Annotated in this window: 103 protein-coding genes (1 of these 103 cut by a window edge); 70 read left to right on the forward strand and 33 right to left on the reverse strand. The window is 69.8% G+C overall.

Features of this window, described 5'->3' with window-relative positions; translation table 11 throughout:
• Positions 1-23 precede the first annotated feature (23 nt).
• Positions 24-947: a methylenetetrahydrofolate reductase [NAD(P)H] gene (gene metF, locus ACGFNK_RS11920; protein WP_386345949.1), complete on the forward strand. Its 924-nt coding sequence runs from the start codon at positions 24-26 to the stop codon at positions 945-947.
• 56 nt (positions 948-1,003) lie between these two features.
• On the forward strand, positions 1,004-1,942 hold the full coding sequence (locus tag ACGFNK_RS11925; RefSeq protein WP_393414661.1) for a hypothetical protein: 939 nt from the start codon (positions 1,004-1,006) through the stop codon (positions 1,940-1,942).
• 8 nt (positions 1,943-1,950) lie between these two features.
• Here the strand turns inward: ACGFNK_RS11925 and ACGFNK_RS11930 are convergent, their stop codons facing one another.
• The 4 genes from ACGFNK_RS11930 to ACGFNK_RS11945 form a co-directional block, all read right to left on the reverse strand.
• Positions 1,951-3,468 carry a phytoene desaturase family protein gene (locus ACGFNK_RS11930; protein ID WP_393414663.1) on the reverse strand — a complete coding sequence of 506 codons (1,518 nt, stop codon included), beginning with the start codon at positions 3,466-3,468 and terminating at the stop codon, positions 1,951-1,953.
• A gap of 493 nt (positions 3,469-3,961) precedes the next feature.
• Complete coding sequence (locus ACGFNK_RS11935) at positions 3,962-4,591, reverse strand: TetR/AcrR family transcriptional regulator (RefSeq protein WP_393414666.1); 630 nt, start codon at positions 4,589-4,591, stop codon at positions 3,962-3,964.
• A gap of 11 nt (positions 4,592-4,602) precedes the next feature.
• Positions 4,603-6,687: a YhgE/Pip family protein gene (locus ACGFNK_RS11940; RefSeq protein WP_393414669.1), complete on the reverse strand. Its 2,085-nt coding sequence runs from the start codon at positions 6,685-6,687 to the stop codon at positions 4,603-4,605.
• Entirely contained in the window at positions 6,659-7,516 is an 858-nt protein-coding gene (locus ACGFNK_RS11945) for an ATP-binding cassette domain-containing protein (RefSeq protein ID WP_393415550.1), read from the reverse strand. The genes ACGFNK_RS11940 and ACGFNK_RS11945 overlap by 29 nt, the downstream gene beginning before the upstream one ends.
• Before the next feature lie 177 nt (positions 7,517-7,693).
• Here ACGFNK_RS11945 and ACGFNK_RS11950 point away from each other — a divergent pair, with 177 nt between their 5' ends.
• The 3 genes from ACGFNK_RS11950 to ACGFNK_RS11960 all read left to right on the forward strand — a co-directional run bounded on the left by ACGFNK_RS11950 (position 7,694) and on the right by ACGFNK_RS11960 (position 9,910).
• On the forward strand, positions 7,694-8,251 hold the full coding sequence (locus ACGFNK_RS11950) for an SAV_6107 family HEPN domain-containing protein (RefSeq protein ID WP_393414672.1): 558 nt from the start codon (positions 7,694-7,696) through the stop codon (positions 8,249-8,251).
• Positions 8,252-8,456: 205 nt separating this feature from the next.
• A complete protein-coding gene (locus ACGFNK_RS11955; RefSeq protein ID WP_393414675.1) occupies positions 8,457-9,227 on the forward strand; it encodes a methyltransferase in 771 nt (256 codons plus the stop codon).
• A gap of 275 nt (positions 9,228-9,502) precedes the next feature.
• On the forward strand, positions 9,503-9,910 hold the full coding sequence (locus tag ACGFNK_RS11960; protein WP_393414678.1) for a DUF3040 domain-containing protein: 408 nt from the start codon (positions 9,503-9,505) through the stop codon (positions 9,908-9,910).
• A gap of 602 nt (positions 9,911-10,512) precedes the next feature.
• On the opposite strand, the gene ACGFNK_RS11965 is transcribed toward ACGFNK_RS11960, so the two are convergent.
• The 4 genes from ACGFNK_RS11965 to ACGFNK_RS11980 form a co-directional block, all read right to left on the reverse strand.
• Positions 10,513-12,912 carry a DUF3488 and DUF4129 domain-containing transglutaminase family protein gene (locus ACGFNK_RS11965; RefSeq protein WP_393414681.1) on the reverse strand — a complete coding sequence of 800 codons (2,400 nt, stop codon included), beginning with the start codon at positions 12,910-12,912 and terminating at the stop codon, positions 10,513-10,515.
• On the reverse strand, positions 12,909-14,255 hold the full coding sequence (locus ACGFNK_RS11970) for a DUF58 domain-containing protein (RefSeq protein ID WP_393414684.1): 1,347 nt from the start codon (positions 14,253-14,255) through the stop codon (positions 12,909-12,911). The genes ACGFNK_RS11965 and ACGFNK_RS11970 overlap by 4 nt, the downstream gene beginning before the upstream one ends.
• Positions 14,255-15,292, reverse strand: a complete 1,038-nt coding sequence (locus ACGFNK_RS11975) for an AAA family ATPase (protein WP_386345933.1) — start codon at positions 15,290-15,292, stop codon at positions 14,255-14,257. The genes ACGFNK_RS11970 and ACGFNK_RS11975 overlap by 1 nt, the downstream gene beginning before the upstream one ends.
• A 193-nt stretch (positions 15,293-15,485) precedes the next feature.
• Positions 15,486-16,034: a beta-class carbonic anhydrase gene (locus ACGFNK_RS11980; RefSeq protein WP_386345931.1), complete on the reverse strand. Its 549-nt coding sequence runs from the start codon at positions 16,032-16,034 to the stop codon at positions 15,486-15,488.
• A gap of 427 nt (positions 16,035-16,461) precedes the next feature.
• Between ACGFNK_RS11980 and rsmH the strand changes: the two genes are divergently transcribed.
• From rsmH to ACGFNK_RS12060, 16 genes are all read left to right on the forward strand, one after another.
• Positions 16,462-17,460, forward strand: a complete 999-nt coding sequence (rsmH, locus tag ACGFNK_RS11985; RefSeq protein ID WP_393414688.1) for a 16S rRNA (cytosine(1402)-N(4))-methyltransferase RsmH — start codon at positions 16,462-16,464, stop codon at positions 17,458-17,460.
• 31 nt (positions 17,461-17,491) lie between these two features.
• The gene (locus ACGFNK_RS11990; RefSeq protein ID WP_386345928.1) at positions 17,492-18,061 is read left to right on the forward strand and encodes a hypothetical protein; all 570 of its coding nucleotides are present in this window, start codon (positions 17,492-17,494) and stop codon (positions 18,059-18,061) included.
• Between the two features lie 5 nt (positions 18,062-18,066).
• Positions 18,067-20,043: a peptidoglycan D,D-transpeptidase FtsI family protein gene (locus ACGFNK_RS11995; RefSeq protein ID WP_393414692.1), complete on the forward strand. Its 1,977-nt coding sequence runs from the start codon at positions 18,067-18,069 to the stop codon at positions 20,041-20,043.
• A 185-nt stretch (positions 20,044-20,228) separates the two neighbouring features.
• Complete coding sequence (locus tag ACGFNK_RS12000; protein ID WP_393414695.1) at positions 20,229-21,746, forward strand: UDP-N-acetylmuramoyl-L-alanyl-D-glutamate--2,6-diaminopimelate ligase; 1,518 nt, start codon at positions 20,229-20,231, stop codon at positions 21,744-21,746.
• Between the two features lie 4 nt (positions 21,747-21,750).
• A complete protein-coding gene (murF, locus tag ACGFNK_RS12005; protein ID WP_393414698.1) occupies positions 21,751-23,169 on the forward strand; it encodes a UDP-N-acetylmuramoyl-tripeptide--D-alanyl-D-alanine ligase in 1,419 nt (472 codons plus the stop codon).
• Positions 23,166-24,239 carry a phospho-N-acetylmuramoyl-pentapeptide-transferase gene (gene mraY / locus ACGFNK_RS12010; RefSeq protein ID WP_344392300.1) on the forward strand — a complete coding sequence of 358 codons (1,074 nt, stop codon included), beginning with the start codon at positions 23,166-23,168 and terminating at the stop codon, positions 24,237-24,239. Before murF ends, mraY begins: the two co-directional genes overlap by 4 nt.
• Positions 24,236-25,648 carry a UDP-N-acetylmuramoyl-L-alanine--D-glutamate ligase gene (gene murD, locus ACGFNK_RS12015; protein WP_393414702.1) on the forward strand — a complete coding sequence of 471 codons (1,413 nt, stop codon included), beginning with the start codon at positions 24,236-24,238 and terminating at the stop codon, positions 25,646-25,648. The genes mraY and murD overlap by 4 nt, the downstream gene beginning before the upstream one ends.
• Before the next feature lie 96 nt (positions 25,649-25,744).
• Positions 25,745-27,100 (forward strand): putative lipid II flippase FtsW, encoded by a 1,356-nt coding sequence (gene ftsW / locus ACGFNK_RS12020; RefSeq protein ID WP_393414705.1) that lies wholly within the window; start codon positions 25,745-25,747, stop codon positions 27,098-27,100.
• 6 nt (positions 27,101-27,106) lie between these two features.
• On the forward strand, positions 27,107-28,195 hold the full coding sequence (murG, locus tag ACGFNK_RS12025; RefSeq protein WP_393414708.1) for an undecaprenyldiphospho-muramoylpentapeptide beta-N-acetylglucosaminyltransferase: 1,089 nt from the start codon (positions 27,107-27,109) through the stop codon (positions 28,193-28,195).
• A 23-nt stretch (positions 28,196-28,218) separates the two neighbouring features.
• Entirely contained in the window at positions 28,219-29,025 is an 807-nt protein-coding gene (locus ACGFNK_RS12030; protein WP_393414711.1) for a cell division protein FtsQ/DivIB, read from the forward strand.
• A gap of 277 nt (positions 29,026-29,302) precedes the next feature.
• Positions 29,303-30,493 carry a cell division protein FtsZ gene (ftsZ, locus tag ACGFNK_RS12035; protein WP_388678003.1) on the forward strand — a complete coding sequence of 397 codons (1,191 nt, stop codon included), beginning with the start codon at positions 29,303-29,305 and terminating at the stop codon, positions 30,491-30,493.
• The gene (pgeF, locus tag ACGFNK_RS12040; protein ID WP_393414715.1) at positions 30,490-31,227 is read left to right on the forward strand and encodes a peptidoglycan editing factor PgeF; all 738 of its coding nucleotides are present in this window, start codon (positions 30,490-30,492) and stop codon (positions 31,225-31,227) included. Before ftsZ ends, pgeF begins: the two co-directional genes overlap by 4 nt.
• A 6-nt stretch (positions 31,228-31,233) precedes the next feature.
• The gene (locus ACGFNK_RS12045; RefSeq protein ID WP_393414718.1) at positions 31,234-31,953 is read left to right on the forward strand and encodes a YggS family pyridoxal phosphate-dependent enzyme; all 720 of its coding nucleotides are present in this window, start codon (positions 31,234-31,236) and stop codon (positions 31,951-31,953) included.
• Positions 31,954-32,082: 129 nt separating this feature from the next.
• Positions 32,083-32,724, forward strand: coding sequence for a cell division protein SepF (locus ACGFNK_RS12050; RefSeq protein WP_386345910.1), 642 nt, complete (start codon positions 32,083-32,085; stop codon positions 32,722-32,724).
• Between the two features lie 50 nt (positions 32,725-32,774).
• Positions 32,775-33,059: a YggT family protein gene (locus tag ACGFNK_RS12055; RefSeq protein WP_386345908.1), complete on the forward strand. Its 285-nt coding sequence runs from the start codon at positions 32,775-32,777 to the stop codon at positions 33,057-33,059.
• Positions 33,060-33,114: 55 nt separating this feature from the next.
• Positions 33,115-34,281 carry a DivIVA domain-containing protein gene (locus tag ACGFNK_RS12060; protein WP_393414723.1) on the forward strand — a complete coding sequence of 389 codons (1,167 nt, stop codon included), beginning with the start codon at positions 33,115-33,117 and terminating at the stop codon, positions 34,279-34,281.
• A 187-nt stretch (positions 34,282-34,468) separates the two neighbouring features.
• Here the strand turns inward: ACGFNK_RS12060 and ileS are convergent, their stop codons facing one another.
• Positions 34,469-37,633 carry an isoleucine--tRNA ligase gene (gene ileS, locus ACGFNK_RS12065; RefSeq protein ID WP_393414726.1) on the reverse strand — a complete coding sequence of 1,055 codons (3,165 nt, stop codon included), beginning with the start codon at positions 37,631-37,633 and terminating at the stop codon, positions 34,469-34,471.
• 616 nt (positions 37,634-38,249) lie between these two features.
• Here ileS and ACGFNK_RS12070 point away from each other — a divergent pair.
• The 5 genes from ACGFNK_RS12070 to ACGFNK_RS12090 all read left to right on the forward strand — a co-directional run bounded on the left by ACGFNK_RS12070 (position 38,250) and on the right by ACGFNK_RS12090 (position 42,529).
• The gene (locus tag ACGFNK_RS12070) at positions 38,250-39,473 is read left to right on the forward strand and encodes a TraR/DksA C4-type zinc finger protein (RefSeq protein ID WP_393414729.1); all 1,224 of its coding nucleotides are present in this window, start codon (positions 38,250-38,252) and stop codon (positions 39,471-39,473) included.
• 87 nt (positions 39,474-39,560) lie between these two features.
• Positions 39,561-40,235, forward strand: a complete 675-nt coding sequence (lspA, locus tag ACGFNK_RS12075) for a signal peptidase II (protein ID WP_393414732.1) — start codon at positions 39,561-39,563, stop codon at positions 40,233-40,235.
• A gap of 80 nt (positions 40,236-40,315) precedes the next feature.
• Positions 40,316-41,260 (forward strand): RluA family pseudouridine synthase, encoded by a 945-nt coding sequence (locus ACGFNK_RS12080; protein WP_393414735.1) that lies wholly within the window; start codon positions 40,316-40,318, stop codon positions 41,258-41,260.
• The gene (locus tag ACGFNK_RS12085; RefSeq protein ID WP_393414738.1) at positions 41,257-41,733 is read left to right on the forward strand and encodes a GNAT family N-acetyltransferase; all 477 of its coding nucleotides are present in this window, start codon (positions 41,257-41,259) and stop codon (positions 41,731-41,733) included. The genes ACGFNK_RS12080 and ACGFNK_RS12085 overlap by 4 nt, the downstream gene beginning before the upstream one ends.
• Before the next feature lie 55 nt (positions 41,734-41,788).
• Entirely contained in the window at positions 41,789-42,529 is a 741-nt protein-coding gene (locus tag ACGFNK_RS12090) for an SDR family NAD(P)-dependent oxidoreductase (protein ID WP_393414741.1), read from the forward strand.
• Positions 42,530-42,835: 306 nt separating this feature from the next.
• Here ACGFNK_RS12090 and ACGFNK_RS12095 read toward each other — a convergent pair whose 3' ends face one another.
• Positions 42,836-43,951 carry a mechanosensitive ion channel family protein gene (locus ACGFNK_RS12095; RefSeq protein ID WP_393414744.1) on the reverse strand — a complete coding sequence of 372 codons (1,116 nt, stop codon included), beginning with the start codon at positions 43,949-43,951 and terminating at the stop codon, positions 42,836-42,838.
• A 123-nt stretch (positions 43,952-44,074) separates the two neighbouring features.
• Between ACGFNK_RS12095 and ACGFNK_RS12100 the strand changes: the two genes are divergently transcribed.
• Positions 44,075-44,644, forward strand: coding sequence for a dienelactone hydrolase family protein (locus tag ACGFNK_RS12100; RefSeq protein ID WP_386345896.1), 570 nt, complete (start codon positions 44,075-44,077; stop codon positions 44,642-44,644).
• A 16-nt stretch (positions 44,645-44,660) separates the two neighbouring features.
• On the opposite strand, the gene ACGFNK_RS12105 is transcribed toward ACGFNK_RS12100, so the two are convergent.
• The 4 genes from ACGFNK_RS12105 to ACGFNK_RS12120 form a co-directional block, all read right to left on the reverse strand.
• Positions 44,661-46,343: an alkaline phosphatase D family protein gene (locus ACGFNK_RS12105; protein ID WP_393414748.1), complete on the reverse strand. Its 1,683-nt coding sequence runs from the start codon at positions 46,341-46,343 to the stop codon at positions 44,661-44,663.
• 105 nt (positions 46,344-46,448) lie between these two features.
• Complete coding sequence (locus tag ACGFNK_RS12110) at positions 46,449-47,261, reverse strand: thioredoxin domain-containing protein (protein WP_393414751.1); 813 nt, start codon at positions 47,259-47,261, stop codon at positions 46,449-46,451.
• 56 nt (positions 47,262-47,317) lie between these two features.
• Positions 47,318-48,007, reverse strand: coding sequence for a hypothetical protein (locus tag ACGFNK_RS12115; protein ID WP_393414754.1), 690 nt, complete (start codon positions 48,005-48,007; stop codon positions 47,318-47,320).
• Positions 48,008-48,083: 76 nt separating this feature from the next.
• Complete coding sequence (locus ACGFNK_RS12120; RefSeq protein ID WP_344392265.1) at positions 48,084-49,436, reverse strand: DUF2252 domain-containing protein; 1,353 nt, start codon at positions 49,434-49,436, stop codon at positions 48,084-48,086.
• 281 nt (positions 49,437-49,717) lie between these two features.
• Between ACGFNK_RS12120 and dnaE the strand changes: the two genes are divergently transcribed.
• Complete coding sequence (gene dnaE, locus ACGFNK_RS12125) at positions 49,718-53,257, forward strand: DNA polymerase III subunit alpha (protein ID WP_393414758.1); 3,540 nt, start codon at positions 49,718-49,720, stop codon at positions 53,255-53,257.
• Between the two features lie 105 nt (positions 53,258-53,362).
• Here dnaE and ACGFNK_RS12130 read toward each other — a convergent pair whose 3' ends face one another.
• Positions 53,363-53,539, reverse strand: coding sequence for a hypothetical protein (locus tag ACGFNK_RS12130; protein ID WP_344392263.1), 177 nt, complete (start codon positions 53,537-53,539; stop codon positions 53,363-53,365).
• A gap of 225 nt (positions 53,540-53,764) precedes the next feature.
• On the opposite strand from ACGFNK_RS12130, the gene ACGFNK_RS12135 reads away from it, so the two are divergent.
• The 4 genes from ACGFNK_RS12135 to ACGFNK_RS12150 all read left to right on the forward strand — a co-directional run bounded on the left by ACGFNK_RS12135 (position 53,765) and on the right by ACGFNK_RS12150 (position 57,822).
• The gene (locus ACGFNK_RS12135) at positions 53,765-54,979 is read left to right on the forward strand and encodes an NYN domain-containing protein (RefSeq protein WP_393414761.1); all 1,215 of its coding nucleotides are present in this window, start codon (positions 53,765-53,767) and stop codon (positions 54,977-54,979) included.
• A 201-nt stretch (positions 54,980-55,180) separates the two neighbouring features.
• The gene (locus ACGFNK_RS12140) at positions 55,181-56,212 is read left to right on the forward strand and encodes an ABC transporter ATP-binding protein (RefSeq protein WP_393414764.1); all 1,032 of its coding nucleotides are present in this window, start codon (positions 55,181-55,183) and stop codon (positions 56,210-56,212) included.
• 64 nt (positions 56,213-56,276) lie between these two features.
• Positions 56,277-57,101 carry an ABC transporter permease gene (locus ACGFNK_RS12145; RefSeq protein ID WP_386345884.1) on the forward strand — a complete coding sequence of 275 codons (825 nt, stop codon included), beginning with the start codon at positions 56,277-56,279 and terminating at the stop codon, positions 57,099-57,101.
• Positions 57,102-57,135: 34 nt separating this feature from the next.
• A complete protein-coding gene (locus ACGFNK_RS12150) occupies positions 57,136-57,822 on the forward strand; it encodes an AAA family ATPase (protein WP_393414768.1) in 687 nt (228 codons plus the stop codon).
• A 416-nt stretch (positions 57,823-58,238) separates the two neighbouring features.
• Here ACGFNK_RS12150 and ybaK read toward each other — a convergent pair whose 3' ends face one another.
• The 5 genes from ybaK to ACGFNK_RS12175 form a co-directional block, all read right to left on the reverse strand.
• Positions 58,239-58,742 (reverse strand): Cys-tRNA(Pro) deacylase, encoded by a 504-nt coding sequence (ybaK, locus tag ACGFNK_RS12155; RefSeq protein WP_393414771.1) that lies wholly within the window; start codon positions 58,740-58,742, stop codon positions 58,239-58,241.
• Between the two features lie 105 nt (positions 58,743-58,847).
• The gene (locus tag ACGFNK_RS12160) at positions 58,848-59,243 is read right to left on the reverse strand and encodes a hypothetical protein (RefSeq protein ID WP_393414774.1); all 396 of its coding nucleotides are present in this window, start codon (positions 59,241-59,243) and stop codon (positions 58,848-58,850) included.
• Between the two features lie 157 nt (positions 59,244-59,400).
• Positions 59,401-60,141, reverse strand: coding sequence for an LON peptidase substrate-binding domain-containing protein (locus tag ACGFNK_RS12165; protein WP_386345877.1), 741 nt, complete (start codon positions 60,139-60,141; stop codon positions 59,401-59,403).
• Between the two features lie 11 nt (positions 60,142-60,152).
• Positions 60,153-61,199, reverse strand: coding sequence for a hypothetical protein (locus ACGFNK_RS12170; protein WP_393414777.1), 1,047 nt, complete (start codon positions 61,197-61,199; stop codon positions 60,153-60,155).
• A 135-nt stretch (positions 61,200-61,334) separates the two neighbouring features.
• On the reverse strand, positions 61,335-62,927 hold the full coding sequence (locus tag ACGFNK_RS12175; RefSeq protein WP_393414780.1) for an oxidoreductase: 1,593 nt from the start codon (positions 62,925-62,927) through the stop codon (positions 61,335-61,337).
• A 176-nt stretch (positions 62,928-63,103) separates the two neighbouring features.
• On the opposite strand from ACGFNK_RS12175, the gene hisD reads away from it, so the two are divergent.
• Genes hisD through hisF form a run of 8 tightly spaced genes read left to right on the forward strand, consistent with a single transcriptional unit; the run spans position 63,104 to position 68,837 of the window.
• The gene (hisD, locus tag ACGFNK_RS12180) at positions 63,104-64,426 is read left to right on the forward strand and encodes a histidinol dehydrogenase (RefSeq protein ID WP_386345872.1); all 1,323 of its coding nucleotides are present in this window, start codon (positions 63,104-63,106) and stop codon (positions 64,424-64,426) included.
• A complete protein-coding gene (locus ACGFNK_RS12185; RefSeq protein ID WP_393414784.1) occupies positions 64,423-65,535 on the forward strand; it encodes a histidinol-phosphate transaminase in 1,113 nt (370 codons plus the stop codon). The genes hisD and ACGFNK_RS12185 overlap by 4 nt, the downstream gene beginning before the upstream one ends.
• Entirely contained in the window at positions 65,532-66,125 is a 594-nt protein-coding gene (gene hisB, locus ACGFNK_RS12190) for an imidazoleglycerol-phosphate dehydratase HisB (RefSeq protein ID WP_151479224.1), read from the forward strand. The genes ACGFNK_RS12185 and hisB overlap by 4 nt, the downstream gene beginning before the upstream one ends.
• 4 nt (positions 66,126-66,129) lie before the next feature.
• Entirely contained in the window at positions 66,130-66,294 is a 165-nt protein-coding gene (locus ACGFNK_RS12195) for a hypothetical protein (RefSeq protein WP_033318048.1), read from the forward strand.
• Complete coding sequence (hisH, locus tag ACGFNK_RS12200) at positions 66,285-66,935, forward strand: imidazole glycerol phosphate synthase subunit HisH (protein WP_386345868.1); 651 nt, start codon at positions 66,285-66,287, stop codon at positions 66,933-66,935. Before ACGFNK_RS12195 ends, hisH begins: the two co-directional genes overlap by 10 nt.
• The gene (gene priA / locus ACGFNK_RS12205; RefSeq protein ID WP_393414789.1) at positions 66,935-67,675 is read left to right on the forward strand and encodes a bifunctional 1-(5-phosphoribosyl)-5-((5-phosphoribosylamino)methylideneamino)imidazole-4-carboxamide isomerase/phosphoribosylanthranilate isomerase PriA; all 741 of its coding nucleotides are present in this window, start codon (positions 66,935-66,937) and stop codon (positions 67,673-67,675) included. Before hisH ends, priA begins: the two co-directional genes overlap by 1 nt.
• Complete coding sequence (locus tag ACGFNK_RS12210) at positions 67,672-68,085, forward strand: RidA family protein (RefSeq protein WP_393414792.1); 414 nt, start codon at positions 67,672-67,674, stop codon at positions 68,083-68,085. Before priA ends, ACGFNK_RS12210 begins: the two co-directional genes overlap by 4 nt.
• Positions 68,082-68,837: an imidazole glycerol phosphate synthase subunit HisF gene (hisF, locus tag ACGFNK_RS12215; protein WP_344392242.1), complete on the forward strand. Its 756-nt coding sequence runs from the start codon at positions 68,082-68,084 to the stop codon at positions 68,835-68,837. Before ACGFNK_RS12210 ends, hisF begins: the two co-directional genes overlap by 4 nt.
• Positions 68,838-68,883: 46 nt before the next feature.
• Here hisF and ACGFNK_RS12220 read toward each other — a convergent pair whose 3' ends face one another.
• Positions 68,884-69,525 carry a TetR/AcrR family transcriptional regulator gene (locus tag ACGFNK_RS12220; protein WP_393414795.1) on the reverse strand — a complete coding sequence of 214 codons (642 nt, stop codon included), beginning with the start codon at positions 69,523-69,525 and terminating at the stop codon, positions 68,884-68,886.
• A gap of 174 nt (positions 69,526-69,699) precedes the next feature.
• Here ACGFNK_RS12220 and ACGFNK_RS12225 point away from each other — a divergent pair, with 174 nt between their 5' ends.
• The 5 genes from ACGFNK_RS12225 (at position 69,700) to ACGFNK_RS12245 (ending at position 75,858) form a co-directional block, all read left to right on the forward strand.
• Entirely contained in the window at positions 69,700-71,193 is a 1,494-nt protein-coding gene (locus ACGFNK_RS12225; RefSeq protein ID WP_393414798.1) for a purine-cytosine permease family protein, read from the forward strand.
• Entirely contained in the window at positions 71,186-72,280 is a 1,095-nt protein-coding gene (locus ACGFNK_RS12230) for a DUF917 domain-containing protein (protein ID WP_393414801.1), read from the forward strand. The genes ACGFNK_RS12225 and ACGFNK_RS12230 overlap by 8 nt, the downstream gene beginning before the upstream one ends.
• Complete coding sequence (locus tag ACGFNK_RS12235) at positions 72,277-73,860, forward strand: hydantoinase/oxoprolinase N-terminal domain-containing protein (RefSeq protein WP_393414804.1); 1,584 nt, start codon at positions 72,277-72,279, stop codon at positions 73,858-73,860. The genes ACGFNK_RS12230 and ACGFNK_RS12235 overlap by 4 nt, the downstream gene beginning before the upstream one ends.
• A gap of 63 nt (positions 73,861-73,923) precedes the next feature.
• Complete coding sequence (locus ACGFNK_RS12240) at positions 73,924-74,511, forward strand: ArsR/SmtB family transcription factor (RefSeq protein WP_393414807.1); 588 nt, start codon at positions 73,924-73,926, stop codon at positions 74,509-74,511.
• 12 nt (positions 74,512-74,523) lie between these two features.
• Positions 74,524-75,858 carry an MFS transporter gene (locus ACGFNK_RS12245; protein ID WP_393414810.1) on the forward strand — a complete coding sequence of 445 codons (1,335 nt, stop codon included), beginning with the start codon at positions 74,524-74,526 and terminating at the stop codon, positions 75,856-75,858.
• Between the two features lie 37 nt (positions 75,859-75,895).
• On the opposite strand, the gene ACGFNK_RS12250 is transcribed toward ACGFNK_RS12245, so the two are convergent.
• From ACGFNK_RS12250 to ACGFNK_RS12260, 3 genes are all read right to left on the reverse strand, one after another.
• Positions 75,896-76,402, reverse strand: a complete 507-nt coding sequence (locus ACGFNK_RS12250) for a carboxymuconolactone decarboxylase family protein (RefSeq protein ID WP_393414813.1) — start codon at positions 76,400-76,402, stop codon at positions 75,896-75,898.
• Between the two features lie 47 nt (positions 76,403-76,449).
• Positions 76,450-76,758, reverse strand: coding sequence for a hypothetical protein (locus ACGFNK_RS12255; protein WP_393414816.1), 309 nt, complete (start codon positions 76,756-76,758; stop codon positions 76,450-76,452).
• Between the two features lie 103 nt (positions 76,759-76,861).
• Positions 76,862-77,497: a TIGR03085 family metal-binding protein gene (locus ACGFNK_RS12260; protein WP_393414819.1), complete on the reverse strand. Its 636-nt coding sequence runs from the start codon at positions 77,495-77,497 to the stop codon at positions 76,862-76,864.
• A gap of 83 nt (positions 77,498-77,580) precedes the next feature.
• Between ACGFNK_RS12260 and hisI the strand changes: the two genes are divergently transcribed.
• From hisI to ACGFNK_RS12330, 14 genes are all read left to right on the forward strand, one after another.
• On the forward strand, positions 77,581-78,000 hold the full coding sequence (gene hisI, locus ACGFNK_RS12265; RefSeq protein ID WP_393414822.1) for a phosphoribosyl-AMP cyclohydrolase: 420 nt from the start codon (positions 77,581-77,583) through the stop codon (positions 77,998-78,000).
• A gap of 11 nt (positions 78,001-78,011) precedes the next feature.
• Positions 78,012-79,514 carry an anthranilate synthase component I gene (locus ACGFNK_RS12270; RefSeq protein ID WP_393414825.1) on the forward strand — a complete coding sequence of 501 codons (1,503 nt, stop codon included), beginning with the start codon at positions 78,012-78,014 and terminating at the stop codon, positions 79,512-79,514.
• A gap of 52 nt (positions 79,515-79,566) precedes the next feature.
• On the forward strand, positions 79,567-80,208 hold the full coding sequence (locus tag ACGFNK_RS12275) for a TIGR02234 family membrane protein (protein WP_393414828.1): 642 nt from the start codon (positions 79,567-79,569) through the stop codon (positions 80,206-80,208).
• Between the two features lie 238 nt (positions 80,209-80,446).
• A complete protein-coding gene (locus ACGFNK_RS12280) occupies positions 80,447-80,677 on the forward strand; it encodes an HGxxPAAW family protein (RefSeq protein ID WP_344392233.1) in 231 nt (76 codons plus the stop codon).
• Between the two features lie 110 nt (positions 80,678-80,787).
• A complete protein-coding gene (locus tag ACGFNK_RS12285) occupies positions 80,788-81,222 on the forward strand; it encodes a DUF2752 domain-containing protein (protein WP_393414832.1) in 435 nt (144 codons plus the stop codon).
• Between the two features lie 170 nt (positions 81,223-81,392).
• Entirely contained in the window at positions 81,393-82,202 is an 810-nt protein-coding gene (gene trpC / locus ACGFNK_RS12290) for an indole-3-glycerol phosphate synthase TrpC (protein WP_393414835.1), read from the forward strand.
• A gap of 7 nt (positions 82,203-82,209) precedes the next feature.
• The gene (trpM, locus tag ACGFNK_RS12295; protein WP_393414838.1) at positions 82,210-82,524 is read left to right on the forward strand and encodes a tryptophan biosynthesis modulator TrpM; all 315 of its coding nucleotides are present in this window, start codon (positions 82,210-82,212) and stop codon (positions 82,522-82,524) included.
• A 48-nt stretch (positions 82,525-82,572) separates the two neighbouring features.
• Positions 82,573-83,865, forward strand: coding sequence for a tryptophan synthase subunit beta (trpB, locus tag ACGFNK_RS12300; protein ID WP_386345844.1), 1,293 nt, complete (start codon positions 82,573-82,575; stop codon positions 83,863-83,865).
• Complete coding sequence (gene trpA / locus ACGFNK_RS12305) at positions 83,862-84,677, forward strand: tryptophan synthase subunit alpha (protein WP_393414841.1); 816 nt, start codon at positions 83,862-83,864, stop codon at positions 84,675-84,677. The genes trpB and trpA overlap by 4 nt, the downstream gene beginning before the upstream one ends.
• A 116-nt stretch (positions 84,678-84,793) precedes the next feature.
• The gene (locus ACGFNK_RS12310; RefSeq protein WP_393414844.1) at positions 84,794-85,567 is read left to right on the forward strand and encodes a DsbA family protein; all 774 of its coding nucleotides are present in this window, start codon (positions 84,794-84,796) and stop codon (positions 85,565-85,567) included.
• 102 nt (positions 85,568-85,669) lie between these two features.
• Positions 85,670-86,644, forward strand: a complete 975-nt coding sequence (lgt, locus tag ACGFNK_RS12315; RefSeq protein ID WP_393414847.1) for a prolipoprotein diacylglyceryl transferase — start codon at positions 85,670-85,672, stop codon at positions 86,642-86,644.
• 300 nt (positions 86,645-86,944) lie between these two features.
• On the forward strand, positions 86,945-87,673 hold the full coding sequence (locus ACGFNK_RS12320; RefSeq protein WP_393414850.1) for a VIT1/CCC1 transporter family protein: 729 nt from the start codon (positions 86,945-86,947) through the stop codon (positions 87,671-87,673).
• 370 nt (positions 87,674-88,043) lie between these two features.
• On the forward strand, positions 88,044-92,639 hold the full coding sequence (gltB, locus tag ACGFNK_RS12325; RefSeq protein ID WP_393415552.1) for a glutamate synthase large subunit: 4,596 nt from the start codon (positions 88,044-88,046) through the stop codon (positions 92,637-92,639).
• Positions 92,632-94,092, forward strand: coding sequence for a glutamate synthase subunit beta (locus tag ACGFNK_RS12330; protein ID WP_393414853.1), 1,461 nt, complete (start codon positions 92,632-92,634; stop codon positions 94,090-94,092). The genes gltB and ACGFNK_RS12330 overlap by 8 nt, the downstream gene beginning before the upstream one ends.
• A 126-nt stretch (positions 94,093-94,218) precedes the next feature.
• Here ACGFNK_RS12330 and ACGFNK_RS12335 read toward each other — a convergent pair whose 3' ends face one another.
• The gene (locus tag ACGFNK_RS12335) at positions 94,219-95,103 is read right to left on the reverse strand and encodes a chitosanase (RefSeq protein WP_393414855.1); all 885 of its coding nucleotides are present in this window, start codon (positions 95,101-95,103) and stop codon (positions 94,219-94,221) included.
• Positions 95,104-95,195: 92 nt separating this feature from the next.
• Between ACGFNK_RS12335 and ACGFNK_RS12340 the strand changes: the two genes are divergently transcribed.
• On the forward strand, positions 95,196-95,915 hold the full coding sequence (locus tag ACGFNK_RS12340) for a vWA domain-containing protein (protein ID WP_393414858.1): 720 nt from the start codon (positions 95,196-95,198) through the stop codon (positions 95,913-95,915).
• Positions 95,916-95,990: 75 nt separating this feature from the next.
• Positions 95,991-97,637: a cytochrome bc complex cytochrome b subunit gene (locus ACGFNK_RS12345; RefSeq protein WP_393414861.1), complete on the forward strand. Its 1,647-nt coding sequence runs from the start codon at positions 95,991-95,993 to the stop codon at positions 97,635-97,637.
• On the opposite strand, the gene ACGFNK_RS12350 is transcribed toward ACGFNK_RS12345, so the two are convergent.
• Together ACGFNK_RS12350 and ACGFNK_RS12355 are read right to left on the reverse strand one after the other, a co-directional pair.
• On the reverse strand, positions 97,612-98,583 hold the full coding sequence (locus tag ACGFNK_RS12350; protein ID WP_393414864.1) for an acyl-CoA dehydrogenase family protein: 972 nt from the start codon (positions 98,581-98,583) through the stop codon (positions 97,612-97,614). The two genes, ACGFNK_RS12345 and ACGFNK_RS12350, sit on opposite strands and share 26 nt — an antisense overlap.
• The gene (locus ACGFNK_RS12355; protein ID WP_393415554.1) at positions 98,583-99,728 is read right to left on the reverse strand and encodes an acyl-CoA dehydrogenase family protein; all 1,146 of its coding nucleotides are present in this window, start codon (positions 99,726-99,728) and stop codon (positions 98,583-98,585) included. The genes ACGFNK_RS12350 and ACGFNK_RS12355 overlap by 1 nt, the downstream gene beginning before the upstream one ends.
• Before the next feature lie 94 nt (positions 99,729-99,822).
• Between ACGFNK_RS12355 and ACGFNK_RS12360 the strand changes: the two genes are divergently transcribed.
• From ACGFNK_RS12360 to ACGFNK_RS12370, 3 genes are all read left to right on the forward strand, one after another.
• Entirely contained in the window at positions 99,823-100,608 is a 786-nt protein-coding gene (locus tag ACGFNK_RS12360) for an SDR family oxidoreductase (protein ID WP_393414867.1), read from the forward strand.
• A 15-nt stretch (positions 100,609-100,623) separates the two neighbouring features.
• Entirely contained in the window at positions 100,624-101,235 is a 612-nt protein-coding gene (locus tag ACGFNK_RS12365) for a TetR/AcrR family transcriptional regulator (protein ID WP_393414870.1), read from the forward strand.
• Between the two features lie 62 nt (positions 101,236-101,297).
• Positions 101,298-102,455, forward strand: coding sequence for an acetyl-CoA C-acetyltransferase (locus ACGFNK_RS12370; protein ID WP_393414873.1), 1,158 nt, complete (start codon positions 101,298-101,300; stop codon positions 102,453-102,455).
• A 15-nt stretch (positions 102,456-102,470) separates the two neighbouring features.
• Here ACGFNK_RS12370 and ACGFNK_RS12375 read toward each other — a convergent pair whose 3' ends face one another.
• From ACGFNK_RS12375 to ACGFNK_RS12390, 4 genes are read right to left on the reverse strand one after another with little or no spacing between them, the layout of a single operon-like run.
• Positions 102,471-103,523, reverse strand: coding sequence for an NAD(P)H-dependent flavin oxidoreductase (locus ACGFNK_RS12375; protein ID WP_393414876.1), 1,053 nt, complete (start codon positions 103,521-103,523; stop codon positions 102,471-102,473).
• Complete coding sequence (locus ACGFNK_RS12380; protein ID WP_393414879.1) at positions 103,523-104,269, reverse strand: CoA-transferase subunit beta; 747 nt, start codon at positions 104,267-104,269, stop codon at positions 103,523-103,525. The genes ACGFNK_RS12375 and ACGFNK_RS12380 overlap by 1 nt, the downstream gene beginning before the upstream one ends.
• Positions 104,266-105,183 (reverse strand): CoA transferase subunit A, encoded by a 918-nt coding sequence (locus ACGFNK_RS12385; protein ID WP_393414882.1) that lies wholly within the window; start codon positions 105,181-105,183, stop codon positions 104,266-104,268. Before ACGFNK_RS12385 ends, ACGFNK_RS12380 begins: the two co-directional genes overlap by 4 nt.
• Positions 105,180-105,989 carry an enoyl-CoA hydratase family protein gene (locus ACGFNK_RS12390; protein WP_393414885.1) on the reverse strand — a complete coding sequence of 270 codons (810 nt, stop codon included), beginning with the start codon at positions 105,987-105,989 and terminating at the stop codon, positions 105,180-105,182. The genes ACGFNK_RS12385 and ACGFNK_RS12390 overlap by 4 nt, the downstream gene beginning before the upstream one ends.
• Positions 105,990-106,076: 87 nt before the next feature.
• On the opposite strand from ACGFNK_RS12390, the gene ACGFNK_RS12395 reads away from it, so the two are divergent.
• Together ACGFNK_RS12395 and ACGFNK_RS12400 are read left to right on the forward strand one after the other, a co-directional pair.
• The gene (locus tag ACGFNK_RS12395) at positions 106,077-106,823 is read left to right on the forward strand and encodes an SDR family oxidoreductase (protein WP_386345813.1); all 747 of its coding nucleotides are present in this window, start codon (positions 106,077-106,079) and stop codon (positions 106,821-106,823) included.
• 1 nt (position 106,824) lies between these two features.
• A complete protein-coding gene (locus ACGFNK_RS12400; protein ID WP_393414888.1) occupies positions 106,825-107,742 on the forward strand; it encodes an SDR family oxidoreductase in 918 nt (305 codons plus the stop codon).
• 290 nt (positions 107,743-108,032) lie between these two features.
• On the opposite strand, the gene ACGFNK_RS12405 is transcribed toward ACGFNK_RS12400, so the two are convergent.
• Both ACGFNK_RS12405 and ACGFNK_RS12410 read right to left on the reverse strand, forming a co-directional pair.
• Positions 108,033-109,544 carry an ankyrin repeat domain-containing protein gene (locus ACGFNK_RS12405; protein ID WP_393414891.1) on the reverse strand — a complete coding sequence of 504 codons (1,512 nt, stop codon included), beginning with the start codon at positions 109,542-109,544 and terminating at the stop codon, positions 108,033-108,035.
• Positions 109,545-109,627: 83 nt separating this feature from the next.
• The gene (locus tag ACGFNK_RS12410) at positions 109,628-110,518 is read right to left on the reverse strand and encodes a hypothetical protein (protein ID WP_393414893.1); all 891 of its coding nucleotides are present in this window, start codon (positions 110,516-110,518) and stop codon (positions 109,628-109,630) included.
• A gap of 102 nt (positions 110,519-110,620) precedes the next feature.
• Between ACGFNK_RS12410 and ACGFNK_RS12415 the strand changes: the two genes are divergently transcribed.
• The 4 genes from ACGFNK_RS12415 to ACGFNK_RS12430 all read left to right on the forward strand — a co-directional run.
• Positions 110,621-111,019 (forward strand): chorismate mutase, encoded by a 399-nt coding sequence (locus ACGFNK_RS12415; RefSeq protein WP_393414895.1) that lies wholly within the window; start codon positions 110,621-110,623, stop codon positions 111,017-111,019.
• A 215-nt stretch (positions 111,020-111,234) separates the two neighbouring features.
• Positions 111,235-111,768 carry a two-component system response regulator gene (locus ACGFNK_RS12420; protein ID WP_386345806.1) on the forward strand — a complete coding sequence of 178 codons (534 nt, stop codon included), beginning with the start codon at positions 111,235-111,237 and terminating at the stop codon, positions 111,766-111,768.
• Between the two features lie 97 nt (positions 111,769-111,865).
• The gene (gene pepN / locus ACGFNK_RS12425; RefSeq protein ID WP_393414898.1) at positions 111,866-114,400 is read left to right on the forward strand and encodes an aminopeptidase N; all 2,535 of its coding nucleotides are present in this window, start codon (positions 111,866-111,868) and stop codon (positions 114,398-114,400) included.
• A 248-nt stretch (positions 114,401-114,648) separates the two neighbouring features.
• Positions 114,649-114,809, forward strand: the start of a protein-coding gene (locus ACGFNK_RS12430) for a pyridoxal phosphate-dependent decarboxylase family protein (protein WP_393414901.1). Its footprint extends 1,219 nt past the window's final position; only the first 161 of its 1,380 coding nucleotides appear in the window; the start codon lies at positions 114,649-114,651; its stop codon lies off the right edge, out of view.

Below are 114,809 nucleotides of genomic sequence, written 5' to 3' on the forward strand. Positions count from 1 at the left end.
CAGCCCCTGACTAACCTGCGGGTATGGCCCTAGGATCTGCGTCCACCAGGACTGACCGCGCACGCACTGTGCGTGACATGCTCGCCACAGGCAAGACGACGTACTCGTTCGAGTTCGCGGCGCCGAAGAGCCCGAAGGGCGAGCGGAACCTGTGGAACGCGCTCCGCCGTGTCGAGGCCGTCGCTCCCGACTTCGTGTCGGTGACGTACGGAGCGGGCGGCTCGACCCGCGCCGGCACGGTGAAGGAGACCGAGCAGATCGTCGCGGACACGACGCTCACCCCGGTCGCCCACCTCACCGCCGTGAACCACTCCATCGCCGAACTGCGCAACATCATCGGCCAGTACGCGGACGCCGGGATCCGGAACATCCTCGCCGTGCGCGGCGACCCGCCGGGCGACCCCATGGGCGACTGGATCCCGCATCCTCAGGGCCTGACCTACGCAGCCGAACTCGTCCGACTCATCAAGGAGTCGGGCGACTTCTGCGTGGGCGTCGCGGCCTTCCCCGAGATGCATCCGCGCTCTGCCGACTGGGACATGGACGTCGCGCATTTTGTCGGCAAATGCCGGGCCGGTGCCGACTACGCGATCACGCAGATGTTCTTCCATCCCGAGTCGTACCTGCGGCTACGTGACCGAGTCGACGCGGCCGGCTGCGAGACCCCGGTCATCCCCGAGGTCATGCCCGTGACCAGCGTGAAGATGCTGGAGCGGCTCCCGAAGCTCAGCAATGCCTCGTTCCCGGACGCCCTCAAAGAGCGGATCCTCACAGCCAAGGACGATCCGGCGGCTGTACGCTCCATTGGAATCGAGTTCGCTACGGAGTTCTGCGCGACGCTGCTGGCCGAGGGAGTCCCCGGACTGCACTTCATCACGTTGAACAACTCCACCGCGTCTTTGGAAATCTACGAAAATCTGGGGCTGCACCACCCACAGCAGGCCTAGACCGGACGCATCCTCGTACGACACACTGCGTAACGGTCATTGGGAGAGGGGCGTACATGGGCTGGACGGTCCTCTACATCGCGTTCGGCATCGTCGCGCTGTGGCTGCTCGGCGAGGTCCTGCTGCAGTACAAGGCGCGGCTGCGCTGGAGGCTGCTGGCCTTCGCGGGCTTCCTCGGCGTGGTGCTCGGCGTGCTCATCCCGTCCGTGCCGGTCATCGGCCTGGGCGCCGCCGCCTTCGCGGTCGGGCAGACATACGTCACGCTGTCGTTCCGCCGCGGCTTCGCGGCCGGCTGGGCCGTCGCAGGCCGCCCGAGCGCCAGCAAGCGGCGCCGCGGCGAGCCGGACCGGGATCCGACCCTCGAGGTCTCCGACCTCCAGGCGGCGGACAACGGAATGCGTCCGCGGGACAACTTCGGCCAGGGCGACGACCTCTACGGCCGCGAGGACTCCGTCTTCGGACAGCGGCCGGCGAGCTTCGGGGAGCACGCCGAGACGGCGGCCGAGTCCACCGCCGTCTACGAGCCGCAGCCCCTGCCGGACGACACGGGCAACTACGGCGTCTACAGCGACACCGCCTACGCCGCGGCCACCGACCCGTCCTACGCCGCGTCCGCCCAGTCCCCGGACGCCGGCCAGAACTACGGGTACGACGGATACTCCGGCTACGACCAGCAGCAGTACGGCTACGACAACGGCCAGCAGCAGTACGCCGCCTACTCCGACCCGTACCTCGGCACGCAGACGTACGGGGGCGCCTCGTACGACTCCTCCTACGACGCCTCGCAGCAGCAGTACGGGCAGCAGGGCTACGCCCAGGACCAGTACGCGGGCGGGAGCTACGGCGGCGGCGAGACCCCGCCGGGCGGCGTCTGGGTCCCGCAGCAGCGCTCCACCGACGATCCGTACGGCGGCGAACTCCCGCCGGAGCAGCAGCAATATCCGTACGAGGGCAACGGAAACGGAAACGGGTACGACGAGCAGTACCGGTTCTGACAACCGCCTTACTGCGAGCCCTGGAAGTCCGGTCCCTCCACGATCAGTCCCGCGACCAGCGCACCGGACATGCCCGCGTGCGCCAGTCCGCCGCCGGGGTGTGCCCAGCCGCCGACCGTGAACAGGGCCGGCAGGCGGGTGCTGTTGGACGGGTGCAGCAGACGTCCGCCCGCGGCGGCCAGCGCCGGGGGCGGAACCGCGCCGCCGTCCGCACCCGTCGCCTCCGCGATGTCCAGCGGCGTACGGACCTCGTGCCAGAGGAGGCGCTCGCGCAGGCCGGGTATCGCGCGCCCGGCGGCGGTGAGTACCCGCTCCACATCGTCCTCGGCCGGCGCCACGCCTGACGGCACCGTGACGCTCAGCGTGACCGCCTCGTGGTCGTCGTCCGGCACCAGCGCGGGATCGCCGGGGCGCATCACGGTCACTGTGGGCGCGGCCGGGAGCCCGGAGCCCGGAGAAGCCGTACGTGCCGGTCGGTCGCCGAACAACGCGTGCAACTCCGCCTCGCGATCCGCCGCGTGTACGACCGTCCGATGAGCCACCCCCTCCGGCCGCCCGCCGCGCAGCGCCAGGTGAACCGTCAGGCGGCTCGGCAGTCCCCGCTGGGGCGGCACTTCAGTGTCGCCGTGCAGCGCGGTCCCGGAGGTCAGCCCCTCCAGCATTCCGGGCGCCACGCCCGCGACCACGAAGTCCGCCTCCTCGATGGTGCCGTCGGCCAGTTCCAGCCCCGCCGCTCGACCGTCCTTCTCGACGATCCGCTCGACGGCCGTATCGAAGTGGAAGTCAACCCTGCGGGCCAGGCACCGCTCGTACACCGCCCGTGCCAACTCCCGTAGCCCACCGCGCACATACCACGTCCCGAAGGCGTGCTCCATGTACGGCAGCACGGTCGCGGCGGTCGGGGTGACGCGCGGGTCGAGGCCGTACGCGAGGGCCTGGCTCTCCAGGAGGGCCGCGAGCCGTGGGTCGCGCAGCTCCCAGGCGCCGACCTCCGCGAGTGTGGTGGCCACCCGGGTGCGCAGCAGACGGCGCTGCTTGACCGGCGGATAGGGGTCACGATCGGCGAGAACCTGCCAGTTGGGCCACAGGGGCTCTTCGAGCAGCGGTCGGCGCGTACGGTCCCAGGCCTCTCGCGCCCGCACCAGGAACTCGCCCCACCGCTCTCCCTCGCCCGCTCCCAGGGCCGCGTCCAGGGCCGAGACGACTCCCGCACGCGAGGCGTTGGGCAGGGCCACCTCCGTGCCGTCCGCGAAGACGTGGTGCGAGGCCGGGTCCACCTGGACCAGGTCGACGCACTTTTCCAGCGGCTCCTTGCCGGTCTTGACGAACAGATCGCGGTAGACCGCGGGCAGCGGCAACAGCCCCGGGCCCGTGTCGAAGACGAAGCCGTCACGCTCGACGACGCCCACCGACCCGCCGTACGTCGCCGCGCGCTCGTACACCACCACCCGGTGGCCCGCGACGGCCAGCCGGGCGGCGGCCGCCAGCGCGCCCATCCCGGCGCCGATCACCGCAATTCGTGCCATGCCAGGGACTGTATCGGCCGCTACTGACAACCCGGCCGCCACCGTCCGCTTGCCACCGCCTCGCACGCGCGGGCCCCGGATTCCCGCCAGGGGAAGCAGCGGGGGAGTAGCAGCGCGGACGCGTTCGTAACCAGTCGGCAACGGTGCGTTCTGGGCCTGAATGCGCAGGACTAGGTATCCGTACCTAGTCAGAGAGATGAGTACGCGCGCGGATGGGGCACGACCTGCGCGAACGAGAGAGTGGGGGCACGGAAAGGGGCGCGGCTCCGGCACTGCCGACACGGGGCGGCGGAACGGTGCAGCGCCCTTGGCCGCTCCTTCCGCCGAGAAGTCGGGCGGGAGTGAGGCACGGGGGACGCGGGGGGAGACCGAAACGGGGGATGCAACGGGGGACTACGGGGGAGCAAGAAGGGCGCCGGTCCGGCGTGGCCCGCGGGGGACGCGGCCATCTCGGGCCGGCGCTCGCTTTTCGGCCCCTGTGCTCCCGTGTGCTTCAGCGGTTGCCGCTCACCCGTCCCTGAAGCAGCCGCGACAGCGCCGCGTGGACGTCGTCCAGGGAGCGCTCCGGCTGGAAGGCCTGCCAGTCCAGGGCAGCTACCAGGACCATGCCCACCAGGGCCGCCGCCGTGAGCGGGACGTCGATCTCGTCGCTCAGCTCGCCGTTCGCGACGCCGTCGCGCAGAACTCCCTCGACCACCGCGACGGCCTCCTGCCTGACCACCATCAGGGTGGACTGCCAGGCCCGGTTCGTACGCCACAGCTCCGCCACGTACAGCTGTGTGAAGGCCGGATAGCGGTCGATGAAGACCAGCCCTGCCCGGATCATCGCGTCCAGGGCGTCGACCTTGCTGCCGCCCTCCTGAGCGGTCTTCTCCGCCGCCTCCCGGAGGGAGGCGGTGAGGAGTCGCACACCGTGCCGGAGCAGCTCTTCGAAGAGGACGGATTTACTCGCGAAGTTGTAGTAGACGGTGCCCTTCGCGACCCCGGCGCGCTCGGCGATCTCGTCCACGGTGGTGGCCGAGAAGCCCTGCTCCGCGATGAGCGTCACGGCCGCCTCGTAGAGCTTCTGCCGGGTCAGCTGTCTCCGGCTGCTGCCGCTGTCCACGGCCTTGCTGCTTTCCATGGCCCTGATTGTCACAGGCTCAGCTCCGGGTGCAGCCGGTCCAGGGTCCACACCTGCCTGCGGCGTGCGGCCACGGCGGTGAGCGCGAGGGCGCCCGCGGTGAAAGCCGTGAGGACCACGCATGCCTGCCAGACCGGTACGAGGCCGCCGCCCGTGATGAGCCTCCTGAGGGCGTCGACGACGTAACTCATCGGCATGAAGGGGTGGATCACGTTGAAGAAGGCCGGACTGGTCTGCACGGGGTACGTGCCGCCTGCCGACGTCAGCTGCAGCATCAGGAAGGCGAGGACGAGGATTCGGCCCGCCGCTCCGAAGCGCGCGTTCAGCCACTGCACGATCGCCGCGAAGCACGCCGTCACCAGGCAGAGGAACCCCACCGTCCCGGCGGCTCGCGCCATCTGAAGGCCTAGCCCCCAGTGCAGTACGGCCATCAGAGTGGCCGTCTGGAGCACGCCCAGGGCGGCCACCGGCAGCCAGCCCGCGAGCGCGATGCGCCAGGCGGAGGCGCCAGTCGCGAGTGCGCGCCGGTTGAGGGGCTGGATCACCATGTACGCCACCATCGCGCCCACCCACAAGGAGAGCGGGATGAAATACGGGGCGAATCCGGTGCCGTAATTGGGCGCCTTGTGCAGGTCCTTCGAAGCGAGCCGCACCGGATCCGCCATCACCTCGGTGCGTTGGTCGCGGTCCTTCTTGTCGTAGTCGGGGATCTTTCCGGCGCCGTCGTGCAGTCCGCCGGCGAGCTTCCCGGAGCCGTCGACGAGCTTGAACATGCCTCCTTCGAGGTCGATCGCCCCCGTCTTGAGGGCACCGACGCCGGTGTCGAGGTCGGCAGCGCCGGTCTTGGCCGTGCCGATTCCGGTGTGCAGGGTCTTCGCCCCCTTGGCGACCTGTCCGGCTCCCTTGTCGAGTGCGTTGATCTTGGTGACGGTGGTGGCGAGGTCCTCGGAGAGGTGCGGCGAGCGGTCGGCGAGCGTCTGCGCCTGCTTCTGGAGCGTGGCCAGGTGCCGGTCCAGCGCGTCCAGATCGCCGTCCTGGCCGGCCACCAGCGTGTTGACGTCGTCGGCGACCTTCGCCACGTCCGCGGCCGCGTCCTTCGCCTCCTTCAGCTGCGGGCAGGCGGCGTCGGGCAGCGGCGCGGTCTCGCAGCGCGCCTTGTAGACGCTGTTCAGCGTGTCGGAGGCCGTGCGGGCCGACTTGGCGGCGGTCGGGGCGGTCTTCACCAGCGTGTCGAGGCTGCGGCGGATGGCCGCGGCGGAGTCCGCGACCAGCCGTGCCGTGTCGCCGATCTCCTTCTCGTTGCCCTTCAGGAAGGGGCCCACCTTGTCCGCGACGCCGTTGACCTTGTCCGCGAGCGCCCGTGTCCCCTCCGAGACCTGCCGTGAGCCCTTCTCCAGGTCGCCGGCTCCCTTGTTGAGCTTCTTCAAGCCCGCGGAGAGCTTGCCGCTGCCCTTCTTGGCGTCCTTCAGCCCGTCGGCGAGATCCTTCGAGCCCTTCTTGGCCTTCCCGATGCCGCCCTTCAGCTGATCGGCTCCCTTGGCGGCCTTCACGGTCTGACCGTGGATGTCTGAGAACGAGATGAAGATCCTGTCGAGGAACGACCGTGACGTCTTCGTCGAGGCCGCCGTCCTTACCTCGCCGAAGACCGTCCTGGAGACCTGCCCGACGATGTAGTTGTTCGCGTCGTTCGTACGCACCTGGAGGGCGCCCGTCTCCGGGGAGTCGCCCGAACTGGAGGCGACGCGCTCACTGAAATCGGAGGGCATCGTCAGCGACAGGTAGTACGTGCCGTTCTCGACACCCATGCGCGCCTCGGCGGCGCTGACCTCGTGCCACTCGAAGGTGTCGCTCTTGTGCAGGCCCTTGGTGATGTCGTCGCCCGCCGCGATCTTCGTGCCGTCCGCCGTCGCTCCCTTGTCGTCGTTCACGAGGGCCACGGGGATGCGGTCGAGACGGCCGTACGGGTCCCAGAACGACCACAGGTACAGGGCGCCGTACAGCAGCGGCAGCAGCAGGAGCGAGGCCATCGCCGCGCGCGGGAGCTTCCCCCTGCCGAACCGCCTGAGCTCAAGCGCGGCCAGCTTCGGCGAGCGCATCGGCCGCCTCCTTGTCTCGGTCTTGTCGGTCTTGTTCGCCGTCCCCGTCGGAGGGCTCGTCGCGTTCCGCGTGGGCGGGCTCGTCGGTTTCCTCAGGGGTGGGCTCGTCGGCGGACCCGGTGGACACCGTGACGGCATCCTCGGGTGCCTCCCGGCACACCGCGAGGACGGTCGTCCCCGCTTCGGTGAGCGCACGCAACAGCGCCCAGACCTCGGCCCGTTCGGGCTCCGAGAGCTTCAGGTCGGTGTCGTCGACTCCGAGGAGGCGCGGGCGGCCGATCAGGGCCAGCGCCACGGAGAGCCGCAGTGCCTCGACCCGCTCCAGGTCGCGTACGGCGGTCCGGGAGCCCTTGGGCAGCGCTTCCCGGTCCAGCCCGGCGGCGTTCAGCGCGGCGTCGATCCGCAGCCGGGCCTCCGCCGCATGCTCGCTGCGGGGCCGTAGCAGCCCCCGTACGGAACCGCCGAACCGCCGCTGGAGCAGCGCCCGTTCGCGCAGGTGCTCGCCGACGGTCAGGGCGGGATCGAGGTCCGTGATCCCGGGCACATGCGCGAGCGCGCTGATCCTGCGGACGGCCGCCATCTGCTTCGGCAGGCGGAACGATCCGACCGCCGCGTGCCCCTCGGTGGGCTTCATGCGCCCGGTGAGCGAGAGCAGCAGGCATGTGCGCCCGGAGCCCGACGGCCCCTCGATCGCGATCAGTGAGCCGGGCTCCGCGTCGAGGCTCACTCCTTGGAACGCCCGGCCGCGAGGGCCCCTGAGGCCGAAGCCCTCAGCCGTGACGCCGAGGCCACGCGGTCCGTCGGAACCTTCCCCCACCACTTTCCGCACCCCTTCCCACAAGCTGGGAATTCTTTGAACTGACTGGTCAGTGCAAAAGATAGCCCGAACGCTAGATCGAAGCAAAAGGCCAGGTCAGAACGCGTTGTCAGTGGCATACCTCACGATGGGCACATACGGCACGACCTGACATGGCGATGCCGTCACACAGACGACAGGAGGTTCGTCATGGCCAGTTACCACGCAGCCGCCGCCCGCCGGCGCCGCGCCACCGGCCCTGCCCCCTCACTGACCGGCCCGGCGAGCGACGTGCACCCCGTGCTCCGCCGGGCCACGGCCCCGCCCGCCGCCCTCGACCTGCTCGCCCAGGCCCGCGCCGGACTCGACGAGGCGTCCCTGCTGGAAACGCCGAACGAGCGCTACGCGACGGCCCACCTCGCGGCCCTGCGCACCGCCGCCGCCGTGCTCGCCGCCCGGGGCCGCCCGGAGTCCACCCCGAGGCGCCGGGCGAAGATCCGGAGCGCCTGGGAAGTGCTCCCCGAGATCGCGCCCGAACTAACCGAGTGGAGCGCACTTTTCGCCTCCGGCGCCCGCCGCCGTGCCCGCGCGGAGGCAGGCATACAGGGCGCGGCCAGCAGCCGCGACGCCGACGACCTGCTGCGCGACGTGGCGATGTTCCTGCGCCTCGTCGAGCGCATGCTCGTCCTGCAGCCCGTACTTCCCCAGCCACGGCAGGACGCCGACCAGGAGGAACCGGAGGTACCGGAGGTACCGGATGCGGGATGAACGGCGCGGGAGCCCGATGGGCGAGGTCGCGTCCGCCCGGGGACGAGGCACGGTCGTCCGCCGCGCGAGACGGAGGGCCGGTCACGGGGCCGGAGGCAATAGGGTTGGCAGCGCCTGCACCTTCCCCTGGCCGCGCAGGTCCGGGGAAGACATCCCTATCGCTCCGCCGTAGCCGAGGCGGTGCCGCGCCGAGGAGTCAACTGCCGTGTCGGACCCGTCGCGCCCCCGCGCTTCTCTCCGTACCGCTGTGGTCTGGGACGTCCTGCAAGACGCCCTCGACCGCCGGGTCAAGGCCACCGGCCGGGAGTCGCTCGACGTGCTCGACACGGGAGGCGGCAGCGGCAAGTTCGCGGTGCCCGCCGCCCGCCTCGGCCACCGCGTCACCGTCGTGGACCCCAGCCCGAACGCGCTGTTCGCGCTGGAGCGCCGTGCCGCCGAGGCCGGCGTCGCCGACCGGGTCCAGGGCGTCCAGGGCGACGCCCACGGCCTCTTCGACGTCGTCGAGCGCGGCGGCTACGACGTGGTCCTGTGCCACGGCGTGCTCGAGTACGTGGACGACCCCGCCGAGGGCGTCGCCAACGCCGTGGCCGCGTTGCGCCCCGAGGGAGTCCTCAGCCTGCTCGCTTCGGGCCTGGGCGGCGCGGTGCTCGCGCGCGCCCTGGCCGGACACTTCACCGAGGCCCGGCAAGCACTCGGCGACCCGGACGGCCGGTGGGGCGAGGGCGATCCCGTGCCCCGGCGCTTCACCGCCGAGCAGCTCACCGCTCTCGTCGAGGGCGCCGGTCTGCGCGTGGGCGCGGTACACGGCGTACGGGTTTTCGCGGACCTCGTCCCCGGAGTCCTCGTCGACACCGAGCCGGGGGCTCTGGACGCCCTGCTCAAGCTGGAGGCCGCGGCGGCTGAGCTGCCCGCCTTCCACTCCGTGGCGACCCAGCTCCATGTGCTTGGCGAGACCTGGGAAGCCGCCGAGGCCTGAGCGGGCTCCCCTGCCCCGCCGCTGATCAGGAGCGCGGCGGCAGATGGAGTACGCCACAGCGCCCCCGATCGGGCGCTCGGAGCCGTATGATCGGAGGAGACCGTCCGGCATGACGGGCCGGTCGCTGGGGAATGCACGCTTCAGTGAACCGGGGTGCCATGGCGGAATCCGGTTGGCTAATTGGCGTAGAGGGGCGGGTTTCACGGGGGCGATTCCCTGCCTATCCTGAAGGGGACCCCCGGTCGCCCCGGCGACTGCACGATGAGGAGGACTCCGTGCCGCTCTCGGAGCACGAGCAGCGAATGCTCGAGCAGATGGAGCGAGCGCTGTACGCCGAAGATCCCAAGTTCGCGACAGCGCTTGAGGGAAGCGGGCTGCGTACGTACACCCGGCGACGGGTTTACCAGGCGGTCGTCGGCTTCCTGGTTGGTATCGCGCTCCTCATGGCCGGAATGGTCGCACAGCAGATTTGGGTCAGCGTGGTGGGATTCCTCGTCATGCTGGGCTGCGCGGTGCTCGCCGTCACCGGTTGGCGCAAAGCCCCCAAGCCGGGCGAGCAGCCCGCCGCGGGTGCCGGTGCGCCGAGCGCTCCACAAGGCCGCCGTCAGGGCCGGCAGCGGCGCTCCATGATGGACCGAATCGAGGAGCGCTGGCAGCGGCGCCGCGACGAACAAGGCCATTAGCCCCCGGGCGGAGAGCCAAAACAGCGCGCAAGGGGTGACCACCCAGCGGTGGCCGCCCCTTCGGCATGCCTGCGTGCACCTCCGGCGGAGGACCTGAGTTGCTGCCCGACAGGCTTGCTCAGGAGAGTTCGGTCACTTGCCCTCGCCCACGAGGCGTACGGCATGCCTCCGGCGTCGACCGCGGGCCGCGTCCGTGCAGTGCGGCGGCCTCCGCGGTCGTCGGCGCGCTCCGCCCACGCGACGCTCACCGGCCTCGCTCACGAGGCGTGCGGCACCGCACCTGACCGGCGTACGGCACTGAGCCTCGCTGACGTACGACGCCGCGCCTCACCGGGCGTTTCGGCCCCGCACCGGCGTACGGCACCTGCGCCTCCCTGAAGCACGGCACCCGCACCCACCGGCGTACGGCACCCGCACCCACCGGCGTACGGCACCCGCACCCACCGGCGTACGGCACCCGCACCCACCGGCGTACGACGGCCGCACCTCACCGGTACGACACCGGACATCATCGGTGTACGCACCACATCCCGCCGATACGACCGAGGGGGCGCCCACCCGACCGGGCAGGCGCCCCCTCCAAGGGCCGGGGTCAGGCCCCCTCAGCCGCTGCCCTCTCCCGCCGACGGCCGCCGGATCAGGCTCGTCAAGCGAGCCGTCGCCCGGGACTTGAGCGAGGCCCAGCTCGCCGAGACCGCCCACGCCACCCGTACAGCCGAGCGGGGCGCGAGCAGTGCTCTCAGGCGGGTGGCGGTGCTGACCGTGGCGCGCAGGCCGTCGGTCATCCTGCGGACGTCGTCGGACAGACCCGGCGTGGGCCGGGGCCGCGGCGCGTACAGGACCTGCTCCACGGCGTCCGCGATCCGGTGCACGGAGGTCGCGGTCGCCGGATCGAGTTGCCCGATCCGCACGATCCGGGCCGCCGCCTTGCGGGGCGTCTGGGACTCGTCCGGCGCGATACCGAAGTCCCAGGCCGTATCGGTCACTTCATGCCACGCGGCCAGCGTGTGAGCCGCCGCGTCGGCCTCGGTGCGGCCGTGCGTGCCGAGCCGTACGGCCCGTGCTCTCACCCGCCACATCATCGGCAGCAGTGGAATCGCGAGCACGGCAAGACCGCCCAGGACCCACAGCAGGATCTGGGGCCACGGCGGGCCGTCGTCCGTCGCCGCGATCGCCGCCTCAGGAGACTCGCTGCCGCAGGGCTCCTGCAGCCTCTTCTCCTCCGCCGTGCAGCTCTCGCTGGTCGACGGGGCGGACGAGGGAGCCCTTGGCGCGGCCTCCTGCGAAGTACCCGGCTCGGGGAGAGTGGTGCCCGGCGTGGTCGACCGGGTGTACTCCGGAACCGTGCCGCGGTTCGGCGTCGGCTCGAAGCGGGTCCAGCCCACGCCCTCGAAGTACAGCTCGGGCCAGGCGTGCGCGTCCCGCAGGCCCACGGACATCGTGCCGTCCGACTGGGGTGAGCCGGGTGTGAAGCCGACTGCGACACGGGCCGGTATGCCCAGCGTGCGGGCCATCGAGGCCATCGCGAAGGAGAAGTGGACGCAGAAGCCCTCCTTGTCCCTCAGGAAGCGCTCGATCGCCTGCGAACCGCTTCCGACCTGCACCTCCGTGTCGTACACGAAGCCGCCCTCCAGGGCGAACCAGTCCTGGAGCTTCACCGCGCGCTCGTAGTTGTTGTTCGAACCTGCCGTGACCTGCCGCGCCGTGTCGTACACCACCGGGGGCAGCGAGTCCGGCACGTCGGTGAACTCGCGCCGCAGCCACCCGGGCGGCTCCGGCGCGTCGGCGAGCTGCTCGGCGGTCGGCTGCACGATCAGGCTCTTGACGGAGTAGTCGAGCCCGCGCGTGGTCTGGCCGTGGTCGCCGACGAGCGTGCGCCCCACGGGCTCGTACCGCCACTTGCCGCTGATCCCCACCTGGCTGGCCGGGTACGGCATGGGCAGCCAGTCCTGCGCGTACCAGTCCGCCGCCGAGATCCTTGTCTCGACCTCGGTGCGCTGGACGTCGTCCCCGAGACCGGGCGGCGTCGGGAAGCTGCCCGGCACATCCGTGATGTTGCGCTTGGACGGCTTCCATGCCGTGCCGTCGAACTCGTCGAGTGAGACGATCCGCAGATAAAGGTCCTGTGTCTCCTCGGAGTTGGTGCTGTACGACATGACCTGGCGGTCCTCGTCCACGTTCAGACTGTCGCGGAGCGAGACCAGCGGGTTCACCGCCGAGATCGTGCCGCCGCCTCCGGAGCCCGAGCCGACACCCGTCCCCGTACCGTCCAGCAGGCCGCCGTCGAGGGACGGCAGGCCCAGCGGGACCACCAGGGCGATGCCGAGCGCGACGGCGCCTATACGCCGTCCCGTGCGGACCGGAGCGACCGCGCCCGGCGACGTGTCGGGACCCGGAGTACGGGGCGCGCCGCCGAAGACCCGGCCCCACTGCGAGAGCCGGTCACGGCCTTCTGCGAGCAGCAGGAGCAGATAACCGGCGGCTGCAAGCAGGAACCACAGCCATCCGGCGCCGCCGTCCGAGAGCCCGGCGGCGACCGAGTACAGCGCGAGCAGCGGCAGCCCGGCCGGGGCCGCGCTGCGCAGCGTCACCGCGAGGGCGTCCACCGCCAGCCCGATCGCCAGGACACCGCCGACCATCATCAGCCGGATGCCGTCGGACAGCGGCGCGGGAATCGCAAACCGCCCGACGTCCTCCCCGCCCGTCTGCAGCAGCACCCCGAAGTGTTCGAACACCTCGGGGCCGGGGATGATCCCGAGGATGGCCTGCTCGCGGGCGAACGTCAGCGTCAGCAGCGTCAGGGTCACCAGGGCCTGCGCCGCGATCGTCAGCGGCCGGGCCAGCGGGACCCGCCGGGCCGCCGCGCCCACACCGGTCTGTATCGCGAGCAGGAACGCCGCCTGGAGAAGCCAGGTCGCCGGAGTGACCAGCGGCAGCAGCGCGCACGCCGACAGCAGAGTCGCCGCCGCGGCGCACAGCGCCAGTCGCGCGCCCCCGCTCATGAGCGGCCTCCCGCCGCGCCCGTCGGCGTGACCTGATTGCGCTGCCGGTCCGCTTCCCGCCAAAGATCGGCGAGATCCGTACCCGGCGGCACGGTCACAGCGGTCCAGCCCGCCTCCCGCAGCATCCGAAGCTGCTCCTCGCTGTCCTCGTGGGCCTCACCCTGCACCCACGAGTCACTGTCCAGCAGGAAGGCGACCGCCCCGCCGCTGCGCTGCCGCATCTTGGCGAGCACCGTCGCCTGCTCCTCGTCGAGGTCGCCGAGAAAAGCCACCAGAAGTCCTTCGTTCCCCCCGCGCAGCACGTCGTAGGCCGGGGACAGGCCCGTACCGTCGGAGTGGTCGATCACCGCCAGGGTGTCCATCATCAGACCCGCCGCGTCCGCCGACTCCTGGTTGGCGCCCGCGAACCCGTCGGCCCCCTCGCCGGGCACCGAATTGCCGGTGTCCGTCAACAGCCGTACCGAAAAGCCGCGTTCGAGCATGTGCACCAGCGTGGACGCCGCGCCAGACACGGCCCACTCGAAGGCCGAGTCCGGGCCCGCGCCCTCGAAAGCGATGCCCCGGGTGTCGAGGAGCACCGTGCAGCGGGCTCGCTGCGGCTGCTCCTCGCGGCGCACCATCAGCTCGCCGTAGCGCGCGGTCGAGCGCCAGTGGACCCGGCGCAGATCGTCGCCGTAGCGGTACCCGCGCGGGATCACGTCGTCCTCGCCGGCCAGGGCCAGCGAGCGGTTCCGCCCGTCGCCGTACCCCTTGGCCTCGCCGGTCAGCCGCACCGGCGGCAGCGGCTCCACGCGGGGGATGACCGTCAGGGTGTCGTACGTCGAGAAGGAGCGGGTCAGCTCGCACATCCCGAACGGGTCGCTGAGCCGCAGCTGGAGCGGGCCGAGCGGATAACGGCCCCGCAGGTCGGAGCGCACGCGGTACGACACCTCGCGCCGGCCGCCCGCCTCCATCCGGTCCAGTACGAACCGGGGCCGCGGCCCCAGCACGTACGGGACCCGGTCCTGGAGCATCAGCAGCCCCGTGGGCAGCCGCGAGACATTGTCCATCCGCAGATGGACCCTGGCCTCGGACCCCGCGGGCACGCGCCCGGGCGAAAGCCGGCGGCTGCCCGCCACCCGGTAGCGCGTGCGGTACAGCACGGCCGCACACACCAGCGGCAGCACGGCCAGCAGCAGTCCGACCCGGAGCAGATCGCTCTGCCCCAGGACGTATGCGCACACCGCGGCCGCCACGCCCGCCGCCAAGAAGGACCGCCCGCGCGTGGTGAGCCCGGCGAGTGCCGTACGCAGCCCGCCCTTGTCCTCCTCGGTCTGCGCCGCCGGCATGCCCCCGGTGGTCATCACAGCCTCCGGGGCGGCTGCTGGCGGAACTCCGGAGCCGCCCGGCCCATCGTCAGACCGCTCTGCGACACAGGCGCCGCGGGCACAGGTGTGCGCTGCAGGATCTCCAGCACGACCTGCTCGGCCGTACGGCGGTTCAGCTGGGCCTGCGCGGTCGGCAGCAGACGGTGGGCGAGGACCGCCACCGCGAGCGCCTGGATGTCGTCCGGCAGTGCGTAGTCCCGGCCGCTGAGCGCCGCGGACGCCTTGGCCGCACGCAGCAGGTGCAGTGTCGCGCGCGGGGAGGCGCCCAGTCTCAGGTCGGGGTGGGTGCGGGTGGCGGCGACCAGGTCCACCGCGTAACGCCGCACCGGGTCGGCGACATGGACCGTGCGGACCGCGTCTATGAGCTTCACGACGTCGTGAGCGTGCGCCACAGGCTGGAGGTCGTCCAGCGGCGAGACACCGCCGTGGACGTCCAGCATCTCCAGCTCGGCCTCCGCGCTGGGATAGCCGATGGAGACACGGGCCATGAAGCGGTCGCGCTGCGCCTCCGGCAGCGGATAGGTGCCCTCCATCTCGACCGGGTTCTGGGTGGCCACCACCATGAAGGGGCTGGGCAGCTCGTAGGTATGCCCGTCGATGGTGACCTGACGTTCCTCCATGGACTCCAGGAGCGCGGACTGCGTCTTGGGCGACGCGCGGTTGATCTCGTCGCCGATCACGATCTGCGCGAAGATCGCGCCCGGCTTGAACTCGAATTCGCTGCGCTGCTGATCCCAGATGGACACCCCGGTGATGTCCGAGGGCAGCAGGTCCGGCGTGAACTGAATACGCCGCACCGAGCAGTCGATGGACCGCGCCAGTGCTTTGGCCAGCATGGTCTTGCCGACGCCGGGAACATCCTCGATCAGAAGATGTCCCTCGGCGAGCAGTACGGTCAGCGAAAGCCGTACGACCTCAGGCTTGCCCTCGATCACTCCCTCCACCGAACTGCGGACTCGCTCCACAGTGGTGGTCAGATCCGTAAGGCTCGCTCGATCGTCATAGGTCGTCACCCGGCCCTCCTCGGCCCGTTCTTTCTACGGGCCGACGCTCACGACGCGAACCGGCCCACCTCGAACACGGACACCACGCGTGAAAAGTTCCGCGTGACGCCACACCCGCATTCTTGTTGCCGTTACCGGTTCGTGTCACTCGCCTGTGGACAACTGGCTGTGATATGTCGGGGCTTGCGGCCTTTGGGTGGGGTCAGGTGGGGTCAATCTCACGCAGGAGTCCCGTTTTCACATCGAACACAAAACCACGTACGTCGTCGGTGTGGACAAGGAACGGAGAAGTGCGCACTCGTTGCATGGACTGCCGTACGTCCTGTTCGACGTCCCGGAAGGCCTCCACCGCCCAGGCGGGGCGCTGGCCGACCTCCATCTCCAGGTCGTGCCGGAAGTCCTCGGTGAGGGATTCCAGACCGCAGCCGGTGTGGTGGATGAGCACGACGCTGCGGGTGCCGAGCGCTCGCTGGCTGATGGTGAGGGAGCGGATCACGTCGTCGGTGACGACGCCGCCCGCGTTACGGATCGTGTGGCAGTCGCCCAGCTCCAGGCCGAGCGCGTCGTGCAGGTCCAGACGGGCGTCCATGCAGGCCACGACCGCGACCTGCAGCACCGGGCGGGCATCCATGCCCGGGTCGCTGAACGCGGCGGCGTACCGCTCGTTGGCCTCGACGAGACGGTCGGTGACGGTGCCGCCGCCGGTTATGGCGTCTTCGGGTTCGGGGGGAGCGGATGCGGAAGTCGTCATACCCATGACGGTAATCGTCACAGTCCGTACATGCCTGCTGTGAGAGGGGACAAAGAACATCAACAAGCGTTGTTGTGAGCTAACCCACATGGCGGCTGCGAAGCTGCCCGTAAGGGTGGTTCTCCGCGGCGTGCCGCGTCGGTGGCGGCGAGGTTCCGCGACGCGCAGGGCGGCTGATTGACCGCGTCACACGGTGGACTAAAGTGACGCGAACTGGGAGGCGAGAGTCTCCCAACTGGACTGTTGTCCCCCGGAGGACCCGGCGCCTTGCCGGAATCTCCCCGCGTGCGCGGCGCGTACGTACGGCTCGGCCTCCTCCCGCTCCCGGTCGACGACGCTTCCGGCGCCGGCAGGCCTTCCCCTTCACCGAGCGAGAGGGGACCCGGTGGTACGTACGCCACGCCGGACTTGAGAGGGCCCAGATCAAATGGGGCGCGAAGCGCATTCGAACAAGGGTGGTGGCGGGCGACGGGAGGGACAACGACATGTCCCGGTGATGCTCCAGCGGTGCCTGAACCTGTTGGCCCCGGCGCTGGAGGCGCCCGGAGCGGTCGTCGTCGACTGCACCCTCGGCCTCGGCGGCCACAGCGAGGCCCTGCTCGCCCGGTTCTCTCAGGCCCGCCTCGTCGCCCTGGACCGCGACAAGGAGGCGTTGCGCCTCTCCGGAGAGCGGCTCGCCCCTTTCGGTGACCGGGCCACCCTGGTGCACGCCGTCTACGACGAACTCCCGGACGTACTCGACCGGCTCGGGCTCCCGCGCGTCCAGGGTGTCCTCTTCGACCTCGGTGTCTCCTCCATGCAGCTCGACGAGGCCGACCGCGGGTTCGCGTACGCCCAGGACGCCCCGCTCGACATGCGTATGGACCAGTCGACCGGCGTGAGCGCGGCCGAGGTGCTCAACACGTACCCGCCGGGCGAACTCGTCCGGATCCTGAGGCTGTACGGCGAGGAGAAGCAGGCCAAGCGGATCGTGTCCGCGATCGTGCGTGAGCGCGAGAAGGAGCCCTTCACCAACAGCGCGCGTCTCGTCGAGCTGATCCGGAACGCGCTGCCACAGGCCGCCAAGCGCACCGGGGGCAACCCGGCCAAGCGGACCTTCCAGGCACTGCGTATCGAGGTCAACGGCGAACTCACCGTCCTGGAGAGGGCGATTCCCGCGGCCGTGAAGGCGCTTGCCGTCGGGGGCCGGATCGCCGTCCTGTCGTATCACTCGCTGGAGGACCGGCTGGTCAAGCAGGTGTTCGCGGCCGGTGCCGCCACCACCGCGCCGGCCGGTCTGCCGGTGGTGCCCGAGCGCTATCAGCCCCGGCTGAAGCTGCTGACGCGCGGTGCGGAGCTGCCAACGGAGGAAGAGATCGCTCAGAACCGGCGTGCTGCACCGGCGCGGCTGCGCGGGGCACAGCGCATCAGGGAGTCCATGGAATGAGGGGCGTGAGGCACAAGAAGGGGGCGGGTGAGTGAGTAGGAAACCCGAACTGAGGGGGCGGGCCGCCCGGCTCGCCCGGCTCATCCCGTCCGGTTCAGGACAGGCAGCCCGTACCCCCTTCGTCCTGCTCGTGGTGCTCCTCCTGGGCGGCGGCCTCATCGGGCTGCTGGTGTTGAACTCCGCTCTGAGTGAAGGGGCGTTCAAGCTCGACGACCTCCAGGACGACACGAAGAGCCTCACCGACGAGGAGCAGGCGCTCCAGCGTGACGTGGACGCCTACTCCGCCCCCGACGCCCTCCAGCGCCGCGCCCGCGAGCTGGGCATGGTCCCCGGCGGCGACCCCGCCTTCCTCAACCCCGACGGGACAGTGCGAGGGGTTCCTGAAGCCGCCCAGCAGTCCTCGGTGCGCGTCCCCTTGGTGCTGTCGCCCGAGACGCTCGATTCCGCGAGGAAGCCGAAGCCGACTTCGAAGCCGACGCCCACGCCCACGCCGAAGTCGACACCCACCCCGAAGCCCACGCCCACCGCGAGCCGCGCCCCCTCCCCGAAAGCCAAGCCCCCCACCCCGCCCACGCAGCCCCCTACGACCCCCGGCAGGTGACGGAAGTGTCCGACAAGGAACCCCCGCGCCGCCGCGTGCCGTCGCCCGCCAGGCCCGTACGCCCCGCCAGTCGGCGCCAGGGGCCTGGTCGGCGCCCGGGGTCCGGTGCCCGCCCCGCGGGCCGCCCGGCCGCGGCCCGCGCGGGGCGCTCACCCCGGCCGCGCATGATCCGTCTGGGCAGCCCCCGCCCCCGGCTGCGCCTGGTCAGCCTCGCCCTGACGCTGGTGATGATCGCCTTCGTGGTGCGGCTGCTCCAGGTGCAGGCGGTCGACGCGAGCGTGTACTCGGCCAAGGCCGAACAGAACCGGTACCTGAGCCGCACGCTGACGGCCGAACGCGGCGGGATCACCGACCGCAACGGCGTCGAGCTGGCAGCCAGTGTGGACGCGAACGACATCACGGCCGACCCCACGATGTTCACGCGGAAGGCGACGAAGGTCGACGACGCCCCAGAGCAGGCCGCCGCGCTGCTCGGCCCGATCCTCGGCAAGGAACCCGCCGAGCTCGCCGAGAAGCTCCGGACGAAGGGCACCCAGTACGTCCTGCTGGCCCGTCGCCAGACCCCGCAGGTCTGGACGCAGATCAACGACCTGAAGACGACGCTCGCCGAGAAGGCCCAGAAGGACAGGACGGCCGTGAACGTGCTCGCGGGCGTCTTCCAGGAGCCCAGCAGCAAGCGGGTCTATCCGAACGGCGACCTCGGCGCCGGGATACTGGGCTGGGTCAACGCCGACGGCAAGGGCGGCGGCGGTATCGAGCAACAGCTGAACGAGGAACTGTCAGGCAAGGACGGCAAGATCCGCTACGCCCAGGCCGGTGGCCACCGGGTCCCGACCGCGGGCAGTACCGAAACGCCCGCCGTGGCCGGTTCCGAGGTCGAGCTGACCATCGACCGCGACATTCAGTGGGCCGCGCAGAACGCCATCACCGAGCAGGTGAAGGAGTCCAAGGCGGACCGCGGCTACGTGATCGTGCAGGACAACAAGACCGGTGAGGTCCTCGCGATGGCCAACTCGCCCGGCTTCGACCCGAACGACCTCTCACAGGCCGGCTCGGCGGCGCTCGGCAACGCGGCCCTCCAGGACGCCTACGAACCCGGCTCCACCGCGAAGGTCATGTCGATGGCGGCCGTCCTGGAGGAGAACGTCGCCACGCCCTCGACCCATGTCACGGTGCCCAACAGGCTGCACCGCGGCGACCGGCTCTTCCAGGACGACATCAACCACCCGACCTGGTATCTGACGCTCAACGGCGTCCTCGCCAAGTCCAGCAACATCGGCACCATCCTGGCGACCGGCCAGCTCGGCAAGACGCAGCAGAAGGCCAACCAGGTCCTCTACTCGTATCTGCGCAAGTTCGGTATCGGCAGCCCCACCGGGCTCGGCTTCCCGGGCGAGACGGACGGCATCCTGGCGCCCGCCGAGAAGTGGTCGACCTCGCAGCAGTACACGATTCCTTTCGGCCAGGGCGTGTCGATCAACGCGATGCAGGCGGCCTCCGTCTACTCGACGATCGCGAACGGAGGCGTACGCGTCGAGCCGACCCTCGTACGAGGCACCAAGGGAGCGGACGGCCGCTTCACGCCGGCCCCAAAGCCCCAGAAGACAAGGGTCGTGAGCGAGAAGACGGCGAAGACACTGGCGCAGATGCTGGAGTCGGTCGTGGACGACGAGGAGGGCACCGGCACCAAGGCCCGTATCCCCGGCTACCGCGTCGCGGGGAAGACGGGCACCGCCAACCGGGTGGATCCGGCCACCGGCCGCTACCGCGGCTACACGTCGTCGTTCGCCGGCTTCGCACCCGCCGACAACCCCCGGGTGACCGTGTACTGCGCGATCCAGAACGCCACCAAGGGCAGCTACTTCGGCGGCCAGATCTGCGGGCCCGTCTACAAGGAGGTCCTGGAGTTCGCCCTCAAGACCCTCCAGGTGCCGCCCACCGGAGACGCGCCCGCCCGACTTCCGGTCACCTTCACACCCTGACCAGCGCCGGACACGTCCGGTCACCCGGAACACCCATCAGGAACCAATACGTGACAACGAACACTCCCGACCCGGGGAAACATCCGGAGCCCCGCCCCTCGCTTCGCCCAGCCGGGGGCGCGCCCGGTACGCTCACCGCCGTGCCACACGCTGATCAGTCCCAAATCACCCAGAAGGGCGTTCCTGTGACATTTCCGGGGCCGCCGCGACCGGTTCAGGTCTCCGCCACAGACCTGGCGGACCTCGCCGATCAGCTGGGTGTCACCGCCCCCGCTGCGGCCGAGGTCACGGGCATCACCCACGACTCCCGGGCCGTGCGCCCGGGCGACCTCTACGCCGCCCTGCCCGGCGCCCGGCTGCACGGCGCCGACTTCGTGACGCAGGCCGCGGGCCTGGGTGCGGTGGCGGTGCTCACGGACCCGACCGGTGCCGAGCGCGCCGCCGAGACGGGCCTTCCGGTCCTCGTCGTCGACGATCCGCGCGGACGGATGGGCGAGCTGGCGGCCACGATCTACGGCCACCCCGGCCGCGATCTCCTCCAGATCGGCATCACCGGCACCTCGGGCAAGACCACGACGGCGTACCTCATCGAGGGCGGCCTCAAGACGGTCCGCAGCACCGGACTCATCGGCACCGTCGAAACGCGCATCGGCGACGAGCGCATCAAGTCGGAGCGGACGACTCCCGAGGCCACCGACCTCCAGGCGCTGTTCGCGGTGATGCGCGAGCGCGGCGTGGACGCGGTCGCCATGGAGGTCTCCAGCCACGCGCTGGTCCTCGGCCGGGTCGACGGCTGTGTCTTCGACATCGCGGTCTTCACCAACCTCAGCCCGGAACACATGGAGTTCCACTCCGACATGGAGGACTACTTCCGGGCCAAGGCGCAGCTGTTCACGCCGAAACGCAGCAGGTTCGGCGTAGTCAACTTTGATGACGAGTACGGGCGGAGGCTCGTCAAGGAAGCCACCGTCCCTGTGGTGACGTTTTCCGCCGAGGGACACCCGGACGCCGACTGGCGCGCCGAGGATGTCGAGGTGGGTCCGCTGGACTCGACGTTCGTAGCGATCGGCCCCAAGGGGGAGCGGATCAGCGCCAAGTCGCCGCTCGCGGGCCCCTTCAACGTCGCCAACACCCTCGCCGCGATCGTCGCCCTGGCCGCCGCAGGGCTCGACGCCCAGACCGCGGCCGACGGCATCGCGGCCGTACCGGGTGTGCCGGGCCGCCTGGAACGCGTGGACGCCGGTCAGCCGTACCTGGCGGTCGTCGACTACGCCCACAAGACGGACGCCGTGGAGTCGGTGCTGCGCGCACTCCGCAAGGTCACCGAGGGCAAGCTGCACATCGTGCTCGGCTGCGGCGGAGACCGCGACAAGTCCAAGCGGATGCCGATGGGCGCCGCCGCGGCCCGCCTCGCCGACACAGCCGTACTGACGTCGGACAACCCCCGCTCAGAGGACCCCCTCGCGATCCTCGCCACCATGCTCGCGGGTGCCGCCGACGTGCCGGCGCACGAGCGCGGCGAGGTCGCGGTCTTCGAGGACCGGGCCGCCGCGATCGCCGCTGCCGTCGCCCGCGCCGAGCCGGGCGACACCGTGCTGGTCGCGGGCAAGGGCCATGAGCAGGGCCAGGACATCGCCGGAGTGGTCCGTCCCTTCGACGACCGCCAGGTGCTTCGCGAAGCTATCCAGAAGACCCAGGGATGAACTTGTGATCGCCCTCTCTCTCGCCGAGATCGCCTCAGTCGTCGGCGGGCAGACGTACGACATACCGGATCCGTCGGTCCAGATCACCGGACCGGTCGTCAGGGACTCCCGTGAAGTGGAGCCAGGCAGCCTGTTCGTCGCCTTCGTGGGCGAGCGCGTGGACGGTCACGACTTCGCCGCACAGGTCGTCGCCGAGGGCGCCGCCGCCGTACTGGCGTCCCGGGCCGTCGGCGTGCCCTCGATCGTCGTGGACGACGTCCAGGCGGCCCTGGGAGCCCTCGCCCGCCATGTCGTCCAGCGGCTCGGCGCGACCCTCGTGGCCCTCACCGGCTCCGCCGGCAAGACCAGCACCAAGGACCTGATCGCGCAGGTACTCCGGCGCAAGGCGCCGACCGTCTTCACACCGGGCTCGCTCAACAACGAGATCGGGCTGCCGCTCACCGCGCTCAGCGCCACCGAGGAGACGAAGTTCCTCGTCCTGGAGATGGGCGCCCGCGGTATCGGCCACATCCGCTACCTCGCGGAACTGACCCCGCCGAAGATCGGCCTCGTCCTGAACGTCGGCACCGCCCACATCGGCGAGTTCGGCGGGCGGGAGCAGATCGCCCAGGCTAAGGGCGAGTTGGTGGAAGCGCTCCCCGAAGAGGGCGCCGCGATTCTCAACGCCGACGATCCCCTCGTACGCGCCATGGCATCCCGTACGAAGGCACGCGTGCTCCTCTTCGGAGAGTCCGGCGAAGCGGACGTACGGGCCGAGAACGTGCGGCTCACGGAGAACGGGCAGCCCGCGTTCAGGCTTCACACACCCTCCGGTGCAAGCGATGTGACCATGCGCCTGTACGGTGAGCACCACGTGTCGAACGCGCTCGCCGCGGCCGCCGTCGCCCATGAGCTGGGCATGTCCGCAGACGAGATCGCCGTCGCGCTCTCCGAGGCGGGCTCCCTCTCCCGCTGGCGGATGGAGGTCACCGAGCGCCCGGACGGCGTGACGGTCGTCAACGACGCCTACAACGCGAACCCCGAATCCATGCGGGCGGCTCTGCGCGCGCTGGCTGCCATGGGCGGAGCCTCACGGGCAAGGGGGGGCCGGACCTGGGCGGTGCTCGGCAAGATGGCCGAGCTCGGGGACGAGGCGCTCGCCGAGCACGACGCGGTCGGACGGCTCGCCGTCCGGCTCAACGTCAGCAAGCTCGTCGCGGTCGGGGGCAGGGAAGCGTCCTGGCTCCAACTGGGCGCATATAACGAGGGTTCGTGGGGTGAGGAGTCGGTGCACGTGTCCGACGCACAGGCGGCTGTCGACCTGTTGCGCAATGAGCTGCGCCCGGGGGACGTCGTGCTCGTGAAGGCGTCCAGATCTGTGGGTCTCGAGTGGGTGGCCCAGGCGTTGCTCGAGGGTGCCGAGGGTGAGGTCGCCGCCCGATGATGAACCAGATCCTGTTCTCGGGAGTCATCGGCCTCTTCCTGACTCTCGTGGGCACTCCTCTGCTGATCAAACTCCTTGCCCGCAAGGGCTACGGCCAGTACATCCGCGACGACGGCCCGCGCGAGCACCACGCCAAGCGCGGTACGCCGACCATGGGCGGCATCGCCTTCATCCTGGCCACGATCATCGCGTACTTCCTCAGCAAAGTGATCACCGGCAAGCCGCCGACGTTCTCCGGGCTGCTGGTCCTCGGGCTGATGGGCGGCATGGGCCTGGTCGGTTTCCTCGACGACTACATCAAGATCGTCAAGCGGAGGTCGCTCGGCCTGCGGGCCAAGGCCAAGATGGCCGGCCAGCTGATCGTCGGCATCAGCTTCGCCGTGCTCTCGCTGCAGTTCGCGGACAGCCGGGGCCAGACGCCGGCCTCCACGAAGCTCTCCTTCGTGCAGGACTTCGGCTGGACCATCGGCCCAGTGCTGTTCGTGGTCTGGGCGCTGTTCATGATCCTCGCCATGTCGAACGGCGTGAACCTCACCGACGGTCTGGACGGCCTCGCCACCGGCGCCTCCGTCATGGTCTTCGGCGCGTACACGTTCATCGGCGTCTGGCAGTTCCAGGAGTCCTGCGCCAACGGGGAGACGCTGACCAACCCGACCGCCTGCTTCGAAGTACGCGATCCACTCGACCTCGCGGTCGTCGCCTCGGCACTGATGGGCGCCTGCTTCGGCTTCCTGTGGTGGAACACCTCACCCGCCAAGATCTTCATGGGCGACACCGGCTCGCTGGCGCTCGGCGGCGCGCTCGCCGGACTCGCCATCTGCTCCCGCACCGAGCTGCTGCTCGCGCTGCTCGGCGGTCTCTTCGTCCTGATCACCATGTCGGTCGTCATCCAGGTCGGCTCCTTCCGGCTGACCGGGAAGCGCGTCTTCCGCATGGCCCCGCTCCAGCACCACTTCGAACTCAAGGGGTGGTCCGAAGTCCTTGTCGTGGTCCGCTTCTGGATCATCCAGGGCATGTGCGTGATCGTGGGTCTGGGTCTCTTCTACGCAGGGTGGGCAGCCGACAAGTGACCACTTGGCAGGGCCGGAACATCACCGTCGCCGGCCTCGGCGTGAGCGGCATCAGCGCCGCCCGCGCCCTGGCCGGCCTCGGCGCGTCCGTCACGGTCGTCGACGGGGGCTCCTCCCCGGCGCACCGGGAGCGGGCCGACTCCCTTGAGGGAGAAGGCATTTCGGTACGTCTTGGGGACGCCGAGACCCTCCCCGAGGGCACCGACCTCGTGGTCACCTCGCCGGGCTGGAAGCCCACCTCGCCGCTCTTCGCCGCAGCCGCGAAGGCGGGCGTGGACGTCGTCGGCGACGTGGAGATCGCCTGGCTTCTGCGTGGCCCGGACGCGGCGCCCTGGCTCGCCGTCACGGGCACCAACGGCAAGACCACCACCACGCAGATGCTCGCGTCGATCCTGAGCGCCGCGGGCCTGCGTACGGCCGCCGTGGGCAACATCGGCACGCCGATCATCGATGTCGTGCTGAGCGCGGAACCGTATGACGTCCTCGCCGTCGAACTCTCCAGCTACCAGCTGCACTGGGCGCCCTCCCTGCGCGCCCACTCCGCCGTCGTGCTCAACATCGCGCCCGACCACCTCGACTGGCACGGCTCCATGGAGGCGTACGCCGCCGACAAGGGCCGTATCTACGAGGGCAATCGGGTCGCCTGCGTCTACAACGTCGCGGACAAGGCCACCGAGGACCTGGTGCGCGCGGCGGACGTCGAGGAGGGCTGCCGGGCGGTCGGCTTCACGCTGGGTACGCCCGGGCCGTCCCAACTCGGCGTCGTGGAGGGCCTGCTGGTCGACCGCGCCTTCGTCGAGGACCGGCACAAGCAGGCCCAGGAACTCGCGGAGGTCGGCGACGTCCAGCCGCCGGCCCCGCACAACATCGCCAACGCCCTCGCGGCGGCGGCCCTCGCGCGCGCCTACGGGGTGCCCGCAGCGGCCGTACGAGACGGTCTGCGGGCGTTCCGTCCGGACGCGCACCGCATCCAGCACATCGCCGACGTCGGCGAGGTCGCCTACATCGACGACTCCAAGGCCACCAACACGCATGCCGCGGAGGCCTCTTTGGCGGCATACGAGTCGATTGTGTGGATCGCGGGAGGGCTGGCCAAGGGAGCGACCTTCGACGAGCTGGTCGCCAAGTCGGCAAAGCGACTTCGGGGCGTCGTCCTGTTCGGTGCCGACCGGGCCCTGATCCGGCAGGCGCTGGCGCGACACGCGCCCGAAGTACCGGTCGTCGACCTCGACCGGACCGACACTGGGGCGATGCTCGAGGCCGTCCAGGAGGCGACGCGGCTCGCCCGCGCGGGAGACACGGTGCTCATGGCTCCCGCCTGTGCCTCCATGGACATGTTCACCAACTACAACCAGCGCGGCGACATGTTCGCGGAGGCCGTCCGCGAACTCGGCGCCGCCAGCGCCTGACTCGGCTGCTGCCGCGCCGGGAGGCGCCCCGGTACCTCTGGGAGGGACGCGTGACGCCATCGTGGCCGGTGCATCGTGGGCCGCTGGGCCGTGCCGATGTCCGGTAACCGCACCGGCCGGCCCTCCGCCCCGCGTGCCACCGGGCGCCCCGCGGTCTCCAGCCCGTCGGGTGACAACCCCGTGCGCCGTCTCTACACGAGTGCGCGCCGTGCCTGGGACCGGCCGCTGACCGCGTACTACCTGATCCTCGGCAGCAGCATGCTGATCACCGTGCTGGGGATCGTGATGGTGTACTCGGCCTCCCAGATCACGGCGCTGCAACTGTCGCTGCCGGGGACGTACTTCTTCCGGAAGCAGTTCCTGGCGGCCGTGCTGGGCACCGTACTGCTGCTGCTCGCCTCACGGATGCCGTCCAAGCTGCACCGCGCGCTGGCGTATCCGATGCTCCTGGGCTCGGTCTTCCTGATGGTCCTGGTGCAGATCCCGGGGATAGGGGTGGCGGTGAACGGCAACCAGAACTGGATCTCCATCGGCGGCCCGTTCCAGCTCCAGCCCAGCGAGTTCGGCAAGCTGGCGCTCGTCCTGTGGGGCGCCGATCTGCTCGCCCGCAAACAGGACAAGCGGCTGCTGACCCAGTGGAAGCACATGCTGGTGCCGCTCGTGCCGGTGGCCTTCATGCTGCTCGGACTGATCATGCTCGGCGGCGACATGGGCACGGCGATCATCCTCACCGCGATCCTGTTCGGGCTGCTCTGGCTGGCCGGAGCCCCGACGCGGCTCTTCGCGGGTGTCCTGGCCATCGCCGGGACGATCGGCCTGATGCTGATCACGACCAGCCCGAACCGTATGGCGCGGCTGGCCTGCATCGGCGCCACCGAGCCCGGACCGAACGACACCTGCTGGCAGGCCGTGCACGGAATCTACGCCCTCGCCTCCGGCGGAATCTTCGGATCCGGCCTCGGTGCTAGCGTGGAGAAATGGGGCCAACTCCCCGAAGCACACACCGACTTCATCTTCGCCGTCACCGGTGAGGAACTGGGCCTGGCGGGGACGCTGTCGGTACTCGCCCTCTTCGCGGCTCTAGGCTATGCGGGTATCCGCGTGGCCGGACGCACGGAGGACCCCTTCGTGAGGTACGCCGCGGGAGGCGTGACCACCTGGATCACGGCCCAGGCCGTGATCAACATCGGTGCGGTGCTCGGTCTGCTGCCGATCGCCGGAGTCCCGCTCCCGCTGTTCTCCTACGGGGGTTCCGCTTTGCTGCCGACCATGTTCGCCATCGGGCTCCTGATCGCCTTCGCGCGGGAGGATCCCGCTGCGCGGGCGGCGCTTGCGATGCGGCAACCACGCTTTGGTAGAAAGCGGGCTGGAGGTTCCGGAACCAGTCGGAGACCTCGGAGCTGGAACACGATGCGACGGCGCGCCTCGGCGCGTTCGTCCGGAGAGCGGTGAATTTCGGTGCATGTCGTACTCGCCGGTGGAGGGACCGCCGGCCACATCGAGCCCGCGCTCGCCCTCGCGGACGCCCTGCGCAGGCAGGACCCGACCGTGGGCATCACGGCCCTGGGCACGGAGCGCGGACTCGAGACCCGGCTCGTACCCGAGCGGGGCTATGAACTCGCGCTGATCCCCGCCGTCCCGCTGCCCCGCAAGCCCACCCCCGAGCTGATCACCGTCCCCGGGCGGCTGCGCGGCACGATCAAGGCGGCCGAGCAGATCCTGGAGCGCACCAAGGCCGACGCCGTCGTCGGCTTCGGCGGCTATGTCGCCCTGCCCGGCTACCTCGCGGCCAAGCGCCTCGGCGTCCCGATCGTCATCCACGAGGCCAACGCGCGGCCCGGCCTGGCCAACAAGATCGGTTCGCGGTACGCGGCTCAGGTCGCCGTGTCCACTCCGGACAGCAAGCTCCGCGGCGCCCGCTACATCGGCATCCCGCTGCGCCGCACCATCGCCACCCTCGACCGTGCCGCCGTACGCCCCGAGGCCCGCGCCGCCTTCGGTCTCGACCCCGCCCTGCCGACCCTGCTGGTCTCCGGCGGCTCGCAGGGCGCCCGCCGCCTCAACGAGGTGGTCCAGCAGGTCGCCCCCTACCTCCAGCAGGCCGGCATCCAGGTCCTGCACGCGGTCGGCCCCAAGAACGAACTGCCGCACGTCCAGCAGATGCCGGGGATGCCCCCGTACATCCCGGTACCGTACGTGGACCGGATGGATCTCGCGTACGCCGCGGCCGACATGATGCTCTGCCGGGCGGGCGCGATGACCGTCGCCGAACTCGCCGCGGTCGGACTGCCCGCCGCGTACGTCCCGCTGCCGATCGGCAACGGCGAACAGCGGCTGAACGCCCAGCCGGTGGTCAAGGCGGGCGGCGGACTCCTCGTCGATGACGCGGAACTGACACCCCAGTGGGTCCAGGCCAACGTCCTGCCCGTGCTCGCGGATCCGCACCGGCTGTTCGAGATGTCCCGCGCCGCCTCGGAGTTCGGCCGCCGGGACGCCGACGAACTGCTCGTCGGGATGGTGTACGAGGCGATCGCGTCACGCCGTTAGCGCGTGGCAGAAGGCAGGGGAGCGTGGCCGGACCGACGACCGCAGAGCGAGGCGAACGACAGCGGCCTCAGTCCGGCCCACCCCGGCCGCCCCGCCTCAGGAGGCTGCCCCGGCCTCGTACGCTCCTCGTGCTGCTCGTCTGCGTCGTGCTCCTTGCCGTGGGCGGCGTCTGGGTGCTCTACGGCTCGCAATGGCTGCGGGTGGAGCGCGTATCGGCTTCGGGGATGCGCGTCCTGACGGACGAGCAGGTGCTCGCGGCGGCGGACGTTCCGGTCGGGTCGCCGTTGATTTCCATCGACACCGAGGCGATTGAGGCAAGACTGCGTCAGAAATTGCCCCGAATTGACTCGGTTGATGTCATCCGTTCCTGGCCCGACGAAATCGGGCTGAAAGTGAAAGAACGCACTCCGGTTCTGATGGTGAAAAAAGGTGGAAACTTCGTAGAAGTGGACGCCAAGGGGGTGCGGTACGCAACGGTTTCGCGCGCCCCGAAGGGCGTGCCGGAACTGAAATTGACGGTGCTTCAGTCCTCCTCCGGAACCTCTCAGTCCGCGAGCCTGAGACGCTTCGGGACGGGCCGGCTGGTGCGTGAGGCGGTGCGCGTCGCGGGCGCGCTTCCGGCCGCCGTCGCGCGCGAGACCCGTACGGTCAAGGTCCGTTCGTACGACTCCATCTCGCTTGAGTTGAGCGGAAACCGGACCGTCGCGTGGGGCAGTGCCGAGAAGGGCCGCGCGAAGGCCAGAACACTCACCGCTCTCATGAAAGCCGCATCCGAGGCACGGCACTTCGATGTCAGCGTCCCCACCGCCCCTGCGTCATCAGGGAGTTGACGCACATACGCGCAGGCCAGCACCCTGGTTGGGCAGTGCTACGGCTGATCACATAGGGTGAAAAGAAAAACGGGAGGTTCGGCGTGTTCGTTGAACGTGCGCCACTTGTCGACTTAGTGTCCTGTTCGGAAGAGTCCAGGGAACAGACACACTGGTAACCCTAAACTTCAGCGTTAGGGTTCGGGTCGGCGTTCGGACCGTCCCATTCGGCATCAGTCGTCGGATCGCGCGACCACGCGAGGCGACGACACGTAACTCGAGGCGAGAGGCCTTCGACGTGGCAGCACCGCAGAACTACCTCGCAGTCATCAAAGTCATCGGTGTCGGCGGCGGTGGTGTCAATGCCATCAACCGGATGATCGAGGTCGGTCTCAAGGGCGTCGAGTTCATCGCCATCAACACCGACGCGCAAGCTCTGTTGATGAGCGACGCCGACGTCAAGCTCGACGTCGGCCGTGAACTCACCCGCGGACTCGGCGCCGGAGCCAACCCGGCCGTCGGCCGCAAGGCCGCCGAGGACCACCGCGAGGAGATCGAGGAGGTCCTCAAGGGGGCCGACATGGTCTTCGTGACAGCCGGTGAAGGCGGCGGCACCGGCACCGGCGGCGCGCCCGTCGTGGCCAACATCGCCCGTTCCCTCGGCGCCCTCACCATCGGTGTGGTCACCCGCCCGTTCACATTCGAGGGCCGGCGCCGCGCCAACCAGGCGGAGGACGGCATCGCCGAGCTCCGCGAAGAGGTCGACACCCTCATCGTCATCCCGAACGACCGGCTGCTGTCCATCTCGGACCGCCAGGTCAGCGTGCTCGACGCCTTCAAGTCCGCCGACCAGGTGCTGCTCTCCGGTGTTCAGGGCATCACCGACCTCATCACCACCCCTGGTCTCATCAACCTCGACTTCGCCGACGTCAAGTCCGTGATGTCCGAAGCGGGTTCGGCGCTCATGGGCATCGGCTCTGCCCGCGGTGACGACCGTGCGGTGGCCGCCGCCGAGATGGCGATCTCCTCGCCGCTCCTGGAAGCCTCCATCGACGGCGCCCGAGGCGTCCTGCTCTCCATCTCCGGCGGCTCCGACCTCGGCCTGTTCGAGATCAACGAGGCCGCCCAGCTGGTGAGCGAGGCCGCACACCCCGAGGCCAACATCATCTTCGGCGCGGTGATCGACGACGCGCTGGGCGACGAGGTCCGGGTCACCGTCATCGCGGCCGGCTTCGACGGCGGACAGCCCCCGTCCAAGCGGGACAACGTCCTCGGCTCCTCCGCCAAGCGCGAGGAGTCCACGCCGGTACGGCCCTCCGAGAGCCGCCCGTCCTTCGGCTCGCTCGGCAGCGTCACACCGCGCGAGGAGACGCCGGAACCCGCCCCCGAGCCGGTGAACGAACTGCCGGTCTCCCCGCCGGTCCCGCCGTCGCGGACCTACTCCGACAGTGCGGCCGAAGAGCTGGACGTGCCGGACTTCCTCAAGTGATAGGACAACGCTCCGAAACGAGCACAGCGGGCGGCGCGCATTTCGCCTTCACCGACCGGTGGGGCGGGGTGAGCGCCGTTCCGTACGAGGAGCTCAACCTCGGCGGAGCGGTCGGCGACGACCCCGACGCCGTACGCACCAATCGTGAACTGGCCGCGAAGTCACTCGGCCTCGACCCGGCCCGGGTCGTCTGGATGAACCAGGTGCACGGGCCGGAGGTGGCAGTGGTCGACGAACCCTGGGGAGACCGTCCCGTGCCGGAGGTCGATGCCGTCGTCACCACCCGCCGCTCTCTCGCCCTCGCCGTCCTCACCGCCGACTGCACGCCCGTCCTGCTCGCCGACCCGGTCGCCGAAGTCGTGGCCGCCGCTCACGCGGGACGACCAGGCATGGTCGCCGGGGTCGTGCCCGCAGCCGTCTCGGCGATGGTCGAACTCGGTGCGGAGCCGGGTCGGATCGTCGCCCGCACCGGCCCCGCCGTCTGCGGCCGCTGCTACGAAGTGCCGGAGGCAATGCGCGCCGAGGTCGCCGCCGTCGAGCCGGCTGCGTACGCCGAGACCAGTTGGGGCACCCCGGCGGTCGACGTGACCGCGGGAGTGCACGCACAGCTGGAGCGGCTCGGAGTGCGCGACTGGGAGCAGTCCCCGGTATGCACGCTCGAATCGGGCGACCACTTCTCGTACCGCCGCGATCGCACCACCGGTCGGCTCGCGGGCTATGTGTGGCTGGACTGATGGGGCATGACGGACCGTAAGGCGCAACTCGCCAGAAACCTCGCACAAGTTGAAGAACGCATCACGGCGGCCTGTGTGGCCGCAGGCCGCAAGCGCGAAGAGGTGACCCTGATCGTGGTCACCAAGACCTACCCCGCGAGCGATGTGCGGATCCTGTCGGAGCTCGGTGTACGTCACGTCGCCGAGAACCGGGACCAGGACGCGGCGCCCAAGGCCGCCGAGTGCTCGAATCTGCCCCTCACCTGGCACTTCGTCGGTCAGTTGCAGACCAACAAGGTGCGTTCCGTGGTCGGTTATGCGGGAATTGTGCAGTCGATCGACCGGTCCCGGCTCGTTACGGCTCTGTCGAAGGAAGCGGTACGCGCCGGGCGCGAGGTGGGCTGCCTCATCCAGGTCGCGCTCGACGCGGACGAGAGCGGCCGGGGGGTGCGCGGGGGCGTAGGGCCGGACGGAGTCGAAGAGTTGGGCGAGCTTGTCGCCAAGGCTCCGGGGTTGCGACTTGACGGACTGATGACCGTCGCTCCGCTCACCGGACCGTACGCGGGGCGTGAACAGGCGGCGTTCGAGCGGCTGATGGATTTGTCGACTGACCTGCGCAGGGCTCATCCGGCTGCGAACATGGTCTCGGCAGGGATGAGTTCGGACCTCGAACAGGCCGTGGCGGCCGGAGCGACACATGTACGCGTCGGCACCGCGGTACTCGGCGTCCGTCCTGGGCTCGGGTAACGTCGCCAAGAAGTCGGACCACAGCAGAAAATATGGTCATTACCGCCGAAAGCGGGCATAACGACCTCGTGGATCGCGGGCACTTGGCAATAGTCAGCCGATCCACCACAGAGCGGAGGACTCAGAGCAATGGCCGGCGCGATGCGCAAGATGGCGGTCTACCTCGGCCTCGTGGAGGACGATGGGTACGACGGCAGGGGTTTCGACCCCGACGACGACTTCGAGCCCGAGCTTGATCCGGAGCCTGAGCGGGACCGCCGGCGGCACGAGCCGCCGCATCAGTCGCACCAGTCGCATCAGTCCCAAAGGGACGAATCGGTACGAGTGGTGCAACCACCGGTGCAGCGTGATCCCGTGTCACATTCCGCTTCGCTATCGGCGGAATCCGGGCGTCCGGCACGAATCGCCCCCGTGGCGTCCATCACACAAGAACGTCAAAGCCTGGAGAAGAACGCACCGGTGATCATGCCCAAGGTCGTGTCGGAACGAGAGCCGTACCGGATCACCACACTGCACCCTCGGACCTATAACGAGGCCCGTACCATCGGGGAACACTTCCGTGAAGGCACCCCGGTGATCATGAACTTGACCGAGATGGATGACACCGATGCCAAGCGACTTGTCGACTTTGCCGCCGGTTTGGTGTTTGGTCTTCATGGGAGTATCGAGCGGGTGACGCAGAAGGTGTTCCTGTTGTCGCCTGCTAACGTCGATGTCACGGCGGAGGACAAGGCTCGCATCGCAGAGGGCGGGTTCTTCAACCAGAGCTGAGACGCAGGACCGGACAGAGTACGGAATCAGGGGAGAGGGAAGCGCGGATCATGAGCGTGGTCTTGGATGTTGTCTACATCGCGCTGATGTGTTTCCTCATCGTGCTGATCTTCCGGCTTGTCATGGACTACGTCTTCCAGTTCGCCCGCTCATGGCAACCCGGCAAGCCGATGGTGGTCGTTCTGGAGGCCACCTACACTGTCACGGATCCACCGCTCAAGCTTCTGCGGCGGTTCATCCCGCCGCTGCGTCTCGGGGGCGTGGCGCTCGACCTGTCCTTCTTCGTACTGATGATCATCGTCTACATCCTGATCTCCGTTGTGAGCCGGCTGTGAACGATACGGTCTTGCCGAACGCCGACGATGCCGACGACTACGTTGAGGTGAAGAGATGCCGTTGACCCCCGAGGACGTGCGGAATAAGCAGTTCACGACCGTCCGCCTCCGAGAAGGCTATGACGAGGACGAGGTCGATGCCTTCCTCGACGAGGTCGAAGCCGAACTGACCCGCCTGCTCCGCGAGAACGAGGACCTGCGCGCCAAGCTGGCCGCCGCCACGCGTGCCGCCGCGCAGAACCAGCAGCAGGGCATGCGCAAGCCGCCCGAACCCCAGGATCAGGGGCAACAGCAGGGGCCGCCGCAGGGCATGCGCGGTCCGGGTGGTCCCGTACCCGCCGGCATATCGGGCCCGCCGCAGCAGCAGATGGGTGGCCCCATGGGGGGTCCGCCCGCGCTGCCGAGCGGTGCACCGCAGCTGCCCGCAGGCCCCAGCGGGCAGGGCGGTCCGCAGGGCCCCGGTCAGATGGGTCAGGGGCCTGGTCAGATGGGTCAGGGCCCCATGGGCCAGGGTCCCGGCCAGATGCAGGGGCAGCTGCCGCAGCAGATGGGCGGCCCGATGGGTGGTCCCATGGGTGGCCCGATGGGCGGTCCCCCGCAGCAGATGGGCGGCCACGGCCAGGGAGGTCCCGGTGGCGACAGCGCGGCCCGCGTGCTCTCGCTGGCTCAGCAGACCGCCGACCAGGCGATCGCCGAGGCGCGTTCCGAGGCCAACAAGATCGTCGGTGAGGCCCGCAGCCGTGCCGAGGGTCTGGAGCGGGACGCCCGTGCCAAGGCGGACGCCCTGGAGCGGGACGCGCAGGAGAAGCACCGCGTCGCGATGGGCTCCCTGGAGTCCGCTCGCGCCACGCTGGAGCGCAAGGTCGAGGACCTGCGCGGCTTCGAGCGCGAGTACCGTACGCGGCTGAAGTCCTACCTCGAGTCCCAGCTGCGTCAGCTGGAGACCCAGGCGGACGACTCGCTGGCTCCGCCGCGTCAGCCTGCGACCGCCTCGCTGCCGTCGTCGCCGTCCATGGCGCCGGCCGGTGCGAGCGCGCCGTCCTACGGCGGCAACCAGTCGATGGGTGGCCCGGCCCCCGCTGCTCCGTCCTATGGCGGCCAGCAGCAGATGTCGCCGGCCATGACCCAGCCGATGGCGCCGGTGCGGCCGCAGGGCCCGTCGCCGATGGGCCAGGCTCCCTCGCCGATGCGTGGGTTTCTGATTGACGAGGACGACAACTGACGGCCTCTAATACGCCTTAGGCGTCGGCAGCGTTCAGGGCGAGGCCCCCGGATTTCCGGGGGCCTCGCCCTTTTGTCGCGCTTTTGTGCTGACCTGGCGAGCGTCTGTACGTGGGTACGCAACGCCGAAGGCCCGGGCCCACCGAGGAAGTTCGGTGGGCCCGGGCCTCTGTGCGCGCCGTGCGTGCCTACGCCTTGCGGAGGCGGAACGTCAGCGACAGCGACTCGTCCGTGAACGGGGTGCCGTAGGTGTCGTCCGCCTCGCCGGAGCCGCTGTGCTCATTCGAGAAGGCCGTGGCGAGGACCTCGTCCGCGATGAGGCCGGAGTGCTCGGTGAGGGCCGCGGTGACCTTCGGGTCCGTGGAGGTCCAGCGCAGGGCGATGCGGTCGGCCACGTCGAGGCCGCTGTTCTTGCGGGCCTCCTGGATCAGGCGGATCGCGTCACGGGCCAGGCCCGCCTGGCGCAGTTCCTCGGTGATCTCCAGGTCCAGGGCGACCGTCGCGCCGGAGTCCGAGGCGACGGACCAGCCCTCGCGCGGGGTCTCCGTGATGATGACCTCGTCCGGGGCGAGCGTCACGGTCTCGCCGTCGACCTCCACCGAGGCCGTGCCCTCGCGCAGGGCCAGGGACAGCGCGGCCGCGTCCGCGTTGGCGACGGCCTTGGCCACGTCCTGGACGCGCTTGCCGAACCGCTTGCCCAGCGCTCGGAAGTTGGCCTTGGCGGTCGTGTCGACCAGCGAGCCGCCCACCTCGCTCAGCGACGCCAGCGAGGAGACGTTCAGCTCCTCCGTGATCTGCGCGTGCAGTTCGGGGTCGAGCGCTTCGAACCCGCTCGCCGCGACCAGCGCGCGCGACAGCGGCTGACGCGTCTTCACGCCCGACTCCGCGCGCGTGGCACGGCCCAGCTCCACAAGACGGCGTACGAGCACCATCTGCTTCGACAACTCCGGATCGATGACGGACAGATCCGCCTCCGGCCAGGACGACAGATGTACGGACTCGGGGGCGCCCGGCGCCACCGGCACCACCAGGTCCTGCCAGACCCGCTCGGTGATGAACGGAGTCAGCGGGGCCATCAGGCGCGTGACCGTCTCGACGACCTCGTGCAGGGTGCGCAGTGCCGCCTTGTCGCCCTGCCAGAAGCGGCGACGGGAGCGGCGTACGTACCAGTTGGACAGGTCGTCGACGAACGCCGACAGGAGCTTTCCGGCGCGCTGGGTGTCGTACGCCTCCAGGGACTGGGTCACCTGGTCGGTGAGTGCGTGGAGTTCGGAAAGGAGCCAGCGGTCCAAAACCGGGCGGTCGGCCGGAGCCGGGTCGGCCTCGCTGGGCGCCCAGTCGGACGTACGGGCGTACAGCGCCTGGAAGGCGACCGTGTTCCAGTACGTCAGGAGCGTCTTGCGGACGACCTCCTGGATCGTGCCGTGACCGACGCGGCGGGCCGCCCAGGGGGAGCCGCCGGCCGCCATGAACCAGCGGACCGCGTCCGCCCCGTGCTGGTCCATCAGCGGGATCGGCGGAAGCATGTTGCCCAGGTGCTTGGACATCTTGCGGCCGTCCTCGGCGAGGATGTGGCCCAGGCAGACCACGTTCTCGTAGCTGGACTTGTCGAAGACCAGCGTGCCGACGGCCATCAGCGTGTAGAACCAGCCGCGGGTCTGGTCGATGGCCTCGCAGATGAACTGCGCCGGGTAACGGGCCTCGAAGAGATCCTTGTTCTTGTACGGGTAGCCCCACTGCGCGAACGGCATCGAGCCCGAGTCGTACCAGGCGTCGATGACCTCCGGCACGCGTGTGGCCGGCTGTCCGCAGCCGCTCTGCGGGCAGGCGAAGGTGACCTCGTCGATGAACGGGCGGTGCGGGTCGAGGTTCGACTGGTCCGTACCGGTCAGCTCGGTCAGCTCGGCCCGGGAGCCCACGCAAGTGAGGTGGTCGTCCTCGCAGCGCCAGACGGGCAGCGGCGTGCCCCAGTAGCGGTTGCGGGACAGGGCCCAGTCGATGTTGTTGTTCAGCCAGTCGCCGTAGCGGCCGTGCTTGACCGTCTCAGGGAACCAGTTGGTCTTCTCGTTCTCCTGGAGGAGGCGGTCCTTGACGGCCGTGGTGCGGATGTACCAGGACGGCTGCGCGTAGTAGAGGAGCGCGGTGTGGCAGCGCCAGCAGTGCGGGTAGCTGTGCTCGTACGGGATGTGCCGGAAGAGCCGGCCGCGGGCCTCGAGGTCGGCGACGAGCTTTTCGTCCGCCTTCTTGAAGAAGACGCCGCCTACAAGGGGGACGTCCTCCTCGAACGTGCCGTCCGGACGGACCGGGTTCACTACCGGCAGCCCGTAGGCACGGCACACCTTGAGGTCGTCCTCACCGAAAGCGGGGGACTGGTGGACCAGACCCGTACCGTCCTCGGTGGTGACGTATTCGGCGTTCACCACGAAGTGGGCCTGTTCCCCTGCGGGGAACTCAACGAGCTCGAACGGACGTTGATAGGTCCAGCGCTCCATCTCGGCGCCGGTGAACGTCTGGCCGGTTGGCTCCCAGCCCTCGCCGAGGGCCTTCTCCACGAGGGGCTGCGCGACGACGAGGTTCTCTGTGCCGTTCGTCGCAACCACGTAGGTCACCTCGGGGTGCGCGGCGACGGCCGTGTTGGAGACCAGCGTCCAGGGCGTCGTCGTCCAGACCAGGAGCGCGGCCTCGCCCGCGAGGGGACCGGAGGTGAGCGGGAAACGTACGAACACCGAGGGATCGACGACCGTCTCGTAGCCCTGCGCCAGCTCGTGGTCCGACAGGCCCGTGCCGCAGCGCGGACACCAGGGAGCCACGCGGTGGTCCTGGACCAGCAGGCCCTTGTTGAAGATCTCCTTGAGCGACCACCAGACCGACTCGACATACTCCGGGTCCATCGTGCGGTACGGGTCGCTGAGGTCGGTCCAGTACCCCATGCGGGTCGTGAGCTCTTCGAAGGCGTCGGTGTGGCGGGTCACGGACTCCCGGCACTTGGCGTTGAACTCGGCGATGCCGTACGCCTCGATGTCCTTCTTGCCGTTGAAGCCGAGCTCCTTCTCCACCGCCAGCTCCACCGGCAGGCCGTGGCAGTCCCAGCCGGCCTTGCGGCCCACGTGGTAGCCGCGCATGGTGCGGAAGCGGGGGAAGACGTCCTTGAAGACGCGGGCTTCGATGTGGTGGGTGCCCGGCATGCCGTTGGCCGTGGGGGGGCCCTCGTAGAACACCCACTCAGGGCGGCCCTCGGACTGCTCCAGGCTCTTGGCGAAGATCTTCTGCTCACGCCAGAAGTCGAGCACTGCGTGCTCAAGGGCGGGCAGGTCGACCTGGGCGGGCACCTGGCGGTACTGCGTCGGTTTCATCGGCGAGCTTCCTCCGGCGGACTTTCTGCCTTCCGTCGGAGGGACGAGAGTCGTGTTGCCACCTACGCCGTGTGCGGCGCGCTCCCGCGGTACCACCCTCCTTGGCTCTCCGGTGCTCTGTGTGCTCCGGCGAGCCCCCTCATTGGGGTCGCGATGCCGGGTCTACTCGCCGCTGATGGGGCGCTGCGGCTTTCTTCCGGCGGCTCCGGGGTGATCTTCACGTCGCGCTCGCCCCCGGGCTCGCACCGTCTCCGGGTCGCTCATGGCTGCGTACGTCGCTACTCGTCCCCATCCACGCTTTTCGCTCCGCCCAGTGTACGGCGCCGGACAGACAGCGGCCGACCGGTTTTCTGGGACCCGTGGGCAGGGGCTCACAGGGCGTGAGGGGAGGCGCACGGACTGACCCGAATGGCCAGGGTCCGGGGTTCGGGTCCTGGTACGGCCGACTCGGCGGATTACCTGGCGGGGAGCTGGGCACAACGCTTGCAGGCTCGCCACGTGGCACCTGAGAGGCGGGTGAATCGGGCAGCGTGCCCCGTTGCCGCGGGTCAGAAGTCGATTTATCGTCCCAGCACGATTCGCGAACAAGATCACAATATGTGAAGGGGCCGCAGCCATGGTGGCGAAGAAGACGGCCGTACCGCAGTCGGCGTCCAGGAGAACCACGGGGGCGGCAGGCGGTGCCGGAGCGGCGGCCAAGGATGTGAACGGCAAGAAGAGCACGCGGGGTGCCGCGAAGACGGCTCGTTCGGGAGCCGGCGCTTCGAAGAGGGCGGCTTCGAAGGCGGCGGCTGCAGGGGCGGCCGCCGCTCCCGACCCTGCCGGGGCGAAAGCGGGCGCTTCGAAGAGGGCGACTGCCAGGGAGAGCGCTACGGGGACGGCTCGTACGAAGAAGTCCGCTACGAAAACGGGCGCTACGAAAACGGGCGCTACGGGCGCTACGAAAACGGGCGCTACGAAGACGGCCGCTACCGAAGAGGCCGCTGGGCAGACGGCGGCTACGAAGTCGGCCGGTGAGAAAGCGGCCACCAAGGAGGCGGCATCGGAGGTGGCCACCAAGAAGGGGGCCACCAAGAAGGCCGTCGCCGGAGAGGCAGTCACCAAGAAGGCAGCGGCAGAGGAGGGCGCCCCCAAGGGGGCATCGGACAAGAAGGCTGCAGTCAAGAAGACCGCGCTGAAGAAGACCACCGGAGTGGCCACCGAGGCCGCGGCCGGGAAGACCGGCGGCAAGGAGGGCACCGACAAGGGTGCCGCCGTTAAGAAGCGCAGCGTCACGCGCACACGTACGGCCAAGAAGACGGTCGCCTCCGCGGCCGAGGGTGCGGCCGAGGCCGCGAAGACGACGGGAGCCACGACGGTGGTTGCTAAGAAGACTCCTGGTACGGCCACGGCGGCGGGCAAGGCCACCGCGGTTCCCAAGGCGCGGCTCGCCGCTGCGGAGCCCGGCGAACTCGCCGTACGCCCCGGTGAGGACCCCTGGACCTCGGAAGAGGTCGCTGAGGCACGTGCGGAGCTGCTCGCGGAGGTGGTGCGACTGGGCGCCGAGATCACGAACTCCGAGGAGTCCCTGGCGGGCCTGATGCGCGACTCCGGCGATGGCGCCGGCGACGATCAGGCGGACACCGGCACCAAGAACATCACGCGTGAGCACGAGATGGCGCTCGCGGCCAACGCCCGGGAGATGCTGGAGCAGAGCGAGCGCGCCCTGGAGCGCCTGGACGCGGGCACGTACGGCCTCTGCGAGAACTGCGGCAATCCCATCGGCAAGGCACGTATGCAGGCCTTCCCGCGCGCCACCCTGTGCGTCGAGTGCAAGCAGAAGACGGAACGCCGCTACTGAGAGCCCGGTGCGCCCAAGGAGCTCCTGGGGGCGGGTGGCCGTGACGTACTCTCGTCCTCAGTCAGGCACCTAGGTTGAGGGACACACGTGGCAGAGGCGGAGCGCATCATCGGTACGCCGGATATCCCGGAGGCGGCTGGGGCCGAGCCGGAGCACACCGACAAGAGCGCGGCGTCGGGCGAGCGGTCCGACTCCCCGGGAGCGCGAGAGCCGGCCGAGCCGTCCGGATCCGGCTCCGGTTCCGAGGAGAAGGCGCGGCAGGCCGAGCGGCCCAGGGGCAAGCGCCGGATCGCCGTGCTGTTCACGGTTGCCGCCCTGGCGTACGCCCTGGACCTGGTCAGCAAGATCATTGTGGTCGCGAAGCTGGAGCACCATGAGCCGATCGAGATCATCGGGGACTGGCTGAGGTTCGAGGCGATCCGCAACGCGGGCGCGGCCTTCGGCTTCGGCGAGGCCTTCACCGTGATCTTCACGGTGATCGCGACGGCCGTGATCGTGGTGATCGCCCGCCTCGCGCGCAAGCTCTACAGCCTGCCCTGGGCGATCGCGCTCGGCCTGCTCCTCGGCGGCGCGCTGGGCAACCTCACCGACCGGATCTTCCGTTCGCCGGGCGTCTTCGAGGGCGCGGTCGTCGACTTCATCGCCCCCAAGGGCTTCGCGGTCTTCAACCTCGCGGACTCGGCGATCGTCTGCGGCGGCATCCTGATCGTGCTGCTGTCGTTCCGCGGCCTTGACCCGGACGGCACTGTCCACAAGAACTGAGCCCGCAGGATTGAGCGCGCCCCCGTGGCCCGTGCTCACTCGCCGACGGCGCTGTCGGTCACGTCCGGCATACTCGTCGGGTGAGCACAGTTCCCGAGATCCGTACCCTGCCCGTGCCCGACGGCCTGGAGGGCGAGCGCGTCGACGCCGCCATTTCACGCATGTTCGGCTTCTCCCGTACCAAGGCGGCGGAACTGGCCGCGGCAGGCAAGGTGCTGGTCGACGGCACGGTGGTCGGCAAGTCCGAGCGGGTGCAGGGCGGTGCGTGGCTGGAGGTCGAGATGCCGCAGGCGCCCGCGCCCGTGCAGATCGTCGCCGAGCCCGTCGAGGGCATGGAGATCGTGCACGACGACGCGGACGTGGTGGTGATCGTCAAGCCCGTCGGGGTCGCCGCGCACCCCAGCCCCGGCTGGTCGGGCCCCACGGTGATCGGCGGGCTCGCGGCTGCCGGGTACCGCATCTCGACCTCGGGCGCCGCCGAGCGCCAGGGCATCGTGCACCGCCTGGACGTGGGCACATCGGGGCTGATGGTGGTGGCCAAGTCGGAGTACGCGTACACGTCGCTCAAGCGCCAGTTCAAGGAGCGCACGGTCGACAAGCGCTACCACGCGCTGGTGCAGGGGCACCCGGATCCGACCAGCGGCACGATTGACGCTCCCATCGGCCGGCATCCGACCCACGACTACAAGTGGGCGGTCACGGCCGAGGGCAAGCCCTCCGTGACGCATTACGACCTGGTCGAGGCGTTCCGCGCGGCTTCGTTGCTCGACATCAAGCTGGAGACCGGGCGCACGCATCAGATCCGCGTCCACATGGCGGCCCACCGGCATCCGTGCGTGGGCGACCTGACGTACGGCGCGGACCCGACCCTCGCCAAGCGGCTCGGGCTGACCCGGCAGTGGCTGCACGCCGTGCGGCTCGGCTTCGAGCACCCCGGGGACGGGCAGTGGGCCGAGTTCGCCTGCGACTACCCCGCGGACCTGCAGCAGGCGCTGGACCAGGTGCGGGAGGAGACTTACGCATGAGCGCGTCGTACGCGGTGAGGGTGGCCGAGGACCCCGCCGACCGCGAGGCCTGCTTTGCGGTGCGCAAGGAGGTCTTCGTCAGCGAGCAGCAGGTCCCCGAGGACCTGGAGTACGACGCGTACGACGCCGACGCTGTGCATGTCCTCGCCGTCCGCGAGGACGGGGTGCCGATCGGGGCGGGGCGTCTGCTCTGCGGCGCGGCGGCGGTTGCCAAGACCGGGGGTGACCCGGGTGTCGGGTCCCTGGGGCGGCTCGCCGTACTGAAGTCCGCACGCGGGCTCGGTGTTGGCATCGCGCTCGTTCAGGGCATCGAGGACGCGGCACGCGCGCGTGGGCTGACGGCGGTCGATCTGCACGCGCAGACGCATGCGCTGGGGTTCTATGAGCGGCTGGGGTATGTGGCGTATGGACCGGAGTATCTCGAAGCGGGGATTCCTCATCAGGCGATGAGGCGCTCTCTTCAGCCTCTTTAGCCGGCCTGCGTAGCGTCGCCTGCCGCTGTGGCCGAGGCTTCGTAGGATCGATCTCATGGCGCGCAACGTGGTGATCAGTGGTGGCGGCACGGGGATCGGACTCGCGGCGGCTCGGGCCTTCGCAGCGGACGGGGATCAGGTACTGCTGCTCGGGCGCCGGGCTGAGGTGCTTGAGAAGGCCGAGGTGCCGGGGGCGCTCACGTACGCCGCCGATCTGAGTGAGGTCGAAGGGGTGCGTGGGGTCGAGCGGTTCGTGGCTGCCGAACTGGGCACCGTCGACGTACTCGTCCACAGCGCGGGTGGCGCCGGGTATCTGGAGCCGAAGGCCGGCAGCGATGATCCGTTGGTGATCGCCGCGCACAACTGGACGCTCAACTTCCGGCTCAACACGTTGACCGCGGCGCTGCTCACCGAGGCGCTGCGGGACCGGCTTGCGTCGCCCGGTGGGCGGCTGCTGTTTCTCAGCTCGATCGCTGCTTACCGGGGGTCCGGGAGCGGGCCGTATGCCGCGTCCAAGGCCGCTCTGCACCCGTACGCCTTTGATCTGGCACGGCAGTTGGGGTCGCGAGGCGTCACCGTGAACGTGGTGGCGCCCGGCTATGTCGAGGACACCGGGTTCTTCGGGGAGGCCATGGATGACGCGCGGCGCGAGCGGTTGATCGCGGAGACTTCGACCGGGCGCGCCGGGACGCCTGGTGACGTCGCCGCCACGCTCCATTGGCTGGCCTCAGCGGCTGCCGGCCATATCACTGCTCAGGTCATCCAGGTCAACGGTGGCGCGGAACGTAGCCACTGAGGCTTTGCGGGTGGGTTCGGGTGCGGGTGCGGGTGCGGGTGCGGGTGCGGGTGCGTTGTGGTTGCTCGCGCCCCGCGGCGGAGCCGCTGATGTCACAGCCCCGCGCCCCTGGGTGGTCTGTGGGTCGGGGCCGTGGGCCGGTGCGTCAGCCCGTCGCAGGGTGGGCATACGGCCCTCCGGCTCACACAAGGCGCAGTGACCTGAGACAGAACCTACGCGACGGGCATACGACGCACCGGCCCACGTCCCCTCCCGCCGGTGGGCAAGTGCGGGCACGTTGTGGGTGCGGCTCTTGAGCACCCCTCGCTATGGGGCGCGGTCTGTTCGTGGTGGGGCGTGGATGCGGCCTCGGTTTGTGCGCGGGGCCGAACCGTCCGGTTGGGAGCCTGGGGGCAGGATTGCGTCGGCTGTGTTGACTCGGGGGAGTGCGTAGGGGTGGTGTTCGGTCAGCCAGCGGAGGAGGTGTTCGCGGACCGTTACGCGAACTGTCCACAGGTCGTCGGGGTCCTTGGCGGTTACCAGGGCGCGCAGCTCCATGGTGGTGGGGGTCGAGTCGGTGACGGTCAGGTCGTAGTGGCGGCCGTCCCAGGCCGGGCACTCGCGCAGGATGTCGCGGAGCCGTTCGCGCATCCCCTCCAGGGGCGCGCTGTGGTCGACGTGCAGGAAGACCGTGCCGGTCATCTGGACGCCGCCGCGGGACCAGTTCTCGAAGGGCTTGGACGTGAAGTACGAGACCGGCATGGTGATCCGGCGCTCGTCCCAGGTGCGTACGGTCAGGAACGTCAGCGTGATCTCGTCGACCGTGCCCCATTCACCGTCCACCACCACAACGTCGCCGAGCCGCACCATGTCGCCGAAGGCGATCTGCAGCCCCGCGAAGAGATTGCTGAGCGTGGACTGCGCGGCGACACCGGCGACGATGCCGAGGATGCCCGCCGAAGCAAGCAGCGAGGCTCCGGCCGCCCGCATCGCGGGGAAGGTGAACAGCATCGCGGCGATCGCCACTACGCCGACGATCGCCGTGACCACGCGCATGATCAGTGACACCTGGGTCCGCACACGGCGGAGCCGGGCCGGATCGCGGTGGGCGGACGCGTAACGGGCGTACGACGTCTCGACGATCGCCGCCGCGATCCGCACCATCAGCCAGGCGGTGAACCCGATGAGTACCAGTGTCAGGGTCTGGCCGACCACGGAGGAGTGGGACGGGAAGATCCGCGCCTGGTCGTACGAGCCTCTCAGGAAGGCCGTGAGCAGCACGACCTGGAAGGGGATGCGGGCGCGGCGCAGCAGGCCCCACAGCGGGGTCTCGCTGTGCCGTTCGTCGATGCGTCGCATCATCTGGTCCACGGCCCAGCCGATCACCAGGGTGAGGACGACGGAGCCGCCGACAACGATCAGCGGGCGCAGTACGTTCTCCATGCCCTCGACGGTAACCGGCTCCGGCCCGCCATGGACATGCAGGCCCCGTCCCAGTCCCCGTTTCAGTCCCAGTCCCAGTCCCGGTCCGGCGCCGTTGTCGGTGGCGGCTGGCACGATGGGCTCATGGACATCATGCTCTTCCACTCGACCTACGGGCTGCGGCCCGCGGTGCGCGACGCGGCGGACCGGTTGCGCGCGGCGGGCCACGAGGTGTGGACGCCCGACCTCTTCGAGGGACGGACCTTCGAGACCGTCGAGGAGGGCATGGCCTTCAAGGACGAGATAGGCAAGGACGAGCTGCTCAAGCGCGCGGTCCTGGCCGCCGCGCCCTACTCGGAGCGAGGTCTCGTCTACGCCGGGTTCTCCTTCGGCGCCGCGACCGCCCAGACTCTGGCACTCGGCGACGAGAAGGCGCGTGGGCTCCTGCTGCTGCACGGCACCTCGGACATTGCGGAGAACGCGTCGGTGGACGAGCTGCCGGTCCAGTTGCATGTCGCGGAGCCGGACCCCTTCGAGCCCGACGACTGGCTGACCGCCTGGTACCTCCGGATGGGCAGGGCGGGCGCCGAGGTGGAGGTCTACAGATACGCGGGGGCCGGTCACCTCTACACGGATCCCGGCTTGCCGGACTACGACAAGGAGGCGGCCGAGGCCACCTGGCGGGTGGCGCTCGGCTTCCTCGACAGCCTCTGAGCGAGAGGAGAAGGGATCAGTTCACGGGCGCGTACACCCGCTCGACCTTCTGGGTGCCGTTGCGCGTTCGGTACGAACGGGCCCAGGACGCTGTTGCGTTGGTGCTTGTGCGGTCGGAGAGGACGTAGTAATCCATCTGCGCGCGCTCGGCGGTGAGGTCCAGTACGCCGTAGCCGTGCCGGTCGGTGTCGACCCAGTGGACATGCCGGTTGGCGGCGCGGATCACCGGTGCGGCCACCGCCGAGACGGTGCCTTCGGGGACGTTGACCAGGTCGTCCAGGTTGTCGGAGGTGACGGAGGTGACGACGAACTCGGTGGCGGCGGAGGGGGACAGGGGGTACGTACCGGCATTGAGCGGAACGTCGTTGGCCCAGGCCATATGGATGTCGCCGGTGAGGAAGACGGTGTTGCGGATGGCGTTGTTCCGAAGATGCGCGAGCAGTTCGCGGCGATCGTCGGTGTAGCCGTCCCACTGGTCGGTGTTGAGGGCGAGGCCCTCCTGCGGCAGGCCCAGCAGCTTGGCGAGCGGTTTCAGGATCTCGCCGGAGAGCGAGCCGATGGCGAACGGCGAGATCATCACCGAGTTGCCGACCAGCCGCCAGGTCGTGTCGGACGCCGCCAACCCCGCCTTCAGCCAGTCGAGTTGGGCCCTGCCCGTGAGCGTACGGTTCGGATCGTCGACGCCGCCGTTGCCGACCGCCACCTGCTGCGAACGGAAGGACCGCAGGTCGAGCAGCGAAAGATCGGCCAGCTTGCCGAAGCGCAGCCGGCGATAGGTCGTGCCCTCGATCGCAGGGCGGACCGGCATCCACTCGAAGTAGGCCTGCTTGGCGGCCGCTTGGCGGGCCGAATAGGTGCCCTCCGCGCCCTCGGTGTGGTTCTCGGCGCCGCCCGACCACGCGTCGTTGGCGATTTCGTGGTCGTCCCAGATGGCGATGACGGGGGCTGCCTGATGCAGGGACTGAAGGTCGGGGTCGGACTTGTAACGGCCGTGCCGTGTGCGGTAGTCGGCGAGCGTGAGGATCTCGTGGGCGGGAGCGTGCGGGCGTACGACGGTGCCACGCGTCCCGTACTCACCCGTGCCGTACTCGTAGATGTAGTCGCCCAGATGCAGCCAGGCGTCCAGGTCGCCGCGTGCGGCCAGGTGCCGGTACGCCGAGAAGTGGCCGGCCTCCCAGTTGGCGCAGGACACCACGCCGAAGCGCATGCCGGGCACGGCCGCGTCGGTGGCCGGGGCGGTGCTGGTGCGGGCGGCCGGGGAGTCGGTGCCGCCGCTGGAGAAGCGGAACCAGTAGGCGGTGGCGGGCTTCAGACCGCGTATGTCCGCCTTGACGGTGTGGTCGGAGGCGGCGGACGCGGTGGTGGAGCCCTTGGCGACGACGTTCATGAACGCCTTGTCCAGGGCGACGGTCCAGCTCACCTCGATGTCCGGGCCGAGCCCGGAGCCGGGCACGGCCTCCGGCGTGGGCGTCACCCGGGTCCACAGCAGGATGCCGTCGGGCAGCGGGTCACCTGAGGCGACACCGTGCAGGAACGCGGGGGCCTCGGCGGCGGCCCGGGCGGGTATCGCGGCGGCGAGAGGGCCCGCGAGCGCGGCGGTCGCGGCTGCCGCCTTGACGACCGTACGGCGGCGCGGGGCGGGCGAGTTGGGGGATTTGAGGGAATTGGGGCTGGTGTGGGATCTGATGCGACTGGTCACAGGCGCTCAGATTACTGATCAGTACATGGCGAGAGCGGGCGAACTCGGAAAGTTCGCCCGCTCTTTGACGCGGGTTCGCTCAGGACCTGAGCGCTTTCTGTCGGCTCAGGCTGCCAGTGCCTTGTTGATGGCCGCCTGGAAGTCGGCGACGGTCATCGGCGTGTTCTTGCCGTCGGAGCCGGTGAGCTTCTTGCCGTCCATCTCCAGCGTCGGCGTGCCTGTGACACCGCTGTCGTCGAACTTCTTCGACATGAGCAGCGCCCACTTGTCGTAGGTGCCGTTCTCCACCGCCGTCTGGAACTTCTTGTTGCCCTTCAGCGCGTCGACGGTGTCGGCCGCCTCGATCAGGTACGAGTCGTCCTTGAACTTGTCCTGGCTCTCCTCGGGGTGGTACTTCGCCGAGTAGAGAGCGGCCTTGTACTCCAGGAAGGCGTCCGTGCTCACGTTCAGGGCGGCGCCCATCGCGCTGAGCGCGTTCTTGGAGCCTTCGCCCCGGGTGCTGTCGTCGATGAACGTGGCGCCGATGAACTGGACCTTGTACGTCCCGTCCTCGATGCCCTTGTCGACCGTCGAGCCGACCGCCTGCTCGAACTGGGCACAGACCGGGCAGCGCGGGTCCTCGTACATCTCCAGGGTCTTCTTGGCGCTGCTCTTGCCGATGACGACGGTCGTGCCGTTCTCGCCGGTCGTGTGGGCCGGCTTGACGAGCTTGTCGTCCTGCGCGGCCTCCCAGTAGCCGGGCTTGTTGCCCTGGACGACGGCGTAACTGATGCCGCCGGCTGCCGCGAGGACACCGACGACGGAGCAGGCGACGATGATCTGCCGCTTGGCCTTGTCCCGCTTGGCCTGGCGCTCGCGCTCGGCGCGCAGTCGCTCACGGGCCGCCATCTTGGCCGACTGGCTGTTCCTCTTGCTCATGATTGTTTTCTCCGTGTGAAGGCATGGGGAAGTGGACTGTTGTGCTCAGCCGTTGTTCACGCCGTTGAGGCGGGAACAAGCGAGCACGGCGGTCCACGCCGTCCCAGGGAGTGCACGAAGAAGTGGCTGCGAGGCGCGCTCGTACGACGCGCGGGGCGCGGCATCCGGTGTACCGGCGCCGGCCGCACGGTCACTGTGGCGACGGCGACCAGCAGCGGCCGGAAGGTGGACGCGACGGCCGCGCACAGGACTTGGGCCAGGGCCCGCTCGCCGCGCCGCAGCCAGACGGCCGCGAGGAGGCCGACGCAGAGGTGTGCGGCGAGCAGCAGCCAGGCGGCGGCCGGATCGGCGTTGGCGAAGAATGCGGCGGCACTGTCGCCGTCATTAGTCACCCGTGCCAGCGGAGTGCCGACATCGCCGGCGCACAGGAAGTCGAGGCCGACCGACCGCAGTGGGCCTGCCACCGGGCCGCCCGCCTTGCCGTAACAGGCGTGCTGGCCCGCTGTGAACAACGTGTCGGCGGCCAGCTCCAGCGGGATCAGCAGGGCGGCGATCCGCCCGAAGCCGCGCTCGTGGCCTGCCATCGCGTACGTGATGACGAAGACGGCGGCGGTGAGCGCGGCCACGGTGGCCAGCGGCAGCGGGGCCCGGGACAGCAGCACGTGCGACGCGACGGACAGTGTCACGACGAGCGCCGTGAACAGTGCCGCGCGTACGGCTCTCAGCTGGGTCCCGGACATGTCCATAGCAGTGGAGAGTGTGTCACGTACTCCTGTAAGGGAGCGCTAAAAGCTCCCTGTGCGTGAGGGCGCGGTGACCGGTCTACAGCCCCGGAATCCGTCCGTTGCGGAACAGGTCCACGAAGATCTGGTGGTCGGCGCGTGCCCGTGCGCCGTACGCGTGGGCGAAGTCCACCAGGAGGTCGCCGAAGCCGGACTCGTCCGCCGCGATCGCCGCGTCGATGGCCCGCTCCGTGGAGAACGGCACCAGCTCGGAGTGGCCGCTCTCGTCGTCCGCCGCCGCGTGCATGGTGGCCGTGGCACGCCCCAGGTCGGCGACGACCGCCGCAATCTCCTCCGGGTCGTCGATGTCGCCCCAGTCCAGGTCCACCGCGTACGGCGAGACCTCGGCGACGAGCTGGCCCGCGCCGTCCAGCTCGGTCCAGCCGAGCCACGGGTCGGCGTGCGCCTGGAGGGCGCGCTGTGAGATCACCGTGCGGTGGCCCTCATGCTGGAAGTACTCGCGGATGGCCGGGTCCGTGATGTGCCGGGAGACGGCCGGGGTCTGGGCCTGCTTGATGTAGATCACCACATCGTTCTCCAGGGCGTCGGTGGCGCCCTCCAGAAGGATGTTGTACGAGGGGAGACCGGCCGAACCGATGCCGATGCCGCGGCGGCCCACGACGTCCTTCACGCGGTACGAGTCCGGGCGGGCCAGGGATGCCTCCGGCAGCGTCTCCAGATAACCGTCGAAGGCCGCGAGCACCTTGTAGCGCGTGGCCGCGTCCAGCTCGATGGAGCCGCCGCCCGGCGCGAAGCGGCGCTCGAAGTCGCGGATCTCCGTCATCGACTCGAGCAGCCCGAAGCGGGTCAGCGAGCGGGCGTCACGCAGCGCGTCCAGGAGCGGGCCCTGGGCGGTGTCCAGCGTGAAGGGAGGCACCTCGTCGCTCTTGGCGCCTGTCGCGAGCGCGTGGATCCGGTCGCGGTACGAGGCCGCGTAGATCCGCACCAGCTCGGTGATCTGCTCGTCGCTGAGCGCCTTCGCGTACCCGATCAGCGCCACGGAGGCCGCGAGGCGCTTGAGGTCCCAGGTGAAGGGGCCGACGTACGCCTCGTCGAAGTCGTTGACGTTGAAGATCAGGCGGCCCTGGGAATCCATGTACGAACCGAAGTTCTCGGCGTGCAGGTCGCCGTGGATCCACACGCGCGAGGTGCGCTCGTCGAGGTACGGCCCACTGAGAATCCTCCCAGCACCCCGCCCGGCGTTCTCCTGCTCCAGGTCGTGGTAGAAGAGGCACGCCGTGCCGCGGTAGAAGGCGAACGCCGAGGCCGCCATTTTGCGGAACTTCACGCGGAATGCGGCCGGGTCGGCGGCCAGCAACTCGCCGAAGGCGGTGTCGAAGACGGCGAGGATCTGTTCGCCGCGTTGCTCGGCGCTGAGCTGCGGATCCGACATCGCGGGGTGCCTCCAGGTGCAGGGTGATGCATGACAAGTGGGACGGAAATCGCCCGTCCTCTTCCAACGGACGAAGGTACGCGGGAGTGCCCGTTCTCCGCATGTGAACGTACGCGGGGCATCCCGCCCGTCGCCCGACCACCACCCCTCATCGAGGCGCTTCGCGCCACAGTGTTCCACTCAAATTGTCAGTGCCGAGGCATAGACTTCGACGCTGACCCCAGACTGTCCGCAGCCTGTCGGATCCCCGTCGACGCCCGTTCTTCTTGGAGGCCGAAACCGTGTCAAAGCCGCCGTTCACGCACCTGCACGTCCACACCCAGTACTCGCTGCTGGACGGTGCCGCGCGGCTGAAGGACATGTTCGACGCGTGCAACGAGATGGGCATGACGCACATCGCCATGTCCGACCACGGCAACCTGCACGGGGCGTACGACTTCTTCCACTCCGCCAAGAAGGCCGGGGTCACGCCGATCATCGGCATCGAGGCGTATGTGGCGCCGGAGTCGCGGCGCAACAAGCGGAAGATCCAGTGGGGCCAGCCGCACCAGAAGCGCGACGACGTGTCCGGCTCCGGTGGCTACACGCACAAGACGATCTGGGCGGCGAACAAGACCGGCCTGCACAACCTGTTCAAGCTGTCCTCGGACGCGTATGCGGAGGGCTGGCTGCAGAAGTGGCCGCGGATGGACAAGGAGACCATCTCCCAGTGGTCGGAGGGGCTCATCGCCTCCACCGGGTGTCCTTCGGGGGAGTTGCAGACCCGGTTGCGGCTCGGCCAGTTCGACGAGGCGCTGAAGGCGGCCGCGGAGTACCAGGACATCTTCGGCAAGGACCGGTACTTCCTGGAGCTGATGGACCACGGCATCGAGATCGAGCGGCGGGTCAGGGACGGGCTGCTGGAGATCGGCAAGAAGCTGGGCATTCCGCCGCTGGTGACCAACGACTCGCACTACACGTATGCGCACGAGGCGGCCGCTCACGATGCCCTGTTGTGCATTCAGACCGGTAAGAACGTCTCGGATCCGGACCGCTTCAAGTTCGACGGCACCGGCTACTACCTGAAGACGACGGACGAGATGTACGCCATCGACTCCTCGGACGCCTGGCAGCAGGGATGCGCCAACACGCTGCTGGTGGCCGAGCAGGTCGACACCACCGGGATGTTCGAGTCGCGGAACCTGATGCCGAAGTTCGACATCCCGGAGGGCTACACCGAGGTCACCTGGTTCCAGGAGGAGGTGCGCCGCGGCATGGAGCGCCGCTTTCCCGGCGGCATCCCGGAGGACCGGCAGAAGCAGGCCGAGTACGAGATGGACGTCATCATCCAGATGGGGTTCCCGGGCTACTTCCTCGTCGTCGCCGACTTCATCATGTGGGCCAAGAAGCAGGGCATCGCGGTGGGTCCGGGCCGTGGTTCCGCGGCCGGTTCGATCGTCGCGTACGCCATGGGCATCACCGACCTCGACCCGATCCCGCACGGTCTGATCTTCGAGCGGTTCCTCAACCCCGAGCGTGTCTCGATGCCCGATGTCGACATCGACTTCGACGAGCGTCGGCGCGTCGAGGTGATCCGATACGTGACGGAGAAGTACGGCGCCGACAAGGTCGCCATGATCGGCACCTACGGCAAGATCAAGGCGAAGAACGCGATCAAGGATGCCGCACGCGTGCTGGGCTACCCGTACGCGATGGGCGACCGGCTCACCAAGGCGATGCCCGCCGACGTCCTCGGCAAGGGCATCGACCTGAACGGCATCACCGACCCCTCGCACCCCCGCTACAGCGAGGCCGGCGAGATCCGCGGGATGTACGAGAACGAACCGGACGTGAAGAAGGTCATCGACACCGCGAAGGGCGTCGAGGGACTCGTCCGGCAGATGGGTGTGCACGCGGCCGGCGTGATCATGTCCAGCGAGCCCATCGTCGACCACGCCCCGATCTGGGTGCGGCACACCGACGGCGTGACCATCACACAGTGGGACTACCCCCAGTGCGAGTCGCTCGGCCTGCTGAAGATGGACTTCCTGGGCCTGCGCAACCTCACGATCATGGACGACGCCATCAAGATGGTGAAGGCCAACAAGGGCATCGACCTGGAGATGCTCGCCCTCCCGCTGGACGATCCCAAGACCTTCGAACTGCTCTGCCGCGGTGACACCCTCGGCGTGTTCCAGTTCGACGGCGGCCCGATGCGCTCGCTGCTCCGCCAGATGCAGCCCGACAACTTCGAGGACATCTCCGCCGTCTCGGCCCTCTACCGGCCGGGCCCGATGGGCATGAACTCGCACATCAACTACGCGGAGCGCAAGAACGGCCGCCAGGAGATCACACCGATCCACAAGGAGCTGGAAGAGCCCCTCGAAGAGGTGCTCGCCGTCACCTACGGCCTGATCGTGTACCAGGAGCAGGTGCAGAAGGCAGCCCAGATCATCGCCGGCTACTCGCTCGGCGAGGCCGACATCCTGCGCCGCGTGATGGGCAAGAAGAAGCCCGAGGAGCTGGCGAAGAACTTCGTCCTCTTCCAGGAGGGCGCCCGGAAGAAGGGCTACAGCGACGAGGCGATCCAGGCCCTGTGGGACGTGCTGGTCCCCTTCGCCGGCTACGCGTTCAACAAGGCCCACTCCGCCGCGTACGGACTCGTCTCGTACTGGACCGCGTACCTGAAGGCGAACTACCCCGCCGAGTACATGGCCGCGCTGCTCACCTCGGTCAAGGACGACAAGGACAAGTCGGCCGTCTACCTCAACGAATGCCGGCGCATGGGCATCAAGGTGCTCCCGCCGAACGTCAACGAGTCGATGTCCAACTTCGCCGCCCAGGGCGACGACGTGATCCTCTTCGGCCTCTCGGCCGTCCGCAACGTCGGCACGAACGTCGTGGAGTCGATCATCCGCTCGCGCAAGGCCAAGGGAAAGTACGCCTCCTTCCCCGACTACCTCGACAAGGTCGAGGCCGTCGTCTGCAACAAGCGCACCACCGAATCGCTGATCAAGGCGGGCGCCTTCGACACCATGGGCCACACCCGCAAGGGGCTGACCGCCCAGTTCGAGCCGATGATCGACAACGTGGTGGCGGTCAAACGCAAGGAGGCCGAGGGCCAGTTCGACCTCTTCGGCGGCATGGGCGAGGAGGAGAGCAGCGAGCCCGGCTTCGGTCTGGACGTCAGCTTCACCGACGACGAGTGGGACAAGGCCTACCTGCTCGCCCAGGAGCGGGAGATGCTCGGCCTGTACGTCTCCGACCACCCGCTGTTCGGCCTGGAACACGTGCTGTCGGACAAGGCCGACGCGGGCATCGCCCAGCTCACCGGCGGCGACTTCGGCGACGGGGCGGTCGTCACCATCGGCGGCATCATCTCCGGCCTCCAGCGCAAGATGACCAAGCAGGGCAACGCCTGGGCCATCGCCACCGTCGAGGACCTGGCCGGCTCTCTGGAGTGCATGTTCTTCCCCGCCACCTACCAGCTGGTGTCGACCCAACTCGTCGAGGACGCCGTGGTGTTCGTCAAGGGACGCCTCGACAAACGCGAGGACGTACCCCGCCTCGTCGCCATGGAACTCCAGGTCCCGGATCTGTCGAACGCGGGCACCAACGCCCCCGTCATCCTCACGATCCCGGCTCTGAAGGTCACCCCGCCCATGGTCAGCCGGCTCGGCGAGATCCTCAGCCATCACAAGGGCGACAGCGAGGTACGCATCAAGCTCCAGGGCCCGCGCAAGACGACGGTCCTGCGGCTCGACCGGCACCGGGTGAAGCCGGACCCGGCGCTCTTCGGGGACTTGAAGGTACTGCTCGGCCCGTCCTGCCTGGCCGGCTGAGCAGGCGCGTACTGAAACGACGTACGCAGGAAATACCGCGTACGGAAAACGACGAGGGGCACGCCCGATCAATCCGGGTGCGCCCCTCTCGTGCTGTGCAGCCCCCTAGTTGTGGCCGAACTTCTTCTGCCGCTTGCCGCCGCCGGAGACGAACTGGGCGGAACCCGGCGCGGATTCTGTCTGATCGGCGGCGGACGCCAACTCCTCGGCTCCGCGCCGGGCTTGATCCTGTGCGCCGCGCTGGTGCGGGCCGCTCTGCTTGCGGTTCTTGTTCTTGGCCATGGTGATCTGCCTCCTGTGGGGGTACCTAGGGGTCAGGACCGGGATCAGATTCACATAGGCGCAGAAGCCGCGCATGTCGGAGAATTACCGTGCGTAATAAGGTCTGTCGGAGAGTGAAGTTCCGATACGCCACGCCGAAGATCGAGTTCCGGCCGTTAACCTCCGCGCAGTCGGGCAGACTCGAAGGAAGCCCGAAGCAAACCTCCCGGAAAGAGGGTGGATCGCGTGGACCGCTGCATCGTCCTGGTGGACGCCGGGTATCTGCTCGGGGCCGCCGCCAGTCTCCTCGCCGGGGAGCCTTCGAGGTCCCGGATCACCGTCGACCACACTGCCCTGATCCAGGGGTTGCGCGAGCGCGCCGAGTCCGACACGGAACGGCCCCTGTTGCGCATCTACTGGTTCGACGGCGCCCCCGACCGCGTACCGCAGCCAGAGCACCGCAGGCTGCGTGTGATGCCCCGGGTGACCGTACGTCTGGGAGCGCTTACCCGCAGTGACGGGCGGTGGGCGCAGAAGGGCGTCGACGCCGCCATGCATGCCGAGCTCACCGAGCTGGCGCGCAACCGGGCCTGCTCCGACGTGGTTCTGGTGACCGGTGACGGGGATCTGCTGCCGGGCATGATGGCCGCCAAAGAGCACGGGGTCGCCGTACACCTGTGGGCGGTGCAGGCTGCCGACGGCGACTACAACCAGTCCGAGGACCTCGTCGCGGAGGCCGACGAGCGCCGCGTACTGGACCGGACATGGATCACCAAGGCCGTACGGGCCAAGGAGTTCGGCGGGATCTGCGCGCCGCCGCCCGCGCCGCGGCCCGAGATCGCCGCGATCCTCTCCGCGCCGCTGCCCGAGTCCGCGCTGTCCTCCGGGAGCGAGCGGGGCGCGCGGGAGCGGCAGCACCCGCAGTCGGCGCCGAGTGAGAACGGCACTCAGGAGCGGGTGCCGGCCGCGAAGGGGGTGCCGACGCCGAAGGATCTGGCGGCGTTGCGAGCGCCCGGTGCACAGGCCGCCCAGCATCCCGCGAACGCGACGCTGCGGTGGTCGTCCGACAAGGGGTGGGTGGACCGGCCCGGCGCCGCCGAGTCCGCGGACGCCGCCGCGTTGCCGACGCTCGCGCAGCTGACCACGGCCGAGCAGCGGTGGGCCGACCGTGAGGAGGACATCACGACGGTGGGCGGGGATCCGTACGAGGTCGGTCAGGTGTTCGCCCGGCGCTGGATGGAGCGGCTGTCCGACCCGGCGCATCTGCAGAAGCTGTCCACGATGTATCCGCGGGTACCGCACCGGATCGACGGCGAGCTGCTGCGGTACGCGGCGCGGTTCGGGCTGCTCGCGCACAAGGACGACCAGATCGACGAGCATGACCGGTACGCGATCCGGGCGGGGTTCTGGCGTGAGATCGATGTACGGACGGCTGCGGAGCACGCTCCCGCTGGGGAATGAAGCGCCTAGTACCTCGGGGGCTCTGTTCGTAGGCGGCTGCGGGTTTGTTGTGGCTGGTCGCGCAGTTCCCCGCGCCCCTTACGGGGCGCGGAGCACGCGCCCGCGGAGGAGTGAAGCGGCGGGCGCTGCGGTGTCCCGGTTTCGACCCCGATGGTGCCCCGAGCGCGATGCGGCGCCCGCGACCCCGTAGGCTCGTCCCTCGTGAGTACGCGCACCGCACAGACAGCCCCGAACGGGCACGGTGGGGATGTCGTGTGCGCGGTGCGAGATCTGACCAAGACCTATCCGGCGGTGCGCGGACGGCGCGGAGCACCCGGGACACCCGAGGTGCGGGCCACCGACGGCGTACGGATCGACATCCGGCGCGGCGAGATCTTCGGGTTGCTCGGGCCCAACGGTGCCGGGAAGTCCACCCTCGTACGGCAGCTGACCGGACTGATGCGCCCCGATCGCGGCAGCGTCGAGATCCTCGGGCACGACGTCGTGCGCCATCCCGAGCGGGCGGCGCGAATCCTCGCGTACCTGGGACAGGAGTCGACCGCGCTCGACGAACTGACGGTGTCGCTCGCCGCGGAGACCACCGGGCGGCTGCGCGGGCTCGATGTGCGCAGCGCGCGGGCCGAGCGGGACACCGTCCTCGAGGAGCTGGGTCTCACCGCCCTCGCCTCGCGGCCGCTGCGGAAACTGTCCGGCGGGCAGCGGCGGCTCGCCTGCTTCGCCGCCACTCTTGTGGGTGAACGGCCGCTGCTCGTACTCGACGAGCCGACCGCCGGCATGGACCCGATCGCCCGTCGCGCCGTCTGGGGCGCCGTCGACCGGCGCCGGGCCGAGAACGGCACGACGGTTCTCCTGGTCACCCACAACGTCATCGAGGCCGAGACGGTTCTCGACCGTGTCGCCGTGATGGACCAGGGCCGTGTCATCGCCTGCGACACCCCCTCCGGGCTGAAGGAGCAGGTCGCGGGCGAGGTGCGCCTCGAACTCGTCTGGCGCGAGCGTGCGCCTCTCGACGTTCCCGAGGTCGCCGCGCTGCGCGACCGCGCCGTCGAGTCCGGCCGCCGCTGGGCGCTGCGCCTTGCCCCGGAGGAGGCCCGCGCGGCCGTCGCCGCCGTCACCGGCGGGGCCGCGTTCGCCGCCCTGGACGACTTCACGCTCGCCACACCGAGCCTCGAAGACGTGTATCTGGCGCTGGGCGGGAGCGCCGGCAATGTACGGGGGTTGGTCAAGGCGTGAGTGTTCGGGCCGCTCTGGCCGTACGGAACAGGACGACTGCTGAAGCGAACAGGAGCCGCTCGACGTGAGTGTCGTACCCGCCGAGGTCCTGCCGGGCCGTGCCCTCCCCGTCGAGGACGCCGTCGCGGAACAAGCCGCCGAGCTCGGACCGCGTGCCCGGCTGTGGCCTGCGCTTTGCGCTGTCTACCGGGCGCAGCTGTCCCGGGCGCGGGTCGCTCGGATTCCGCTGCTGTTCGTGGCCACCTTCCAGTCGATCGGGATCATGGTCCTGATGCGCGGGGTGGTGGACGGCGGGGGAGAGGCGCGGGCCGTGGTGGCGGGCTCGTCGGTGCTCGTCCTCGCGTTCGTCGCGCTGAATCTGCTCGCTCAGTACTTCGGGCAGTTGCGTGCGAGTGGTGGGCTCGACCACTACGCGACGTTGCCGGTGCCGCCGGCGGCGGTGGTGCTGGGTGCCGCGGGTGCGTACGCCTCCTTCACCGTGCCGGGGACTGTGGTCACCGCCGTCTTCGGGTGCGTGCTGTTCGGCCTGCCGATGGCTCATCTGTGGATCCTCGCCGCCGTGATCCCGCTCGCGGGCGCGGCGCTCGCCGGGCTCGGAGCCGCGCTCGGGCTGCTGGCGCCGCGGCCCGAACTGGCCACGTTGCTCGGGCAGTTGGGGATGTCGGCGGCTCTGCTGCTCGGGGTGCTGCCGGCGGAACGGCTGCCCACGGTCGTCCAGTACGCGCGTGATCTGCTGCCGTCCACGTACGGGGTCGAGGCCTTCGGGCTGACCTTTGGGGCGCATCCCGACTGGGGGGTCGTCGTACTCGACCTCGCCGTGTGTGCGGGGGTCGGGGTCGTCTCGCTGGCGGTTGCGACCTGGGCTTATCGTCGGGCTGCCGTCCGATGACGCGGTTGACGGGCGAGCCTGGCACGATGTCAGGGTGACCGCACCGCTTACTCCGCCCCAGCCGCCGCATCGTCCTTCTCCGGATCAGCAGCCTCCGGAGTACCAGTCTCCGCACCCTGCCTGGCAGGCGTCGCCGCCCGCCGCCGCTGGTGCGGGCGGATCCGTCGGTTATCAGGAGGACGGTCCCGGGATGAAGACGGAACTGCGGGAAGCCGGTGTCATCGCGCTGGCGATGGCGCTCGGTGGGTTGTTGCTCGGGGTGCTGTGGTGGTGGCTGGCACCTGAGGTGCCGTTGGTCTCGGACTCGTCCGCGGTCTATCTCAAGGACACGGAGGGGGAGCAGGCCATCGGGGTGGACGGGACGTTCACTCTGCTCGCGCTCGGGTTCGGGCTGGTGAGTGCGCTGGTCGTGTTCGTGCTGCGGCGACGTGGTGGGATTCCGATCGTTGTCGCGCTCACGGTCGGGGGTGTGGTCGGTTCGTTGCTTGCCTGGCGGCTGGGGATATGGCTGGGGCCCACGCAGGATGTGGCGGCCCATGCGCGGGAGGTCGGGCGGGGGGTCACGTTCGCTGCGCCGCTGGAGCTTGGGGCGAAGGGGGCGTTGCTGGCGTGGTCTTTGGGGGCGCTGGTCGTTCATCTGGGGCTGACGGCGTTGTTCGGGCCACGGGATCCTGAGCCGGATCCTTGTGCGCAGAGCCCGTACGGGGCGCCTCCGGCGTAGGGCGCGGTTCCTTGCGGGGCGGGCGCCACGGTTCTTCACCCCGCCGCCCCTACCCCCTACCCTCCCCACTCTCGGCTTCACTCGAGCGGGGGACCCATCATCCTGGGGCTCCGCCCCGGACCCCGCTGGGGCTCCGCCCCGGACCCCCATCGGCCTAGCGGCCTCGTCCCCCAGGCTCCCCCAGCTACCGCTGGGAGGTGCCCCCAGGCGGGCGGCTTGTGGCTGGCCTTCGCTGAATGGTGCAGGTGAGTGCAGGTGGGCGGTCGGTCCGCCTCAGCGGTACCTACCGCCCACCGTTTCCCCTACGCGGGCCTATGCCCATGATTCGAGCGGCCCTTCTTCATGCGCCACTTGCGTTTGCGTGTTTTCTTCGACATGTTCTCGGTTTAGCCGAGAGTGCGGCATTCGTCGAGAGGTCACGTGCGGGCGATCGGTGCCGAGATCGCTTCCGTCTGCTTGGTCAGGTCGTTCGGGGAGAGTTCGACCTCCAGGCCGCGGCGGCCTGCCGAGACACAGATCGTGGGGTGGGCCGAGGCCGAGGCGTCGAGGACCGTGCGGAGCTTCTTGCGCTGGCCCAGGGGGGAGATGCCGCCGCGGACGTAGCCCGTCGTGCGCTCCGCAGCCGCCGGGTCGGCCATCGTGGCGCGTTTGCCGCCCACTGCTGCCGCCAGGGCCTTCAGGTCGAGGGAGCCTGCCACGGGGACCACGGCCACTGTGAGCTCGCCGTCGACGTCCGCCACCAGGGTCTTGAAGACGCGGTCGGGGGAGACGTTCATCGCCTCGGCGGCCTCCTCGCCGTACGACGGGTGGGAGGGGTCGTGCTCGTAGGCGTGGACCGTGTACGCGACACCCGCCGCCGTGAGGGCCACCGTCGCGGGCGTCCCCCCGGACTGCTGCTGTTTCTTCGACTTCTTCGCCATGGGCCTTCATCATCCCAGACGGCCGAACGCGGCCGCCCCCGCCCGGAACGGTGCCCGGGGCGGGGGCGGTTCGCGACTGCCTCTCCAGTCAGAGGCCGGCTTCGGTCAGCAGGTCGCCCACGGGGTCTCGAAGGTCCCCTGCCCGGAGACCTTGATCAGCCCCTTGTAGTCCACGTCGCACCGGTAGCTCACGGTCCAGGTGGTGTTGGCCCGCTCACCCGTGCTGATGCTCTTCGTCGGCCCCCACCTGCCGCCACCGTTGGTGGTTCGGTATCCGAGCTGCGCGCTGATCTTGCCGCCGCCGCTCTTCGTGTAGAAGACCTCGATGCGGCTGGGGCTCGTGTTCAGGGAAATGCAGAGCTGCCCGTTGCTCAGACGCGTGCACTCGACCCTGGCCTGGATTCCCGCGTCCTTGGTCTCGGACGCGTGAGCAGGCGCGATCATGAGCGTAGAACCGGCCGCCACACAGGCGGCGACGGTCACGATGCTCCGACGACTCATCTGGTTGTTCCCCCTTGCTGGTGGTCATGGCCACGGTCATGGCCAGCGCGGTGATCATAAGGACGGTGATCACGGGGTTTCCATCGATTTCAGGGCGCCTGGGTGGCTGATTTCGCACCCACTGACTCAGCAGATCTCCCTGATTCCGCCGATCGCCTCAGTTGAGGCTCGTCGGACTGCGCGTGAGCTCCGACGCGGGCAGTGAGGGCAGGTTACGGATGATCGCCGTCTCCGCGCGCAGCAGTTTCAGCTCCTCGCGCAGGCGTGACGCCGTGTCCGGTGCCTGGAGCAGGCGCTGTTTCGCCGGGACGTCCAGCATCGCCGCCGCCGCTACCAGGTAGGAGACGACGGACGGCTCGTCCGGCAGCTCGCCCCCGGTCGACAGGGACCGTTCGCGCGCCCCGGCCAGCCGCTTCTGGTACTGGCGGAAGGCCCGCAGTACTCCCTCGGCGAGCGCCCCGGCCTCCTCGCCCGGGTCCTCCTCCAGCTCTTCCAGCTCGGCCGTCAGGAACGCGCCGGACGCGTCCACAGAGAGCAGCCGTACGCGCCTCGTCCCGGTGGCCAGCACCTCGAAGCTGCCGTCGGCCCGCTCCCGGATGGTCGCCGCGTCCGCGATACAGCCCACCTTGTGGAAGGCCTGCGCGGGATCGTCGCCGAAACCTGCCGTGGGCCCCCGCTCCGGTACGGCCGTCAGGTCCGGCAGCCCCGGCGCGCTCGGCGCGACCTCGTGGCCGTCGCGGATGGCGACGACGGCGAACCGGCGGGGTTCGTCCTCGGGAGTCTTCAGGAGCTCGCGCATCATGGCGCGATAGCGCTCCTCGAAGACGTTCAGGGGCAGCACGAGGCCCGGGAACAGCACCGTGTTCAGGGGGAAGAGGGGGAGCCGGACGGTGGTCACGACGCAAAAGCCTAATGGTCGCCGGGGTGGGCGGGTTCGCCGTGGTCACTCAGCGGACGCGCGGGCGCCGCTCTCCGCAGCTTGAACGGCGTGCGAGCGGCCACTTCCAGCCGTACGCCGTCCCGGAGTTCGAGAAACTGCCCGAGTGGGTCGTCCGAGATCCGGTCCCAGGGGAACGAGGTGGCGTACGGCCCGATCCGGCGCAGTTCAGCCAGCGCGTCCTCCCAGCGTTCGAGCCGGACCAGCACGTACGTGAGCAGGTTGCGGACCTGGGCGGGCCACGGGTCAGCGGGCGCGTACTCCTGCGACAGGGCGATCGCCAGATCGGCCGCCGCGTCCAGGCGCTCGCGCGGCACCGCGCACCTGCCGCTCTCCTCGGTCAGATACGCGAAGGCCGCGCGCACCGGCAGCGCCTGGACGAGGGAGCCCGGCAGCGCGTCCTGCGCGGCCCGCTCGGCGAAGTCGAAGCACTCGCGGTGCGAGCCGTACCAGGCCGCGGAAAGGTACTGGAGGGCGGACACATGGCAGCCGTAGTGGTGCGGGGAGCGGCGTACGGCCTCCGACCACAGCTGTTCGAACTCGGTGTGCGGCGCGTTCGTGCCCCGGGCGTGGTCCAGCGCGATCCGCCATGGCACCGGATCGCGCGGGTCGGCCTCGGCGGCCGTGGTAATCAACGGCGTGACCTGGCGCAGCAGTTCGGCACGGGCCGGCGACTCCCAGCCCTGGCACACCGCCAGCTCGGCCTTGACGAGCAGCGCGTCGGGATCGTGCGGGGCCGCGTACCGCCAGAGCGCGAACCACTCGGGGCGGGAGCGCGCGAAAGCGGCCAGGCGCGTGGCGTACCGGTCGCGGTCCTCCCACTCGGCGGCCTCCCGGGTAGTGGCCAGCAGCTTGGCCGCGGCCTCGTACTCGCCCCGGCCCGCGGCGACCAGCGCAGGCGCGAGCCGCTCGTCAGGGGCGTCGAGCAGCACCTCGTCGTCGCCGGGCAGACCGGCGGCGAGCGGGGAGGTGTTCCGTGCCATCCGGGCGGTACGGATGAACGCGCGTAGCAGTGCCATTGGGGCACCTCCCTCTGCGCCTGAGCCGGCGCCGCTCTCGCGGACCGGGTGCTCGCCGTCGTGGTTGCTCAATTGATGATTGCTGTGGGAAGACAGCTGAAACGACCCAAGGGTTGCATGTGTTCGGGCAGCGGTTCAGCCCCGGCGCAGGAGCCGTGTCGCGCCCGCTGCCACCGCTGATGCCAGGATCCAGCCGAGGAGGATCACCGCCGCGGCCAGCCACTGCCAGCCCCCGTGCAGCTGCCAGTAGCCCGCCTGGCCGAGGTCGATGACGGGCAGGAGCAGGTCCAGGGCGAAGAGGGAGGGGTTCCAGGGCGGATGCTCGCCCGTCTTGATCGGCGGATGGTTGGCATGGCGGAAGGCGAGCGAGGTCGCCGCCCACAGGACCGCCATCCATAGGGCGGCCCGTCCCGGCCGGTACCCGTAGGCGACCGTCCAGTCCTGTACGTACCCCCAGAGCCTGGCCGCGAGCGGCAGGAACTCGCGGCGGTGGCGCTGCTTGGCGAGCAGCACGTCGCGCGCGTCCTCGTCCTCGCCGCCGTCGCGCAGCACGGCCGCCAGCCGCTCGTACGGCTCCGGGCTGTACTCGGGGGTCGCCGCGGCCACCCACTCCAGGCGCCGGGCCAGCGGGAACGGGCCGCGCGGTACGAGGTTCTCGTACTGGAAGCCGCCCATCTGCAGCTGGCCCGCGCCCGGCCAACTGCCAGCCGCGTCCATGAGGTTGACGACCCGGGCGCCGGACAGCACGACCCGCCCGCGCCGCGGCCGTTCCCCGAGGAAGCGCAGCTCGGGTACCTGTACGCGGCGCAGCGATATCTCCTGGTCGTCCCTGAGGACGAAGCGGGCCTGCTCGAGGTCCACCGCGTCCCCGAACCGCCCGTCGTCCAGACGGATCCCGCCCTCGCACGCGAAGCGCTGCACCCGCGTTCCGCGTGCCGGAGTCCGGCCGCTGGTCTGCAGCGGATTGCCGACGCCCGCGGGCGTCATATAGAGCGTGCGCTCGACGGTCAGTTGCGGGGCGTTCAGCGCCAGCCGGTCGTGCGGGTTCTTCAGCCGGCTGCCGCGCAGACTGAGCGAGACGCCCACCGTGGCGCCGCGCAGGCTCAACTCCCCGTCGGACTCCAGCATTTCGGCCTGCAGGTCCTGACCTACGGTCATCCCGTCGCCGGTGATGGAGCGGCCGTGCCGGTCCCGGTGGACCACGGCCTGGTTGAGCAGCAGATCCGTGCCGATCTGCGCGTCCGTGAGGCGTACGCCGTGGTGGAAGCGGCAGCGAGGCAGATGCAGATCGCCCTCGGTGTGCAGCCGGGCCGCCTCCAGACGCGGCACCGAGCAGGCGACCAGGCGCACGGTCGTGAACCGGGCTTCCGGCAGCAGGAGTTCCTTCTCGAAACGGCAGCCCTTCATCTCGACGTACGGGACGATCGTGCCGCCCGCGAGATCGAGTACGCCGGTGATCTGGATGCCGGTCAGCTTCAGGGACGAGACGCGGCCGTCCAGCGCGGGCGGCCCGTTCAGCAACAGCATGGCCACGACGCGGGCCCGCACACTGCGCTCCGGGCCCCATGGACGGCCGCCGTGCGGATCGTCCGCGGTGGGGTCCCCGGTGCGCAGGTCGTACATGCTGCCGTTGCGGAACGCCTGCCACATTCCCCGCTCGGCGGTGGTGAGATCGCCCGGCGGATCCACGTCCCGGACCCCGTTCCGGATGCCGGCACCCTCGGCCACGGTTTCCCTGCTTCCTCTGCTACTCGTGCCACTCAGCGTTCGTACAGCTGTTCATGTGATGCCCGCTGAGTGACCGTATGAACGCACAGAGTGAAGGTGGTCTGCCGGTACGGGCTTCGTATCAGCGATTGATACAGCCGTCCGGCGTCCGATCCGCGTCTGAGAGAATTGGCTTCGTGATCTCTCGAATCGATCTGCGCGGCGACGCCCTCCCCGAGGGTCCTGCCCTGCGCGACCTGCTGCCCCGAGCCGACTTCGACGTCTCGGCCGCCCTGGAGAAGGTGCGTCCGATCTGCGAGGCCGTGCACCATCGGGGCGACGCGGCGCTGATCGATTTCGCCGAGAAGTTCGACGGCGTACGGCTGGAGTCGGTGCGGGTTCCGGCCGAGGCTTTGGCCACGGCTCTCGAACAACTGGACCCGGCCGTGCGCGCGGCCCTGGAGGAGTCCATCCGCCGCGCCCGGCTCGTCCACCGCGAGCAGCGCCGCACCACGCACACCACGCAGGTCGTGCCCGGCGGCTCGGTCACCGAGAAGTGGGTACCCGTCGACCGGGTCGGGCTGTACGCGCCCGGCGGGCGGTCCGTGTACCCGTCGACCGTGATCATGAATGTGGTCCCGGCGCAGGAGGCCGGCGTCGAGTCGATCGCGCTCGCCTCTCCTGCCCAGTCGGACTTCGGGGGCCTGCCGCACCCGACGATCCTGGCCGCCTGCGCGCTGCTCGGCGTCGATGAGGTGTACGCGGCCGGTGGTGCGACCGCCGTCGCGATGTTCGCGTACGGCACCGAGTCCTGCGCCCCGGCGCCGATGGTCATGGGCCCTGGCAACATCTGGGTCGCCGCCGCCAAGCGCTATTTCGCGGGCAAGATCGGCATCGACGCCGAGGCGGGTCCCACCGAGATCGCGATCCTCGCGGACGACACCGCCGACCCGGTGCACGTCGCAGCCGACCTGATCAGCCAGGCCGAGCACGACCCGCTCGCGGCGGCCGTCCTCGTCACGGACTCCGTGGCGCTGGCCGATGCCGTCGAGAAGGAGCTTCAGCCGCAGGTCGCGGCCACCAAGCACATCGAGGACCGGATCACCCCGGCGCTCGCGGGCCGGCAGTCCGCGATCGTGCTGGTCTCCGGTGTGGACGAAGGCCTGCGGGTCGTGAACGCGTACGGTGCGGAGCACCTTGAGATCCAGACGGCCGACGCCACCTCGGTGGCCGACCGCGTGACGAACGCGGGCGCGATCTTCATCGGCCCCTGGGCGCCCGTGTCGCTGGGCGACTACGCGGCGGGCTCCAACCACGTCCTGCCGACCGGCGGCTGTGCCTGCCACTCCTCGGGGCTCAGCGTCCAGTCCTTCCTGCGCGGCATCCACATCGTCGACTACACGCGCGATGCGCTGGCGGAGGTGGCGCACCACGTGGTGACGCTCGCCGAGGCCGAGGACCTGCCGGCGCACGGTGCGGCCATCAAGGCACGCTTCGACTGGAAGGTGCCGAGCAAGTGAGTTCCTTCGGCATTGACGATCTCCCCGTACGCGACGAACTGCGCGGCAAGTCCCCTTACGGCGCGCCCCAACTCGACGTTCCCGTACGCCTGAACACCAACGAGAACCCGTACGCGCTGCCCGAACCGCTCGTCGAGCGGATCGCCGAGCGGGTGCGCGAGGCTGCCCGGAACCTCAACCGCTACCCCGACCGGGACGCGGTGGAGCTGCGCACCGAACTGGCCAAGTACCTGACGGACACCGGTAAGTACGCGGTCGGCCTCGAGAACGTATGGGCGGCCAACGGCTCGAACGAAGTCATCCAGCAGCTGCTGCAGACCTTCGGCGGGCCGGGTCGTACGGCGATCGGCTTCGAGCCCTCGTACTCGATGCACGGCCTGATCGCGCGCGGCACGGGGACGGGCTGGATCTCCGGACCGCGGGGCGACGACTTCACGGTCGACCTCGTGGCCGCCGAGCAGGCGATCGCCGAGCACCGGCCGGACATCGTCTTCATCACGACCCCCAACAACCCCACGGGCAACGCGGTTCCGCCCGAGACGGTCATCGCGCTGTACGAGGCCGCGCAGGCGGCGAAGCCGTCCATGGTGGTCGTGGACGAGGCGTACATCGAGTTCAGCCACGGCGACTCGCTGCTGCCGCTGCTCGAAGGCCGGCCGTATCTGGTCGTCTCGCGGACCATGTCGAAGGCGTTCGGCGCGGCCGGGCTGCGCCTCGGCTATCTCGCCGCGCACCCCTCGGTGGTGGACGCCGTCCAGCTCGTACGCCTGCCGTATCACCTGTCGGCGGTCACCCAGGCGACCGCGCTGGCCGCACTGGAGCACACCGACACGCTGCTGGGATATGTGGAGCAGCTGAAGGCCGAGCGGGACCGGCTGGTCGCCGAGTTGCGCGCGATCGGCTACGAAGTGACCGAGTCCGACGCCAACTTCGTGCAGTTCGGGCGGTTCGCCGACGCCCATGAGGTCTGGCAGAAGATCCTCGACCGGGGCGTCCTGGTCCGGGACAACGGCGTGCCGGGGTGGCTGCGGGTCAGCGCCGGTACGCCCGAAGAGAACGACGCGTTCCTCGATGCGGTGCGCGAACTGAAGAAGGAGCAGAACGCATGAGCCGCGTAGGCCGTGTCGAACGGAACACCAAGGAGACGTCCGTCGTCGTTGAGATCGACCTCGACGGCAGCGGAAAGGTCGATGTGTCGACCGGGGTCGGCTTCTACGACCACATGCTCGACCAGCTCGGCCGTCACGGCCTGTTCGACCTGACCGTGAAGACCGAGGGCGACCTGCACATCGACTCGCACCACACCATCGAGGACACGGCTCTGGCGCTGGGCGCGGCCTTCAAACAGGCACTCGGCGACAAGGTGGGGATCTATCGGTTCGGCAACTGCACCGTGCCGCTGGACGAGTCGCTGGCCCAGGTGACCGTCGACCTCTCCGGCCGCCCCTACCTCGTGCACACGGAGCCCGAGAAGATGGCGCCGATGATCGGCGAGTACGACACCACGATGACGCGGCACATCCTGGAGTCCTTCGTCGCCCAGGCGCAGATCGCGCTGCACGTGCACGTGCCCTACGGGCGCAATGCGCACCACATCGTGGAGTGCCAGTTCAAGGCGCTGGCGCGGGCGCTGCGTTACGCCTCCGAGCGTGACCCGCGGGCCGCCGGCATCCTTCCGTCCACGAAGGGCGCGCTGTAAAGCCATGAACGGTCTGTCCACCGTACTGATCGTCGTCGGACTCTTCCTGGTCGGCGGCATCATCTCCTTCGCCAAGCAGCAGATGCCGAAGAGCCTCATCGTGCTGCTCTCCATCGGTGCCGCGATGTGTCTCGTGGCGGGGATCCTCCGGCTGGAGGTATGGAATTGAGCACCCCTTCAAAACGAGTAGTCGTCTTTGACTACGGCTTTGGGAACGTACGGTCCGCCGAACGCGCTCTCGCGCGCGCGGGTGCCGACGTCGAGATAACCCGCGACTTCGACAAGGCCATGAACGCGGACGGGCTGATGGTGCCGGGAGTCGGCGCCTTCGCCTCCTGTATGCAGGGACTCACGGAAGCCCGCGGCAACTGGATCATCGATCGCCGGCTGTCGGGCGGGCGCCCGGTGATGGGCATCTGCGTCGGTATGCAGATCCTCTTCGCGCGCGGCATCGAGCACGGCGTGGAGACCGAGGGCCTGGACGAGTGGCCCGGCTCGGTCGAGCCGCTCCAGGCCGACATCGTGCCGCACATGGGCTGGAACACCGTGACGGCACCGGCCGGTTCGGAGCTGTTCGCGGGCCTGGACGCCGACGCCCGCTTCTACTTCGTGCACTCCTACGCCGTCCACGACTGGTCCATGGAGACCGCGAACGCGGCGATGCGGGCGCCCGTGGTGACCTGGTCGACGCACGGCAAGCCCTTCGTGGCTGCCGTGGAGAACGGCGCACTGTGGGCGACGCAGTTCCACCCCGAGAAGTCCGGCGACGCCGGAGCGCAGCTGCTGAAGAACTGGATCGGAACCCTCTGATGACGTCGAATCCCTCTGGGAAGCTCGAACTCCTCCCCGCCGTCGACGTCCGTGACGGCCAGGCGGTCCGTCTGGTGCACGGCGAGTCCGGTACGGAGACCTCGTACGGCTCTCCTCTGGACGCCGCTCTCGCCTGGCAGCGGGCGGGTGCCGAGTGGCTGCACCTGGTGGACCTGGACGCGGCGTTCGGGACTGGCGACAACCGTGAGCTGATCGCCGAGGTCGCGAAGGCGATGGACATCAAGGTGGAGCTGTCCGGCGGCATCCGTGACGACGCCTCGCTGGCCGCCGCGCTGGCCACCGGCTGCACGCGCGTGAACCTGGGCACGGCCGCACTGGAGACCCCCGAGTGGGTCGCCAAGGCCATCGCCGAGCACGGCGACAAGATCGCGGTCGGTCTCGACGTACGCGGTACGACGCTGCGCGGTCGCGGCTGGACCCGTGACGGCGGCGACCTGTACGAAACGCTGGAGCGCCTCAACAAGGAGGGCTGCGCGCGGTACGTGGTGACGGACATCGCCAAGGACGGCACGCTGCAGGGCCCGAACCTGGAGCTGCTGCGCAACGTGTGCGCGGCGACGGACCGCCCGGTGGTGGCCTCCGGCGGGGTGTCCTCGCTGGACGACCTCCGGGCCATCGCCGAGCTCGTACCCCTCGGTGTCGAGGGCTCCATCGTCGGGAAGGCCCTGTACGCGAAGGCGTTCACCCTGGAAGAGGCCTTGGAGGCGGTAGCCAAGTGAGCGACGTACGACGCGTCGTGACCGGCGCGCCCTGGGAGGAGAACTTCGGGTACTCACGAGCGGTGGAGCTGCCGAACGGCCTGGTGCTCGTCTCCGGCTGCACGTCCATCGTGGACGGCCAGATCGCCGGAGGCGACCCTTACGAGCAGACGATCAACTCCTTCAAGGTCGCGTTCGCCGCGCTGGAGCAACTGGGTCTCGGCCGCGGCGACGTCGTGCGTACGCGCATGTACATCACCCACGCCCGGGACGTGGACGACATCGGACGTGCTCACAAGGAGCTGTTCGACTCCGTCAGGCCCGCCGCATCCATGATCATCGTCTCCGGCTTCGTGGACCCCAGCCTGGTCGTCGAGGTCGAGGTGGAGGCGTTCCGCCCCGGCGGAGAACACGGAGAGCCCACAGCATGACCCTCGCCGTACGAGTCATCCCCTGCCTGGACGTCGACAACGGCCGGGTCGTCAAGGGCGTCAACTTCCAGAACCTGCGCGACGCGGGCGACCCCGTCGAGATGGCGAAGGTGTACGACGCCGAGGGCGCCGACGAGCTGACGTTCCTGGACATCACGGCCTCGTCGGGCAACCGCGAGACGACGTACGACGTGGTGCGGCGCACGGCGGAGCAGGTGTTCATTCCGCTGACGGTCGGCGGCGGGGTCCGTACCACCGAGGACGTCGACAAGCTGTTGCGGGCCGGGGCGGACAAGGTGGGCGTGAACACTGCCGCGATCGCCCGGCCCGACCTCATCCGCGAGATCGCCGAACGCTTCGGACGGCAGGTGCTGGTCCTCTCGGTCGACGCGCGGCGGACCGAGAGCGGTTCCTTCGAAGTGACGACCCATGGCGGCCGGCGCGGCACCGGCATCGACGCCGTCGAATGGGCGCACCGGGCGGCCGAGTTGGGTGCGGGCGAGATCCTGCTCAACTCGATGGACGCGGACGGCACGAAGGACGGCTACGACATCGAGATGATCGAGGCGGTACGCAAGCACGTCACCGTCCCGCTGATCGCCAGCGGCGGCGCCGGGCGGCTCGCCGACTTCCCGCCGGCGATCACGGCAGGCGCGGACGCCGTACTCGCCGCGTCCGTCTTCCACTTCGGTGACCTGCGGATCGGCCAGGTGAAGGAGACGCTGCGGGGGGCGGGGCTTCCGGTTCGCTAGGTCCTGTCGTGGAACTCCAGTCGTCCGCCCCTCGGGGCACCGCTCGTCAGTCCTCGAACGCCGACGCCAGCACGTTCCGTTCGAGGCCCAAGGCGCTCTCGGTGAAGCGGGCGATGGTACGGCGGACATCCACGATTCCCTGGTTCACGCCGATCGAGGAGTGGACGATGACGCCGTCCAGGGCCGTGAGCAACTGCCAGGCGAGGGCGTCCGGGTCGTGCGGCGTGAAGCGTTCCTCGCGTACGCCCCGCTCCAGGATCGCGGCCAGGCGGCTGTGGGTGACGCGCATGGCGTGGTCCACGGCCGCGTGGACCCTCGGCTTGCGGGCCGCCATGTACCAGGCGTCGAGCCACACCGTCTTGTGCGGCTCCGGGCTCTCCGAGACCCAGACGCGCAGCATGTGACGCAGTCCCTCCACCGCGTCGCCGAGCTCCTCGACCTCCTGGAACGTGCGCTCGAAGTCGGTGGTGACGGCGTGGGTGAACGCCTCCGCCTCCAGCGCCTCCACGGCGTCGAAGTAGTGGTGGACCAGGCCCGGCGCACAGCCGAGCCGGGCGGCGACGCCGCGATACGTCACGGCCGCGAGCCCTTCCTCCAGTGCGACCGCCGCGGCTGCCTCGATGATCTCCTGTCGCCGCTCGGCGGGTGCCAGACGTCGGCTCCTGGCGGTGGGCTGCGGTGCGCTCATGAAGGTCTTCCTACGTCAGCCGGTACGGCTCGTGCAAACTCCAGGTTACTTTTATTGGCTTCCAGCCCAATAGCTATTGACCGGTCTCGCCGCCCGTGGTCGACTCCTGCCGTCCGTATCTGTTGGCCTCATGGCCAATAACTCGTGGCCAACAACTTCTGGGCGGTGGTACCCATGGACCCTCAGCCGGTTCTGACACCCGCGTCGGCGGCAGGCCCGCCCGGCTCGGACGCCTCCGGCGGGCCGGGCGGCTCCGGCGGCTCGGGTGGCGACCTGCCCGGCCGCGTCGAGGTGCGCGGCATCGACCACATTCCCGACGCGGAGCGCCACGGGCGTCCGCGTGAGCTCTTCTGGGTGTGGTTCGCCGCGAACATCACGTACCTCTACTTCGTGCTCGGCGGTGTCGTGCTGCTGCTCGGGCTGACCTTGTGGCAGTCCGTGCTGGTGCTCGTCGTGGGCAACCTGTACTGGGTGGGCGTGGGCACCCTCGCCGTCAGCGGACCGCCGTCCGGCACGCCCAGCGTCGTCGTGACCCGCGCGATGTACGGCGTACGCGGGAACCGGCCGCTCAGCGCGGGCATCGGCTGGCTCGTCGCGATCGCGTACGAGGCCGTCAACCTCGCTCTGGGCTCGCTCGCCGGGTTCGCGCTGGCCGACCATATGGGGCTGACCGTCTCGGGCCCGGTCAAGGTGATCGTGCTGCTCGTCACCGCCGCCGTGACCTTCGCCGTGAGCATCTTCGGCCACGCGACGATCGTGCGGCTCAGCCCGTATTTCACCGCCGTACTCGCCACCGTGATGGTGCTGCTGGCGGTGTTCGTCCTGGGTGAGGCGGACACCGGCTACGTCCCGGAGGCCCCGCTGCACGGTGCGGACCTGTGGGCCACGCTCTCGATCGGCGTCGCGATCATCGCGGCCGTGCCGCTGTCCTGGGCCAACGGCGCCGACTACGCGCGCTATCTGCCCCGCACAGTGTCGCTGCGCCGGGTCCTCGGCCACACGGCGCTCGGCGCTTTCCTGCCCGCCGTGGTGCTGGGCGTGCTCGGCGTCCTCGCCGGTACGCGCATCGACATGGGCGACCCGCAGGGCAACCTCGCCGAGATCGTGCCCGGCTGGTTCTATCCGGTGTTTCTGTTCGTCATCGTCTTCAGTTCGATCACGAACAACATCCTCACCGCCTACTCCTCCGGCCTGTGCCTCCAGTCGATGGGGCTGCGAGTGAGCCGGGCGCGCTCCGTGTTTCTCGACGCCGCGCTCAGCATGGCGATCGCCTCGTACGCCCTGTTCGTCCACGACTTCACCGACACACTCAGCCGACTCCTCGAGATGACCGTGGTCGTGCTCGCTCCCTCCATGGCGCTGTACGTCGCCGACATCGTGCTGCGCCGCAACCGCTACGACGGTGTGGCCCTGCACGACGAGTCGCGGGCCGGCCGCTTCTGGTACCGCGGCGGGTTCAATGTCGCCGGCGTGGCCGCGCTCGCGACGGGTACGGCCGTCTCCGTGCTGTGCGTGAACACCTCCGACTTCCAGGGGCCGCTGTCCCGGGCGCTGGCGGGCAGCGACGTGAGCTTCGTGGTCGGGCCGGTGCTCACCGTGGCGGTGTACGCGGCGCTGTGGCGCTGGAGCGAGCGCGCCGCGGAAGCTCAGGAGGCCGGCCGTGGCTGAGCCCAGGCTTCTGACCGCCGACGACCTCGACGACCTGGCTCTCGGCTGCGCCGTCTACGGAACCGGTGGCGGCGGTGACGTCTCGGGCGAGCTGCTGGCCGCCTCCGTGGCCCTGCGGACGTACGGCGACGTCCCCCTCGTACCGATGGCGGACCTGCCGCCGGACGGACTGATCCTCCCGCTGTCGATGATCGGCGCGCCCACGGTCGCCCTGGAGATGCCGGGCAGCGGCAGGGAGGCACATGCGGCCCGCGCCGAGGTCGAGCGGCTGACCGGGCGGCGCGTCGTCGCGGTGATGGCCGCGGAGATCGGCGGCGCCAACGGCGTGGCACCGGTCGGCTGGGCGGCACAGCTCGGGCTGCCCCTGCTCGACGCGGACGGGATGGGCCGCGCCTTCCCCGAGTTGCAGATGGTGTCCATGCACGTCGCTGGTCTGAAGCCCGATGTCGTCGTCCTCGTCGACGCGCTCGGCAACACGGCTGCCCTGCGGCCGGTCGACGCTGTGTGGGCCGAGCGATGGGGACGCGCTCTGTGCGTCGCCTCGGGCTCGTCGGCGCTCATGGCCGACCATCTGCTGACGCCCGCCGACCGGGACGCGGTCGTCCACGGATCGGTGTCCCGGGCCCTGGAGGTGGGCCGGTTACTGCGCACCGCCGAGGAACCCATGGATGCCCTCGTCGCCGCCCTCGGCGCCCGGCGGCTGGTGACCGGTGTGATCGAGGATGTGGACCGGGACACCGACGAGGGTTTCGTACGCGGGAGTGTGACCGTCTCCGGGCGCGGCGCCGATCACGAGCGGGACCTGCGCATCGAGCTGCAGAACGAAAACCTGGTGGCGCTGGAGGGGGACGCGGTCCTCGCCGGCGTCCCGGACCTGATCACGGTCTGCGACACCCGGACGGGCATACCGATCGCCACCGAGTCCCTGCGCTTCGGCCAGCGGGTCACGGTGATCACCTGGCCGTGCGACCCGCTGTGGCGCACCCCGCGCGGCCTGGAGATCGCGGGCCCGGCGGCCTTCGGATACGAGCATCCCTACGTGCCGGTGGAGTGGGCCGGGCTGCTGATGGAAGAAGGCCGCCGATGACCCGCCGCCCATCACCCCGGCTGCGGATCGGCATCGATGTGGGCGGCACCAACACGGACGCCGTGGCGCTCGACGCGGGCGACCGGCTCGTCGCCCGGGCCAAGCGGCCGACCACGGACGACGTCACCGGCGGCATGCGGGCCGCGCTCGAGGCGGTCCTGGCGGCGCTGGGGGAGCGGGCCCGGGACGTACGCGCCGTCATGCTCGGCACGACCCACGCCACCAACGCCGTCGTCGAGCGCCGCAACCTCGCGAAGGTCGGCGTCGTACGCGTCTCCGGGCCGGTCGCCGACGCGGTTCCGCCGCTCGCCGCCTGGCCGTCCGACCTGGCCGGGAAGGTTGTGGCCGGGGTCGCCCGGGTCGGCGGCGGCCATCTGATCGACGGACACCCGGTGGCCCCGCTGGGCGTCGAGGCCGTCAAGCGCTTCCTGGGGGACGTCGCGGGGCGGGCCGAGGCGATCGCCGTGACCGCGGTCTTCGGCCCGGTCCACCCCGAGCACGAACTGCGCGTCGCCGAGCTCGTACGGGCCGAACTCGGTCCAGGCGTCCGTACGTCGATGGGTCACCAGGTCGGTGCGCTCGGCCTGCTCGCGCGGGAGAACTCGACCGTCCTCAACGCGGCGCTGGGCCCGGCGATCGGGGTGGTCACAACAGCTCTCGCCCGGGTCGTCGCCGACCACGGCCTCGACGCCGCCGCCTACTTCGCGCAGAACGACGGCACGCTGATGGAGGCCGCCCACGCCGACCGCTTCCCCGTGCTCACCATCGGATCCGGGCCGTCGAACTCCCTGCGCGGCGCCGCACTGCTGACCGGCCGCGGCGACGCCATCGTCGCCGACGTCGGGGGCACCACGACCGACCTCGGCGTCCTCGTCGACGGCTTCGCGCGGGAGAGCGCCGCCGGGTGCGTCATCGGGGGCGTACAGACGAACCTGTCCATGCCCGACGTGCTGTCCATCGCGTACGGCGGCGGCACCGTCGTCCACGACACCCGCACCGGACCCGACTCCGTCGACCGGGCCATCACCACGCGTGCCCTGGTGTTCGGCGGCGACACGCCGACGCTCAGCGACGCGGCGGCCCTCGCCGGACGGATCGCTCTCGGCGACCGCGACCGCATCGCCGGTCACCTGGAGACCCGCTTCGGCGCCCGTCTCAAGACGTCACTGGAGGACTTCGACACCGAACTCGCCCACGCCGTGAGCCTGGTCTCCCACGGCCGCCGCGACCAGCCCGTCATCGCCGTCGGAGGAGCGGCCGGTCTGATCCCCGACACGGTCGGCGGGCATCCCGTCGAACGGCCCCACCACGCCGACGTCGCCAACGCGGTCGGCGCGGCCATCGCCCTCGTCGGCGGCGAGCACGAGACCGTCGTCCCGGCCGGCCCCGGCCGCCGGGAAGCCCTCCAGGAGGCCCGCGCGACGGCCGTCGAGCGCGCGATCGCGAGGGGCGCGGACCCCGACGACGTCTCCGTCGTCCGCATCAGCGAGGTCCCTCTCAGCTACGGCGGGCGCCGGTTGATCAGGGCGACGGTGAAGGCGGTCGGGCGGCTCGTGGATCCTGATGAGGTTGCTCGATAAATACGAAGGAAAACTTGCGCAACTTCTATTGCGCAACTTTTCCTTTGTATCTACCGTGAGGTCATGGCAGACAAGGAGAACCGTCGGATCACGGACCTGGGCACGCTGAAGGCGTTCGCCCATCCGCTGCGCATGAAGCTCTACCGAAGCCTGACCGTGGCCCGGGTCGCCACCGCCTCGCAGCTGGCGGAGCAGGTCGACGAGGCGGTCTCGCTGGTCAGTTACCACCTGCGCAAGCTCGCGGAGCACGGGCTGATCGAGGAGGCCGAACCCCAGAGCGGGGACGGCCGGGAACGCTGGTGGCAGCCCGCCTCGGACGGGGTGAGCATCCGTGACGAGGACTTCCGCGACGCGCCGGAGAAGGCCGCGGCCCATTCCGCGGCCAGTCGGCTCTTCTTCGAGCAGCGCAATGAGATGTACCGGCGCTACCTCGACGAACGCCATGCCTGGGGGCCCGAGTGGAACCGTGCCGTCTCGGACTCCGAGTCGACGCTGCGGCTGACGGCTGATGAACTCTCCCGGCTCACCGAGGAGTTGCTCGCCGTCGTCAACAAGTACGACGAGAAGGGCCGCGCCGACGAAGCGGCCGGCGGCACGGCAGGGCGCGAGAACGTCGCGCTGCACCTGTACGGATTCCCGTTCCGCCCCTGAGAGTCCGCCGCCATGACCGGCACCTCCGCGATACCCGCCGCCGAGCCCACCGGAAATCCCTCCGAGCGCCCCGCCCACCGCGACCCCAACGTCCTGCGATGGCTGGGCGCGTACGCCTCGTCGGCGATCGGGGACAACGTCTACTACATCGCGCTGTCCTGGGCGTCCGTACAGGCCGGAACCCCTTCCCAGGCCGGCCTCGTGATGGCCGTGAGCGCCGCGCCGCGCGCCCTGCTGATGCTGGGCGGGGGAGTACTCGCCGACCGCTTCGGGCCGCGCCGCGTCCTGATCGTCTCCGACGCCGCACGCTGCGCGGCCGTCCTCACGGTCACCACGCTCCTGCTGGTGAGCAGCCCCGGGCTGTGGCTGCTGGCCCTGCTCGCGGTCGTCTTCGGCACGCTCGACGCCGTGCTCATGCCCGCCCTGGGCGCCCTCCCGGCCCGTATCACCGCACGCGGCCAACTCGCCCGCGTCCAGGGCATGCGCGGCATGGCAAGCCGCCTCGCCAACATCGTGGGGGCGCCGCTGGGCGGCCTGGGCGTCACCCTCGGGGGCGCCGCGGCGGCATTCGGAGTGGCGGCACTCCTGTTCGCGGCGTCACTGCCACTGGTGATGGCCGTACGCATGGGGCGACCGGCCACGGAAGGAAAACCGGCGGGACGCGCAGCCTGGGACAAGCCTGCCGAGGAGATGCCTGCCGCCCGTGCCGAGCCCGTCGGCGAGGCGCGCGCCGACCGCCCCGCGCGCGGGGAACTCCGCGCGGGCCTCCGCTACATCCGCCGCCACCCTGTCCTCGGCCGGCTCATCCTCGTCATGGCTCTCAGCGAGCTGGGCTTCGTCGGGCCCCTGAACGTCGGCCTGACCCTGCTCGCGGACGACCGCGACTGGGGTGCCCCTGGGATGGGATGGGTGCTGGCGGGCTTCGGCGTCGGGGCGGGAGCGGCATCCACGCTGCTGACCGTGCGGGGGCGAGTGCCGCGCGCGGGGCTCGTACTGTCGGTGACGATTTCCCTCGGCGCCGTCGCGATCGGCGGGCTCGCGTACGTTCCGGGGGTCGCCGCCGCCGTCGCCGTGGCGCTCGGCATCGGCCTGCTCGCCGGGCTCAGCGGTGCCCTGTGCGGGGCGCTGACCCAGACCGAGTCGGACCCGGCGTACCTCGGCCGGGTGACCTCCGTCTCGACCCTCTTCAGCCTCGGCCTCGCCCCGCTCACCTTCCCGCTGACCGGCGCAGCGATCGGCCTCTGGGGCACGGCCCCCGTCTTCACCGCCAGCGCGGCGCTCTGCGGCCTGGGCGGCATCTACGGCCTGTGCACCCGACCCGTGCGCCGCGCCGAACTCCCGGGCTAGTGCCGCCTCGGCAACGCCTGTCCGGCCGACGCCGGTCTCACGGCCACGGATCGGTGAACGACCGACCGGGGACCGGCTTGACGATGAGGGCGATGGAGGTGAAGAAGTTGACCTGTCCGATGGCGATGGTCAAGGTCAGGAGCGCCTTCTCGTCGTAGTGCTCGGACACTTGGGCGTACAGCTCGTCGGACACCCGCTCGCCGTGTGCGGACGGCTGGAGCACGGCTTCCACCAGAGCCAGCGCGGCACGCTCGGCCCCGGTGAAATACGGTGCGTCCTGCCAGGAAGCCACCGCGGTGATCCGCTCTTCCGATTCCCCGGCCTTGCGCAGGAAGCCCGTGTGCAGGACGGTCAAGTAGGTGTTGCCGACGATCTGGCCGGCGCGCAGCTGGACCAGACTGATCGTGGTCCGCGGTATCGATCGGTTGCCGGTGGCCTTGAACAGCGCCGCCGACACCTCCGCCAGCTCGGGGACGAGCTCCTGGGGATCCTGGGACATCCGCGGATGCATCGGTACCTCCGCAGTGATCGAACGTGCTTCCATCGTGGCCTTCCCTTCGGGCTTCACGTTGCCGTCACTGCTCCGACGGATCACAGCGGAGGAATGTGACCGATGGACAGAAATTCCGACAGGCAGGCGAGCCGTGCAGGGGCTTGGCAACCGTCCTTCTCGGCGAGGCCCGCCCGCACCCAGTCGGACAGCCTTTTCCGGCAGGCCGTAAGCGCGTACTCGACCGATCGCCAGGAGTGCTGCCACCGCGACAGCGCTCGCGGGAGCACTCGCGACCGGTCCGGAATGCTCCTCGCCGCCCGGCATACCGCAGGCGGCGCGACGGCCACGGAGACCGGCACGCCGCCGCCCAGCGCAATCTGTTCAACCGCATGATCGGCCGGCTCCACCACTGCCTCCAGAAGCGCACACTGTTCGATGAGAGCACGGCCTTCCCCACCGAACTCGCAGTCGCCGCTTGACTGTTAACGGCCTGAGGTGTCTGGTGCGGCGCTAAATCCCCAGCTGCTTCGTCTCGTGCAGCTTCGCGATCGCGTCCTTGTCGCCGTCCAGTTCGACGTCGGCCGCGTTCTGGCGGCCGTACGTGAACATCAGCAGCTCGGAGGGCTCGCCGGTCACTGTCACCACCGGGGCGCCGCGGTGGGCCACCGCCGTCTGGCCGTCGGGGCGGCGGAGGACCAGGCCGGTGGGGACGCCGCGGCCCACGAGGCGGGCCGTTCGTTCCAGGCGGGACCAGAGGGCGTCCTGGAAGACGGGGTCGAGTTCGCGCGGGGTCCAGTCCGGCTGTGCGCGCCGTACGTCCTCGGTGTGGACGTAGAACTCGACCGTGTTCGCCGCCTCGTCGATCTGCTTGAGGGAGAAGGGCGAGAAGCGGGGCGGGCCGGTACGGATCAGCTGGACCAGTTCCTCGTACGGCTTCTCGGCGAACTCCGCCATCACCCGGTCCAGGCGCGGCGCGAGCTGCTTGATCAGGGTGCCGCCGGCGGCGTCCGGGCGGCGCTCGCGCACCACCACGTGGGCGGCGAGATCCCGGGTGTTCCAGCCCTCGCACAGGGTAGGGGCATCCGGGCCCGAGGCTTCCAACAGGTCGGCGAGGAGAAGTCGTTCACGCTTTGCATGGGTCGACATGTCTGCCAGCCTACGACCGGGCTCGCGGTCCGGACAGTGGACGCCCGCCGGACGGCCCGTACCGGCGCGGCACAATGGCTTCCATGACCCGCACGCCCCCGCCCGCCCGTCACCCCAGTCGCCTGGATCCCGCCATCGCCGCGCGCCTCAAGCGCAGCGCCGACGGGCTCGTCCCCGCGATCGCCCAGCAGTACGACACCGGGGAGGTGCTGATGCTGGGCTGGATGAACGACGAGGCGCTGCACCGCACGCTGACCACGGGCCGCTGCACCTACTGGTCGCGCAGCCGCCAGGAGTACTGGGTCAAGGGCGACACCTCCGGGCACGTCCAGTACGTCAAGTCCGTCGCCCTCGACTGCGACGCCGACACCGTACTGGTGAAGGTCGACCAGGTGGGCGCCGCCTGCCACACGGGCGCCCGCACCTGCTTCGAGGCCGATGTCATCAAGGACGCCGTGTCCGGCGAGGACGCCGTGTCCGACGTACCGCCCCTCGGTCAGTAAGGTCAGCGGCCATGGACCTCGAGACGTTCCGCAAGCTGGCCACCGACCGGCGTGTCATCCCCGTCAGCCGCACGCTCCTCGCGGACGGCGACACCCCCGTCGCGCTCTACCGCAAGCTCGCCGCCGAGCGCCCCGGCACCTTCCTGCTGGAGTCCGCGGAGAACGGCCGCTCCTGGTCTCGCTACTCCTTCGTGGGCGTACGCTCGGCCGCGACTCTCACCGAGCGCGGCGGGCAGGCGCACTGGCTCGGCACCCCGCCCGTCGGCGTCCCCGTCGACGGCGACCCGCTGGCCGCCCTGCGCGCCACCGTCGAGGCGCTGCACACCCCGCACGACCTCGTCCACGACAGCGGACTGCCCCCGTTCACCGGCGGCATGGTCGGCTACCTCGGCTACGACATCGTCCGCCGCCTGGAGAAGATCGGCCCCGGCGAGCGCGACGACCTGAAGCTGCCCGAGCTGACCATGCTGCTCACCAGCGACCTCGCGGTCCTCGACCACTGGAACGGCACGGTCCTGCTGATCGCCAACGCGATCAACCACAACGACCTCGACACGGGTGTCGACGAGGCGTACGCGGATGCCGTTGCCCGCCTCGACGCCATGGAAGCCGACCTCTCGCGCGCCGTCTCCCAGCCCCCGGCCGCGCTCCCGCCCTCCGAACTCCCCGAGTACACCGCGCTGTGGGGCGGCCCCGACTTCCAGATCGCCGTCGAGGACATCAAGGAGCGCATCCGGGCCGGCGAGGCCTTCCAGGTCGTGCCCTCCCAGCGCTTCGAAACCCCTTGTACGGCAAGCGCGCTGGACGTCTACCGGGTACTGCGGGCCACCAACCCCTCGCCGTACATGTACCTCTTCCGCTTCGACGACTTCGACGTCGTGGGCTCCTCCCCGGAGGCCCTCGTCAAGGTCGAGGACGGGCACGCGATGGTGCACCCCATCGCCGGTACGCGGCCGCGCGGCGCGACCCCGCAGGAGGACCAGGCTCTCGCCGACGAACTCCTCGCCGACCCCAAGGAACGCGCCGAGCACCTGATGCTCGTCGACCTCGGGCGCAACGACCTCGGCCGCGTCTGCGAACCGGGCTCCGTCGAGGTCGTCGACTTCATGTCCATCGAGCGCTACTCGCACGTCATGCACATCGTGTCGACGGTGACCGGCAAGGTCGCACAGGGCCGTACCGCCTTCGACGTCCTGACCGCCTGCTTCCCCGCGGGCACCCTCTCCGGCGCCCCCAAGCCCCGCGCGATGCAGATCATCGACGAACTGGAGCCGAGCCGCCGCGGCGTGTACGGCGGCTGCGTCGGCTACCTCGACTTCGCGGGCGACTCCGACACCGCCATCGCCATCCGTACGGCCCTGCTGCGGGACGGCACGGCATATGTGCAGGCCGGCGCCGGAATCGTCGCCGACTCGAACCCCGTGGCCGAGGACGACGAGTGCCGCAACAAGGCGGCGGCGGTACTGAGGGCGGTGCACACGGCCAACCGGCTCGGCCTGCAGACCGACCGCTAGGGACGCATCTCACGTGAACCCGGTTGACCCTTTGCCCGGGCTTCAAGCGATAGTGGGGTACGTGACTGCTGTACCTCAGCCCCGATACGAAGCGGCCGGACACGCCCGGTCCGGCCGCCGAAGCCTTGCCATCGCCCTGCTGTGCGGCGCGCTCGGCGCGGCCGTGGCGCTGCTCGCCTCGCGCCAGGGCTGGTCGGAGGGCACCGCGACGGTGGCCGGCGGCGACTTCCCGCTGAGCGCCACGGGCAGCGACGTCACGGGCGTGCCCGCGGCCCTCGCCATAGTGGGCCTGGCCGCCCTCGTCGCCGTCTTCGCCGTACGCCGCGCCGGGCGCTTCCTGGTCGCCGGGCTCCTCGCGCTCTCCGGCGCGGGCACCGTGGCCGCGGCCCTCCTCGGCGCCTCCGACAGCTCCGCACTCGACGACAAGGCCGCGCAGGCCTCCGGTGACACCGCCGCGACCGTCGACTCCATGAGCCATACCGCGTGGCCGTACGTGGCCGCCGCGGGCGGAGTGCTGCTCCTGCTCGCGGGACTGCTCGCGCTGCGCTACGGAAGGCTGTGGCCGGCCATGTCGGGCCGTTACGAACGGGACGGCACCCCCAGGCCCCGTAAGCCCAGGCCCGCCGCCGACCCGGACCGGCCCGAGGAGATGTGGAAGGCGCTGGACCGCGGCGAGGACCCGACCGGCGCGTAAGCGCTCCGCTGGGTCGCGCGGTTTCAAGCTGCGGTTCGTTGTGGCTTGTCGCGCCCGCGCGGCGGAGCCGCACATTGACCAGCCCCCTCCTGCTGAAGGGGCGCGGGGAGTGTGTCAGGCACCCCCCGATCAACGTGCACGCACGCGTGCGTGACAATGGCTTCGAGCGTCCGACTCACTCAGGCGACTCGCACAGGCACACACAGCCACACACGCAATCAGCAACGAGGAGCAAGTCATGGCGGGCAACCACCACGGTCACACCCCGGCCGCCTGGACCGGTGTCATCATCGCCTTCATCGGTTTCTGCGTCGCGGGTGCCTTCATGGTGCTGGCCAACCCGCTTGGCTTCTGGGCCGGCTTGGTGATCGTCGTCCTCGGCGGCGTGGTCGGTATGGCCATGAGCGCGGCGGGCCTCGGCCAGCCGAAGTCCACGCACCAGCCGCACAAGGTGGCCTCCGACAGCTGATCCTCGCCCATGGCATCGAGGAAGGCGGTCCCGGCTTCCCTCGCCGGGGCCGCCTTTTCCCGTGCTTTTTCCTGTGCGCGGTGTGCTGCTGTCGAGGCAGAATGCGTTGAGTGGACACCGAAAGCCAGAGGGTGACGTCCCCGCCCGGATCCGTGGTGCGGCGGCTGGCCGTGCCCGGCGGTGTACTCGCGGCCGTCGCCGGGGCCTTCGTGTACGTCGCCGCCGTGGATCCGAACGAACCAGGGCACTACCCAGCCTGTCCGCTGTTCCAGTACACGGGCGTGTACTGCCCCGGCTGCGGCGGACTGCGCAGCGCGTATGCCTTCGCGCACGGGGACCTCGCGGTGGCGTTTCAAGCAAACGCGGTCGCGGTCGTGGCGTACTTCGTGTTCGCGGTGCTGTGGACGCTCTGGGTGGTCCGCTCGGTCCGGGGCCGCCCGCTGCATGTCGACCTGCGGACCGTTCATCTGTGGGGGATAGGGGCGTTGCTGTTCGTCTTCACCGTTGTCCGGAACCTGCCGTTCGGTGGCTGGCTTCATCCTTGATCCACTGGCAAATGTCCAGGTAGTGGGACCGACGTCAACCGGATGCGAGGGCAACGCCCTCCTGCGGATACCATCGCAGTGACCATCGGTTTCGTCTGATGCGGGCGACGCTCGACTCAACCGCAGCTCGACAGCTTGAACCGTCCACCGTCAGGAAGGGGGCCGCTCGCGTGAGTGTGCTCGACGAGATCATCGACGGAGTCCGTGCCGACCTCGCGGAGCGGCAGGCACACGTCAGCCTCGACGAGCTCAAAGAGCGTGCGGCGAAGGCTCCTGCGGCCAAGGACGGCGTAGCCGCCCTGCGTGGTGAAGGCGTCAAGGTCATCTGCGAGGTGAAGCGTTCGAGCCCGTCCAAGGGCGCGCTCGCCGCGATCGCCGACCCGGCGGGGCTCGCGGCGGACTACGAGGCGGGCGGCGCGGCGGTGATCTCGGTACTGACCGAGCAGCGGCGCTTCGGAGGTTCGCTGGCGGACCTGGAGGCCGTACGCGCCCGGGTGGACATCCCGGTCCTGCGCAAGGACTTCATCGTCACGTCGTACCAGCTGTGGGAGGCGCGGGCGTACGGCGCGGATCTGGTCCTGCTGATCGTCGCGGCCCTCGACCAGGCCGCCCTGGAGTCCCTCATCGAGCGCGCCGAGTCCATCGGGCTCACCCCGCTCGTCGAGGTGCACGACGAGGACGAGGTCGAGCGGGCGGTGGCCGCCGGAGCGAAGGTCATCGGCGTGAACGCGCGCGACCTGAAGACCCTGAAGGTCGACCGCACGACCTTCGACCGCGTCGCCCCCGACGTCCCCGACACCATCATCAAGGTCGCCGAGTCCGGCGTCCGCGGCCCCCACGACCTCATCGCCTACGCCAACGCCGGCGCCGACGCGGTCCTGGTGGGCGAGTCCCTGGTCACCGGCCGCGACCCGAAGGCAGCGGTCTCCGACCTGGTGGCAGCGGGCGCCCACCCGGCCCTGCGCCACGGACGGGGCTGACCCACGGATGTACGCCGACCGCGCCCTCACCGCCACCCGTCCGGGCTCTCGCCCCGACGGCGGTCCGGCGTGCGCACGGTCGGCTGCCGCGGCCCCCTCGGCGCCGCGGGACCCCTACGCCCGCCTCGCCCGCGGCTGCCGTCCGCGAGGATGCCGGGCGCCCGCGCGCCGGGTGCACGGGCGCCGGGTGCGGTACGTGATCGGGGATGAGCCGGGGCAGGTCAACGGGATGCGATGGCGTCGGCGCCTCGCGCCTTCGCCGCCGGCAGGTGTCCGCATGACTCGATGGGCACTTCTGACGGCGCACGCGCGCACACCGTGACCGTCATCCGACCTGCAACCGGGGCCCACGCCCCTGTGAGGTAACCGCATGCCCAGCGAGTTCTTCATCCCTGACCCGGAGGGTCAGATTCCCAGCGCCGAAGGGTACTTCGGCGCGTTCGGCGGCAAGTTCATCCCGGAGGCGCTGGTCGCCGCCGTGGACGAGGTCGCCGTGGAGTACGACAAGGCGAAGGCCGATCCGGAGTTCGCACGCGAGCTGGACGATCTGCTCGTCAACTACACCGGACGTCCGAGCGCACTGACCGAGGTGCCCCGGTTCGCCGAACACGCCGGTGGCGCCCGGATCTTCCTCAAGCGGGAAGACCTGAACCACACCGGCTCGCACAAGATCAACAACGTGCTCGGCCAGGCCCTGCTCACCAAGCGCATGGGCAAGACCCGCGTCATCGCCGAGACCGGAGCCGGCCAGCACGGCGTCGCGACCGCCACCGCCTGCGCCCTCTTCGGCCTCGAGTGCACCATCTACATGGGCGAGATCGACACCCAGCGGCAGGCCCTCAACGTCGCCCGTATGCGCATGCTCGGCGCCGAGGTCATCGCCGTGAAGTCGGGCTCCCGGACCCTCAAGGACGCCATCAACGAGGCGTTCCGCGACTGGGTCGCCAACGTCGAGCACACCCACTACCTGTTCGGGACCGTGGCAGGTCCGCATCCCTTCCCCGCCATGGTGCGCGACTTCCACCGGGTGATCGGCGTCGAGGCCCGGCGCCAGCTCCTGGAGCGCGCCGGACGGCTCCCCGACGCCGCCATCGCCTGCGTCGGCGGCGGCTCCAACGCCATCGGCCTGTTCCACGCGTTCATCCCCGACACGGACGTACGCCTCATCGGCTGCGAACCGGCCGGCCACGGCATCGAGACAGGCGAGCACGCGGCCACCCTCACCGCCGGTGAGCCGGGCATCCTGCACGGTTCGAGGAGTTACGTACTGCAGGACGAGGAAGGCCAGATCACCGAGCCGTACTCGATCTCGGCCGGCCTCGACTACCCGGGCATCGGCCCCGAGCACTCGTACCTCAAGGACAGCGGCCGCGGCGAGTACCGGGCCGTCACCGACGACGCGGCGATGCAGGCCCTGCGCCTGCTGTCGCGCACGGAGGGCATCATCCCGGCCATCGAGAGCGCGCACGCGCTCGCCGGTGCACTGGAGGTGGGCCAGGAGCTGGGCAAGGACGGGCTGATCATCGTCAACCTGTCCGGGCGCGGCGACAAGGACATGGACACGGCGGCCCGTTACTTCGGCCTGTACGACAAGGGCGCCGACGCCGTCGTCGCCGCGGATGCCGACAGTGACACCGCCGAGATCGAGGGGGACGCCAAGTGAGCGGCAACATCCAGCTGTTGAGCGACACCCTCGCGGCAGCGAAGGCGGAGGGCAGGTCCGCCCTCATCGCGTACCTCCCGGCCGGCTTCCCGAGCGTCGACGGCGGGATCGCTGCCATCAAGGCCGTCTTCGAGGGCGGCGCCGATGTCGTCGAGGTGGGCCTGCCGCACAGTGACCCCGTCCTCGACGGCCCGGTCATCCAGACCGCCGACGACATCGCCCTGCGCGGCGGAGTCAGGATCGCGGACGTGATGCGCACGGTCCGCGAGGCGTACGAGGCGACCGGGAAGCCGGTGCTCGTGATGACGTACTGGAATCCGATCGACCGCTACGGCGTCGAGCGCTTCACCGCCGAGCTGGCGGCGGCCGGCGGCGCAGGCTGCATCCTGCCCGACCTTCCCGTGCAGGAGTCGGCCCTCTGGAGGGAGCACGCCGAGAAGCACGGCCTCGCGACCGTCTTCGTCGTCGCGCCCAGCAGCAAGGACGCCCGGCTCGCCGACATCACCGCGGCGGGCTCCGGATTCGTGTACGCGGCCTCCCTGATGGGCGTCACCGGCACCCGCGAGTCGGTGGGTACGCAGGCGCAGGACCTCGTACGACGCACCAAGGCCACCACCGAGCTGCCGGTCTGCGTCGGACTCGGTGTTTCCAACGCCGGACAGGCCGCCGAGGTCGCCGGCTTCGCCGACGGCGTCATCGTCGGCTCGGCCTTCGTCAAGCGCATGCTGGACGCGCCGGACGAGGCGGCGGGCCTGGAGGCCGTACGCACACTCGCCGCGGACCTCGCGAAGGGCGTCCGGGGGACGGTGTGACGGGCGGTCCGGCCGGCCGCCGAACTCCGCGTACGTAACGGATAATCCGCTCACTCGTACGGGTGGACCTGGGACCGGGGAGGCGCTCGTTGCCTCCCCGGTTCGTTCTGCCACATGTGAGCGAGAAGAACCGTGAAGGAAAGCGCACCGCCCGCGAGCGGCTGGCAGTCGAGCGAGAGAAGCAGAAGGCCGGGGAGAAGCGCCGCCGTGTGCTGATCGTGAGTTCCACCGTGGTCTGCGTACTGGCACTGGCGGGGGTGATCGGTGCCCTGGCCGCGAACGCGGGCAACGGCAAGGTGGATACGGCGGGGCCGGTCAGGGCACCCTCCGGGGCGAACGGCGACGAGAGTCCGGCCATCCCCGTCGGCAAGGAGAGCGCGAGATCAACGCTCACCGTGTGGGAGGACTTCCGCTGCCCGGCCTGCAAGAGCTTCGAGGACGCGTACCGCTCGACGATCCATGAGCTGACGGACTCCGGCCAGTTGAAGGTCGAGTACCACCTCGCCACGCTGATCGACGGGAACATGGGCGGCAGCGGCTCCCTGCGCGCCGCCAATGCCGCCGCATGCGCTCAGAACGCCGGGAAGTTCCCCGCGTACCACGACGTGCTGTTCCAGAACCAGCCTCCGGAGACGAGCGACGAGTTCGCCGACAACGGCAAGCTGATCGAGCTGGCGGGCAAGGTCGACGGACTCGACACCCCCACGTATCGGAAGTGCGTCGAGGACGGTACGCACAACAGCTGGATCGCCAAGTCCAACAAGGCCTTCCAGAGCGGCGGCTTTCAGGGCACCCCGACCGTGCTGCTGAACGGCGAGAACATTTACCAGGACCGGGCGATGACCCCCGCGAAGCTGAAGCGGATGGTCGAGGAATCGGACAAGTCGTAGCGTCGGTGAGGAATTTGGGGCCGAGGCCCGTGGCCCGTTATGGAGCCGTAGCCCGGGCGGGTTGCCGCACTTCCCGCCCGGCAGGGTAGCGTCGACCCTGCCATGGAACTTGCCTATATCCCCAGCCCGTCGCGCGGAGTGTACGAACTCGGCGGCGTCATTCCGCTGCGCGCCTATGCGTTCTGCATCATCATCGGCGTCTTTCTGGCCGTCTGGCTAGGAAACAAACGGTGGATCGCCCGCGGGGGCCGGTCCGGCACCGTGGCCGACATCGCCGTGTGGGCGGTGCCGTTCGGTCTCGTCGGCGGCCGGCTGTACCACGTCGTCACGGACTACCAGCTGTACTTCAGCGAGGGCGAGGACTGGGTCGACGCCTTCAAGATCTGGGAGGGCGGCCTCGGTATCTGGGGCGCCATCGCGATGGGCGGTCTGGGAGCTTGGATCGGCTGCCGTCGCCGCGGGATCCCGCTGCCCGCCTGGGCCGACGCCGTCGCCCCGGGCATCGCTCTCGCGCAGGCCGTCGGCCGCTGGGGCAACTGGTTCAACCAGGAACTGTACGGGCGGGCCACGGAGCTGCCCTGGGCGGTGAAGATCACGTCCTCGGACGACGGGCGCATTCCTGGCACGTACCACCCGACCTTCCTCTACGAGTCGCTGTGGTGCATCGGCGTCGCACTGCTCGTCATCTGGGCCGACCGGCGCTTCAAGCTCGGGCACGGCCGGGCGTTCGCCCTGTACGTCGCCGCGTACTGCGCGGGCCGGTTCTGGATCGAGTACATGCGCGTCGACGAGGCCCATGAATTCCTCGGCCTGCGTCTGAACAACTGGACCGCGATCGTGGTCTTCCTCCTCGCCGTCCTGTACATGGTGCTGTCGGCCAAGCGGCGCCCGGGACGGGAAGAGGTCGTGGAGCCGGCGGCTGTCGGCGACGGTCCGGCGGGCGAGGCCGAGGCCTCACGCGAGGAGTCTGAGAAGGACTCCAAGGAGTCCAAGACGGCCGACACCGCGGAATCCGGTGACTCCTCCGATGCGAAGTCCGATGTGAAGGACGAGGCCGAGTCGGCGAAGAAGACCTGACCTCGGCTTGTACGTCGAAGGGGGCGCCCCAGTGCTTGGGGCGCCCCCTTCGTCATGAGGTATGCCCCCCTCGGGGCGTACCGATCTCGGCGCTGTACGGCATCGACCCAGCCGCGCAGGACGCGGCGACCGTGCCGAGTACGGCGATATGCGTCATGAGCAGAGCCTCACGCAGCCTGGATGCGCGCAAAGGCGCAGGTAAGTACGGCCTTCCTTGCTGGCGGAGCGGAAATTTCCGGCGTATTTTCGATGCTGTCAAGAAATGGAATGAGTCCAATAAAGCTTCTTGGGGGACCTGACGTGGCGATCATCGAGACCGAAGCGAGCCTGCACGAAGCGCACCGCGACAACCACACCCACCGGGATGTCAACGGTGGCTGGCTGCGTCCCGCGGTCTTCGGCGCGATGGACGGTCTCGTCTCCAACCTGGCGCTGATGACGGGTGTGGCGGGCGGGGCCGTCTCCCACCAGACGGTCGTTCTCACCGGCCTCGCGGGACTCGCCGCCGGCGCTTTCTCCATGGCGGCCGGCGAGTACACCTCCGTCGCCTCGCAGCGCGAGCTCGTGGAGGCCGAACTCGAAGTGGAGCGCCGGGAGTTGCGCAAGCACCCCAAGGATGAGGAGCGAGAGCTCGCCCAGCTGTACGAAGGCCGGGGCGTCACCCCCGCACTCGCCCGCGAGGTGGCCCGGCAGCTGTCGAAGGACCCCGAGCAGGCCCTGGAGATCCATGCACGCGAGGAGCTGGGAATCGACCCCGGTGACCTTCCCTCGCCGACCGTGGCCGCCGCCTCCTCCTTCGCCTCGTTCGCGCTGGGCGCCCTGCTGCCGGTAATCCCGTATCTGCTGGGCGCGACCGCGCTGTGGCCGGCCGTGCTGCTGGCGCTGCTCGGGCTCTTCGCGTGCGGGGCTGTCGTGGCCAGGGTGACCGCTCGGTCCTGGTGGTACAGCGGGCTGCGGCAGCTCGCCCTGGGCGGTGCCGCGGCGGGTGTGACGTACGCCCTGGGCAGTCTGTTCGGTGCGGCCGTATGATGGATCGGCTGAGGGTTCTATGCATGGGACTGCATAAGTAGCTGTTACTCAGCGGTTTCGATTCCTTAACCACTGGGCATGAGCCGTAAGCGCTGCGGGCAATGAGGCCTGCTGTGCACCAGCGCGGTGGGCGACGTTGCCCGCCGCGTGCCCGGACCGACGGGCATGGATCTGTCCCCGTTGGTCCCCTTATTCCACCGCCACGAGCGGTACCCCCACCGCGACCTGCGGTGTCCGCATGTTGGAACGCGGTATCCGGTTCCCGAGAACCGCTCCATCATGTAACCTGCACGAAATTTTGATCTCAGCAGAGGGCCAACGTCGTCCCTCGGCAATCTGCATATGCCACATGACGACGACGGGAGAGCCGATGCGTACGCCGCGCCAGCCGTCCCAGCATTCCGAGAACGGCCAGAACTGGTCGTTCATGGATGCTCGCCCTGCTGCGCAGGGTATGTACGACCCCCGCAACGAGCACGACGCCTGTGGCGTCGGCTTTGTGGCGACCCTCACCGGCGAGGCGAGCCATGCGCTGGTCGAGCAGGCGCTGACCGTCCTGCGCAACCTGGAACACCGCGGTGCCACCGGTTCCGAGCCCGACTCGGGTGACGGGGCGGGCATCCTGTCCCAGGTGCCCGACGGCTTCTTCCGTGAGGTGGCCGGATTCGAGCTGCCCGAGGCCGGTGCATACGCGGTCGGTATCGCTTTCCTGCCCGAGCAGGACGCGGCCGACGCCGTGGCGCGGATCGACGCGATCGCCGCCGACGAGGGCCTGACCGTCCTCGGCTGGCGCGAGGTCCCGGTCGCCCCCGAACTGCTGGGCGCCACCGCCCGCTCCACGATGCCCGCCTTCCGGCAGATCTTCGTGAGCGACGGCGTCAGCAAGGGCATCGACCTCGACCGCAAGGCCTTTGTGCTGCGCAAGCGCGCCGAGCGTGAGGCCGACGTGTACTTCCCGTCGCTCTCCGCGCGCACCATCGTCTACAAGGGCATGCTCACCACCGGTCAGCTGGAGCCCTTCTTCCCGGACCTGTCCGACCGCCGCTTCGCCTCCGCGATCGCGCTCGTGCACTCCCGGTTCTCCACCAACACCTTCCCGAGCTGGCCGCTCGCGCACCCGTACCGCTTCGTCGCGCACAACGGCGAGATCAACACGGTCATGGGCAACCGCAACTGGATGCGCGCCCGCGAGTCCCAGCTGGTCTCCGACCTGTTCGGCCCGCAGGAGAACCTGGACCGGGTCTTCCCGATCTGTACGCCGGAGGCCTCCGACTCGGCGTCCTTCGACGAGGTCCTGGAGCTGCTCCACCTCGGCGGCCGTTCGCTGCCGCACTCCGTGCTGATGATGATCCCGGAGGCGTGGGAGAACCACGACTCCATGGACCCGGCCCGGCGTGCCTTCTACCAGTTCCACTCCACGATGATGGAGCCCTGGGACGGCCCGGCCTGTGTCACGTTCACCGACGGCATCCAGGTCGGCGCGGTCCTCGACCGCAACGGGCTGCGCCCCGGCCGCTACTGGGTCACCGACGACGGCCTCGTCGTCCTCGGCTCCGAGGTCGGCGTCCTCGACATCGAGCCGGCCAAGGTCGTCCGCAAGGGCCGGCTGCAGCCCGGCCGGATGTTCCTCGTGGACACCGCCGAGCACCGCATCATCGAGGACGACGAGATCAAGGCCGAGCTCGCCGCCGAGAACCCGTACGCGGAGTGGCTGGAAGCCGGCGAGATCGAGCTCTCCGACCTGCCCGAGCGCGAGCACATCGTGCACACCCACGCCTCGGTCACCCGCCGCCAGCAGACCTTCGGCTACACCGAGGAGGAGCTGCGCGTCCTCCTCGCGCCGATGGCCAAGGCCGGTGCGGAGCCGATCGGTTCGATGGGTACGGACTCGCCGATCGCGGCCCTGTCCGACCGCCCCCGTCTCCTCTTCGACTACTTCACCCAGCTGTTCGCGCAGGTCACCAACCCGCCGCTGGACGCCATCCGCGAGGAGCTCGTCACCTCGCTGCGTTCGTCCCTCGGGCCCGCGGGCAACCTCCTGGAGCCGACCGCCGCGTCGTGCCGCAGTGTCACGCTGCCCTTCCCGGTGATCGACAACGACGAGCTGGCCAAGCTCATCCACATCAACGCCGACGGCGACATGCCGGGCATGAAGGCCGCGACGCTGTCGGGTCTCTACCGGGTCGGCGGTGGCGGCGACGCCCTCGCGGCCCGTATCGAGGAGATCTGCACCGAGGCCGACGCCGCCATAGAGAACGGCGCCCGCCTGATCGTCCTCTCGGACCGCCACTCCGACGCCGAGCACGCGCCGATCCCGTCGCTGCTGCTCACCGCGGCCGTCCACCACCACCTGATCCGTACGAAGCAGCGCACCCAGGTGGGCCTGCTCGTCGAGGCCGGTGACGTCCGCGAGGTCCACCACGTGGCCCTGCTCATCGGCTACGGCGCCGCGGCCGTGAACCCGTACCTGGCGATGGAGTCCGTCGAGGACCTCGTCCGCGCAGGGACGTTCCTGCCCGGTATCGAGCCCGAGAAGGCCATCCGCAACCTGATATACGCCCTGGGCAAGGGCGTTCTGAAGGTCATGTCCAAGATGGGCATCTCGACCGTCGCCTCCTACCGCGGCGCCCAGGTCTTCGAGGCCGTCGGCCTCGACCAGGCCTTCGTCGAGAAGTACTTCAACGGCACCGCCACCAAGATCGGCGGCGTCGGCATCGACGTCATCGCCAAGGAGGTCGCCGCCCGCCACGCCAAGGCGTACCCGGCGAGCGGCATCGCGCCCGCGCACCGCGCCCTCGACATAGGCGGCGAGTACCAGTGGCGCCGCGAGGGCGAGCCGCACCTGTTCGACCCGGAGACGGTCTTCCGCCTCCAGCACTCCACGCGCAGCGGCAGCTACGACATCTTCAAGAAGTACACGGACCGCGTGAACGAGCAGTCCGAGCGGCTGATGACGCTGCGCGGCATGTTCGGCTTCAAGTCGGACCGCCAGCCGATCTCCATCGACGAGGTCGAGCCGGTCAGCGAGATCGTCAGGCGCTTCTCCACCGGCGCCATGTCGTACGGCTCCATCTCGAAGGAAGCGCACGAGACGCTCGCCATCGCGATGAACCAGCTGGGCGGCAAGTCCAACACCGGTGAGGGCGGCGAGGACGCGGACCGGCTGTACGACCCGGCGCGCCGTTCGTCGATCAAGCAGGTCGCCTCCGGCCGCTTCGGTGTGACGTCGGAGTACCTGGTCAACGCGGACGACATCCAGATCAAGATGGCCCAGGGCGCCAAGCCCGGCGAGGGCGGCCAACTGCCCGGCCACAAGGTCTACCCGTGGGTGGCCAAGACCCGGCACAGCACCCCCGGTGTCGGCCTCATCTCCCCGCCGCCGCACCACGACATCTACTCCATCGAGGACCTGGCCCAGCTGATCCACGACCTGAAGAACGCGAACCCGCAGGCGCGGATTCACGTGAAGCTGGTGTCGGAGGTCGGTGTCGGCACGGTCGCGGCCGGTGTGTCGAAGGCGCACGCGGACGTCGTCCTCATCTCCGGCCACGACGGTGGTACGGGCGCCTCGCCGCTGACGTCGCTCAAGCACGCCGGTGGACCCTGGGAACTGGGCCTCGCCGAGACCCAGCAGACGCTGCTGCTGAACGGCCTGCGCGACCGCATCGTCGTGCAGACCGACGGTCAGCTCAAGACCGGCCGTGACGTCGTCATCGCCGCGCTGCTCGGCGCCGAGGAGTTCGGTTTCGCGACCGCGCCGCTCGTCGTGTCCGGCTGCGTGATGATGCGTGTCTGCCACCTGGACACATGCCCGGTCGGTATCGCCACGCAGAACCCGACGCTGCGGGACCGGTTCACGGGCAAGGCCGAGTACGTCGTGAACTTCTTCCAGTTCATCGCCGAGGAGGTCCGTGAGCTCCTCGCCGAGCTGGGCTTCCGCTCCATCGAGGAGGCCGTCGGCCACGCCGAGGCGCTCGACGTCACGCGTGCCATCGACCACTGGAAGGCGCAGGGCCTGGACCTGGAGCCGCTGTTCCACGTGCCCGAGCTGCCCGAGGGCGCGGTGCGCCACCAGGTCATCGCGCAGGACCACGGCCTGGAGAAGGCGCTCGACAACGAGCTGATCAAGCTCTCCGCCGACGCCCTGGCCGCGGCCGGTGCGACCGACGCCCAGCCGGTCCGCGCCCAGGTCGCGATCCGCAACATCAACCGCACGGTCGGCACCATGCTCGGCCACGAGGTGACGAAGAAGTTCGGTGGCGCGGGCCTGCCCGACGACACCATCGACATCACCTTCACGGGTTCGGCGGGCCAGTCCTTCGGCGCCTTCCTGCCGCGCGGTGTCACGCTGCGCCTGGAGGGCGACGCCAACGACTACGTCGGCAAGGGTCTGTCCGGCGGCCGGGTGATCGTGCGTCCCGACCGGGGTGCCGACCACCTCGCCGAGTTCTCCACGATCGCGGGCAACACGATCGCGTACGGTGCGACCGGCGGCGAGCTGTTCCTCCGCGGCCGTAGCGGCGAGCGGTTCTGCGTGCGCAACTCCGGCGCGACGGTCGTGTCCGAGGGTGTGGGCGACCACGGTTGCGAGTACATGACCGGAGGTCACGCGGTGGTCCTCGGCGAGACGGGCCGCAACTTCGCGGCCGGTATGTCGGGCGGCATCGCCTACGTCATCGACCTGAACCGCGACAACGTGAACGTCGGCAACGTCGGCGCCATCGAGAAGCTGGACGACACCGACAAGCAGTGGCTGCACGACGTGGTGCGCCGGCACGCGGAGGAGACCGGCTCCACGGTCGCCGGGAAGCTCCTCGCCGAGTGGTCCGAGTCGGTGGACCGCTTCAGCAAGATCATCCCCAGTACGTACAAGGCAGTGCTCGCCGCCAAGGACGCCGCCGAGCGAGCCGGGCTCTCCGAGTCCGAGATCACCGAGAAGATGATGGAGGCGGCGACCAATGGCTGATCCGAAGGGCTTTCTGAACCACGGCCGCGAGGTCGCCAGGACCCGTCCTGTCGAGGAGCGCGTCAGGGACTGGAACGAGGTCTACGTCCCCGGCTCGCTGCTGCCGATCATCTCCAAGCAGGCCTCGCGCTGCATGGACTGCGGTATCCCGTTCTGCCACAACGGCTGTCCGCTGGGGAACCTGATCCCCGAGTGGAACGACTACGCGTACCGCGAGGACTGGTCGGCGGCGTCGGAGCGGCTGCACGCCACGAACAACTTCCCGGAGTTCACCGGGCGGCTGTGCCCGGCCCCGTGCGAGTCGGCCTGCGTCCTCGGCATCAACCAGCCCGCCGTGACCATCAAGAACGTCGAAGTCTCGATCATCGACAAGGCATGGGACAGCGGCGATGTCGCCCCGCAGGCGCCGGAGCGGCTGTCCGGCAAGACGGTCGCGGTCGTCGGCTCGGGCCCGGCGGGCCTGGCGGCGGCTCAGCAGCTGACGCGGGCCGGCCACACGGTGGCGGTGTACGAGCGAGCGGACCGCATCGGCGGCCTCCTGCGCTACGGCATCCCCGAGTTCAAGATGGAGAAGCGGCACATCAACCGCCGTATCGAGCAGATGCGCGCGGAGGGCACCCGCTTCCGTACGGGCATCGAGATCGGGCGCGACATGAAGGCGACGGATCTGCGCAAGCGGTACGACGCCGTGGTCATCGCGGCCGGATCGACCGTCTCGCGTGACCTCCCTGTCCCCGGGCGTGAGCTGAACGGCATCCACTTCGCGATGGAGTACCTGCCGCTGGCCAACAAGGTGCAGGAGGGTGACTACGTGTCGCCTCCGATCACCGCCGAGGGCAAGCACGTCGTGGTCATCGGTGGCGGTGACACCGGTGCCGACTGTGTGGGCACGGCCCACCGCCAGGGCGCGGCCTCCGTCACGCAGCTGGAGATCATGCCGCGGCCGGGCGACGAGCGGAACGCCGGGCAGCCCTGGCCGACGTTCCCCATGCTCTACAAGGTCACCTCCGCGCACGAGGAGGGCGGCGAGCGTGTCTACTCCGTCTCGACGACCCACTTCGAGGGTGACGAGGACGGCAACGTGCAGTGGCTGCACCTTGTCGAGGTCGAGTTCGTGGACGGCAAGCTGAACCAGAAGCCGGGTACGGAGCGGAAGATTCCGGCTCAGCTGGTCACGCTTGCGATGGGCTTCACCGGGATCGACCAGGAGAACGGGATGGTCTCGCAGTTCGGCCTGGACCTCGACGAGCGGGGCAATGTCGCCCGTGACCGTGACTTCCAGACGAGCGTTCCGGGTGTGTTCGTGGCCGGTGACGCCGGGCGCGGCCAGTCGCTGATCGTCTGGGCCATCGCGGAGGGCCGCTCGGCCGCCCGCGGGGTCGACCGCTTCCTCACGGGCGCGAGCGACCTCCCGGCCCCCATCCGCCCGACGGACCGCGCACTCGCGGTCTGACACCCCCCGAAACGTCCCGTACAAAGGCGTACGGAACACACAACGCCCGCCCCTTGTCCCCGACCGGACGCTGGGCGGGCGTTGTGGTGTTCCGCCCCCGCGAAAACCCCGCAGTCGCCCGACCGGCTACTTGGACACCCGGAACGTTTCTCCATACATCGCCCACTCCAGCGGAGTCTCGAGGGCAAGATTCCCGTCGTACAGGAAACGCCGCTGTGCCGTATCGATACGGCTCGTGTCGCGATGGGACTTCCGGGACTTCATCGCCGCGCGGCGGATGTCCAGGAAGATGTCGAGGTACGCCTTCTCCTTGCCGCCCTCCGCAGGCGTGTTCGCCTCGGAAACGGCGCGCTCACGCAGACCGTAGAAACCCTTCGGACCAATGCCGGGACCGTGCATGACCATGGCGTCGTAGTAGATGAACTGACCGAGCGTACCGAGACCGTCGAGCTTGGCGAGCCGCACCGCGGGCTCGAAGTAGATACGGTCACGCACCTCGTTCTGGGCCTCGCGGAACGCCGCCACTTCCGCCTCCTTCTTCCAGGCAGCCGTGAAGCCGGGATCCAGGCCCTCATGGGAGTCCGTTCCGTCCACCTTGCGCAGAGCGGGCAGATAGCGCGCGAGCCCGTTGTCCGGGTGCTCCTTCGTGTAGCGCTCGACGAGGACGAGGAGATCGTGCGTGCCGGTGCAGAAGCCGACAATGCCCGCGGTGTAGCCCTGACCGTCGCCGATGTCCTCGATATAGCCGTACTGGTCGCGCCAGTTCAGCGTGGAGTTCTCCGCACTCGCCACGAGCTTGTTGGCGAGTTCCTTCTTCTGAGGTGCCGCAAGCCCGGGCGGCAGATCCGCGATCAGCGCATCCTCGGCCGCCCGCCCGGTCGGCTGCGAAGCTGACGGCTTTGCCCCGGAGCCGGAGCCGTCCGACTCCGTCTCCCCGGGCGTGAAGAAGTAGACCGTGGCCGTGACAAAGACGGGCAACGCAGCGAATAGCAGGCAACCAGCACGCTTCATGGCGCTCAGAGTACGTTCTGCCGCAAGTGGACTTGGCGAGTGGTTCCCCGAGCTACGCTCAGCTGGTCAGAGCATGACCGGAAGGAGCCGTTTTGGCCGGGATCAGCCTCAGAAAGGTGGAGGAGACGGCGCCCGCGCTGGTCTCCCTCTACAAGAGCGCGGGGGCGAGCCTCGCCGAGCACGGGCTGAGCGGACAGCGGGCCGCCGTCTATCTCGTCGTCGACTACTCGGGTTCGATGAAGCCGTACTACAAGGACGGCAGCGTACAGGCGCTCGCCGACCGCGTGCTGGGCCTCTCGGCGCACTTCGACGACGACGGGACCGTACCCGTGGTGTTCTTCTCCACGGACATCGACGCGGTGACGGACATCGCGCTCGATGACCACCAGGGCCGTATCGAACGGATCGTCGCGGGCCTCGGCCACATGGGCAAGACCAGCTACCACCTGGCCATGGACGCGGTCATCGACCACTACCTGGACAGCGGTTCCAAGGACCCGGCCCTGGTCGTCTTCCAGACCGACGGCGGCCCGATCAACAAGCTCGCCGCCGAGCGGTACCTGTGCAAGGCCGCGAAACTCCCCCTCTTCTGGCAGTTCATCGGCTTCGGCGACCCGACGAGCAAGCAGTTCGACTTCCTCCGCAAGCTCGACGAGCTGGCGGTGCCGGGTAAGCGGATCGTCGACAACGCCGGCTTCTTCCACGCAGGTTCGGATCCGCGACGGGTCTCCGACCGTGAGTTGTACGACCGTCTGGTGGCCGAGTTCCCGCAGTGGCTGTCGGCGGCCCGGGCCCGGGGGATCGTTCACTGACAGACCGCTCGCGACCCCGTTGGATTTGTGTGATCGTCGTGTCACTCTGGGAGGATCTGCGGCGAGAGGCGGCATATGGGCGCGCGATCGGCGGACCGGCACGGTACGGGCGGGAGGCCGGTGCAGACGGGCAAGGGCGAGCGGCTGGCGGACTGGGCCGACGGGCGGCTCGGGGTCTACGGGCTTGCCAAGGCCCAGATGCGCAAGGTGTTCCCGGACCACCCGTCCTTCATGCTGGGTGAGATCTGCCTCTACACCTTCCTCATCCTGATCATCACGGGCGTCTACCTCACGCTGTTCTTCGAACCGAGCAGCGCGGAGACCGTCTACCACGGCTCGTACGAGCCCCTGAACGGCATCATCATGACCAGGGCGTACGAGTCCACACTCGACATCAGCTTCGACGTACGCGGCGGACTCCTCATCCGCCAGATCCACCACTGGGCGGCGGTCGTGTTCGTCGCCGGGATGCTGATCCACATGATGCGGGTGTTCTTCACCGGCGCGTTCCGCAAGCCGCGCGAGCTGAACTGGCTGTTCGGCTGGACGCTGCTGTTCCTCGGCATCATCACCGGGCTGACCGGCTACTCGCTCCCCGACGACCTGCTCTCCGGCACCGGCCTGCGCTTCGCCCAGGGCGCGATCCTGTCGGTACCGGTCGTGGGGACGTATCTCTCCTTCTTCCTCTTCGGCGGAGAGTTCCCGGGGGACGACATCATCTCCCGGCTGTACCCGATCCACATCCTGCTGCTGCCCGGGATCATGCTCGGCCTCGTGGTCGCCCATCTGATCCTGGTCTTCTACCACAAGCACACGCAGTTCCCCGGGCCCGGACGCGACCAGAAGTCCGTGGTCGGAATGCCCTTCCTGCCGGTCTACATGGCCAAGGCGGGCGGCTTCTTCTTCCTGGTCTTCGGTGCGCTTTCGGTGATGGGCGCGGTCGCGACCATCAATCCCGTGTGGGCCTTCGGTCCCTACCGGGCCGACCTGGTCACCACCGGCGCCCAGCCCGACTGGTACCTCGGCTTTTCCGAGGGACTGATCCGGGTGATGCCGGGATGGGAGATCAACGCCTTCGGCCACACCCTGGCGCTCGGCGTCTTCATCCCCTTCTCCCTCTTCCCGCTGATCATGCTGGCGATCGGCGTGTACCCGTTCATCGAGGCCTGGATCACCGGCGACAAACGCGAGCACCACGTCCTGGACCGCCCGCGCAACCAGCCCACGCGCACCGGCCTCGGCGTGGCCTGGCTGAGTCTGTACGGGGTGCTGCTGATCGGCGGAGGCAACGACATCGTGGCCACGCGCTTCCATCTGTCGATCAACGTGATCACGTGGGCCGTACGGATCGGCTTCTTCGTGGTGCCCGTCCTCGCCTTCATCATCACCAGACGGATCTGCATGGGGCTGCAACGCCGCGACCGGGACAAGGTGCTGCACGGCAGGGAGTCCGGCACCATCAAGCGGCTGCCGAACGGCGAGTTCATCGAGGTGCACGAGCCGATCTCGCAGGCCCAGCGGTTCACCCTCACTCAGCACGAGCAGGCCCCGCCGTACGAGGTGGGTCCGACTGTCGACGCGAACGGCGTCGTCCGGAAGGTCAGACCCACGGAGCGGCTGCGCGCCCGGCTCGCCCGCGTCATGTACGGGCCGGGCACGCACATCCCCAAACCGACCCCCGAGGAGTACCGGGAACTCACGAGCGGCGACCACCACCACTGAGCCCGCTGCCGAGCACCACGGCCCGGCACTCGCCCGGGCTGCCCCAGGCGGTTCGCAGGGCGCGTGCCTTGGTCAGCCACAGGGACAGGTCGTACTCCGCGGTGTAGCCGATCGCGCCATGCAGTTGCAGTGCCGTGCGCGCCGTGGCGTACGCCGCCTCGCACGCCGTGACCTTGGCCGCGGCGACATCGGCCGGGTCCATCGACAGGGCGGCGCCGAAGACGAGCGGGCGCGCGAACTCCAACGCGAGCTTCGCGTCGGCCAGTTGATGCTTGACCGCCTGGAACGAGCCTATGGGCACGCCGAACTGGGTGCGCTGCTTGACGTACGCGACCGTTCTGTCGAGGAGGGTGAGACCCACCCCCAGGGCTTGGGCGGCGGTGGCGAGCCGGGCCCAGGTGCGGGCGCGGGGAAGGGGCGGGTTCCTGGCGAGGAGTTCACCGCCGGAGCCGAGGCGGGTGAGGCGGCGGGCCGGGTCCAGGGACGTACGCACCGGGCCGTGCCCGGGGGCCAGTCGCAGTTCCTCGCCGTCGACCGCGAGGAGGACCGTGGCCACGTCACCGTCCAGGGCGTACGAGCCCTCCGGCGCCAACGTCGCGATCACCTCGCCGGACGCCAGCGCGGGGAGCAGCCGCTTGGCCGCCTCCGGCTCGGTGAGCAGCACGGCCGCCGCCACCGTCTCCACCAGCGGCCCCGGCACCGCGTGCCGCCCCAGCTCCACGAAGGCCACGGCCAGTTCGACGGGCAGCGGCCCGACTCCCTCGTACGCCTCGGGAACCGCGAGCGCGAAGACTCCAGCCTCGGCGATACGGGTCCACAGCGCGCGCCCGGCCGTGGGGTCCCCGGCGCTCCAGGACCGAATGGCCGACGGGGTGTCCGCGGCCGTCAGCAGCGCGTCCAGCGAGCGGGCGAAGGCCTGCTGCTCGTCGTCGAGGAGGAAGCGCATCAGCGGCGTCCCTTCGGCAGGCCGAGGAGGCGCTCGGCGATGATGTCGCGCTGGATCTCGTTGGTGCCGGCGTAGACGGGACCGGCGAGCGAGAAGACGTAGCCCTCGCACCAGTCGGTGTCCGCCGGCTCCCCCTCCGCGCCCAGCAGATCGAGCGCCGTCTCGTGCAGGGCGATGTCGTACTCGGACCAGAAGACCTTGTTCAGGCTGGACTCGGGGCCGAGGGGCTCGCCCTGGAGGAAGCGGGAGGCGTGGGCGTATGTGAAGAGCTGATACGCGCGGGCGCCGATCACTGCGTCGGCCACGCGGTCGCGCAGGGCCGTGTCGGCAGGGTCGCCGTGCGCCCGCCACAGGTCGACGAGCCGGTCGGCAGCGGCGAGGAAACGGCCGGGGGAGCGGAGGGTCAGCCCGCGTTCGTTGCCCGCTGTCGACATGGCGACCCGCCAGCCCTGGCCGGGCTCGCCGATCACGTCCTCGTCCGGCACGAAGACCTCGTCCAGGAAGACTTCCGCGAAGGCCGGCTTTCCGTCGAGGCGGCCTATGGGGCGGACGGTGACGCCTGGCGCGCGCAGGTCGAACATCACGTACGTGAGCCCCTGGTGGGGTTTCGGGGTGTCGGGCTCACTGCGGAACAGGCCGAACGCGCGGTCGGCGAACGCGGCTCGCGACGACCACGTCTTCTGCCCGCTCAAGCACCAGCCCCCGTCTGTGCGCACCGCCCTGGACCTGAGCGAGGCCAGGTCCGAACCGGCCTCGGGCTCGGACCACGCCTGCGCCCAGATCACCTCGCCGGATGCCATGGGCGGCAGGATCCGGGCGCGCTGCTCCTCGGTGCCGTGGTCGAAGAGGGTGGGGGCGAGGAGGCTGATGCCGTTCTGGCTGACGCGGCCGGGGGCGCCCGCCGCGTAGTACTCCTCCTCGAAGATCAGCCACTTGAGGATGTCGACGCCCCGGCCGCCGTACGCGACCGGCCAGGACACCACCGACCAGCGGTCCGCGGCCAGGTCGGCCTCCCACGCGCGGTGCGCTGCGAAGCCCTCCTCGGTCTCCAGGGAGGGGAGGGGTGCGGGCGGTACGTGCGCGGCGAGCCAGGCGCGGGCTTCGGCGCGCAACGCCTCGTCGGCGGGGGAGTGGTTCAGGTCCACGGTCACCTTCCTCGGAGTTCCTCGGAGTCCATCGAGGCTCCTCGAAGCGAAAACGGGCTTCCCTAACAAGTGTTTGGTAGGTTAGCGTGGCTTCATGACAGACGTCGAGGGTCCGGCGTACGTGCCCGGGCACGGGCTGCTGAAGGGGCGTACGGCCGTCATCACGGCTGCCGCGGGCGCGGGGATAGGCGGGGCCACGGCACGCCGGTTTCTGGAGGAAGGTGCGCGCGTACTGATCAGCGACGCGCACGCGCGGCGGCTGAAGGAGTACGAGGGGGAGCTGGCAGCCGAGTTCGAGGGGGTTGCGGCGCTCGCCTGTGATGTCACCGACGAGGCTCAGGTGCAGGCGCTGTTCGACGCCGCCCAGCGGCTGCACGGGCGGCTCGACATCGTGGTCAACAACGCGGGTCTCGGCGGGACCTCGGACCTCGTCGACATGACGGACGAGCAGTGGTCGAGGGTGCTCGACGTGACGCTGAACGGGACCTTCCGGTGCATACGCGCCGCCTTGAGGGCCTTCCGCGAGGGTGGGCACGGCGGCGTGATCGTGAACAACGCGTCCGTCGTCGGCTGGCGTGCCCAGGCCGGCCAGGCGCACTACGCCGCCGCGAAGGCGGGCGTGATGGCGCTGACCCGGTGCGCTGCCATGGAGGCGGCCGAGTACGGAGTGCGGGTGAACGCGGTGTCGCCCAGCCTCGCCATGCACCCGCACCTCGTGAAGGTCACCAGCCCCGAACTGCTGGAGGAGCTCACCGAACGCGAGGCCTTCGGGCGGTACGCCGAGCCCTGGGAGGTGGCCAACGTGATCGTGTTCCTCGCGTCCGGCTACTCCTCGTACATGACCGGCGAGGTCGTCTCCGTCAGCAGCCAGCACGCCTAGGACGACAATGGAACCGTGCCTACGAAGAAGAAGCCCCAGGTGACCGCCTCGCCCGCCAGACGCAGTGAACTTCTCGGCACCGCCGCAGAGGTCTTCGCCGAGCAGGGCTACAACGCCACCACCGTCCGCAAGATCGCCGACCACGCGGGCATGCTCGCGGGCAGTCTCTACTACCACTTCGACTCCAAGGAGTCGATGCTGGAGGAGATCCTGCGGACGTTCCTGGACGAGCTGTGGGACGGGTACGACACCGTCCTGGATGCCGAGCTGGGGCCCCGGGAGACGCTTGAGGCCCTGGTCGTCGAGTCCTTCCGGGAGATCGACCGGCATCGCGCTGCCGTCGCCATCTACCAGAAGGAGTCCAAGCACCTGGCAACACAGGAGCGCTTCACGTTCCTCGCCGACTCGCAGCGCAAGTTCGAGAAGGCATGGCTGAGCACGCTGGAGCGGGGGGTGGCCGCCGAGGTCTTCCGGGAGGACCTCGACATACGGCTCACCTACCGGTTCGTGCGCGACACGGTGTGGGTCGCCGCGTCCTGGTACCGGCCCGGCGGACAGCATGGCCCCGAGGAGATCGCCCGGCAATACCTGTCGATGGTGCTGGACGGGATCGCAGTACGTACGTAACCGAACTGGATCGACATCGCACTGGATCACCTGGATCGACTTGATTTGACTGGGGAGTTGTCATGGCCGAGGCCTACATCGTCGAAGCGGTCCGTACGCCCGTCGGGCGGCGCAAAGGGGGCCTGAGCGGGGTGCATCCCGCCGACCTGGGCGCGCATGTGCTGAAGGCTCTGGTCGCGCGCTGCGGAGTCGACCCGGCCGCCGTCGAGGACGTCGTCTTCGGCTGCCTGGACACCGTGGGGCCGCAGGCCGGTGACATCGCGCGGACGTGCTGGCTGGCGGCGGGGCTGCCCGAGGAGGTGCCGGGGGTGACGGTCGACCGGCAGTGCGGTTCGTCGCAGCAGGCCGTGCACTTCGCCGCGCAGGGTGTGCTGTCAGGCACGCAGGACTTGGTCGTGGCCGGCGGGGTCCAGAACATGACGCAGGTCCCCATCGGCTTCGCCTCCGGGCGGGCCACCGAGCCGCTGGGGCTCACGGAAGGGCCGTTCGCGGGGAGCGAGGGGTGGCGAGCGCGGTACGGGGACCAGCCGGTGAACCAGTTCGTCGGCGCCGAGATGATCGCCGCCAAGTGGGGGATCAGCCGCCTCGACCAGGAGGAGTTCGCGCTGCGGTCCCATCAGCGGGCGATCGGGGCGATCGACGAGGGCCGCTTCGAGCGCGAGACCGTGGCCTACGGCGACGTCACGGTCGACGAGGGGCCGCGCCGGGACACCTCACTGGAGAAGATGGCGGGCCTGAAGCCGGTCATCGACGGCGGCACCATCACCGCCGCCTGCTCCTCCCAGGTCTCCGACGGCGCCGCCGCGATGCTGCTGGCCTCCGAGCGGGCGGTACGCGAACACGGCCTGACGCCCCGGGCGCGCGTGCACCACCTCTCCGTACGCGGCGAGGACCCGATCCGCATGCTCACGGCTCCGATCCCGGCCACGGCACACGCCCTGAAGAAGACCGGCCTGACCATCGACGACATCGACCTCGTGGAGATCAACGAGGCTTTCGCTCCGGTCGTCCTGGCCTGGCTGAAGGAGACGGGCGCGGATCCGGCGAAGGTGAACGTCAACGGGGGCGCGATCGCCCTCGGGCACCCCCTGGGTGCCACAGGCGTCAAGCTGATGACGACACTGCTGCATGAACTGGAGCGCACGGGAGGCCGGTTCGGCCTGCAGACGATGTGCGAGGGGGGCGGTCAGGCGAACGTGACGATCATCGAGCGGCTCTGACGTCCGCCGGGCACCTCAGCCGTTGGCGGCAGCCAGTTCCTGGAGCACGCGCTCGGCATCGGCCATCGCGCGTTCCACCAGTTCCGCGCACGACGGCAGGTCGTCGATCACTCCCGCCACCTGGCCGGAGGCCATCACCCCCAGGTCCGTGCGTCCCTCGACCATCGACGCGCGCAGCAGCATCGGTGTGTTCGCGGCGAGCAGGACCTGGCTCCAGGACAGGTTCTTGCCGTGCTTCATGGCGAGACCGTCGCGGATCATTGCGGGCCAGGTGAGGCCGGAGAGCTTGCGGAAGCCGGCGGCTCGGCGCAGTGCCTGGGTGAAGGATCTCGTGCGGCTCGCTCCCTCGAGGGAGCTGACCAAGTCCGTGCGGAGCATGCGGTGGGGCAGACCGTCCACTGCCCTCGTCACCGTTACGTCCTTGACCGTCGCCGCCAGGTACCTGGCCTTCACCGCGTCCGGGACCGTGGAGTCCGAGGTGAGCAGGAAGCGGGTGCCCATCGCGATGCCCGCCGCGCCGTATGCGAGCGCCGCGACCAGGCCCCGGCCGTCGAAGAAGCCGCCCGCCGCCACGACGGGTATCTCCACCGCGTCCACGACCTGTGGCAACAGCACCGTCGTCGCCACCTCGCCCGTGTGCCCGCCGCCCTCGCCGCCCTGCACGATCACCGCGTCCGCGCCCCACGCCGCGACCTTCTCGGCATGGCGTCGGGCCCCGACGGACGGGATGACGACAACACCCGCGTCCTTGAGTTCGGCGATCAGCTCGCGGGAGGGCGCGAGCGCGAAGGAGGCCACCTTCACGCCCTCGTCGATGATGATCCGCACCCGTTCACGGGCATCGCCCGCGTCCGCCCGCAGGTTCACGCCGAACGGCGCGTCCGTACGGGACTTCACCTCCCGGACGGCCCCCCGCAGCTCTTCCACGGTCATCGTCGCGGAGGCCAGGATCCCCAGAGCGCCCGCGTTCGCGGAGGCGGAGACCAGTCGGGGGCCCGCGACCCAGCCCATACCGGTCTGCACGATCGGATGGCGTACCCCGACGAGTTTCGTCAGCGCGGTCTCCATCAGGTCCTGACCTCACGGTTGCGCAGCCCCTGCGGGTCGAGCACCTCGCGTATCAATTCCAGCTCCTCCGTGGCCGGTTCGCGTGTGTACGGCACATCCTCGGGAACCGTCAGCCCGAAGCCCGTCGCCTCCCTGACCTCCTCGACCGTCACCCCCGGATGGAGCGAGGCGAGCCGCATCGAGCGGTCCGGGGTCGCGAAGTCGAACACCCCGAGGTTGGAGACGACCCGGGGGATGCGGTGGTAACGGCTCGCCGTGGGACCGGCCGCCGCGGCGCTGTCGTAACCCACCCCGCAGACCATGTCGACCTTCTCGACGAAGACCCGGGTGGAGTGCCGGGGGACCCAGTAACTGACCGGATTGTTCAGGGTGTTGACCGGCGCGCCCCGCACCCCGAGAAGCTGCCGTGCGGGCCGTTTCCAGTCGCCTATGCAGGAGATGTTCTGGTTGCCGAACCGGTCGATCTGGCTCGCGCCCATCATCACGTGGCGTCGGCCGCCGGTGACCATCGTGAGGTGCTGCCGGTACGGCAGCCAGCCCTCCACAGTGCCGTCCGGGCCGACCAGCATCGCCTCGCCGTCGGTGAGGAGCAGGTCGGGGGCGAAGGTCAGCCTGGCGAGCCGGGCGCCGACGGACGGGACGGCGCCCATGGGGCTGGCCAGCACCTCGCCGTTGTCCCGCCACGCCTCGGCACAGGCGATCACGCAGTACTCGGCTCGCGTCACGTCGCTCAGTACCTCGCTCATCGCCGCTCCTTGTCCGAGGTGGCCGAGGCGTCAGAGGCGTCAGAGGCGTGCGGCTCGTTCCCGGTGTGCCAGGCCTGTACGGCGGACTGGTAGTCCTTCTCGCCTCCGTGCAGGAACCGCTCGGTGAACTCCGGCCAGGGCGTGGTCGCGTACAGCCGCTGGAAGCCCTCGTCCCGGTCGTAGTCGGGCGCGCAGGACGTGAAGTGCGCCCCGCTCGGCGCCTCCACCACGCCGGTCACGCTGTGCCGCTTGATCAGCAGGGTCTGAGGGGCGGCCTCCTTCGTCAGCTCGGCCGTGTCGACGATGCGCTCGCAGGAGACATACGCGGTGTCGGCCGCCTCGCAGAACAGGTCGTCGAAGTACGGATCCGGGCCCAGATACTGCCCGTTGCCGAAGCGGTCCGCGCGGTTCACATGGACCAGCGCGGCGTCCATGCGCAGGGCGGGCATGGCGACGAAGGTCTCCTGGAGTCCCGTAGCCGCGTCCTCGTACGGTGAAGTGACCGTCCGCAGCCCGGGGTTGGCCCTTATCACGTCCGAGCCGAGGCCGGCCCGTACCGGTATGAAGGGCAGCCGGTTCGCGGCGGCATGCAGGCCCCACATGAACATCGCCTCGTCGATCTCCATCAGTTCGAGAGCACCGCTCTCGCGCGCTGAGCGATAGTGCGGCTCGAGCGGGATCGAGTCGAGGGTCGCGAAGGCGGCGACCAGTTTCCGTATCCGCCCGGCGGCCGCGAGCATGCCTACGTCCGGGCCGCCGTACGAGACGACGGTGAGATCGGTGACCCCGGAACCGAGCAGTGCTCTCACCAGGGCCATCGGCTTGCGGCGTGACCCCCAGCCTCCGATGCCGATCGTCATCCCGCTCTCCAGACGGCCGACGACCTCATCCGCCGACATGGTCTTGTCACTCACCGGTCCTCCTCTCCAGATGCGTCATGGCCGAATGTGCTCCGGACCCGGTCCGCCACCCCGCTGAGGCCCGCCTCGAAGGTGAAGCCCTGCTCGAAGCGGTAGCTCCGGCGCACGTCGACGGGGTCGATGCCGTTGATGGCGGCCTTGGCGAGCCGGATCAGCTGCCCGTCCTTGGCCGCGATCTCCCGCGCCAACTCCAAGGCGGCGTCCAGGACTTCGGCACGCGGCACGACCCGCCACACCGAACCGTGCGCGTGCAGCTCGGCCGCCGTGGCCGTACGCGAGGTGTAGTACAGCGCGCGCATCAGGTGCTGCGGCACGAGGCGGGCAAGATGCGTGGCCGCCCCCAGCGCGCCCCGGTCCAGCTCGGGCAGCCCGAACGTGGCGTCGTCGCTCGCCACGATCGCGTCCGCGTTCCCCACAAGCCCGATGCCGCCGCCCAGGCAGAAGCCCCGCACGGCCGCCACGACGGGCACCTCGCATTCGTACACCGCAGCGAACGCCTCCGCGCAGCCGCGGTTGGCGCCTATCAGCGCACCATGGCCCGTCGCGCCACGCCCACCGTCCTGCTGCCGCGCATACTCCCGCCGGTCCTGCTCCCGCTGTATCTCCTTGATGTCGACGCCCGCGTTGAACCCCCGCCCCTCGGCGGTCAGCACGACACAGCGGATCTCGGGGTCGCGGCCCGCCGTGCGCACGGCGTCGGCCAGGTCGAACCAGCCTTGCACCGGAAGCGCGTTCACGGGCGGGAAGTCGACCGTGACTACGGAAATCCCCTTTTCCGGGGACGAGGTGGAGACACCCATGGACGCATCAGCTACCTTTCCACCAAACATTTGTTAGGTACGATCTGATGTGAAGGTAACAGCGAATGCCGACCAGCGGGAGGCCCTGTGGATAACCGGCAGGACAAGCGACTCGTGGTGGTCACCGGCGGAACCCGCGGCGTCGGCGCCGGGATCGCTCGGGCGTTCAGCGAGGCGGGTGCCGAGGTCGTGGCCTGCGCCCGCAGACCACCCGAAGTGCCGGTCGAAGGCGTCGAGTTCATGCCGCTCGACGTGCGTGACCCGGCTGCCGTACGCGCCTTCTTCGATGCGCTGCCCCGGCTCGACGTCCTGGTCAACAACGCGGGCGGCGCCCCGTATCGGCTGCTCGCCGACGCGGACGCCGAGCGGCACGCTCGCGTGATCGAGCTCAACCTCACCGCACCGCTGACCGTGTCCCTGGCGGCCTACGAGCACCTCAGACGCGCCCGGGGCTCGGTCGTGATGATCGGCAGCGTCAGCGGGACCCGGCCCTCTCCCGGTTCTGCGGCCTACGGTGCGGCCAAGGCGGGCCTGGAGAACCTGGCCCGGTCGATGGCTGTGGAATGGGCGCCGGACGTCCGCGTCAACACGCTGGTCGTCGGGATGGTCCGTACCGAACTGTCCTCTCTCCACTACGGGGACGAGGAGGGCATCGCCGCCGTGTCCCGCACGGTCCCGCTCGGCCGCCTCGCCGCGCCCTCCGACATCGGCGAGGCGGCCGTGTTCCTCGCCTCGGACGCCGCCGCGTACATCACCGGGGCCAGCCTGCTCGTGCATGGCGGGGGAGAGCGGCCCGCCTTCCTGGACGCTGCGACCGTCAACAAGGAGAAGTGACATGACCGGAATCTGTGACGGCCGGGTCGTGATCGTCACCGGTGCGGGCCGGGGCCTCGGCCGGGCGCACGCCCTCGCGTACGCGGCCGAGGGGGCTCGGGTCGTCGTCAACGACCTCGGTGTCGGCCTCGACGGTTCGCCCGGGCCCGACAGCCCGGCCGCGCTTGTCGTCGAGGAGATTCACGCGGCCGGCGGCGAGGCCGTCGCGCACGGCGGGGACGTCGCCACGCGAGCGGGCGCCGAGTCGCTGATCGCGGCGGCACTCGACGCGTTCGGGCGGCTCGACACGCTCGTCAACAACGCCGGGTTTCTGCGCGACCGGATGCTTGTGAACCTCGACGAGGATGACTGGGACGCCGTTATGCGCGTCCATCTGAAGGGGCACTTTCTGCCGCTTCAGCAGGCCGCTGTGTACTGGCGGGCGGAGGCGAAGGCGGGGCGTACGCCTGTGGCGCGTGTCGTGAACACCAGCTCCGGGGCGGGGCTGTTGGGGTCGGTCGGGCAGGGCAACTACAGCGCGGCGAAAGCGGGCATAGTTGGGCTCACGCTGGTGGCCGCCGCCGAGATGGGGCGCTATGGAGTGCAGGTGAACGCGATCGCGCCGGCCGCGCGGACGCGTATGACCGAGCGGGCCTTCGCCGACGCGATGGCCGCGCCGGCGCCCGGCGGCGGCTTCGACGTGATGGCGCCCGAAAACGTCTCGCCGCTTGTCGTCTGGCTCGGATCAGCCGCAACTACGGGGGTCACTGGGCGGGTCTTCGAGGCCGAGGGCGGGCGGATTACCGTCATGGAGGGGTGGCGGGCCGGGCCGAGCGCGGACAAGGGTGCCCGGTGGACGCCGTCTGAGGCAGGGGATACGGCGCTCAAGTTGCTCGCGGATGCGGAGGCGCCGGGGGCGGTGTACGGCGCCGCCCGCTAGGGCTTCCGCCGGTTGTTCGTAAGGTGCGGATTCGTTGTGGTTGCTCGCGCAGTTCCCCGCGCCCCTGGGTGGGTGGTGGCTGCGGGTCCGTTGTGGCGCAGGCTTTTGCTTTTAGGGGCGCGGGGCTGTGACATCAGCGGCTCCGCCGCGGGGCGCGACCAGCCACGACGCACCCGCAGCCGCGACACGACTGTCACTCCCCACCCCCTGGCGGGGGCCTGGGGCGCAGCCCCAGTTTCGGGAAGGGGCGGGCCTGGGGAAAGAACCTTTCCCCCCACCCACCCGCGTCCTCAGATCCGGCGCGGCAGCGTCGACGCCAGGAGTGTCCGTACGCGGTCGTCCCGTATGTGCTCGACCGCCTCCTCGGCAGTCGTGCGCGGCGTGCTGTCGGGCTTCGACTCGGCGAGCAATCGCTCCAGCGCGGCGATCGCGCGCGGGTCCTGACGGACCGCAAGGCCGCGTGCCGCCTCCGCCACCACCTCCGGATCCGGGTCGTCGAGAAGCGCGGCGAGCGCGTCCCGCAGCGCGGGGGTGTCCGTGTCGAGTACGGCCAGTGCCGTTGTCGCCCAGTTGCGTACGTCCCTGTCCGCGTCCCCCGCCAGGGCGACGAGCCGCGCGACGCCCTCCGCGTGCGAGGCGGGGACCAGCCCGCACAGGGCCACGGCGACGGCGCGTCGTACGCCGGTGTCCTGGTGGCCGGTGTGCCGGAGGATCTCCGGGAGGGCGGTGGGGTCCTGGTGCTGCCCGAGCGCCGCGACGACGGTTCGCAACGTCAGCGGCTCCTCGGCCTCGCGTGCCAACTCCCGCAGCAGCGGCACGCTTTGGGCCGCATAGGGACGTACGGCTGACTCGTCCTGAGCCGGCCTGCCCTCCGTCCCCAACCGCCCCAGCACATCCGCCCCGAACGCCTGCCGCAGTGGATTCGTTCTGTCGCCGCACCACATGGCCGCCGCCCGGAACGTCTCCTCGTCGCCACGTCGGGCGAGCGCGGTCACCGACTCGGTCCAGTCGTCGTTGTCGGGGTCGCCGCAGCGCAGGGCGCGGGCGGCGAGTTCCGGGGCGGGCGCAGCGATGCCCAGGGACGTCTCCAGGAGGGTGACGATGGCCGCGTGGCCCGTCTGCTGGTCGTTGCCCGAGCTCGGGCGGCCGTCCTTCAGCAGCTGGACCTCGACGGTCACGCCGCCGTCCTCCGGGAAACGGTGGGTGACGTACTCATGGCCGGGCCCGTGCGTGCGCTCCAGGCCTGCCCGGAGCTCCGCCTCCACGTTCACGTTCAGCCAGCGCCGGGCCTCGGTCAGCGCCTCGGACCGGGCCCGCGCCCCGTGCACGAGCAGGGCGCGTACGCAGCCCGGGGAGCCGCGGCGTGCGACCGTGACCAGCGGGGGCTCGCCGGTGGGGCCCGGACGGTTCGGGTCTGCGCCGTTCGCGAGCAGCTCGGCCACCACGGGTGCGTGGCCGCGCTGAACAGCCCAGGTCAGGGCCGTGAACCCGCCCTCCTCCACCCGATCCGGCCGCGCCCCGGCCGCCAGTAGGGCGCGTACGACCTCCGTGTGCCCGCCGCACGCCGCCCCGCACAGCGGCGAGTCGGTGCCCGCGCTGAGGCGGTCCGGTGCCGCTCCGGCCGCCAGGAGGAGGCGTACGACACCGGGGTCGTCCGTCATGGCCGCCAGGTACAGGGCCGTCTGGCCGTCCTCGTCCACCGATTCCGGACTCGCGCCCGCGCGCAGCTGCCGTACGACCGCGTCCTGGTCGGCCTCGTACACGGCGGTGAACAGACCGGCCGCCGGGTCTTGCGTGTTCATCCTTCGACCTTCGCCCGTCAGGTGCGTGCGGGGCAAAGCATTTCGCCGTGAATTACGTGACGTTGCCCGTATGTCGCACTCGGCTAGGTATCGCACTCCAGCACCGTGCGGCACAGGGCGCAGCGGGCCCGCACCCGGCCCCGTACCGGTACCCGGATCCGTTGATGGCAGGTCGGGCAGGGGAACGACACGCGCAGCGGGCCATGGGTGTCGGGGATGAAGTCGTACGGGACTCCGACGGGACGGCCGTGGTGGTCCTGGGCGTGGCGGCGGTCCTTGGCGTAGCGGCGGCGGCCTGCCCAGCCGGCCGCGGTCAGCGGGGGCTGCTGCTCGTCGTGGCGGGCCCGCGCCATGCCCTTCGTGTACGCCGTGTACGCCTGCGGGCTGGTGAACCACGTCGAGGGATCCTCGGCGAAAATCAGGGACCGCTTGGCGAGGACGTATCCGAACTCCTCCGGAGTCAGATAGCCGAGCTTCTGCGACGAGGCGCCGTCCTCGCGGAACGCGTCGAGCAGCAGCCACCCCGCGCCCAGATACGTCGTCGCGGTGTCCGTGAGGATCTCGTTGTCCCGCGTGCCCGGGAACGACAGGTCCAGACGGTGCAGGTACACGTGCATGATCTCGTGTGCGAGGGCGGCGCCGATGTCCCTGCGGTGGGTGCGGAAGCGGTCGTTCAGCTCGATGAAGTACTCGGGGCCCGCGGCGAGTTCGACGTTCGCCGCATGGTGCATCTCGCGGAAGCTGACGATCATGCGGGCGTCCGGCAGCCGGAAGTGCTGGACCAGCTCGCGGGCCACGCGCTGAGTGCCCAGGTACAGATCGTCATGATCGGCGAAGGCCACGTCGGCGGGGGCCACGCTGGTGTCGAAGGTGTGGATGGTGTCGTAAGAGAGCCGCTTGTACAGCGCGGTGATCGCCGCCCGCACCGTGTCCAGGTGCGGGTAGCCATGCTCGACGGGACCGCCGTTCGCCACGCCCGCACCCCCCAAGAGGCCCTGACCCACATCCACGATAAGCCGTCGGCGACTGCGGGTGGGGGTCGAGGGTCCTCGGTCCGAGCCGTAGGGTGAACGCTCATGACCACCAGCAACAACGGAACCGGCGATGTGGACCCGGCCGTCCGCGCCGAGCTCGCCCGGCTGCGCGACAGCATCGACAACATCGACGCCGCCGTCGTCCACATGCTCGCCGAACGCTTCAAGTGCACCCAGCAGGTCGGCCACCTCAAGGCCGCCCACCAGCTGCCGCCCGCCGACCCGGCCCGCGAGGCCCACCAGATCGCCCGGCTGCGCCGGCTCGCGGAGAACGCCAAGCTCGACCCCGCGTTCGCCGAGAAGCTCCTCAATTTCATCATCGCCGAGGTCATCCGGCACCACGAGAGCATCGCCGACAACAAGAACAGCCACAACACAACCAGCAACAACACAGACAGCGACAACACAGACAGCGTTAAGCAACAGCAGTCACAGCCGTAGCCCGCGCGTCCTCAGCCGTCCCGACGCCAACTGCGTTTCCGGCAACGGTGTTTCTACCGGCTGACCCATTTCTCGCGCTTTTGTCCGCGCACCCCCTCGGCCTCGGGGCCGAAATAAGGCATCCTGCGCGGAGCACTCCTTGTCAGAATGTGAGTACTCCCTGTCAGCCGGTTCGGGCACGATTCTGGTTGTCCAGAGCGAGGGGACTTCGTGCGATGCCGTCGGATGCCAAGATCCTCATCGTCGACGACCATGAGGAAACGCTCTACGCGCTGGAAAGCGCCCTGGCCCCGCTCGGCTACCGGCTGGCGCGGGCCACCAGCGGCGACGACGCCCTCAAGGAAGTCCTGCGCGGCCAGGTCGGCCTGCTCGTCCTCGATGTGCGCATGCCCGACGTCAACGGCTTCGACGTCGTCCGCTACCTGCGCCGCCTGGAACAGACTCAGCACATCCCCGTCATCCTCGTCACCGGTTTCGGCCCGGACGCCGAACTCACCACCACCGCTTTCCGGCTCGGCGTCGCCGACCTCGTGATGAAACCCATAGACCCCTGGGCCCTGCGCACCAAGGTGCGTTATCTGTACGACGCCCACCAGCGCTATCTGCGGATGAGACAGGAGGTACGCGAACTCCGGGAGCTGGTAAAGGAGTTACCGCCTCCGAACCAGACCCTCGAACCCGACCCGCGCCTCGACACCCACGTACCGCCACAGCGGCCGATCCTCCGCAAGCACGACCAGACCGCGTAGGACGCCGTACGAGCACGAGGACCGCGCCCGTACGGCGCAGCCGACCGGAACCAGACCTCACCTGCGCTGCGCCCCGTCCATCAGGCAGCATGTCCCCATGTCCGTACTGACGCGCGCCGAAGCGCAGACCCGTGCCCGGCTTCTCGACGTCCAGCGCTACCAGATCGAACTCGACCTGACGCGCGGCGACGAGCTCTTCGACTCCCGCTCCGTCATCCACTTCACGGTACGGAGCGATCTGGAGGCCGTGGACACCTTCGTCGAGCTCAAGCCCGCCGAGCTGCGCAAGGCCGCCCTCGACGGACACCTGCTCGACCTGGACACCCTGGACGAGAACCGGCTGCCCCTGAAGGACCTCACCCCGGGCGAGCACGAACTGCACATCGACGCCGTCATGCGCTACTCGCGCACCGGCGAGGGCATGCACCGCTTCACCGACCCCACCGACGGCGAAACGTACCTCTACACCCAGCTGTTCATGGACGACGTCCAGCGGGTCTTCGCCGCCTTCGACCAGCCCGACCTCAAAGCCGTCTTCGAACTGTCGATAAAGGCCCCCGAAGACTGGACCGTCCTCGCCAACGGCATCACCGAGCACCAGGGCGACGGCCTGTGGAAGGCGGCCCCCACCCCGCTGATCTCCACCTACCTCGTCGCCGTCGCCGCCGGCCCCTGGTACTCGGTACGCACCGAACACCGCGGCCTGCCCTTCGGCATCCACTGCCGCCGCTCGCTGGCCCCTTACCTGGACGCCGACGCCGACGAACTCCTCGCCATCACCCGCGGCTGCTTCGACCGCTACCACGAGAAGTTCGAGGAGCCCTACCCCTTCGACTCCTACGACCAGGCCTTCGTCCCCGAGTTCAACGCCGGCGCCATGGAGAACCCGGGCCTGGTCACCTTCCGCGACGAGTACGTCTTCCGCTCCGCCGTCACCGACACCGAACGGCAGACCCGCGCCGTGACCATCGCCCACGAAATGGCCCATATGTGGTTCGGCGACCTCGTCACCCTGCGCTGGTGGGACGACATCTGGCTGAACGAGTCGTTCGCCGAGTACATGGGCGTCCAGACCCTCATGGAAGCCACCCTTGGGGGGTCTGGGGGGACTCCCCCCAGAAAGTGGGGCAGCCGGCCCTGGACCGACTTCGGCGTCACCCGCAAACCCTGGGGCTACGAAGCCGACCAGCGGCCCTCCACCCACCCCGTCGCCCCCGACCCCGAAGCCGTCCCCGACACCGCCTCCGCGCTCCTCAACTTCGACGGCATCTCCTACGCCAAGGGCGCCTCCGCGCTGCGCCAACTCGTCGCCTGGCTCGGCGAGAAGGACTTCCTCGCCGGCATCAACACCCACTTCGCCCGGCACAAGTTCGCCAACGCCACCCTTGCCGACTTCATCGAATCCCTCGCCGACGGCACCGAGCGCGACGTCCACGCCTGGGCCGACTCCTGGCTGCGCACCACCGGAGTCGACACCCTCACCCCGAAGATCGGCCCCACCGACAACGGCATCTGCACCCTGACCATCGCGCAGGACGGCAGCCGCCCCCACCGCATCGCCGTCGGCCTCTACGACCGCGACCTCGGCGACGAGGGGCGACTGAGCCTGCGCGAACGCCTCGAAATCGACGTCCCGCAGACCGAGCCGGCCCACCCCATTGGCAAACGCCCCGCCCTGCTTCTCCTCAACGACGCCGACCTCTCCTACGCCAAGATCCGATTCGACCCCGACTCCTTCGCGACCGTACGCGCCGAACTGTCCGCCCTCCCCGACCCGCTGACCCGCGCCGTCGTCTGGAACGCCCTGCGCGACTGCGTACGCGACGGCGAACTCGCCCCCACCGCCTACCTCGAGGCCGCCCGCACCCACCTGCCGCACGAGAGGGACCTAGCCCTCGTCCAGGGTGTCCTCGCCTTCGCCACGACCCAGGTCGCCGACCGCTACCTGCCCGCCCCCGACCGGCCCGCCGCCCTCACCACCCTCACCTCCCTGTGCCGCGACCTGATCCGCCGCACCGAGGACGGCTCCCACCCGGGACTGCGCCTGACCGCCGTACGCCACTTCATCGACGCCGCCGCCCAACCGGACACGATCACCGCCTGGCTCTCGGAAGGCACCGTCCCCGGCGGCCCCGAACTCGACCCCGAACTGCGCTGGCGCATCCTCGGCCGCCTCTCCGTACTCGGCGCCATCGACGACGCCGTCATCGAGGCCGAACTCGTCCAGGACCCCAGCGCCACCGGCCAGGAAGGCGCCGCTCGCTGCCACGCCGCCCTCCCCGACCCCGAAGCCAAGCGCCAGGCCTGGGAGGCCATGTTCACCACCGACAACCTCTCCAACTACCTGTTCACCGCCACAGCCAAGGGCTTCTGGCAACCCGAACAGACGGACCTGGTACGGGACTACGTCCCGCGCTACTTCAAGCAGGCCCCGGCAGTTGCAGCCCGCCGCGGCCCCGCGATCGCAGAGGCAGCGGGCCGCTGGGCGTTCCCGGTGTACGCGGTCTCACCGGAGACACTCCGGCTGGGCAAGAAGTGCCTGACCAAGGCCAACCCGACACCGGCGCTGCACCGCAAGCTGGTGGACCAACTGGATGACATGGAGCGAGCTTTGAGGGTGAGGGAGGCGTAACGGCACCCTCGTGAGCAGGGCCGGGGGTGCGCCCCTTCAGGGGCGCGGGTCTGTGACATTTGCGGCTCCGCCGCGTGGGCGCGAGCAACCGCAACGGACCCGCAACCGAAAAACCGCCCGAATCCCCCGAGCTCCGTACCTGCCTAACCCGCGGAGCGGACCCGTACCCCCATTCGGGTAACGATCGTTGAGCCTCCGGGCGCGCAGCCCAACCCCCGCGCCCCAATCCCGCGCCCCGGAGGACGACCATGAGCCCGCTCGCAACAGGCCCCGCATCGGGCCTCGCCTCAGGCCCCCAAGGCCCCGCCGCCCTACGCCCGTTGCTCACAACGGTCCTCGACGCGCTGCGCACCGGCGCCGCCGAAAGAAGAGGCCCACTCCCCACCGGCGGCCCCGACACAGTCGCCGC

The organism is Streptomyces sp. NPDC048825 (assembly GCF_043198355.1).
In the GTDB taxonomy this organism is placed as follows: domain Bacteria; phylum Actinomycetota; class Actinomycetes; order Streptomycetales; family Streptomycetaceae; genus Streptomyces; species Streptomyces xiangluensis.

Excerpts from the sequence above, each read along its gene's own strand:
- ACGFNK_RS12195 (WP_033318048.1), top strand. The coding sequence starts at position 66,130 with ATGAACGGTCTGTCCACCGTACTGATCGTCGTCGGACTCTTCCTGGTC.
- ACGFNK_RS12270 (WP_393414825.1), top strand. The coding sequence starts at position 78,012 with ATGGACCTCGAGACGTTCCGCAAGCTGGCCACCGACCGGCGTGTCATC.
- ACGFNK_RS12220 (WP_393414795.1), bottom strand. The coding sequence starts at position 69,525 with ATGAGCGCACCGCAGCCCACCGCCAGGAGCCGACGTCTGGCACCCGCC.
- trpB (WP_386345844.1), top strand. The coding sequence starts at position 82,573 with ATGCCCAGCGAGTTCTTCATCCCTGACCCGGAGGGTCAGATTCCCAGC.
- ACGFNK_RS12240 (WP_393414807.1), top strand. The coding sequence starts at position 73,924 with ATGGCAGACAAGGAGAACCGTCGGATCACGGACCTGGGCACGCTGAAG.
- priA (WP_393414789.1), top strand. The coding sequence starts at position 66,935 with ATGACGTCGAATCCCTCTGGGAAGCTCGAACTCCTCCCCGCCGTCGAC.
- ACGFNK_RS12055 (WP_386345908.1), top strand. The coding sequence starts at position 32,775 with ATGAGCGTGGTCTTGGATGTTGTCTACATCGCGCTGATGTGTTTCCTC.
- ACGFNK_RS12100 (WP_386345896.1), top strand. The coding sequence starts at position 44,075 with ATGGACATCATGCTCTTCCACTCGACCTACGGGCTGCGGCCCGCGGTG.
- ACGFNK_RS11935 (WP_393414666.1), bottom strand. The coding sequence starts at position 4,591 with ATGGAAAGCAGCAAGGCCGTGGACAGCGGCAGCAGCCGGAGACAGCTG.
- hisB (WP_151479224.1), top strand. The coding sequence starts at position 65,532 with ATGAGCCGCGTAGGCCGTGTCGAACGGAACACCAAGGAGACGTCCGTC.
- ACGFNK_RS12045 (WP_393414718.1), top strand. The coding sequence starts at position 31,234 with ATGACGGACCGTAAGGCGCAACTCGCCAGAAACCTCGCACAAGTTGAA.
- ACGFNK_RS12085 (WP_393414738.1), top strand. The coding sequence starts at position 41,257 with ATGAGCGCGTCGTACGCGGTGAGGGTGGCCGAGGACCCCGCCGACCGC.
- ACGFNK_RS12405 (WP_393414891.1), bottom strand. The coding sequence starts at position 109,544 with ATGAACACGCAAGACCCGGCGGCCGGTCTGTTCACCGCCGTGTACGAG.
- ACGFNK_RS12245 (WP_393414810.1), top strand. The coding sequence starts at position 74,524 with ATGACCGGCACCTCCGCGATACCCGCCGCCGAGCCCACCGGAAATCCC.
- ACGFNK_RS11925 (WP_393414661.1), top strand. The coding sequence starts at position 1,004 with ATGGGCTGGACGGTCCTCTACATCGCGTTCGGCATCGTCGCGCTGTGG.
- ACGFNK_RS12330 (WP_393414853.1), top strand. The coding sequence starts at position 92,632 with ATGGCTGATCCGAAGGGCTTTCTGAACCACGGCCGCGAGGTCGCCAGG.
- ACGFNK_RS12170 (WP_393414777.1), bottom strand. The coding sequence starts at position 61,199 with ATGGCACTGCTACGCGCGTTCATCCGTACCGCCCGGATGGCACGGAAC.
- ACGFNK_RS12400 (WP_393414888.1), top strand. The coding sequence starts at position 106,825 with ATGACCGGAATCTGTGACGGCCGGGTCGTGATCGTCACCGGTGCGGGC.
- ACGFNK_RS12375 (WP_393414876.1), bottom strand. The coding sequence starts at position 103,523 with ATGGAGACCGCGCTGACGAAACTCGTCGGGGTACGCCATCCGATCGTG.
- ACGFNK_RS12370 (WP_393414873.1), top strand. The coding sequence starts at position 101,298 with ATGGCCGAGGCCTACATCGTCGAAGCGGTCCGTACGCCCGTCGGGCGG.
- ACGFNK_RS11965 (WP_393414681.1), bottom strand. The coding sequence starts at position 12,912 with ATGAGCGGGGGCGCGCGACTGGCGCTGTGCGCCGCGGCGGCGACTCTG.
- pepN (WP_393414898.1), top strand. The coding sequence starts at position 111,866 with ATGTCCGTACTGACGCGCGCCGAAGCGCAGACCCGTGCCCGGCTTCTC.
- ACGFNK_RS12070 (WP_393414729.1), top strand. The coding sequence starts at position 38,250 with ATGGTGGCGAAGAAGACGGCCGTACCGCAGTCGGCGTCCAGGAGAACC.
- ACGFNK_RS11940 (WP_393414669.1), bottom strand. The coding sequence starts at position 6,687 with ATGCGCTCGCCGAAGCTGGCCGCGCTTGAGCTCAGGCGGTTCGGCAGG.
- ACGFNK_RS11970 (WP_393414684.1), bottom strand. The coding sequence starts at position 14,255 with ATGACCACCGGGGGCATGCCGGCGGCGCAGACCGAGGAGGACAAGGGC.
- rsmH (WP_393414688.1), top strand. The coding sequence starts at position 16,462 with ATGGGGCGCGAAGCGCATTCGAACAAGGGTGGTGGCGGGCGACGGGAG.
- hisI (WP_393414822.1), top strand. The coding sequence starts at position 77,581 with ATGACCCGCACGCCCCCGCCCGCCCGTCACCCCAGTCGCCTGGATCCC.
- ACGFNK_RS12060 (WP_393414723.1), top strand. The coding sequence starts at position 33,115 with ATGCCGTTGACCCCCGAGGACGTGCGGAATAAGCAGTTCACGACCGTC.
- ACGFNK_RS12420 (WP_386345806.1), top strand. The coding sequence starts at position 111,235 with ATGCCGTCGGATGCCAAGATCCTCATCGTCGACGACCATGAGGAAACG.
- ACGFNK_RS12380 (WP_393414879.1), bottom strand. The coding sequence starts at position 104,269 with ATGAGCGAGGTACTGAGCGACGTGACGCGAGCCGAGTACTGCGTGATC.
- ybaK (WP_393414771.1), bottom strand. The coding sequence starts at position 58,742 with ATGGCGAAGAAGTCGAAGAAACAGCAGCAGTCCGGGGGGACGCCCGCG.
- trpM (WP_393414838.1), top strand. The coding sequence starts at position 82,210 with ATGTACGCCGACCGCGCCCTCACCGCCACCCGTCCGGGCTCTCGCCCC.
- ACGFNK_RS12225 (WP_393414798.1), top strand. The coding sequence starts at position 69,700 with ATGGACCCTCAGCCGGTTCTGACACCCGCGTCGGCGGCAGGCCCGCCC.
- ACGFNK_RS12110 (WP_393414751.1), bottom strand. The coding sequence starts at position 47,261 with ATGAGCAAGAGGAACAGCCAGTCGGCCAAGATGGCGGCCCGTGAGCGA.
- ftsW (WP_393414705.1), top strand. The coding sequence starts at position 25,745 with ATGTCCGGTAACCGCACCGGCCGGCCCTCCGCCCCGCGTGCCACCGGG.
- ACGFNK_RS12260 (WP_393414819.1), bottom strand. The coding sequence starts at position 77,497 with ATGTCGACCCATGCAAAGCGTGAACGACTTCTCCTCGCCGACCTGTTG.
- ACGFNK_RS12050 (WP_386345910.1), top strand. The coding sequence starts at position 32,083 with ATGGCCGGCGCGATGCGCAAGATGGCGGTCTACCTCGGCCTCGTGGAG.
- gltB (WP_393415552.1), top strand. The coding sequence starts at position 88,044 with ATGCGTACGCCGCGCCAGCCGTCCCAGCATTCCGAGAACGGCCAGAAC.
- ACGFNK_RS12160 (WP_393414774.1), bottom strand. The coding sequence starts at position 59,243 with ATGAGTCGTCGGAGCATCGTGACCGTCGCCGCCTGTGTGGCGGCCGGT.
- ACGFNK_RS12090 (WP_393414741.1), top strand. The coding sequence starts at position 41,789 with ATGGCGCGCAACGTGGTGATCAGTGGTGGCGGCACGGGGATCGGACTC.
- ACGFNK_RS12250 (WP_393414813.1), bottom strand. The coding sequence starts at position 76,402 with ATGGAAGCACGTTCGATCACTGCGGAGGTACCGATGCATCCGCGGATG.
- ACGFNK_RS12115 (WP_393414754.1), bottom strand. The coding sequence starts at position 48,007 with ATGGACATGTCCGGGACCCAGCTGAGAGCCGTACGCGCGGCACTGTTC.
- ACGFNK_RS12335 (WP_393414855.1), bottom strand. The coding sequence starts at position 95,103 with ATGAAGCGTGCTGGTTGCCTGCTATTCGCTGCGTTGCCCGTCTTTGTC.
- ACGFNK_RS12130 (WP_344392263.1), bottom strand. The coding sequence starts at position 53,539 with ATGGCCAAGAACAAGAACCGCAAGCAGAGCGGCCCGCACCAGCGCGGC.
- ACGFNK_RS12235 (WP_393414804.1), top strand. The coding sequence starts at position 72,277 with ATGACCCGCCGCCCATCACCCCGGCTGCGGATCGGCATCGATGTGGGC.
- metF (WP_386345949.1), top strand. The coding sequence starts at position 24 with ATGGCCCTAGGATCTGCGTCCACCAGGACTGACCGCGCACGCACTGTG.
- ACGFNK_RS12345 (WP_393414861.1), top strand. The coding sequence starts at position 95,991 with ATGGGCGCGCGATCGGCGGACCGGCACGGTACGGGCGGGAGGCCGGTG.
- ACGFNK_RS11980 (WP_386345931.1), bottom strand. The coding sequence starts at position 16,034 with ATGACGACTTCCGCATCCGCTCCCCCCGAACCCGAAGACGCCATAACC.
- hisF (WP_344392242.1), top strand. The coding sequence starts at position 68,082 with ATGACCCTCGCCGTACGAGTCATCCCCTGCCTGGACGTCGACAACGGC.
- ACGFNK_RS12415 (WP_393414895.1), top strand. The coding sequence starts at position 110,621 with ATGACCACCAGCAACAACGGAACCGGCGATGTGGACCCGGCCGTCCGC.
- ACGFNK_RS12360 (WP_393414867.1), top strand. The coding sequence starts at position 99,823 with ATGACAGACGTCGAGGGTCCGGCGTACGTGCCCGGGCACGGGCTGCTG.
- ACGFNK_RS11930 (WP_393414663.1), bottom strand. The coding sequence starts at position 3,468 with ATGGCACGAATTGCGGTGATCGGCGCCGGGATGGGCGCGCTGGCGGCC.
- ACGFNK_RS11950 (WP_393414672.1), top strand. The coding sequence starts at position 7,694 with ATGGCCAGTTACCACGCAGCCGCCGCCCGCCGGCGCCGCGCCACCGGC.
- ileS (WP_393414726.1), bottom strand. The coding sequence starts at position 37,633 with ATGAAACCGACGCAGTACCGCCAGGTGCCCGCCCAGGTCGACCTGCCC.
- lgt (WP_393414847.1), top strand. The coding sequence starts at position 85,670 with ATGGAACTTGCCTATATCCCCAGCCCGTCGCGCGGAGTGTACGAACTC.
- ACGFNK_RS12120 (WP_344392265.1), bottom strand. The coding sequence starts at position 49,436 with ATGTCGGATCCGCAGCTCAGCGCCGAGCAACGCGGCGAACAGATCCTC.
- ACGFNK_RS12280 (WP_344392233.1), top strand. The coding sequence starts at position 80,447 with ATGGCGGGCAACCACCACGGTCACACCCCGGCCGCCTGGACCGGTGTC.
- hisH (WP_386345868.1), top strand. The coding sequence starts at position 66,285 with ATGGAATTGAGCACCCCTTCAAAACGAGTAGTCGTCTTTGACTACGGC.
- ACGFNK_RS12350 (WP_393414864.1), bottom strand. The coding sequence starts at position 98,583 with ATGCGCTTCCTCCTCGACGACGAGCAGCAGGCCTTCGCCCGCTCGCTG.
- mraY (WP_344392300.1), top strand. The coding sequence starts at position 23,166 with ATGATGAACCAGATCCTGTTCTCGGGAGTCATCGGCCTCTTCCTGACT.
- ACGFNK_RS12095 (WP_393414744.1), bottom strand. The coding sequence starts at position 43,951 with ATGGAGAACGTACTGCGCCCGCTGATCGTTGTCGGCGGCTCCGTCGTC.
- ACGFNK_RS12390 (WP_393414885.1), bottom strand. The coding sequence starts at position 105,989 with ATGGGTGTCTCCACCTCGTCCCCGGAAAAGGGGATTTCCGTAGTCACG.